At 69.5% G+C, this 111,754-nt stretch carries 115 protein-coding genes, 2 tRNA genes and 2 pseudogenes (2 of these 119 only partly in view); 59 read left to right on the top strand and 60 right to left on the bottom strand.

The genetic code is table 11. The features are described from left to right. Positions 1-797: the 5' portion of a hypothetical protein gene (locus ABD256_RS16545; RefSeq protein ID WP_344418708.1), read on the bottom strand. 706 nt of this gene lie to the left of the window's left edge; the window shows 797 of its 1,503 coding nt (coding positions 1-797); it begins with the start codon at positions 795-797; its stop codon lies beyond the left edge, outside the window. Next, positions 779-1,318 carry a hypothetical protein gene (locus tag ABD256_RS16550; RefSeq protein ID WP_344418711.1) on the bottom strand — a complete coding sequence of 180 codons (540 nt, stop codon included), beginning with the start codon at positions 1,316-1,318 and terminating at the stop codon, positions 779-781. Before ABD256_RS16550 ends, ABD256_RS16545 begins: the two co-directional genes overlap by 19 nt. Before the next feature lie 392 nt (positions 1,319-1,710). Here ABD256_RS16550 and ABD256_RS16555 point away from each other — a divergent pair, with 392 nt between their 5' ends. After that, positions 1,711-2,223, top strand: a complete 513-nt coding sequence (locus ABD256_RS16555) for a mycothiol transferase (RefSeq protein WP_344418714.1) — start codon at positions 1,711-1,713, stop codon at positions 2,221-2,223. Between the two features lie 442 nt (positions 2,224-2,665). Here the strand turns inward: ABD256_RS16555 and ABD256_RS16560 are convergent, their stop codons facing one another. The 6 genes from ABD256_RS16560 to ABD256_RS16585 all read right to left on the bottom strand — a co-directional run bounded on the left by ABD256_RS16560 (position 2,666) and on the right by ABD256_RS16585 (position 9,762). Beyond that, positions 2,666-4,846 carry a bifunctional lysylphosphatidylglycerol flippase/synthetase MprF gene (locus ABD256_RS16560; RefSeq protein WP_344418717.1) on the bottom strand — a complete coding sequence of 727 codons (2,181 nt, stop codon included), beginning with the start codon at positions 4,844-4,846 and terminating at the stop codon, positions 2,666-2,668. Positions 4,847-4,988: 142 nt separating this feature from the next. Then, entirely contained in the window at positions 4,989-6,074 is a 1,086-nt protein-coding gene (locus tag ABD256_RS16565) for a glycoside hydrolase family 172 protein (protein WP_344418720.1), read from the bottom strand. A gap of 12 nt (positions 6,075-6,086) precedes the next feature. Next, positions 6,087-6,905 carry a carbohydrate ABC transporter permease gene (locus ABD256_RS16570; RefSeq protein WP_344418723.1) on the bottom strand — a complete coding sequence of 273 codons (819 nt, stop codon included), beginning with the start codon at positions 6,903-6,905 and terminating at the stop codon, positions 6,087-6,089. Further along, on the bottom strand, positions 6,895-7,812 hold the full coding sequence (locus tag ABD256_RS16575; protein ID WP_344418726.1) for a carbohydrate ABC transporter permease: 918 nt from the start codon (positions 7,810-7,812) through the stop codon (positions 6,895-6,897). Before ABD256_RS16575 ends, ABD256_RS16570 begins: the two co-directional genes overlap by 11 nt. Positions 7,813-7,819: 7 nt before the next feature. Next, a complete protein-coding gene (locus ABD256_RS16580; RefSeq protein ID WP_344418729.1) occupies positions 7,820-9,154 on the bottom strand; it encodes an ABC transporter substrate-binding protein in 1,335 nt (444 codons plus the stop codon). Positions 9,155-9,573: 419 nt separating this feature from the next. Beyond that, positions 9,574-9,762 (bottom strand): helix-hairpin-helix domain-containing protein, encoded by a 189-nt coding sequence (locus ABD256_RS16585; protein WP_344418732.1) that lies wholly within the window; start codon positions 9,760-9,762, stop codon positions 9,574-9,576. Between the two features lie 132 nt (positions 9,763-9,894). Here ABD256_RS16585 and ABD256_RS16590 point away from each other — a divergent pair, with 132 nt between their 5' ends. Then, complete coding sequence (locus tag ABD256_RS16590; RefSeq protein ID WP_425546461.1) at positions 9,895-10,737, top strand: serine hydrolase; 843 nt, start codon at positions 9,895-9,897, stop codon at positions 10,735-10,737. A 9-nt stretch (positions 10,738-10,746) separates the two neighbouring features. Here the strand turns inward: ABD256_RS16590 and ABD256_RS16595 are convergent, their stop codons facing one another. Continuing rightward, positions 10,747-11,505: a class II aldolase/adducin family protein gene (locus ABD256_RS16595; RefSeq protein WP_344418735.1), complete on the bottom strand. Its 759-nt coding sequence runs from the start codon at positions 11,503-11,505 to the stop codon at positions 10,747-10,749. A gap of 160 nt (positions 11,506-11,665) precedes the next feature. Between ABD256_RS16595 and ABD256_RS16600 the strand changes: the two genes are divergently transcribed. Together ABD256_RS16600 and ABD256_RS16605 are read left to right on the top strand one after the other, a co-directional pair. Beyond that, a complete protein-coding gene (locus ABD256_RS16600) occupies positions 11,666-13,111 on the top strand; it encodes an FGGY-family carbohydrate kinase (RefSeq protein ID WP_344418738.1) in 1,446 nt (481 codons plus the stop codon). A gap of 92 nt (positions 13,112-13,203) precedes the next feature. Beyond that, the gene (locus ABD256_RS16605) at positions 13,204-15,420 is read left to right on the top strand and encodes a serine/threonine-protein kinase (protein ID WP_344418741.1); all 2,217 of its coding nucleotides are present in this window, start codon (positions 13,204-13,206) and stop codon (positions 15,418-15,420) included. Here the strand turns inward: ABD256_RS16605 and ABD256_RS16610 are convergent. The 3 genes from ABD256_RS16610 to ABD256_RS16620 form a co-directional block, all read right to left on the bottom strand. After that, on the bottom strand, positions 15,404-15,928 hold the full coding sequence (locus tag ABD256_RS16610; RefSeq protein ID WP_344418744.1) for a hypothetical protein: 525 nt from the start codon (positions 15,926-15,928) through the stop codon (positions 15,404-15,406). The two genes, ABD256_RS16605 and ABD256_RS16610, sit on opposite strands and share 17 nt — an antisense overlap. After that, entirely contained in the window at positions 15,874-16,197 is a 324-nt protein-coding gene (locus ABD256_RS16615) for a hypothetical protein (protein ID WP_344418747.1), read from the bottom strand. The genes ABD256_RS16610 and ABD256_RS16615 overlap by 55 nt, the downstream gene beginning before the upstream one ends. A 78-nt stretch (positions 16,198-16,275) precedes the next feature. Beyond that, entirely contained in the window at positions 16,276-16,506 is a 231-nt protein-coding gene (locus tag ABD256_RS16620; protein WP_344418750.1) for a hypothetical protein, read from the bottom strand. Between the two features lie 283 nt (positions 16,507-16,789). Here ABD256_RS16620 and ABD256_RS16625 point away from each other — a divergent pair, with 283 nt between their 5' ends. The 5 genes from ABD256_RS16625 (at position 16,790) to ABD256_RS16645 (ending at position 20,674) form a co-directional block, all read left to right on the top strand. Then, entirely contained in the window at positions 16,790-17,677 is an 888-nt protein-coding gene (locus ABD256_RS16625) for a helix-turn-helix domain-containing protein (RefSeq protein ID WP_344418753.1), read from the top strand. A 16-nt stretch (positions 17,678-17,693) separates the two neighbouring features. Continuing rightward, on the top strand, positions 17,694-17,891 hold the full coding sequence (locus ABD256_RS16630) for a DUF397 domain-containing protein (RefSeq protein WP_344418756.1): 198 nt from the start codon (positions 17,694-17,696) through the stop codon (positions 17,889-17,891). A gap of 407 nt (positions 17,892-18,298) precedes the next feature. Continuing rightward, positions 18,299-18,514 (top strand): hypothetical protein, encoded by a 216-nt coding sequence (locus ABD256_RS16635; RefSeq protein ID WP_344418759.1) that lies wholly within the window; start codon positions 18,299-18,301, stop codon positions 18,512-18,514. 1 nt (position 18,515) lies between these two features. Next, positions 18,516-19,463 carry an ATP-grasp ribosomal peptide maturase gene (gene tgmB / locus ABD256_RS16640; RefSeq protein WP_344418762.1) on the top strand — a complete coding sequence of 316 codons (948 nt, stop codon included), beginning with the start codon at positions 18,516-18,518 and terminating at the stop codon, positions 19,461-19,463. Continuing rightward, entirely contained in the window at positions 19,460-20,674 is a 1,215-nt protein-coding gene (locus tag ABD256_RS16645) for a methyltransferase domain-containing protein (protein ID WP_344418765.1), read from the top strand. The genes tgmB and ABD256_RS16645 overlap by 4 nt, the downstream gene beginning before the upstream one ends. A 43-nt stretch (positions 20,675-20,717) precedes the next feature. On the opposite strand, the gene ABD256_RS16650 is transcribed toward ABD256_RS16645, so the two are convergent. The 9 genes from ABD256_RS16650 to ABD256_RS16690 are packed head-to-tail and all read right to left on the bottom strand — an operon-like array spanning position 20,718 to position 31,045. Next, positions 20,718-21,230, bottom strand: coding sequence for a GNAT family N-acetyltransferase (locus ABD256_RS16650; RefSeq protein WP_344418768.1), 513 nt, complete (start codon positions 21,228-21,230; stop codon positions 20,718-20,720). Positions 21,231-21,254: 24 nt separating this feature from the next. Continuing rightward, positions 21,255-22,112 carry a sugar phosphate isomerase/epimerase family protein gene (locus tag ABD256_RS16655; protein ID WP_344418770.1) on the bottom strand — a complete coding sequence of 286 codons (858 nt, stop codon included), beginning with the start codon at positions 22,110-22,112 and terminating at the stop codon, positions 21,255-21,257. A gap of 9 nt (positions 22,113-22,121) precedes the next feature. After that, positions 22,122-24,158 carry a bifunctional rhamnulose-1-phosphate aldolase/short-chain dehydrogenase gene (rhaD, locus tag ABD256_RS16660; RefSeq protein WP_344418773.1) on the bottom strand — a complete coding sequence of 679 codons (2,037 nt, stop codon included), beginning with the start codon at positions 24,156-24,158 and terminating at the stop codon, positions 22,122-22,124. After that, positions 24,155-25,219 (bottom strand): ABC transporter permease, encoded by a 1,065-nt coding sequence (locus tag ABD256_RS16665; RefSeq protein WP_344418775.1) that lies wholly within the window; start codon positions 25,217-25,219, stop codon positions 24,155-24,157. Before ABD256_RS16665 ends, rhaD begins: the two co-directional genes overlap by 4 nt. Next, positions 25,216-26,214, bottom strand: coding sequence for an ABC transporter permease (locus tag ABD256_RS16670; RefSeq protein ID WP_344418777.1), 999 nt, complete (start codon positions 26,212-26,214; stop codon positions 25,216-25,218). The genes ABD256_RS16665 and ABD256_RS16670 overlap by 4 nt, the downstream gene beginning before the upstream one ends. Beyond that, on the bottom strand, positions 26,211-27,707 hold the full coding sequence (locus ABD256_RS16675) for a sugar ABC transporter ATP-binding protein (RefSeq protein ID WP_344418780.1): 1,497 nt from the start codon (positions 27,705-27,707) through the stop codon (positions 26,211-26,213). The genes ABD256_RS16670 and ABD256_RS16675 overlap by 4 nt, the downstream gene beginning before the upstream one ends. Position 27,708: 1 nt before the next feature. Continuing rightward, positions 27,709-28,734, bottom strand: a complete 1,026-nt coding sequence (locus tag ABD256_RS16680; RefSeq protein ID WP_344418784.1) for an autoinducer 2 ABC transporter substrate-binding protein — start codon at positions 28,732-28,734, stop codon at positions 27,709-27,711. Positions 28,735-28,769: 35 nt separating this feature from the next. Next, positions 28,770-30,251 carry a rhamnulokinase gene (locus ABD256_RS16685; RefSeq protein WP_344418787.1) on the bottom strand — a complete coding sequence of 494 codons (1,482 nt, stop codon included), beginning with the start codon at positions 30,249-30,251 and terminating at the stop codon, positions 28,770-28,772. Further along, positions 30,248-31,045 carry a DeoR/GlpR family DNA-binding transcription regulator gene (locus ABD256_RS16690; protein WP_344418790.1) on the bottom strand — a complete coding sequence of 266 codons (798 nt, stop codon included), beginning with the start codon at positions 31,043-31,045 and terminating at the stop codon, positions 30,248-30,250. The genes ABD256_RS16685 and ABD256_RS16690 overlap by 4 nt, the downstream gene beginning before the upstream one ends. 233 nt (positions 31,046-31,278) lie before the next feature. On the opposite strand from ABD256_RS16690, the gene ABD256_RS16695 reads away from it, so the two are divergent. The 3 genes from ABD256_RS16695 (at position 31,279) to ABD256_RS16705 (ending at position 33,942) form a co-directional block, all read left to right on the top strand. After that, positions 31,279-31,812, top strand: coding sequence for a MarR family winged helix-turn-helix transcriptional regulator (locus tag ABD256_RS16695; RefSeq protein ID WP_344418792.1), 534 nt, complete (start codon positions 31,279-31,281; stop codon positions 31,810-31,812). Continuing rightward, entirely contained in the window at positions 31,812-32,633 is an 822-nt protein-coding gene (locus ABD256_RS16700) for an EamA family transporter (protein WP_344418794.1), read from the top strand. Before ABD256_RS16695 ends, ABD256_RS16700 begins: the two co-directional genes overlap by 1 nt. Before the next feature lie 292 nt (positions 32,634-32,925). Continuing rightward, positions 32,926-33,942: a S1 family peptidase gene (locus ABD256_RS16705; RefSeq protein WP_344418796.1), complete on the top strand. Its 1,017-nt coding sequence runs from the start codon at positions 32,926-32,928 to the stop codon at positions 33,940-33,942. A gap of 68 nt (positions 33,943-34,010) precedes the next feature. On the opposite strand, the gene ABD256_RS16710 is transcribed toward ABD256_RS16705, so the two are convergent. The 3 genes from ABD256_RS16710 to ABD256_RS16720 form a co-directional block, all read right to left on the bottom strand. After that, positions 34,011-34,388 carry an STAS domain-containing protein gene (locus ABD256_RS16710; RefSeq protein WP_344418798.1) on the bottom strand — a complete coding sequence of 126 codons (378 nt, stop codon included), beginning with the start codon at positions 34,386-34,388 and terminating at the stop codon, positions 34,011-34,013. 94 nt (positions 34,389-34,482) lie between these two features. Beyond that, entirely contained in the window at positions 34,483-35,292 is an 810-nt protein-coding gene (locus ABD256_RS16715; RefSeq protein ID WP_344419211.1) for a pentapeptide repeat-containing protein, read from the bottom strand. Between the two features lies 1 nt (position 35,293). Beyond that, on the bottom strand, positions 35,294-36,505 hold the full coding sequence (locus tag ABD256_RS16720; protein ID WP_344419213.1) for a glycosyltransferase 87 family protein: 1,212 nt from the start codon (positions 36,503-36,505) through the stop codon (positions 35,294-35,296). A 148-nt stretch (positions 36,506-36,653) separates the two neighbouring features. Between ABD256_RS16720 and ABD256_RS16725 the strand changes: the two genes are divergently transcribed. From ABD256_RS16725 to ABD256_RS16740, 4 genes are all read left to right on the top strand, one after another. Beyond that, positions 36,654-37,679 carry a hypothetical protein gene (locus tag ABD256_RS16725; RefSeq protein ID WP_344418800.1) on the top strand — a complete coding sequence of 342 codons (1,026 nt, stop codon included), beginning with the start codon at positions 36,654-36,656 and terminating at the stop codon, positions 37,677-37,679. Between the two features lie 115 nt (positions 37,680-37,794). After that, positions 37,795-37,998, top strand: coding sequence for a hypothetical protein (locus tag ABD256_RS16730; RefSeq protein WP_344418803.1), 204 nt, complete (start codon positions 37,795-37,797; stop codon positions 37,996-37,998). Positions 37,999-38,014: 16 nt separating this feature from the next. After that, a complete protein-coding gene (locus ABD256_RS16735) occupies positions 38,015-38,755 on the top strand; it encodes a VOC family protein (RefSeq protein ID WP_344418806.1) in 741 nt (246 codons plus the stop codon). Between the two features lie 60 nt (positions 38,756-38,815). After that, the gene (locus tag ABD256_RS16740) at positions 38,816-39,262 is read left to right on the top strand and encodes a hypothetical protein (RefSeq protein ID WP_344418808.1); all 447 of its coding nucleotides are present in this window, start codon (positions 38,816-38,818) and stop codon (positions 39,260-39,262) included. Here ABD256_RS16740 and ABD256_RS16745 read toward each other — a convergent pair. Continuing rightward, positions 39,259-39,747: a DUF1453 domain-containing protein gene (locus ABD256_RS16745; protein ID WP_344418812.1), complete on the bottom strand. Its 489-nt coding sequence runs from the start codon at positions 39,745-39,747 to the stop codon at positions 39,259-39,261. The two genes, ABD256_RS16740 and ABD256_RS16745, sit on opposite strands and share 4 nt — an antisense overlap. Positions 39,748-39,826: 79 nt before the next feature. Between ABD256_RS16745 and ABD256_RS16750 the strand changes: the two genes are divergently transcribed. Continuing rightward, the gene (locus ABD256_RS16750) at positions 39,827-40,414 is read left to right on the top strand and encodes a TetR/AcrR family transcriptional regulator (RefSeq protein ID WP_344418815.1); all 588 of its coding nucleotides are present in this window, start codon (positions 39,827-39,829) and stop codon (positions 40,412-40,414) included. Here ABD256_RS16750 and ABD256_RS16755 read toward each other — a convergent pair whose 3' ends face one another. Beyond that, positions 40,415-40,591 carry a hypothetical protein gene (locus ABD256_RS16755; RefSeq protein ID WP_344418818.1) on the bottom strand — a complete coding sequence of 59 codons (177 nt, stop codon included), beginning with the start codon at positions 40,589-40,591 and terminating at the stop codon, positions 40,415-40,417. 375 nt (positions 40,592-40,966) lie between these two features. On the opposite strand from ABD256_RS16755, the gene ABD256_RS16760 reads away from it, so the two are divergent. The 3 genes from ABD256_RS16760 to ABD256_RS16770 all read left to right on the top strand — a co-directional run bounded on the left by ABD256_RS16760 (position 40,967) and on the right by ABD256_RS16770 (position 43,996). Continuing rightward, positions 40,967-42,559, top strand: coding sequence for a coagulation factor 5/8 type domain-containing protein (locus ABD256_RS16760; RefSeq protein ID WP_344419215.1), 1,593 nt, complete (start codon positions 40,967-40,969; stop codon positions 42,557-42,559). Between the two features lie 184 nt (positions 42,560-42,743). Continuing rightward, positions 42,744-43,199, top strand: coding sequence for a hypothetical protein (locus tag ABD256_RS16765; RefSeq protein WP_344418821.1), 456 nt, complete (start codon positions 42,744-42,746; stop codon positions 43,197-43,199). 146 nt (positions 43,200-43,345) lie between these two features. Then, entirely contained in the window at positions 43,346-43,996 is a 651-nt protein-coding gene (locus tag ABD256_RS16770) for an O-methyltransferase (protein ID WP_344418824.1), read from the top strand. A 53-nt stretch (positions 43,997-44,049) separates the two neighbouring features. Here ABD256_RS16770 and ABD256_RS16775 read toward each other — a convergent pair whose 3' ends face one another. Genes ABD256_RS16775 through ABD256_RS16785 form a run of 3 tightly spaced genes read right to left on the bottom strand, consistent with a single transcriptional unit; the run spans position 44,050 to position 47,821 of the window. Next, positions 44,050-44,487 (bottom strand): VOC family protein, encoded by a 438-nt coding sequence (locus ABD256_RS16775; protein ID WP_344418827.1) that lies wholly within the window; start codon positions 44,485-44,487, stop codon positions 44,050-44,052. A gap of 44 nt (positions 44,488-44,531) precedes the next feature. Beyond that, a complete protein-coding gene (locus ABD256_RS16780; protein WP_344418829.1) occupies positions 44,532-45,728 on the bottom strand; it encodes a class I SAM-dependent RNA methyltransferase in 1,197 nt (398 codons plus the stop codon). Then, positions 45,725-47,821 (bottom strand): APC family permease, encoded by a 2,097-nt coding sequence (locus ABD256_RS16785; protein WP_344418831.1) that lies wholly within the window; start codon positions 47,819-47,821, stop codon positions 45,725-45,727. Before ABD256_RS16785 ends, ABD256_RS16780 begins: the two co-directional genes overlap by 4 nt. 117 nt (positions 47,822-47,938) lie before the next feature. On the opposite strand from ABD256_RS16785, the gene ABD256_RS16790 reads away from it, so the two are divergent. Then, a complete protein-coding gene (locus ABD256_RS16790; RefSeq protein ID WP_344418834.1) occupies positions 47,939-48,604 on the top strand; it encodes a potassium channel family protein in 666 nt (221 codons plus the stop codon). After that, positions 48,604-49,260, top strand: a complete 657-nt coding sequence (locus tag ABD256_RS16795) for a potassium channel family protein (protein WP_344418837.1) — start codon at positions 48,604-48,606, stop codon at positions 49,258-49,260. Before ABD256_RS16790 ends, ABD256_RS16795 begins: the two co-directional genes overlap by 1 nt. A 522-nt stretch (positions 49,261-49,782) precedes the next feature. Here the strand turns inward: ABD256_RS16795 and ABD256_RS16800 are convergent. Both ABD256_RS16800 and ABD256_RS16805 read right to left on the bottom strand, forming a co-directional pair. Continuing rightward, positions 49,783-50,520, bottom strand: a complete 738-nt coding sequence (locus ABD256_RS16800; RefSeq protein WP_425546465.1) for a DUF3159 domain-containing protein — start codon at positions 50,518-50,520, stop codon at positions 49,783-49,785. 46 nt (positions 50,521-50,566) lie between these two features. Further along, positions 50,567-50,944, bottom strand: coding sequence for an OB-fold nucleic acid binding domain-containing protein (locus ABD256_RS16805; protein WP_215543077.1), 378 nt, complete (start codon positions 50,942-50,944; stop codon positions 50,567-50,569). A gap of 104 nt (positions 50,945-51,048) precedes the next feature. Here ABD256_RS16805 and ABD256_RS16810 point away from each other — a divergent pair, with 104 nt between their 5' ends. Then, positions 51,049-51,759 carry an alpha/beta hydrolase gene (locus ABD256_RS16810; protein ID WP_344418850.1) on the top strand — a complete coding sequence of 237 codons (711 nt, stop codon included), beginning with the start codon at positions 51,049-51,051 and terminating at the stop codon, positions 51,757-51,759. A gap of 119 nt (positions 51,760-51,878) precedes the next feature. Here the strand turns inward: ABD256_RS16810 and ABD256_RS16815 are convergent, their stop codons facing one another. Further along, positions 51,879-52,550, bottom strand: a complete 672-nt coding sequence (locus ABD256_RS16815) for a DUF3710 domain-containing protein (RefSeq protein ID WP_344418852.1) — start codon at positions 52,548-52,550, stop codon at positions 51,879-51,881. Further along, entirely contained in the window at positions 52,550-53,047 is a 498-nt protein-coding gene (gene dut / locus ABD256_RS16820) for a dUTP diphosphatase (RefSeq protein WP_344418855.1), read from the bottom strand. Before dut ends, ABD256_RS16815 begins: the two co-directional genes overlap by 1 nt. Before the next feature lie 24 nt (positions 53,048-53,071). On the opposite strand from dut, the gene ABD256_RS16825 reads away from it, so the two are divergent. Next, entirely contained in the window at positions 53,072-53,608 is a 537-nt protein-coding gene (locus ABD256_RS16825; protein ID WP_344418858.1) for a DUF3093 domain-containing protein, read from the top strand. A gap of 110 nt (positions 53,609-53,718) precedes the next feature. Here the strand turns inward: ABD256_RS16825 and ABD256_RS16830 are convergent, their stop codons facing one another. Next, positions 53,719-54,027, bottom strand: coding sequence for a DUF4193 domain-containing protein (locus tag ABD256_RS16830; protein WP_005164528.1), 309 nt, complete (start codon positions 54,025-54,027; stop codon positions 53,719-53,721). A gap of 418 nt (positions 54,028-54,445) precedes the next feature. On the opposite strand from ABD256_RS16830, the gene cei reads away from it, so the two are divergent. Next, positions 54,446-55,126, top strand: coding sequence for an envelope integrity protein Cei (gene cei, locus ABD256_RS16835; RefSeq protein ID WP_344418889.1), 681 nt, complete (start codon positions 54,446-54,448; stop codon positions 55,124-55,126). Between the two features lie 476 nt (positions 55,127-55,602). Here the strand turns inward: cei and ABD256_RS16840 are convergent, their stop codons facing one another. Then, positions 55,603-56,448, bottom strand: a complete 846-nt coding sequence (locus ABD256_RS16840) for an inositol monophosphatase family protein (RefSeq protein ID WP_344418892.1) — start codon at positions 56,446-56,448, stop codon at positions 55,603-55,605. A gap of 143 nt (positions 56,449-56,591) precedes the next feature. Between ABD256_RS16840 and ppgK the strand changes: the two genes are divergently transcribed. The 3 genes from ppgK (at position 56,592) to ABD256_RS16855 (ending at position 60,567) form a co-directional block, all read left to right on the top strand. Next, a complete protein-coding gene (ppgK, locus tag ABD256_RS16845; RefSeq protein ID WP_344418895.1) occupies positions 56,592-57,353 on the top strand; it encodes a polyphosphate--glucose phosphotransferase in 762 nt (253 codons plus the stop codon). A gap of 209 nt (positions 57,354-57,562) precedes the next feature. Continuing rightward, positions 57,563-58,951 carry an RNA polymerase sigma factor gene (locus ABD256_RS16850; RefSeq protein WP_344418898.1) on the top strand — a complete coding sequence of 463 codons (1,389 nt, stop codon included), beginning with the start codon at positions 57,563-57,565 and terminating at the stop codon, positions 58,949-58,951. Between the two features lie 236 nt (positions 58,952-59,187). Next, on the top strand, positions 59,188-60,567 hold the full coding sequence (locus tag ABD256_RS16855; RefSeq protein WP_344418901.1) for an RNA polymerase sigma factor: 1,380 nt from the start codon (positions 59,188-59,190) through the stop codon (positions 60,565-60,567). 69 nt (positions 60,568-60,636) lie between these two features. Here the strand turns inward: ABD256_RS16855 and ABD256_RS16860 are convergent, their stop codons facing one another. Both ABD256_RS16860 and ABD256_RS16865 read right to left on the bottom strand, forming a co-directional pair. Beyond that, a complete protein-coding gene (locus ABD256_RS16860; RefSeq protein ID WP_344418904.1) occupies positions 60,637-60,843 on the bottom strand; it encodes a hypothetical protein in 207 nt (68 codons plus the stop codon). After that, entirely contained in the window at positions 60,840-61,448 is a 609-nt protein-coding gene (locus tag ABD256_RS16865) for a hypothetical protein (protein ID WP_344418907.1), read from the bottom strand. Before ABD256_RS16865 ends, ABD256_RS16860 begins: the two co-directional genes overlap by 4 nt. 205 nt (positions 61,449-61,653) lie before the next feature. On the opposite strand from ABD256_RS16865, the gene ABD256_RS16870 reads away from it, so the two are divergent. From ABD256_RS16870 to ABD256_RS16880, 3 genes are read left to right on the top strand one after another with little or no spacing between them, the layout of a single operon-like run. Further along, positions 61,654-62,799: a sensor histidine kinase gene (locus ABD256_RS16870; RefSeq protein WP_344418910.1), complete on the top strand. Its 1,146-nt coding sequence runs from the start codon at positions 61,654-61,656 to the stop codon at positions 62,797-62,799. Beyond that, entirely contained in the window at positions 62,796-63,485 is a 690-nt protein-coding gene (locus ABD256_RS16875; protein ID WP_344418913.1) for a response regulator, read from the top strand. Before ABD256_RS16870 ends, ABD256_RS16875 begins: the two co-directional genes overlap by 4 nt. A gap of 48 nt (positions 63,486-63,533) precedes the next feature. Beyond that, complete coding sequence (locus ABD256_RS16880; RefSeq protein WP_344418916.1) at positions 63,534-65,012, top strand: APC family permease; 1,479 nt, start codon at positions 63,534-63,536, stop codon at positions 65,010-65,012. On the opposite strand, the gene ABD256_RS16885 is transcribed toward ABD256_RS16880, so the two are convergent. Beyond that, positions 64,975-65,517 (bottom strand): DUF6885 family protein, encoded by a 543-nt coding sequence (locus tag ABD256_RS16885; protein ID WP_344418919.1) that lies wholly within the window; start codon positions 65,515-65,517, stop codon positions 64,975-64,977. The two genes, ABD256_RS16880 and ABD256_RS16885, sit on opposite strands and share 38 nt — an antisense overlap. 461 nt (positions 65,518-65,978) lie before the next feature. On the opposite strand from ABD256_RS16885, the gene ABD256_RS16890 reads away from it, so the two are divergent. Continuing rightward, positions 65,979-66,161: a DUF7455 domain-containing protein gene (locus ABD256_RS16890; RefSeq protein ID WP_254125204.1), complete on the top strand. Its 183-nt coding sequence runs from the start codon at positions 65,979-65,981 to the stop codon at positions 66,159-66,161. 77 nt (positions 66,162-66,238) lie between these two features. Here the strand turns inward: ABD256_RS16890 and ABD256_RS16895 are convergent, their stop codons facing one another. From ABD256_RS16895 to ABD256_RS16915, 5 genes are all read right to left on the bottom strand, one after another. Then, entirely contained in the window at positions 66,239-67,420 is a 1,182-nt protein-coding gene (locus ABD256_RS16895) for an ROK family protein (RefSeq protein WP_344418924.1), read from the bottom strand. A gap of 12 nt (positions 67,421-67,432) precedes the next feature. Then, complete coding sequence (locus ABD256_RS16900) at positions 67,433-68,869, bottom strand: sugar ABC transporter permease (RefSeq protein ID WP_344418927.1); 1,437 nt, start codon at positions 68,867-68,869, stop codon at positions 67,433-67,435. 48 nt (positions 68,870-68,917) lie between these two features. Next, complete coding sequence (locus ABD256_RS16905) at positions 68,918-69,691, bottom strand: ATP-binding cassette domain-containing protein (RefSeq protein ID WP_344418930.1); 774 nt, start codon at positions 69,689-69,691, stop codon at positions 68,918-68,920. A 93-nt stretch (positions 69,692-69,784) separates the two neighbouring features. Then, positions 69,785-70,930, bottom strand: coding sequence for a sugar ABC transporter substrate-binding protein (locus tag ABD256_RS16910; RefSeq protein WP_344418933.1), 1,146 nt, complete (start codon positions 70,928-70,930; stop codon positions 69,785-69,787). A 197-nt stretch (positions 70,931-71,127) separates the two neighbouring features. Continuing rightward, positions 71,128-72,882, bottom strand: a complete 1,755-nt coding sequence (locus ABD256_RS16915; RefSeq protein WP_344418936.1) for a DEAD/DEAH box helicase — start codon at positions 72,880-72,882, stop codon at positions 71,128-71,130. A 197-nt stretch (positions 72,883-73,079) separates the two neighbouring features. Here ABD256_RS16915 and ABD256_RS16920 point away from each other — a divergent pair, with 197 nt between their 5' ends. Continuing rightward, positions 73,080-74,240 (top strand): YihY/virulence factor BrkB family protein, encoded by a 1,161-nt coding sequence (locus ABD256_RS16920; RefSeq protein ID WP_344418939.1) that lies wholly within the window; start codon positions 73,080-73,082, stop codon positions 74,238-74,240. Here ABD256_RS16920 and ABD256_RS16925 read toward each other — a convergent pair. Further along, positions 74,184-75,020 carry a hypothetical protein gene (locus ABD256_RS16925; RefSeq protein ID WP_344418941.1) on the bottom strand — a complete coding sequence of 279 codons (837 nt, stop codon included), beginning with the start codon at positions 75,018-75,020 and terminating at the stop codon, positions 74,184-74,186. The two genes, ABD256_RS16920 and ABD256_RS16925, sit on opposite strands and share 57 nt — an antisense overlap. Positions 75,021-75,121: 101 nt before the next feature. Continuing rightward, on the bottom strand, positions 75,122-75,364 hold the full coding sequence (locus ABD256_RS16930; RefSeq protein ID WP_344418944.1) for a DUF3039 domain-containing protein: 243 nt from the start codon (positions 75,362-75,364) through the stop codon (positions 75,122-75,124). A 45-nt stretch (positions 75,365-75,409) separates the two neighbouring features. On the opposite strand from ABD256_RS16930, the gene ABD256_RS16935 reads away from it, so the two are divergent. The 3 genes from ABD256_RS16935 (at position 75,410) to ABD256_RS16945 (ending at position 78,436) form a co-directional block, all read left to right on the top strand. Continuing rightward, positions 75,410-76,309, top strand: a complete 900-nt coding sequence (locus ABD256_RS16935) for a pseudouridine-5'-phosphate glycosidase (protein WP_344418946.1) — start codon at positions 75,410-75,412, stop codon at positions 76,307-76,309. Beyond that, positions 76,306-77,178 carry a carbohydrate kinase family protein gene (locus tag ABD256_RS16940; RefSeq protein ID WP_344418949.1) on the top strand — a complete coding sequence of 291 codons (873 nt, stop codon included), beginning with the start codon at positions 76,306-76,308 and terminating at the stop codon, positions 77,176-77,178. The genes ABD256_RS16935 and ABD256_RS16940 overlap by 4 nt, the downstream gene beginning before the upstream one ends. A 76-nt stretch (positions 77,179-77,254) precedes the next feature. Then, on the top strand, positions 77,255-78,436 hold the full coding sequence (locus tag ABD256_RS16945) for an alpha/beta hydrolase family protein (protein WP_344418951.1): 1,182 nt from the start codon (positions 77,255-77,257) through the stop codon (positions 78,434-78,436). 341 nt (positions 78,437-78,777) lie between these two features. On the opposite strand, the gene ABD256_RS44405 is transcribed toward ABD256_RS16945, so the two are convergent. Next, the gene (locus ABD256_RS44405) at positions 78,778-78,978 is read right to left on the bottom strand and encodes an SDR family oxidoreductase (protein ID WP_425546462.1); all 201 of its coding nucleotides are present in this window, start codon (positions 78,976-78,978) and stop codon (positions 78,778-78,780) included. Positions 78,979-78,980: 2 nt separating this feature from the next. Further along, positions 78,981-80,144, bottom strand: coding sequence for an FAD-dependent oxidoreductase (locus ABD256_RS16950; RefSeq protein ID WP_344418954.1), 1,164 nt, complete (start codon positions 80,142-80,144; stop codon positions 78,981-78,983). 226 nt (positions 80,145-80,370) lie between these two features. Between ABD256_RS16950 and ABD256_RS16955 the strand changes: the two genes are divergently transcribed. The 12 genes and pseudogenes from ABD256_RS16955 (at position 80,371) to ABD256_RS17010 (ending at position 88,626) form a co-directional block, all read left to right on the top strand. After that, positions 80,371-81,081 carry a PP2C family protein-serine/threonine phosphatase gene (locus tag ABD256_RS16955; protein ID WP_344418957.1) on the top strand — a complete coding sequence of 237 codons (711 nt, stop codon included), beginning with the start codon at positions 80,371-80,373 and terminating at the stop codon, positions 81,079-81,081. A gap of 111 nt (positions 81,082-81,192) precedes the next feature. Continuing rightward, entirely contained in the window at positions 81,193-81,606 is a 414-nt protein-coding gene (locus tag ABD256_RS16960; RefSeq protein ID WP_344418960.1) for a hypothetical protein, read from the top strand. Positions 81,607-81,828: 222 nt separating this feature from the next. Next, a complete protein-coding gene (locus ABD256_RS16965) occupies positions 81,829-82,623 on the top strand; it encodes an SDR family oxidoreductase (protein ID WP_344418963.1) in 795 nt (264 codons plus the stop codon). A 107-nt stretch (positions 82,624-82,730) separates the two neighbouring features. Beyond that, a complete protein-coding gene (locus tag ABD256_RS16970; protein ID WP_344418966.1) occupies positions 82,731-83,369 on the top strand; it encodes a class I SAM-dependent methyltransferase in 639 nt (212 codons plus the stop codon). A gap of 140 nt (positions 83,370-83,509) precedes the next feature. Next, entirely contained in the window at positions 83,510-83,776 is a 267-nt protein-coding gene (locus ABD256_RS16975) for a PLD nuclease N-terminal domain-containing protein (protein WP_344418969.1), read from the top strand. Between the two features lie 61 nt (positions 83,777-83,837). Further along, a pseudogene (locus tag ABD256_RS16980) lies at positions 83,838-84,020 on the top strand (helix-turn-helix domain-containing protein); the annotation flags it as partial. A gap of 167 nt (positions 84,021-84,187) precedes the next feature. Further along, positions 84,188-84,367 (top strand): hypothetical protein, encoded by a 180-nt coding sequence (locus ABD256_RS16985; RefSeq protein WP_344419232.1) that lies wholly within the window; start codon positions 84,188-84,190, stop codon positions 84,365-84,367. 206 nt (positions 84,368-84,573) lie between these two features. Next, positions 84,574-85,827 carry an HNH endonuclease signature motif containing protein gene (locus ABD256_RS16990; protein ID WP_344418972.1) on the top strand — a complete coding sequence of 418 codons (1,254 nt, stop codon included), beginning with the start codon at positions 84,574-84,576 and terminating at the stop codon, positions 85,825-85,827. A 312-nt stretch (positions 85,828-86,139) separates the two neighbouring features. Continuing rightward, positions 86,140-86,368: pseudogene (locus tag ABD256_RS16995) on the top strand (IS701 family transposase); the annotation flags it as partial. A gap of 153 nt (positions 86,369-86,521) precedes the next feature. Continuing rightward, complete coding sequence (locus ABD256_RS17000; RefSeq protein WP_344418975.1) at positions 86,522-87,031, top strand: FAD-dependent monooxygenase; 510 nt, start codon at positions 86,522-86,524, stop codon at positions 87,029-87,031. Then, on the top strand, positions 87,028-88,026 hold the full coding sequence (locus ABD256_RS17005) for an NAD(P)/FAD-dependent oxidoreductase (protein WP_344418978.1): 999 nt from the start codon (positions 87,028-87,030) through the stop codon (positions 88,024-88,026). The genes ABD256_RS17000 and ABD256_RS17005 overlap by 4 nt, the downstream gene beginning before the upstream one ends. A gap of 42 nt (positions 88,027-88,068) precedes the next feature. Then, a complete protein-coding gene (locus tag ABD256_RS17010) occupies positions 88,069-88,626 on the top strand; it encodes a hypothetical protein (protein WP_344418980.1) in 558 nt (185 codons plus the stop codon). On the opposite strand, the gene ABD256_RS17015 is transcribed toward ABD256_RS17010, so the two are convergent. Then, positions 88,623-89,132, bottom strand: a complete 510-nt coding sequence (locus ABD256_RS17015) for a hypothetical protein (RefSeq protein WP_344418982.1) — start codon at positions 89,130-89,132, stop codon at positions 88,623-88,625. The genes ABD256_RS17010 and ABD256_RS17015 overlap by 4 nt on opposite strands. Further along, on the bottom strand, positions 89,114-89,269 hold the full coding sequence (locus ABD256_RS17020) for an HC3 family zinc finger protein (RefSeq protein ID WP_344419219.1): 156 nt from the start codon (positions 89,267-89,269) through the stop codon (positions 89,114-89,116). Before ABD256_RS17020 ends, ABD256_RS17015 begins: the two co-directional genes overlap by 19 nt. A 141-nt stretch (positions 89,270-89,410) precedes the next feature. On the opposite strand from ABD256_RS17020, the gene ABD256_RS17025 reads away from it, so the two are divergent. Both ABD256_RS17025 and ABD256_RS17030 read left to right on the top strand, forming a co-directional pair. Then, a complete protein-coding gene (locus ABD256_RS17025; protein WP_344418985.1) occupies positions 89,411-90,244 on the top strand; it encodes a helix-turn-helix domain-containing protein in 834 nt (277 codons plus the stop codon). Between the two features lie 11 nt (positions 90,245-90,255). Next, complete coding sequence (locus ABD256_RS17030; protein WP_344419222.1) at positions 90,256-90,363, top strand: DUF397 domain-containing protein; 108 nt, start codon at positions 90,256-90,258, stop codon at positions 90,361-90,363. A 1-nt stretch (position 90,364) separates the two neighbouring features. On the opposite strand, the gene ABD256_RS17035 is transcribed toward ABD256_RS17030, so the two are convergent. Further along, a complete protein-coding gene (locus ABD256_RS17035; protein WP_344418988.1) occupies positions 90,365-92,713 on the bottom strand; it encodes a GH92 family glycosyl hydrolase in 2,349 nt (782 codons plus the stop codon). Between the two features lie 158 nt (positions 92,714-92,871). On the opposite strand from ABD256_RS17035, the gene ABD256_RS17040 reads away from it, so the two are divergent. Then, complete coding sequence (locus ABD256_RS17040) at positions 92,872-93,417, top strand: hypothetical protein (protein WP_344418991.1); 546 nt, start codon at positions 92,872-92,874, stop codon at positions 93,415-93,417. Positions 93,418-93,468: 51 nt separating this feature from the next. Here ABD256_RS17040 and ABD256_RS17045 read toward each other — a convergent pair whose 3' ends face one another. Both ABD256_RS17045 and ABD256_RS17050 read right to left on the bottom strand, forming a co-directional pair. Beyond that, a complete protein-coding gene (locus tag ABD256_RS17045) occupies positions 93,469-94,227 on the bottom strand; it encodes an isocitrate lyase/PEP mutase family protein (RefSeq protein WP_344418994.1) in 759 nt (252 codons plus the stop codon). Then, positions 94,224-94,643 (bottom strand): MarR family winged helix-turn-helix transcriptional regulator, encoded by a 420-nt coding sequence (locus ABD256_RS17050; RefSeq protein WP_344418997.1) that lies wholly within the window; start codon positions 94,641-94,643, stop codon positions 94,224-94,226. Before ABD256_RS17050 ends, ABD256_RS17045 begins: the two co-directional genes overlap by 4 nt. A gap of 80 nt (positions 94,644-94,723) precedes the next feature. On the opposite strand from ABD256_RS17050, the gene ABD256_RS17055 reads away from it, so the two are divergent. The 6 genes from ABD256_RS17055 to ABD256_RS17080 all read left to right on the top strand — a co-directional run bounded on the left by ABD256_RS17055 (position 94,724) and on the right by ABD256_RS17080 (position 102,451). Continuing rightward, on the top strand, positions 94,724-95,581 hold the full coding sequence (locus ABD256_RS17055; protein WP_344419000.1) for an MBL fold metallo-hydrolase: 858 nt from the start codon (positions 94,724-94,726) through the stop codon (positions 95,579-95,581). A 56-nt stretch (positions 95,582-95,637) separates the two neighbouring features. After that, a complete protein-coding gene (locus ABD256_RS17060; protein WP_344419003.1) occupies positions 95,638-96,291 on the top strand; it encodes a TetR/AcrR family transcriptional regulator in 654 nt (217 codons plus the stop codon). A 759-nt stretch (positions 96,292-97,050) separates the two neighbouring features. Further along, positions 97,051-100,284 carry a S8 family serine peptidase gene (locus tag ABD256_RS17065; protein WP_344419006.1) on the top strand — a complete coding sequence of 1,078 codons (3,234 nt, stop codon included), beginning with the start codon at positions 97,051-97,053 and terminating at the stop codon, positions 100,282-100,284. Between the two features lie 138 nt (positions 100,285-100,422). Further along, positions 100,423-100,959 carry a hypothetical protein gene (locus tag ABD256_RS17070; RefSeq protein WP_344419009.1) on the top strand — a complete coding sequence of 179 codons (537 nt, stop codon included), beginning with the start codon at positions 100,423-100,425 and terminating at the stop codon, positions 100,957-100,959. Beyond that, the gene (locus ABD256_RS17075; RefSeq protein WP_344419012.1) at positions 100,875-101,816 is read left to right on the top strand and encodes a hypothetical protein; all 942 of its coding nucleotides are present in this window, start codon (positions 100,875-100,877) and stop codon (positions 101,814-101,816) included. The genes ABD256_RS17070 and ABD256_RS17075 overlap by 85 nt, the downstream gene beginning before the upstream one ends. 14 nt (positions 101,817-101,830) lie before the next feature. After that, a complete protein-coding gene (locus ABD256_RS17080; RefSeq protein ID WP_344419015.1) occupies positions 101,831-102,451 on the top strand; it encodes a hypothetical protein in 621 nt (206 codons plus the stop codon). A gap of 2 nt (positions 102,452-102,453) precedes the next feature. On the opposite strand, the gene ABD256_RS17085 is transcribed toward ABD256_RS17080, so the two are convergent. Then, a complete protein-coding gene (locus ABD256_RS17085; protein WP_344419018.1) occupies positions 102,454-105,288 on the bottom strand; it encodes an ATP-binding protein in 2,835 nt (944 codons plus the stop codon). A 285-nt stretch (positions 105,289-105,573) separates the two neighbouring features. Here ABD256_RS17085 and ABD256_RS17090 point away from each other — a divergent pair, with 285 nt between their 5' ends. Next, a complete protein-coding gene (locus ABD256_RS17090; protein ID WP_344419021.1) occupies positions 105,574-106,173 on the top strand; it encodes a snapalysin family zinc-dependent metalloprotease in 600 nt (199 codons plus the stop codon). 61 nt (positions 106,174-106,234) lie between these two features. Here the strand turns inward: ABD256_RS17090 and ABD256_RS17095 are convergent, their stop codons facing one another. Then, positions 106,235-107,872 carry an ABC-F family ATP-binding cassette domain-containing protein gene (locus ABD256_RS17095; protein ID WP_344419024.1) on the bottom strand — a complete coding sequence of 546 codons (1,638 nt, stop codon included), beginning with the start codon at positions 107,870-107,872 and terminating at the stop codon, positions 106,235-106,237. A 74-nt stretch (positions 107,873-107,946) separates the two neighbouring features. Beyond that, a tRNA-Gly gene (locus ABD256_RS17100) sits at positions 107,947-108,017 on the bottom strand. A gap of 75 nt (positions 108,018-108,092) precedes the next feature. Here ABD256_RS17100 and ABD256_RS17105 point away from each other — a divergent pair. After that, a tRNA-Pro gene (locus tag ABD256_RS17105) sits at positions 108,093-108,169 on the top strand. An 89-nt stretch (positions 108,170-108,258) separates the two neighbouring features. On the opposite strand, the gene ABD256_RS17110 is transcribed toward ABD256_RS17105, so the two are convergent. The 5 genes from ABD256_RS17110 to ABD256_RS17130 form a co-directional block, all read right to left on the bottom strand. After that, positions 108,259-108,825 carry a dihydrofolate reductase family protein gene (locus tag ABD256_RS17110; protein ID WP_344419027.1) on the bottom strand — a complete coding sequence of 189 codons (567 nt, stop codon included), beginning with the start codon at positions 108,823-108,825 and terminating at the stop codon, positions 108,259-108,261. A gap of 114 nt (positions 108,826-108,939) precedes the next feature. Then, positions 108,940-110,484: an EAL domain-containing protein gene (locus tag ABD256_RS17115; protein ID WP_344419030.1), complete on the bottom strand. Its 1,545-nt coding sequence runs from the start codon at positions 110,482-110,484 to the stop codon at positions 108,940-108,942. Further along, positions 110,481-111,020, bottom strand: coding sequence for an RNA polymerase sigma factor (locus tag ABD256_RS17120; RefSeq protein ID WP_344419033.1), 540 nt, complete (start codon positions 111,018-111,020; stop codon positions 110,481-110,483). Before ABD256_RS17120 ends, ABD256_RS17115 begins: the two co-directional genes overlap by 4 nt. Then, on the bottom strand, positions 111,017-111,247 hold the full coding sequence (locus ABD256_RS17125; RefSeq protein WP_344419036.1) for a hypothetical protein: 231 nt from the start codon (positions 111,245-111,247) through the stop codon (positions 111,017-111,019). The genes ABD256_RS17120 and ABD256_RS17125 overlap by 4 nt, the downstream gene beginning before the upstream one ends. Positions 111,248-111,438: 191 nt before the next feature. Further along, a protein-coding gene (locus ABD256_RS17130; RefSeq protein ID WP_344419039.1) for a class I SAM-dependent methyltransferase crosses the window boundary here: on the bottom strand, positions 111,439-111,754 show its final stretch. Its footprint extends 491 nt past the window's final position; only the last 316 of its 807 coding nucleotides appear in the window; its start codon lies beyond the right edge, outside the window; it ends in the stop codon at positions 111,439-111,441.

Raw genomic sequence — 111,754 nt, forward strand, 5'->3', positions numbered from 1 at the left:
TGGGACACGAAACCGCCGTCGCCGCGCTGACGTGCCCGCAGGTAGGCGGCCCCCTTCGCCAGTGCGGCCCGGTCGCCGCCGGTTTCCGCGAGCGCCCACATCGCCATCGCGGTGTAGTCGGCGCTCTCCTGGGGGTCGACGGCGGCGCAGGTGGAAGCGGGGTGCTGGTAGTCAGCGGGCCGGAACCCGCCGTCGGGGCACTGCTGGCGGACCAGGTACCCGAGCGCGGCGCGCTGATCGGCGCGCCGGTCGTGCTCGTGGATCGCGAGCAGCGCCAGCGACTGGTCGAACACGTTGGACGCGTCGGCCTCCGGGTCGTAGGGCTTCCCCGCGGTCAACCGGCGGTAGCGCCCGGTGGCGGGGTCGAAGGTCTCGGCGAGCTGCGCGACGAGGTCGACCGGTTTCTTGGCGGCGTCGACGCCCCATTGCTTCGGATCCACGCCCGCGCGCCCGGCCACCATGAGGTACTTGGCGATGATCCCGGCGTTTCGCACGGTCGCGCTGTAGTAGCTCCCGCGCAGCCGCTCGACGCTCGCGTCGAACTCGGCGCCGGTGCGACCGGCGTCGTGCAGCCCGATCAGCGCGTCCGCGGTGAGCCCGCCGTCGACGTTCTTCGGCGAGGCCGGGGCGGGAAAGCCGTGCCCGTTGCGGGCGAGCTCGCGTTCCAGGAAGCTCGCCGAAACCGCGGCCTGCGCGGGCACCGCGGGTTTCGCGACGACGGGTGCCGTCGCGAAACCCATGGCGAGCAAGCATCCACAAAGGACACCCGCGAAGCGGTTCAGCTGCCGGTGTTCCATGCGGGATCCTTGGCTTGCGCCAGCGTGAGGCTCATCTGGTTGGGGTCGGACGCGGTACCGGCGCCGAAGGAAAACCCGAGCACGACACCGGAAGCGGGCTGGTAGGTGTCGACGCCTTCCTCCGCGTACCCCCAGTTCGCGTTGGCGTTGTCGGGAACCCAGAACGCCCAGTACCCGGCGTTGGGCCGGAACCCGGTGCACGGGTCGTTCGCGGTGGTCGGGAGCGACTGGATCCGGCACAGGTAGTCGTACGGGCCGCTCTGCCCCTCACCGGTGCCGTGTTCGGGGGCGAGGCCGACATCGGTGAGCGCGGCGAACGCGGTGGCCGGCGCGCCGGTGTCGCAGCGGCGGACGACCTGCCCGCCGGGGAACTTGGTGAGATCGGCGACCACGGTGACACCGGTGGTGCCGGTGCAGGGGCCGTCGGTCCAGGCCAGCGCCGGTCTGGCGGTGGCGGTGGCGGTTCCGATCGCGAGGAGCGAAACCAGGATGGACAGCAAGGCGAGCGCGCGCCGAGTCATGTCGTTGCCTTTCGCGGACTGCGTTTCGCAGCCCGCGCCGCCCGCGAACGGGCCCGGGCCCGTACTGCGAAGCGCGACAGTGGTTGCGGGCCGAACCCCGGGCAGGCACTCCGGCTCGCGGCGACCACGTCGTGGTGCCGCATACGGTTGCGCGTCAGCGCCGGCTTCGCACCGGCTTTCCCCACCCAGAGTTCGTGAGGCCGCCGTGAAGCGGCCGCCGGAAACCGTAACCCACATCAGTGAAGTAAGGGAAGCGATCGTGGACACACCGGGGCACACTCACCGGAATGCCGGAGCGCGCTCCAGGCCGACGGCGCGGTTTGCCCCGGAACGCGGGCGGGAAACCGGGCACAATCGGAGCGAACGACCCCCGGAGAGAAACAGGACTTCCCGTGACGACCACCGCCGAGCTGCTGACCGACGCCTTCGACCGGATCCGCCAGATCGTCCACCAGAGCGTCCGCTCGCTGACCGCGAAGGATCTCGCCGCGCGCCTGGACGACGAGGCCAACTCCATCGCGTGGCTCGTCTGGCACCTGACCCGCGTCCAGGACGACCACATCGCCGGGGTCGCCGGGCTCGACCAGGTGTGGACGGCGGACGGCTGGGCCGACCGGTTCGCGCTGCCCTTCCCCTCGGCGGAAATCGGGTACGGCCAAAGCAGCGACGAGGTCGCCGCCGTGCGGCCGGACTCCCCCGACCTCCTCGTCGGCTACCACGACGCGGTGCACGAGCAGACCGTCGGCTACCTGCGCGGGCTCACCGACAAGGACCTGGACACCATCGTCGACGAGGCGTGGGATCCGCCGGTCACGCTCGCGGTCCGGCTCGTCAGCGTCGTCTCCGACGACCTTCAGCACGCTGGCCAAGCCGCCTTCATTCGAGGCGTGCTAGAACGCCGCTGAGTCTGGTCCCTGAAGGCGCCCTTGAGGGAATCCGATGCCCCGAAGGCGCCCTTCAGGGCGTGCGCTGGGACCTCACAGCCCGCGCCTCTTCCTCGTCCCCGCGCCGATGCTCCCAAAAGAGCCTTCAAGAGCGCGAAACATCACGAACGTGGCCTTCGCGGGCCCGGCCGCATGCCCCGAAGGGGCCCTTGAGGGAATCTGACGCCCCAAAAGGCACCCTCAAGACATCACCGCCACCAACGCCCGCGCCACGAGGGCCGAGAACGCGGCGTCAGATTCCCCGAAGGCGCCCTTCAGGGACCAAGCCCCGGCGGCTCCGCCACCCGTCGCACCGGAATCGACGCGACGCATCATCGCTGTGACCGAATGGGGCTCCAACGCCACGTTCCCGGCCCTCGCGGACATGCGGCGGATGCTGTTCATGCCCCGCCCCCGCGAGAACTCAGCGCTTGGCGGTTCGGGCGAGTTTGGCCAGCTGCCAGAGACCGGTGTTGGGGAGGTAGGCCTGGCCCAGCGCGATGCCGATGCGGGGCAGGTCGGCTTCGTCGCGGAAGGCGAGGTACATCGGCTCGCAGCGGGGCTTGAACTTCGCCTTGAACGCGTGCAGCGAACGGAAACCGTAGTAGGGCTCCATCATCGAGCCGAGCGAGTCGAGCACCCGCTCCGCCGCGTTGGCGGGGCCGTCGTCCGCGCTGCGGGCCAGCGGCGCGCCGGACAGCGAGACGAAGGTGGCGCCGGACTCCTTGAACGCGAGGCACGACGACGCGATCAGGAACTCCATCACCGGGCGGAACCCGCCGGTGCGCCTGCGCATCATGTCGAGCGTCCAGCCGCCGACCACGCCCGCCTCGGAATCGCTCGGCCGGTGCACCGGCATCCACGACGTCACGCCGTGCACGGTGCCGCTGGTGTCGATCGCGAGCCCGACCTTGGTGCGCGGGTCCATCGCCTCGTCGACGCCGCCGAGCGTGAAGCCCATCTCCGGCATGCCCTTGTCGCTGATCCACTCCTCGGAAATGGCGCGGACCTGGGAGATCACCGCACGCGGTTGTTCGGCGAGGGTCACCAGGCGGAACTCGATGCCTTCCTTGGCCGCCTTGTTCAACGCCGACCGCACGTCCTGCCACGCCTTGCCGCGGAACTGGAGGGTTTCCAGGTCGATCAGCGTGTCCTCGGCGACCTGGACCTGCTGCCAGCCGAGTTCCTTCGTCGTGGCCAGCACGTCGGCGGTCGCGGAGAACACGCAGGGCACCAGCCCCGCCTGGTCGCAGTGGTCGACGAACTCGGTGACGGTCCGGCCGCTGCCGCCATCGGGGGCGATCGGGTCGCCCAGCGCCACGGCGACCCTGGCGTGGCGGCGGTAGGCGAGGTACGAGTCGCCGTCGGCGGAGACGAAGTACGAGTTCTCCGGCCAGGTGCTCATCCACGACACCGAGCCGCCGCCGTGGCGGGCCAGCAGTTTCCGCGCCGTCGTCGAGTCGTCCGCCTCGTGCTTCCACGCCTGGCGCAGGGTCCGCCGCGACGGGACGCGGAACGCGCCGCGCGCCACGATGAGCAGCATCAGCTCGGCTGTCCACAGGAGATTGTCCACAAAGAACAGGGAAAGTCCGCCACTTTCGTACCCGCCACTGAACAGGTCGATCAGCGACAGCAGCCCGGCGAGCAGCACGCCCTGCGCGGTGACGAACGCGGTCAGGCCGATCGAGCACCACCACGCCAGCTTGCTGCCGCGGCGAAGCCCGTTCAGCATCGGGATCACGACGGCGCAGAGCACGGTCAGCTCGAGACCGGACAGCGACACCGCGGTCGACGACCCGAACGGCCCTTCCGCGGGCACCAGCCACATCACGATCTCGGCGACCGTCAGCAGGAACAGCCCGACGCCCGCGAACAGCCGCCACTCCCGCATGCTCGGCCTGCCCATCCGCTGCGCGCGGTGCCTGCCGACCAGCTTCGGCCCGAGCGGCAACGCGATGACCACCGCGAAGAAGTGCACGAGATCCGCGAACGAGCCCACGTAGATGACCGCGACGGAGACGTAGGTGACCAGGCCCGCGCGGATCCGCAGCCGCCACGGCGACCGGATCGCGGCGGCCGCGATCGCGAGCATCGCCAGCGCCCCGCCGGAGTAGCCGACGTCCATCAGCGTGCCTGCCCGTTCGGCCCAGTCCCAGCCGGAATCGCGCACCAGCGCGAGGAATCCGACAGCCGCGAGCACGCTCACGATCTGCGTCGCGACCGAGAGCACGATCGTGCGGCGGGTGCCGAGCCGCCATTCGGCGAACCCGACGAACAACGCGAAGCTACCGACCATCGGCAGATAGAACAGCGGGACGACGGCGAAGAACGGCCCCACCAGCAGCGTCCACCAGTGCCCCGCCTCCGTCGACGGCAGGCCGTAGGCGACGTAGGGGAACATCGCGCTGTCTTCGACCGCACTCCACAACGTGCCGCTCGCGACGGACAGCACGAGCATCACGGCCACCACGATCGTGGTGAACGGCAGCCTGCGGCGCAGCAGCGTCGCGGTACGGCGAATCGCACCCGGTGCGCGGTACTCCACCTGCCGCTCGGCCCTCGGCGGCTTGGCGAGCACCGGCGGTGTCGTCGTGATGGTCGTCATACCGCTCAAGGTAAAGGGTCGGCACCGCATGCCGACATGGGGTGAACCCCACTTCCGGGTGGGTGTTTTCTCTACCATCCGGTGGCGTACCGGGCACTGGTCACCCGCGGTATCACCACCCTACCGGCCGGTTCGCCCGCCGTCACGGGAAGCGCGGTACCCGATCCGCCACCGGTGGCAGGCCGAACGGGCGGTGCGGCAGGCTCTGGTACCAGTACGCCACCGAGGACAGGTCGTCGCGGCGCTTGTTCGCATGGCCGTGCTCGATCGTCACGCGCACGGATTCGTGGAAGACCACCGGATCTTCGATGTGGAAGCGGTACAGCGAGACCTGCCCGCTCCAGTTGGGGCCGCCGGGCAGCGTGATGCCGTGGTAGGGCGCGTGGTACTCCTGATCGGGGCACCACGCGGTGTTGAAGTAGTCCTCGGTGCCGGTGCCGTGCAGGCGCGGCGGGAAGGGCTCGCCGTCGATGAAGATCATGTCGTCGCCCTCGCCGTACCAGTTCCACTGGCCGGTGTGCCGCAGGTTCTGCACGTTGAGCACGCAGCCGACGTAGTGCCCGTGGCCTTCGGCGTCGAGGATGACGTAGTTGCCGTCGCCGTCGAGGTTCGTACCCTCCAGCAGGTACTCCTGGTTGGTCTGGCCCTCGTCGCTGATGCCGTCGGCGGGGTTTTCCCGGCGCCACTGCGCGTGGAAGTACCCGAGGCCGGGTTCCGCGCTCCCGTAGGTCTCGTAGTCGATGTAGTAGTAGAAGTAGACCGGTTCCGTGCTCAGCTCGCTGAGCAGTTCCACCTTGGCGCGCCCGGCGTAGGGCATCGCGAACCAGCAGTTGAACCCCTTGCCGTCCTGCGGGCTCATCTGCAGCGGCGCCGACACGAAGTTCGCGGTGCGGCCGAATCCGATGCCGAAGAAGTCGCCGAGCGGCACCAGCACGCTCGGCGCCTCCTGGTCGTCCCAGGTGATCTTCAGCACCAGCCTGCGCAGGTAGTCGTTGTCCGCGAGGTTCGGCCCCTTGCCGTCCGGCAGCGCCACCGTGCACCAGATGTGCGTGATCGCGCCGGGGCCGGTGAGATCGGCCAGCACCGCTGTCTCGCCCGGCCCGACGGTGAGTCGATCGTCGTTGCCACCGCTGCGATCCCAGCTCGACTCGCGGCCGCGGCGCGAGTAGCGCAGTCGGGGCAGGTCGCGGAGGCTGCTGCCGAAGGTCCCGTAGCCTCGATCGTCCACTATGTACTCCCGTTACTTCAGTCCGGTCGTCTTCAGCGAGTCGATGAGCCGCCGCTGCCCGATCAGGAACACCACCACGGTCGGGATCGCCGCCAGCACCGCACCCGCCAGCACGTACTGGTACTGCGACGCGTACTGGCCCTGCAGCCCGGAAACGCCGACCTGCACCACGCGCAGGCTCTCGTCCTGCGTCACCGCCAGTGGCCACAGGAAGGAGTTCCAGTTGGCCAGGAAGAACAGCACCGCGAGCGAGGCCAGCATCGGACGGCTCAGCGGCAGGATGATGCGCCAGTAGATGCCGAAGTACCCGCAGCCGTCCAGCCGCGCCGCCTCCTCCAGTTCGCGCGGCACGCTCAGGTAGAACTGGCGCAGCAGGAAGATCCCGAACGCGTTGAAGATCCCCGGCACGATCAGCCCGGCGTAGCTGTCGACGAGCCCGAGCAGGCGCACCACCAGGAACAGCGGCACCAGGATCACCGGCAGCGAGATGAGCAGCGTGCCGACCACCATCGCGAACGCGAACCCCCGGCCGCGGAAACGCAGTCGTGCCAACGCGTACGCCGCCATCGAGTGCAGGAACAGCGCGATCACGGTCACCGTGATCGCGACGAACGCGCTGTTCGCCATGTACCGCGCGAACGGGATCTGGGTCAGCACGTACCCGAGGTTGCCGAGGGTGAACTTCGTCGGCAGCTCCGAGGACAGCACGTCGCCGCCCGGCCGGAACGCGCTCAGCAGGAGCCAGAGCAACGGCAGCACGGTCAGGAACGCGATCAGGTAGGCGAAAACCGCCCTCGGCCCGACGCGCCCGCGCGGGGTCTCAGTCCTCATCGAACCGCCCTCCCCTGGTGAGCGCGAACAGGACGCCGGTGATCACGATCAGCGCGGCGACCACGATCGCGCAGATCGCCGCCGCGTACCCGAACCGGCCGAACTGGAACGCCTGCTGGTAGGCGTAGAACACGACGGTCGAGGTCGCGTTCGCCGGCCCGCCCTTGGTGGTCACGAACACCAGGTCGAAGGCCTGCAGCCCGGTGACCGCGTTGACCGTCGAGGTCACCAGCACGAAGAAGCTGGTCGGGCGGATCGCGGGCCAGGTGACGTGCCGGAACTTGCGCCACGCGCCGGCGCCGTCGACGGTCGCCGCGTCGTAGAGCTCGCGCGGCACGTCCTGCAACCCGGCGAGGAAGATCAGCATCTGGTACCCGGCCAGGAACCACACGCTGATCAGCACGAGCGTGACGAGCGCCAGTGCCGGATCGCCGAGCCACGAAACGTCACCGAGCCCGAGCGGGCCGAGGATCCTGCTGACGATGCCGGTCTTGTCGGTCAGCAGGAACTGCCACAGCAGGCCGATCACCACGAGGCTGATCACGTTGGGCAGGAACAGCGCCGCCCGCACCGCGCCGATCCCGGGGAAGTGGTCCCGCACCAGCAGCGCGAGCCCGAGGCTGACCAGGAAGGCGACCGGCACGAACAGCACGGTGTAGAGCGCGGTGACGCCGAAGCTCTTCCACAGCACGGAATCGCCTGCCATCAACCGGAAGTTCTGCAGCCCGGCGAACTTGATGTTGCCGAAACCGTCCACATCGAACAGTCCGACGGCGAGCGCGAGCAGCGCGGGCACCACCACGAACAGGACGAGCCCGATCCCGTCCGGGGCGAGGAACCCCCACGCCGCCCTGCCCTCCCCTCGGGAGCGCGCGCGGGTCTTCGGTCGTCGCAGGACTTCCGTCATGGCACCCTCACTGGATCGCCGCCCCCTGGTACCGGGACAGGAAGGTGTTGATCTGGTCGGACGCGGCCGCGGTCACCTCGGCCGGGTTCGCGCCGTCGAGCTGGCACGACTGGAGCGCGTCGGAAACCGCGCGGTACAGCTCCGGCGGGTACCGCGGTTCCGGGGTGCCGGTCGGCGCGATCACGTCGACGAAGGTGCGCATCGGGCCGCTGGCGAACGCCCCGTGCGCCGCCGCGGCGTCCCGGACCGAGGCGCGGGCGGGCAGGTTCGTCTTGGCGACGGTGTTCCATTGACGGCACCGCTCGACGCCCGCGTCGTCGAGGGAGCCGAGCGCCCACGCCACGAACTCCGCCGCGGCCTGCGGGTTGCGGCCCTTCGCGTTGGCCACCATGGCCCAGCCGCCGAGCGCGGTCACGGGCTTGCCGCCCGGCGGCACGGGCAGCGGCGCCACCCCGTACCGGAAGTCCGGCTGCTGCTGGGCGATCTCCGACACCGCCCAGATACCGATCTGCTGCATCGCGGTGTAGCCCTGCGCCAGGTTCGAGATCGAGTCGTTCGCGCCCTTCCCGCGCACCCGTCGCGGTGCGACCCCGGCGTTCACCGCGTCCTGCCACAGCTTCATCGCCGCCCGGGGCGCCGCCGCGTCGAGCGCACTCGACCGCTGGTCCGCGGACAGGACCGAGCCACCGCCCATCCACAGGAACGGGTACCAGGTGAAGTTCTGGTAATAGCTGGGCGAGGTCTCCAGCAGGAGCCCGAACTGGTCCGGGGTGGTGAGCTTGCGCGCGACGTCGAGCAACTGGTCCCAGGTCTTCGGCACCTCCGCTTCGGACAGCCTGGCTCGCTCGAACGCCTGCTCCGAATAGAGCAGCGCGAGCGGCTCGATCTCCATCGGCAGCCCGTAAACGCGGTTCTCGACCGTGCGCGTGCCGAGTACGCCGGGCAGGAAGTCCGCGCGGGCCTTTTCGCTCAGGTGCGGCGTGATGTCGACGAGAGCGCCGCCGTTGTAGTAGCGGAGGAAGTCGCCGGGGCTGATCAGGAACACGTCCGGCCCGGCACCCGCGCTGAACGCGGTCTGCAGCGTGGGACCCGTCTGGTACTCCTGCGGCGGGATGTACCGCAGCCGGACCTTGACCTGGTGGCTCGCGTTCCAGTCGTCGGCGAGCTTGACGAACCAGTCGGCCTGCGACTTCGGTGTCCCGTTCGGACCGTAGAAGTTCCAGAACGTGATCTCGCCGGGATCCCTGCCCGGCGCGCATCCCGCCAGTGCCGAGGTGGCCAGCGCACCGGCACCGGCGGCGCGGAGCACCTCGCGCCGCGACCACGGTCGTGCCCCGGACATGATCACCCACTTCCCAGCAACGCCGCCGCTGAGTAATCGATTTCCGGACGCTATTAGGTGAGTTCGGGTGCCGTCAACCCTCCCCCGAGCCCGCGACCCGGTCCGTCGCCGCGAGCCGTGATGCCCCGAAGGTGACGTTCAGGGACCTGAGCGCCCCGAAGATCACTTTCGGGGCATCAGCCACCATGGCCACCCGCCCGCGAGAGTGCGAAAAGTGGCGCTCAGCGCCCCGAATGCCGCTTTCGGAGCGCGGCGGCCCGCGCTCGCACACGCCATCACGGTGCCCCTCGGGGCAGCCAAATCCCCGAGGGGCACCTTCGGTGCGTGCGCCGAGTACGAGCAGGCCGACGACCGCGGTCCACCGCGCGATGAACGCGGAGATCGTCCCGGCGACCGGGTTCACCACCGCCGATATCCGGTCATGGCGAAGCGAACCCTTGCCCGCGTTCGGCGAGCGCTTCGCGCAGTATCCGCAGTGCTTTCGGCCCCATTCCGTGCAGCTTCGCCAGCTCGGACTCGGTCACCGCGGTGAGCTGCTCGAGGCTGGTGTACCCGGCGTTGACCAGTGCGGCTTCGGCCGGTCGGCTCGTCTTCGGGAAATCGGTCATGTCCCCCTCCACATCTCCAGTGCGCAGAGCATCGCACGGCACACCGACAGTAACGGCGCACCGAGCGGGGAATCTTGCACCGCAACGAATTCCGGCTCCCCGGGGCGGCCCCGATGGGCTAGGTTTGCCTCCGTGAAGCCCTCGATCTGGCGCGTGCTCGCCGCCACCGCCACCGCGGTCGTCCTCGCGATCGCGACCTCCTCGACCAGCATCGGCATCGCCGACTGGCGCGAGGCCTCGCGGCAGCCGTCGTTCGACAAGGAGCTGCGGAAGCGGATCGCGGCGACGAAGGCGTACGTGGCAGGCAGGCCGGGGGTGGCCGGGATCGTGCTGCGTGACCGCCAGACCGGCGCCGTGTGGCGCAGCCCGGACGCGGGCACGCTCATCTGGGCCTGCTCCACGCCGAAGCTGGCGATGGTGGTGGACCTGCTGCTGCGCAACGACAGCGGCGCCGTGCGGCTGACCCCGGACGACCGCGCGCTCATGCACAGGATGCTGAACTCCAGCGACGACGACGCGGCGCACACCCTGTGGAACCGGTACGGCGGCGAGGACTTCGCGAAGCGGTTCCCCTCCTACGGCATGACCGACATGCGCTTCACCGATCAGCACCCGCACCACTGGGGCTGGATCCTCACCACCGCCAACGACCTCGACCGGCTCGTCAACTACGTGCTGAAGATGCCGCCGCGGCACCGCGACTACCTCGTGCACGAGATGCAGCACGTGGACCCGAACCAGCAGTGGGGCGTGTGGGGCGCGGGGCCCGCCGCCGCCCCCGGCAACAAGAACGGGTGGTCCGACGACAACGACGACGGCTCGTGGATCACCAACAGCGTCGGCTTCACCGGGCCCGGCCAGCGGTACACCCTCGCCATCATGGACAACACCAAGGTGATCCAGCAGGGCTTCGAGACCGGCAAGGAGACCACCACCGGGATCGGCCGCACGCTGTTCGACGGCTACTTCCGCTGAAACCTGGCGTCACCGCTGCCGCGCGAGCACGCTGCGCCGGTGGTGCTCGTCCTCGCGGCCCTCGATCCGGTCGGCCTGCTCGCCGGTGAGGTAGGCGGGCTGCCCGACGGACAGCGCGGCGGTCAGGATCCTGGCCACCTTGACCGTCATCTCGACGGTCTGGCGGACGTCGGTCGCGGTCTCGCCGAGCGCGAGGATCCCGTGGTTGCGCAGGTACAGGATCTTCGGCGGCGCGCCGTGCCGCGCGAAGTGCCCGGCCAGCGCCGCCTTGACGGTGCGTGCGAGTTCTAGGCCCGGCCCGGCGTAGGGCACCATCAGCGGGTGCCTGCCGAGCACCACCACCTGGTCGGGGAACAGGTGCCCGGCGACGAGCGCGTCGGCGCGATCGCTGCACAGCAACCCGTTCACCGCGGTCGGGTGCGCGTGCGCGACGAACTTCGCGCCCGTCTCCCGCACCGCGAGCGCGTGCAGGATCACTTCGATCGACGGCCGCCGGTCGCCGGAGATCCGGCAGTCGGCGAAATGCGCGGCCAGTTCCTCGTCGCCCACCTCCGAACGGTCCAAAATGGACAGTACCCGGCCGGGATCGACCTCGACGAAGTGCTCGCGCTCCACCTTGCCGAGCCCGGCACCGCTGGCCTTCACCGCCAGCCTGCCCGGCGCGAGCGACACCGACGTGTTGCCTTCGCCGAGGATGGCGAGATCGCGTTCGGGGGCGCCGAGCCACTGAGACAGCTCGACCAGTTCGTCGATCGGATCGTTGGCCATACCGAGAACTTAACAAGCCGCTGTTATCGGGACAACGCAGCGAAAGCCGCCGGGAACGGTAGCGCTGCCGGCAACTTTCACAGCAACCGGAGCTAGAACATAACATCGAAATGTGTTAAGTTCACATTGTTCATGTGACACCAGGATCTCCGGAGGGGCCATGGAGCCGATCGCGATCGGTCTCGACTTCGCGACCAGCGCGGTCCGCGCGCGCTGCGTGACGGCCACGGGCGAAACGCTCGCGACGGCGTCGGTGCCACTGCCCGCCCCGGAGCACCCGGAACCCGGCCACCGCGAACAGGACGCGGCCGCGTGGTGGCCGTCGGCCTGCCGCGCGCTCGGCACCGCACTCGGCGAACTGCCCGCGGGCACCCCGGTCGCCGGGCTCGCGATCACGGCCACCAGCGGCACCGTCGTCGCCGTCGATCGCGCGGGAACACCCGTCGGTCCCGCGCTGATGTACGACGACCGCAGGCAGACCGCCGCCGCTCGTGACGGCTGGGCCGCCGACGAAGCGCGGTGGCGCGCGCTCGGCGTGCAGCCCTCGGTGCTGAGCACGGTCGGGCGCCTGTCCTGGCTCACCGGTCACCACCCCGGCGCGGTCAGGTTCTGCCACACCGCGGACCTGATCGGCTGGTACCTGTGCGGCGAACCGGTCGCCGCGGACTGGAGCCACACGCTCAAGGCGGGATACGACACGCTCCGGGGCGAATGGGCCGAGGCGACCCTGGCGGCCGCCGGCGTCCCGCTGGCCCTGCTGCCCGAGGTGCGGGCGCCGACGACCGCGGTCGGCACGGTCTCGGCGAAGGCCGCCGCCGAAACCGGGCTACCCGCGGGAACGCCGGTACTGCTCGGGATGAGCGACGGCTGCACAGCCCAGCTCGCCACCGGTGCCGCGGCGCCGGGGCAGTTCGTGTCGGTGCTCGGCACGACACTGGTCGTCAAGGGGGTCAGCGAGCGGCTGCTGCCGGATCCGACCGGGGCGGTGTACAGCCACCGGCACCCCGACGGCCAGTGGCTGCCCGGCGGCGCGAGCAACACCGGCGGCGAAGCGCTGGCGGCCGTCCCGCACGACCGGCTGGCCGGGCTGGACAGTGCCGCCGCGGCGCACGGTCCCGCCACCGTCGTGAGCTATCCCTTGCGCCGCAACGGAGAACGGTTCCCGTTCGTGGCACCGCGGGCCGAAGGCTTCACGCTCGGCGAACCACGCGACGAGGTCGACTCGCACCGCGCCGCGCTCGAAGGCGTCGCCTTCTGCGAACGGCTCGCACTGGACCACCTTCGCGGGCTCGGCCTCGACGTGGCCGCGCCGCTGCTCACCGCGGGCGGCGGGAACCGCAGCGAGGTCTGGCTGCGGATCAGGGCGGACGTGCTCGGCATGCCGCTCCGGGTCGCGGGCGACGCGGACAGCTCGTTCGGCGCCGCGCTGCTGGCCGCCTCCGGCACCCTGCACACCGGGCTTGCCGAGGCGACCGGCGCGATGGTGCGGCCGGGTCACGTCATCGAACCGTCCGGCACCCGGCTGGAAGACTCCTACCAGCGGTTCCGCGCCGAACTGGCGCGACGGGGCTGGCTCGGCCAACCGGATGGAGCACGAATGTCCTGAACCGGTTGCGACGGTCTCCTCCGGCGGCTATAACTTCCTCACCTCGCCGATGTGACGGCTCACCCTGATCTGTCACACCCACAGTCGGCGCCGTGACCGGAGGACCCGTGCAGAACTGGGCCGTACCAGGATTCACCGAGATCGAACCGCTGGGTGAAGGCGGGTTCGGCCGGGTCGTGCTGGCGAAGCACACCGAATCCGGCACCCCCGTCGCGATCAAGTACCTGTTCGCCCGGTACCTCACCGACGAAGGGCAGCTCGCGCGGTTCCGCCAGGAGGCGTGGATGCTGCGCCGCGTCACGAGCCCGCACGTGGTCAAGCTGTACGAGTTCGTCGAGACCCCGCACGGCGCGGCGATCGTGATGGAAGCCGTGTCCGGCGTCTCGCTGCGGTCCATCATGACCGTCGAAGGCGCGATGTCCCCGGAGGCGGCCCTCACCGTCCTCAAGGGATCGTTGCTCGGCCTGGCCGCCGCGCACGCCGCGGGCACCGTGCACCGCGACTACAAGCCGGACAACGTGCTGGTCGGCCCGGACCGGCAGAGCAAGCTCGTCGACTTCGGGCTCGCGGTGCTCGCGGGCGCGGCCGACGCCCCGATCGGGTCGCCCGCCTACATGGCGCCCGAGCAGTGGGCCGGCCACGCCGCCACCCCCGCGACCGACGTGTACGCGGCGACGTGCGTGTTCTTCCAGTGCGTCACCGGGAACCGGCCGTTCCGGGCCCAGGACACCGCGACGCTGCGGACCATGCACACCTCGGCCGCGGCCCCGGTCGACGAAGCACCGGAGCCCGTTCGCGTGCTGCTCGCCCGCGGCATGGCGAAGCAGGCGGGCGACCGCCCCGACAGCGCGGCCGCGTTCGTGGCCGAACTCGAAGCCGTCGCCGTCGAAGCGTACGGCGAAGACTGGGAAGACCGCGGCTGGCGGCGGCTCGCGCAACGCGCCGCCGCGCTGGTCGCGCTCTCCCCGCTCGCGGTGCTCGGTGCCGCGACCGCCTTGGCTCCCGGCGCGCTGGTCGCGAGCGGCGCGGCCGGTGGCGGAATCGTCGGAGCGAGCGGTGGAATCGTCGGGGCGGGCACGGGCGGCACCGGTGCGGTCGGCGCGACGCTCGGCGGCGGGAAGCTGATCGCCGGGGTCATCGCGTCGGTGCTCGCGGTCGCCGCGGCGGTGGTCACGATCGTCGTGCTGACCGGCCCCGACGAACCCGCGCCACCGCCGGTCGCCGCGTCCACGACCGCGGCTGCCGCGTTGAACGTGGCGCTGCAGACCAGAGCGGAACGGTTCTCCGGCCCCGATTTCGACATCAGCATGCAATACGCGTACGTCACCGGGGCCGCGAACCCGGACGTCGGGAAGAAGCTCAACGCGGCGCTGATGAAGCCGATCGACGACCGGGTGAAGCAGGTTCGCGGCGGACTGGCTCCGGTGGACCGGAAGGAGTCGGACGGCGACATCCCGCACGCGCTGGGCAAGGCCGACATCCTCATGAAGGGCCCGAAGGTCATCTCCGTGCGGTACGACTTCTCGATGGACTCCGACGTGCTCGGGCACGCGAGCTGGACCACCAGCGCGACGTCCACAGTGGACGCCGAAACGGGTGAGGTCGTCACCCCGGAGCAGGTGTTCGGCCCCGATCTCACCGCGGTCACCGAACGCCTCCGCGCACACGCCCCGGACGGGTTCTGCGGCGGTGACCACGCCGAGCTCGACGCCACGGTGCTGGGCAAGGATGCGCTGACCGGGCACTCCGGCCTGCCCTCGTCCTCCATCGCCTACGGCCCCGACGGCGTCGAGTTCTTCCTCGACCTGTTCCAGCTCGGCTACACCGGCGCGTGCGGCACCAAGAAGATCACCGTGCCCTACGGCGAACTCAGCACGCTGATTTCCCCTGCCTTCAAGGCGAAACTCGGGCCCGCCGCGTCGGCCCCCGCACCGTCCGCGCCCTCGCCGAGTTCGTCCGGCGTCTCGCACGACGCCAAGGGCGCCGCCGCCGTACTCGTGAACTACTACAGGGCACTGGGCGCGAAGGACCTCACCGCGCTCTGCCGGATCAGCGCGCCCGCCTGGTCGAACCAGGGCGGGGCGAGCAAGTGCAGGCAGAACTTCTCGCTCCTGCTCGGCGCGCTGTCCCCCGCCGATCTCGCCGCGTGCAAGAAGGTCACCGTGGACGCCGGGCAGATCGTCGAAGCAGGCAGGGACAAGGTCTCCGTACCGGCTTCCGCCATCCGGGGCGCACCCACGATGACCACCATCGGCGATACCGTCTCCCTGCAATGGCACGGCGACACCTGGCTCATCCACAAGGATTAGCGATGCGCGTGCCACAGTCACCGAACAGGACGCATTCCACCACCTCCACCGGATCCATCTCCTCGGCCTTCTTCGCCAGCTTGCCGAGGATTCGCATACTCGGCGCACGACCAGGTTCCGAGGCAGATCGGAACCGAATCGCGGCATGGTCCGAGCATCCACCCAGCACGCCGCAGGTGGTGATCACCGCGTGTAGCCGGTGACGCTTGAGCACCCATCGGCAATCCAACGTGCTGAGCGAAAGCTCGCTGAGTGTGAACTCCTTGAGCCGGTCGCGCGCGCCTTGGAAACTCGGCGGAAATTCGAAAAACAAGTCGTTGTCGTAATCCGATCCGATGAGTTCCCAGCCGCAGAAATCCATGAAGATCATCATGGGATCGGTCCATTCGCCGAGCGGCTGCGTCGCCACGGCCAAGTTGAACATCCTCAGCGAAACATCGGTGCCCGTCGCGCTCACGGCACCCGCCGAGCGCGTTTCCAGTGGCGGCGGTGGCTTGTCGCGCGGCATTGTTCGAGCTTCCCGAGGCGAACAGCCAACTCCGCGACACCGAGGCAGCGCCGGGACGACCGGGCGACGAGCCGCGCGCAAGCCGCGCACGGCGCGCCGACCTCGTCGACCGCCGCGGACATCACGACGATGTGCCCGCACAACGCGACCGGCGGCCGCCCGGCCTGCCTCGCGGCATGGAACTCCTCATCACGAACCTCGTGTCGTCGTCCGTCGTTCGCGGAGGTGTAGGACGCCGTCCACAAACGGCCATCAGATTTTTCGGGCATGCGAAACCTCGCTGTAGGTGGCGGCAGTGGGGTCTGAAGGAGTGGTGAGCGAACGAGAGAAGCCACACCGGCGTCCGGTCAGGTGGTCGGCGGCGACGAGGGTCGCATCGCCGCGATCCCCCGCCGCGCGATCACAGGCCGACGTTTACCGCGGGTGATGGCCGCGGCGTGTTCGATCAACGCCTCGCCCGCCGACTTCGCCTGATCCGGCGAGTACCGGGCCGACTCGCCGGGAGGCGTCACGAGCACCACCGCGCCCTCGGCGTCCCGGTAAATCAAAGTCGCGCGCCGCTGCCCTGCGGCGCTCAAGCACAAGATCGCAGTGGTGTGCTCTGGACTCTCACGGGACCTCGCCTCTGCCATGGAAACCTCCCCTGTCCTGCGAATTCAGCTACTCGGCCGTGAGCCGTGCCGTCTTGGCCGACCGTGCTTCGGCCTCCAGTACGCTGAGCCGTTCGTTCGAGGTATAGTGCTAGGAAATATTTCGCGACAGCAAGACTGAGAATGTCATCGGCGAGGTATTCACTCGGACGGCTGAGAGAGGGCCGCGCCGCGACTTGTCGTGGCCGGTCCAGGCCGTCGGTCACGCTGTGTGGAGGTCACGAAAGTGGAGCTTGACAAGCCGGACGCGCTCAACGTTCGCCAGCGGCGAGTGGCGCGGACCTTGCGCGCCTGGCTCGACCGCGCCGAACCGAAGACCAGCCAGGTGGCGCTGGCCAAGGACCTCGGGTGGTCACCGGCCAAGCTCAACAAGTTCCTGACCGCGAGGGTGCCCACCCCGTTCGCGGAGATCATCGCGATCGCCACGGTGTTGCACGTCGGCGACGCCGAACGCGATCGCGTGGCCTCGATGGCGCGAGCGGGAATGGAACGCGACGCTTGGTGGCGTTCGTACTCGGACGCGCTCAGTGGCGATTTCGCCGACTTCATCCAGACCGAAGCCGAGGCAACCTCCATTTGGAACGTGGAAATGATTCTCGTGCCCGGTCTGGTGCAGACCGCGGCGTACTCGGCTGCGTTGGTGAGGTCGTGGCTGCCCGAGCCAGACGAGGCGCTCATCGAAGAGCGCAGCAGGCTACGACAGCAGCGTCAGTCCCGGCTTACCAACAGGGAGAACCCTCTGAAGCTGCACGCTGTGGTACACGAGGCCGCACTCGAACAGGAGATCGGCGGCCCGGATACCATGCGGCAACAGCTCGACCACCTCTTGACCGTGGCCGAACTCCCCACGGTGACCCTTCAACTGATCCCGAAGGCGACCGGGGCGTACCCCGGATTCGGCATCTCGTACGTCGTCATCAACTTCGATCACGCCGAAGCGGGCGCGGTTTACCTGGAGAGCCTCAACTCAGGCCTCTACATCGAGGAATCTGCCGAGGTCCAGGCATATACCCTGAACTTTGAGCGCGTGCTGACGCACGCGTTGCCCGCGAAGGCGACCGTCGAGCGGATCCGGCGGATTCGCGACGGCCGGACGTGACGACAAGGAGCACCCGATGTCCACCCCTGGCCCCGCCAGCCGAGCCTGGCGAAAGAGTTCCTACAGCAACGGCGCGCAGAATTGTGTGGAGGCCGCCGACCTCCTCACCGGCATGGCCGTCCGAGACTCGAAACAACGCGACACCGGTCCCGAACTGACCTTCACCCGAGCCGGATGGAACACCTTCCTGAACCACATCGAGCCCGGGCGGTAGCCCCACACCGAACACGACCAGCGGCGGCTCCGGCGCGATGATGAGGCATCGCACCGGAGCCGTTTCGCTGCGTTCGCCGAGCCCGCGAACCGACCGCGAACCGACCGCGAACGCAGCCCTGCCCGTACCCAAGATCGCCTGACAAGACCATCGTCGCCAACAGGAAACCCCGACGCATCCGCCATGCGAGCGACACTTCGCCCAAAATCTCACTACGTGTGCAGGATTTCGCCGCCACGCGATAGCAGCGTGTCAGCGTCCGATTCGGGGTACCGTTTTCCACGAATGCCGGGCAATCGAATGACCTGCGCGCGTCAACGTGGCCCGATCGGTTACTGAGGTTCCCTGATCGGCGACGATCCCAGTACTTTCGGATTGGACATCCGCGAAACGAGGGAGGGGAAGCGATGAGAGTGAACGCAGAGATTCCCGTCGGCGACGTCGTGGCGATGCAGGAGGGGCCGAGGCCATTCGGGCTGCGGTTCGCGGTGAGCCCGACAGTCCCGGTCGACAAACACGAGAAGACCTACTACACGGTCACCGTAAAGGAAGCGACCCAGATCAGCCGGGACGGGAAGACCGACACCATCCAGGACGACGTACAGCGGGAAAGGGAAGACTGACGTGACAGTTCTGGTCCTCACCGCACCCGACGATGACACCGCTACGCGAGTCTGCCAGGCACTCGATGACCGCGGCTGTGCTCATGCGCGGATGGACCTTGGCGACTTTCCGAAGACGTTGTCGTGCACCGCGACCGGCCCTGACTGGACCGGCTGGCTGTCGGACGGGCACCGCGAACTGAGGCTTTCCGAGATCAGGTCCGTCTACTACCGGCGTCCCAGCGGCTTCCGGTTCCCTGCCCACCTACCGGCGCAGGAGCGGCGGTTCGCTGCCGCGGAAGCTCGTCAGGGGCTGGGTGGGTTGCTGTTCTGCCTACGGGTTCCGTTCGTCAACCATCCGTCCAGAATCGCGGACGCGGAGCTGAAACCCGCCCAGTTGCAAGCCGCCGCGGACGTCGGGTTCCGCGTTCCCCGCACCCTGATCACCAATGACGCTGAGGAGGCCCGCGCCTTCGCTCATGAGACCGACGGCCGAATCCTCTACAAGCCGCTCACTGCCGCGTTTCTCCGCACCGACGAGGTCAAGTTGGTCTACGCCACGCTGGTTCGCGCTGATGACCTCGACGATGACGCGATCGCGCTCAGCCCGTGCCAATTCCAGGCGTTCGTCCCCAAGCGCCACGATGTCCGGCTGACCGCGGTGGGCCGCGAGTGCTTCGCCACCATCATCCACGCCGGTTCGGAAGAGTCCTACTGGGACTGGAGAGCCGACTATCCCTCACTGCGTTACGAACCGGTTGCACCCCCTGACGCCGTCGCGGCCTCCGTCACGGCTTATCTCCACCGGTTCGGCCTGGTATTCGGGTGCTTCGACTTCACCGTCGACACCGCCGGCGACTGGTGGTTCCTCGAATGCGGAGCCAATGCCCAATGGGGCTGGATCGAGTACGAGACCGGCCTGCCCATCGCCGAGGCCATCGCCCGCCAGCTCACCGGAGGCACCACATGACCATCCTCGGCTGGGAGCCCCGACTCACCACCCTCGTCACCGCGCTGACCGGGGAAGGCCACCTGCGCAGCAAGGAATGGATCGACGCGTTCGCCGCGACACCCCGGCACCTGTTCACCCCCGACGTGTTCGTCACCTCCGCGAACGGTTACCGACGGCTGTCCGGTGACGATCCCGCCGACCGCGACGAATGGCTGTCACTGGTCTACTCCGACGAATCCCTGGTCACGCAAGATAAACCCCATGCCGCGGGTCACATCCTGCCCACCGGCGAACCGCTCCGGGTGCCGACCAGTTCCTCCACGATGCCCAGCCTCATGGCCCGCATGCTCGAAGCCCTCGACGTCCGTGACGGCATGAAAATCCTCGAAATCGGAACGGGGACCGGCTACAACGCCGCCCTGCTCTCCCACCGGGTCGGCGATCGCAACGTCATATCCGCCGACATCGACCCCGCACTCGTTCACCACGCCACCAAACGCCTCACCGACCTGGGCTACACCCCCACACTGATCATCGGAGACGGCGCCGCGGGCGCACCGGAGCACGGCCCCTACGACAGGATCATCACCACCGCGGCCATACCCGAGGTCCCGTCCGCCTGGATCCAGCAACTCAAACCCGGCGGGAAGATCCTCGGCAACCTGCGCGGCGACCTCGCCGGGGGCACCCTCTGCCTGCTCACCCACGACAACGACGGTGAGGTCATCGGCCCCATCCTGCCGATCGGCGGCCACTTCATGTGGCTACGCCCTGATCCCGCCGACCCGCACCACCCCCACGAGCACACTCCCACCCAGCGGCGCTGGCCGTCCAGCCGCACCACGACCCCACTGTCCCCCGCAGACCTCCCCGTCGACGACGAGGCTTTCCGGTTCCTGCTCCAGCTTCAGCTCCACGGAGCACAATCCCTGTACCGGGGACGGGCCTTCGACCCGAGCACGCGGCGTGAACGCGATGCTGTCATCGCCACCGCCCACGACGGCTCGCGTGCCGAAGCATTCACCGAGCCCGAGCCTGAGGGCGCGTACCAGATCGTCCAGTCCGGGCCACGGCGGATCTTCGACACCATCGAAATCACCCGCCACTTGTTCAACGACCTCGGACGGCCCGGCCCCGACAAATTCGGTGTCGTCGCCAACGACAGCACCCAATTCGTGTGGTTCGCCAACGACGACGGCTGGTATCGCTGGCCCCTGCCGCTCATCTGAGGCCCCAGGCGTCGCCTTCGGGGCATGGGGCGCGAAGGCGAACTCAGATTCCGAACGGGGCCGCGTAGTGCACGAGTCCACCGGGGACGGGGTGGCCGTCGAGGCTGAGCGCCATCAGTGCGTCATCCGGTACCTCGACGGACAGCCTGATCCCGAAGCCCGACGCGCGGGTGAACCCGAACCTCGGGTAGTACGACGGGTGCCCGAGCACCACGACGAAGTGCTCGCCGTGGTCACCGGCCGCCGACAGGGCGGCGCGGATGGCCGCCGAACCCGCACCGGTTCGCTGGTGTGCGGGGGACACCGAGCACGGCCCCAGGCACAGCGCCGGGATGTCGTCGAGGTGGCACCGGGTCAGCAGCGCGTGCCCGGTGACCGTGCCGTCCGGGGTCGTCGCGACGACGGACAGGCCGTCGATCCACGAAGGGTCGGCGCGCAGGGCGTCGAGCAGGTCGGCTTCTTGGGCGGTTTCGAACGCGGCGAGCGTGATCTCCCGGACCGCGGGGATGTCCGCGCTCGTTTCGGCGCGCGTACTCCAGGTGGTAGGCGTGGGCATGACCGAATGGTCACACGACATCGCTCAGCGCGCCGCCGAATAACGCTTTCGCAGGAACTCGCGTGCCCCGACCGCGAGGTCCATGCCGTCCGCCCACAGGTTGCGCCAGATGGCCAGCGAGGACGACAGCGTGGGGTGCACGACCTCCGAGGAGAAGGATTCGAAGGTCACGGTGCCGTCGTAGCCCACCTCGTCGAGCGCGGAGAAGAACTCGTCCCACGGCACGGAACCGGTGCCGAGCTGCCCGCGGTGCGACTCCCCCACGTGCACGTAGCCGAGCTTGCCCGCCGCCGAGGCCGCCAGCACGGCGTCGCGGAAGGACCGTTCCTCGATGTTCATGTGGTAGGTGTCGAGGTGGGCGACCACATTGGACCGTCCGACCTCGTCGATGAACTCCAGGGTCTGCGCGGTCGTGTTGAGCACGTTCGTCTCGTAGCGGTTGCAGAATTCGAGGCCGAGCGTGATCCCGTAGGACGCGGCGCGATCGGCAAGCAGCGCGATGCTTTCCACCGAGTTCGCCCTGCCCCTCGGCGTCACGGGCGCGGTGTAGCGGCCGAGCTTGCCGAAGAGGACGCCACCGAGGTAGCTGCCGCCGAGGTCGCGAACGAGGTCCACAGCGGACTCCAGGCGCCGTCGTCCTGCCTCCACAATGGACGTGTCCTCGCTCGACACGTCGGTCTCGTCGTCGAGCCCGAGGCTCGCGCTGACGGACAGGCCGTGCTCGGAGAGCAGCCGCGCGGTCATCGGCGCGTCGAACAGCGAGGGGTCGATCGCGGCGATCTCGATGAGGTCGTAGCCCGCCTCCGCCGACGAGCGGATCGCCCGGCGCGCCTCGTGCTCGCTCCAGCCGCCCGCCCACACCAGCGCGTGGATGCCGATCATGGTTCCTCCCTAACGCAGGAAAGCTTGTGGGACTCCGGAATCGACGGGGATGATCAGGCCGGTGGTGATGGGCAGCGAGCCGTTCGTCAACGTCAGCACCGCCGAGGCGACGTGCCAGGGCAGCACCTCGACCTTCAGCACGGTCCGCTGCGCGTAGAACTTGCCGAGGTCCTTCTCGTCGACGCCGTAGGTCGCCGCGCGCGAGGCGCCCCAGCCACCGGCGAAGATCCCCGATCCGCGGACCACGCCGTCCGGGTTCACGCCGTTGACGCGGACGCCGATCTCGCCGAGTTCGGCGGCCAGCAGCCGGACCATGTGCGCCTGCGCCGCTTTCGCCGAGGAGTAGGCGAGATTGGCGGGCCCCGCGAACACGGCGTTCTTGGAGCAGATGTTGACGATGTCGCCGCCGAGGCGCTGGGCCCGCAGCACCCGCTCCGCCGCGTGCGCGACCAGGAACGACCCGCGCACCATGATCCCGTACTGCAGGTCCCAGTCCTCGACGGAGGTGTCGGCCAGCTTGCCCGCGCGGGTGATGCCCGCGTTGTTGACCACGATGTCCACGCCACCGAAGGCCAGTACCGCCGCGTCGATCCCGGCGGTCACGGCGTCCACATCGGTCACGTCCATGGCGACGCCGACGGCCGCGTCCGGCCCGCCGAGATCGGCGGCCACGGTGTCGCATGTGGACTGGTCGAGATCGGCGACGACGACGTTCGCGCCGTGCTCGGACAGCAGCTTCGCGGTGGCCAGCCCGATACCGGAGGCCCCACCGGTCACGACGGCGACCTTGCCCGCGAGCGCCTTCGGTGCCGGGCGGAGCTTCAGCTTCTTCTCTTCGAGCTGCCAGTACTCGACGGCGAACTTGTCCGCTTCGGTCACCGGCCGATAAGTCGACACACCTTCGGCGCCCCGCATCACGTTGATCGCGTTGACGTAGAACTCGCCCGCGACGCGCGCGGTCTGCTTGTCGGCGCCGAACGAGAACATGCCGACACCGGGCACCAGCACGATCGCCGGGTCGGCACCGCGCATCGCCGGCGAGCCGGCCGTGGCGTGACGGTGGTAGTAGGCGCTGTACTCGTCCCGGTAGGACGCGTGCAGTTCGGCGAGCCTGGCCACGACCGTCTCAAGTGGAGCATCCGGTGCGGTGTCGAGCAGCAGCGGGCGGACCTTGGTGCGCAGGAAGTGATCGGGGCAGGAGGTGCCCAGCGCGACGAGCGGTTCGAGCTTCTCCCGTGCCAGGAAGTCGAGCACGACCTCGCTGTCGGTGAAGTGCCCGACCTGGCGCCGGTCCACCGAGGCGATCGCGCGCAGGTGACCGAACAACTCCGCCGCGCGGGCACGGCGGTCCACGGTGTCCAACGTGGACCTGACCACCGGCCCGAACGGCTCGGCCACCGAAGTGCGCGCGAGGTACTCCGCGGCTTCGCGGATGATCGTCAGCGACCGCAGTTCCACTTCGTCGCTGGTGGCGCCCCAGGTGGTGAGCCCGTGCCCGCCGAGGACCGCCCCGATGACCCCCGGCCTCGCGGACAGTTCGGCCATCGACCTGCCCAGCTCCCATCCCGGCCGCTGCCACGGCACCCAGGCCACCGAGCCGCCCCAGATCTCGCGCACCAGCCGTTCGCCATCGGCGGCGCAGGCGAGCGCGATCACCGAATCCGGGTGCAGGTGGTCCACGTGCGGGGAGTCGACGAGCCCGTGCATCGGGGTGTCGATCGACGGCGTGGCACCGCCGGTGCCGTGCGAGCAGTACGAGAACAGCGGCACCATCTCGTCCTCGTGGGACACTCCTTTGTAGACGGAGTCGAGCGCGACGAGCCGCTCGCGCTCCAGTACCGCAAGCCCCTTCGCCCGCAGCGTCCCGAGATCGCCGCCGGATCCCTTGACGTAGAGCAGTTCCACCGGCTCACCGGTCGCCGGGCTGGTCACCGAAACCTTGACCGAGGTGTTGCCGCCGCCGTAGTTGGTCACCGCGGGATCGGCGCCGAGCCGGTTCGAGCGCGCGAGCAGCTCGCCGACCGCGTCCGGGACGTTCTCACTCATCGGGTCCCCCCGTACTTTCTCGTGGTGTACGCGTTGAGCAGTGCGCAGAAGACGAGTACCGCGCCGAGCGCGAGAAGCTGGAACTGGGTGCCCTCGTTGCCTTCGAACAGCAGCAGGATCCCGGCGTTGAGCCAGGTGACGAGGATCGCCGCGAGCAACACGCCGGAGACCCTGCCGATCCCGCCGGTGATCGCGACGCCGCCGAGCACGGCGATGGTGATCGCGGGCAGCGCGAGCCCGTTGCCCGCGGTGCCCGCGTCCGGCCGCGCCGACGCGAACTGCCCGGTGGTGTAGACCGCGACGAACCCGGCGATCACCCCGGCCAGCACGTAGGCGCGCATCCTGGTCCCCGCGACGGGCACCCCGGACCAGGTCGCCGCGACGTCGTTGGTGCCGATCGCGAACAGCCGCCGCCCGAACGTGGTGCGCTGCAGCAGAAGCCACACGAGCACCATCGCCGGGAGCAGGAAGGTGAACACGCCGAGCGGCACGTTCGGGATGTCGTGCCCGATCACCGGGATCTCGACCGAGGCGGTGAGTGAGTACAGCGACTGGATGCTCGGCGTGCTGATCGGCTGCTGGGCGTTGATCACCACGGCGAGCGACTTGAACGCGTAGTACGTGGCCAGCGTGGTGATCAGCGCGGGAAAACCGAGGCGGGCGACCAGGAACCCGTTCACCGCGCCGAGCGCGCCGCCGACCGCCACCGCGAGCAGGATCGCCGGGAGCAGCGGCCAGCCCCACTGTCCACTCGCGAATCCGAACACCATGCCGGTCAGCGACACGATCGCGCCGATCGACAGGTCGATCCCGCCGCGGCCGGACACGATCACCAGCAGCTCCGCGAGCGCGAGCATCGCCAGCGGCACCGCGTCGACGAGCGAGGCGGCGAGGTAGTCCGGGTTGTACGGACCGGTCAGGTACCCGCCGTAGCCCAGCAGCGTCATCCAGACCACCACGACGACGATCAGGATCACCAGCAGTATCTCGCGGCGGGTCAGCACCGCGCGCAGCATGCGCGAGCCGAGGCCGGGCTCGGCCTTCACGTCGATCTCGGTCATCGCTTCGCCCTCCTCGCTCGCTCCCGCAGCAGGTCGGCGCCCACCGCGATGATCACGAACACGCCGACGAACAGGTCCGACAGATCGCTCGGCCAGCCGAGCTGGGTCACGCCGGAGGTGACGGTCTGCACCAGCAGCGCGCCGAGGATGGTGCCGAGCACCGAACCGCGACCGCCCATGATGGACGTCCCGCCGATCACCACGGCGGCGATCACCGCGAGCTCCTTGCCGGAGCCGATGCTCTGGTCGAGCGTCGCGGTGCCCTTGGCGATGGTGAACACGGCGGCCAGCCCGACCAGCGCGCCGGTGACCACGTAGGCGAGCAGCACCCGGCGCCGCACCCGCACCCCGGCGAGTTCGGCGGCGACCGGGTCGCCGCCGATCGCGTAGAAGTGCCTGCCGCCCGGTGTCTGGCGCAGGTACCACCACACCGCGGCCGCGATGACCGCCATCAGCAGGAAGCTGTGCGGCAGCCCGAACGTCCTGCCCGCGTCGCCGCGGCCGAAGATGTCCAACGTGGACGGAATGCCGTTGACCGTCTGCGAGCCGAAGAGCTGCCTGCCGACGAACTGGAACAGGTTGAGCGTGCCGAAGGTGATGATGATCGCGTGCACCCTGCCCCACGCGATCAGCACGCCGTTGACCGCGCCGAGCAGCGCGCCGACCGCGATCGCGACGAGCAGCGCCACCACCAGCGAGACCTGCGCCTCGACGAGCAGGCGCGCGGTGATCACGCCGCACACCATCATGGCACTGCCGACCGACACGTCGATCCCGGCGGACACGATGACCAGCGTCATGCCGACGCCGATGAGCGCGACCGGCGCGACCTCGATCAGCAGTGGCCGGAGCGAATCCGCGGACAGGAACGCCGGGGTGGCCCACCACAGCACGAACCAGAGCGCGGCGACCACGACGAGGAGCACGATCTCCTGCCCGGTCACGAGTGGCGCGATGACGCGTTCGCGCTTGCCCCGCACGGCGACGGCCGTCATGTGCGCACCTCCCCCGCTGCTACCGCGAGAACGTCCACTTGGGACGCTTCACGACCGAACTCGGCGACGGTCGTGCCGCCGCGCACCACCAGCAGCCGGTCGGCGATCCGCAGCGCCTCCGGGAGATCGGAGGTGACCACCAGCACCGCCGTGCCCTCGTCGGCGAGCGCGGTGACGATCCGGTGGATCTCCTCCTTCGCGCCGACGTCGACGCCCTGGGTCGGCTCGGCGAGCATGAGCACGTCGGGGCGCCGCACGAGCTGGCGGGCCAGCACGACCTTCTGCGCGTTCCCGCCGGACATCGCGCCGATCGGCTGGCGCTCGCTCGGCGTCTTCACGGCGAGCCGGTCGATCAGGTCCTTCGCGACCGTCCTTTCGCGACCCCGGTCCATCCACAACCGGAACTTCGACAGCAGCGGAAGGTGCCCGACCGAGATGTTGAACGCGATGGACTGGAACGAGAACATGCCCTGTGCCTTGCGGTCGGCGGGCAGCAGCGCGATGCCGAGCTTCTGCGCGTGCCGTGGCGAGATCGGGCGGACGGGTTCGCCGCCGAGCCGGATTTCCCCCGTCGTCGCCGGGTCGATCCCGTAGACCGTGTTCGCGATCTCCGAGACGCCGGAGCCGACGAGCCCGTACAGCGCGACGATCTCACCCGCCTTGACCGTCACGTCGACGTCGTGGAACTCGCCTTCCAAGCCGAGTGAGGAAAGTTCGAGCTTCGGCGGTCCATCCGGGACAGTCCTGGTGGGACGTTCGTCGTCGAGCACATCGCCGACCATCAGCTCCGCGATCTCCCGCACGGTGAGCTCGGCGATCGGGTAGGTGCCGAGCGTCGCGCCGTCGCGCATCACGGTCACCTCGTCCGCGATCCGGAACAGCTCGTCGAGCCGGTGCGAGATGTAGATGACCGCGACGCCGGATTCCTTCAGCCGCCGCACCACGCCGAAGAGCACCTCGATCTCGGCGTCGGTGAGGATGGCCGACGGCTCATCGAGGATGAGCAGTTTCGCGTCCCCGGCGAGTGCCTTCGCGATCGACACCTGCTGCTGCTCGGCGATCGACAGGTCACCGACCTGGGAGGTGGCCTCCTTCGACGGCAACCCGAGCAGGTCGAGCAGTTCCACCACGCGTGCGTGCTGCGCCGCCCAGTCGATCCTCGGTCCCGAACGCAGCTCGCGGCCGAGGAAGATGTTCTCCGACACGGTGAGCTCGCGGAAGAGCTGCGGTTCCTGGTAGACGGTCGCGATCCCGAGCGCCATCGCGTCCGCGGTGGCGCCGATGCGCGCGGGCGCGCCGTCGAACTCGATCGACCCGGTGTCCGGGGTGACCGCGCCGGCCAGGATCTTGATCAGGGTCGACTTGCCCGCCCCGTTCTCCCCGACCAGCGCGTGCACCGTGCCCGGCTCGACGACGAGATCCGCGTGCCCGATCGCGCGCACCGCGCCGTACCGCTTCGAAATGTCCTTCACGGACAGTCGAGGCGCGCTCATCTCAGTAGCTGAACCGGTCGGCGTTGTCCTTGGTGATCACGAGCGGGTCGCCGAGGAGCAGTGTCTTGGTGGCCGCGTCCCATTTCACCGCGGGCAGCTTGTCGCTCACCTTGTTCACCGGCTGGAACTGCTTGCCGGAGGCGAGCTGGTCACCGGCCCACGCGGTGAGGTAGCCGAGCTGTTCGACGTCCCACAGGATCGAACTGGACGACGAACGGTCCGCGAGGTACGGCTTCATCGACTTCGGCGTGCCGAGGCCGACGGTGAACACCTTGCCGATCCGGTTCGAGTCCTTCACGGCCTGCGCGACACCGGGCGCGGACGAGGTGCACTCCCCGATCAGGCCGGTGAGGTCGGGGTGCGCGTTCATCAGATCCGCCGCCATCTGGGTCGCCTTGGCCTGGTCCTCGCCCGCGTACACGGTGTCGACGATCTGGGCTTCCGGGTACTTCTCGGCGGTGTACTGCTTCTGCACCTTGATCCACGAGTTCAGGTTCTCGGCCGTCTCTCCACAGGAGACGATCGCGTACTTCCCCTTGCCACCCATGGCCTTCAGCATCGCGTCGGTGAGCGCCTTGCCGATCTGCTCGGTGGAAGCCTGGTTCACGAACGCGTCGCGGACCGAGTTGGGTGCGTCGGTGTCCGAGGTCATCACCTTGATGCCCTTGTCCTGCGCCTCCTTCAGCACCGGCGCCATCGAGTTCGGGTCGTTCGGCGCGACCACGATGACCTGCACCCCGCGCTGGATGAACGAGCGCACGATCTGCGTCTGCGCGGCCGCGTCGGCCTGCGTCGGGCCCTGGTAGAGCCAGGTCGCGTCGCCGAGCGCCTGCTCCGCGCCCTTGCCGCCGGTGTTCATCGCCTCGAAGTACGGGATGCCCTGCAGCTTCGGCACGAACGCGATCTGGTGCTTCCCGCCCGCGTTGGTCCCGGCACCCTGGCCGGTGTTCTTCTGGGTGCAGCCTGCCGCGGCCAAGGTGGCGACGAGGCCGACGGCAACCGCGGTGGTCCGGATCGCTGTCCTCATGCGGGTCATCCCTCTCTTCGGCGGATTCTCGTAAGTCAGGGACCATCGGCACTGGTCAGGCTCTCCAGCAGGACGGCAGCCGCGGCCCAGTCGTGCCGGGCGTGCGGCTCGTACTCGGTCAGGTCGGCGGAGTTCTCGACGGCGGCCCGGATTTCGGTGACACCGCTGAATTCCCCGAGCGCGGCGAGCTGGACCGCCGCGTTGCCCATGGCGGTGGCCTCCACCGGTCCACATCGGACCGGCAGGCCGGTGGCGTCCGAAGTGAGCTGCGACAACAGGGCGTGCCGCGCGCCGCCGCCGACGATGTTGACCGCGACGGGCCTGGTCCCGGTGACCGCGGTGATCGCGTCGAGCACCCGCCGGTAGCCGAGCGCCAGCGAGTCGATCGCGCAGCGGGCGATCGCGCCGACCGTCGAGGGCACCGGCTGCCCGGTCCGCGCGCAGTACTCCTGGATGCGGCGCGGCAGGTCGCCCGGCATCAGGAACTCGGTCGAATCCGGGTTCACCACGCTGACCAGGCCGGGTTCGGCGCGCGCGAGTTCGGCGATCTCCGCGTACCCGAGATCGGCGCCATCGCGGCGCCACTGCTTGCGGCACTCCTGCAGCAGCCACAGCCCCATCACGTTGCGCAGCAAGCGGATCGTGCCGCCGTAGCCGCCTTCGTTGGTGAGGTTGACCGCCTTCGCCGAGGCGTCGACGCGGGCGCTCGCCGTCTCCACGCCGACGAGCGACCAGGTCCCGGACGAGATGAACAGCGCACCGGGTTCGGTGAACGGAATCGCGACGACCGCGCTCGCGGTGTCGTGTGCGGGCGGCACGATCACCCTGGCCGCCGACAGCGCACCGGTGAACCCGCCACGGAGCTCCCCGACGTCGGTGCCGGGCTGGACCACCTCCGGCATCAACCGGTCCGGGATCCCCAGCGCGGTGAGCAATCCCGTGGCCCAGCGGCCGGTGCGCATGTCGAGCGCGCCGGTGGTGGACGCGGCGGTGTACTCGGTGCTGGTGCTGCCGGAAAGCAGGCGGTGGAAGACGTCCGGCATCATCAGCAGCTTCTCCGCCGCCGCGACCCGGCCGGGGTGGTCGTGCAGATCGGAGGTGAGCCCGAAGATCGTGTTGATGGGCATCAGCTGGACACCGGTCGCGTCGTAGATCGCGTCCGCTCCGACCGCGTCGACAGCGCGCTTCATCGCGTCGAGCTGGCGCGGATCCCGGTAGCAGGTGGGCGAGTCGACCAGTCGTCCGTCCACACGGAACAGTCCATAGTCGACACCCCAGGCGTCGACGCCGACCGAGTCGACCACTCCGCCGCCCGCGTCGAGCCTGGCGAGCCCCGCGGTGACCTCGCCGGACAGGGTGTCCATGTCCCAGCGCAGGATCCCGTTCTCGGTCCGGGGGCTGTGCGTGAACCGGTGCGCGATGTCCACTTCGAACCGGGTCCCGTCGAACCCCGCGCGCACCACCCGGCCGCTTTCGGCACCGAGGTCGACGGCGGCCACCGTCCGCGCCACCGTCATGCCGTGCCACCGAGCGTGCGCTCGATCTCGGCGACCCGCACCGGAACCCCGATCGCCGCCCAGTCCGTGACCACCTTCGGCGGGATCCCGTCGTCGGTGATGAGCGCGTCCACGCGATCCGGCTTCACGAACGGGTGAATGGCGAAACGGCCCGCCTTCGAGGAGTCGAACACGCCGTAGACGCGGTCGCACACGCCCGCGATGAACGCCTTGGTCTGTGCCTCGTCCGGGCTGACGTCCATCAGCCCGTTCTCCGGCGAGAGGCCGACGAGCCCGAAGAAGCCCTTGTCGATCCGGCCGCGCCCGGTCAGCAGGTCGCCGATCGGGCCGACCATGGATTCCGCGGAACGGCGCAGCACACCACCGGGCATCAGCACCATGGAGTTCGTCTGCTCCATGAACAGGGTCGCCACCCGGAGCCCGTTGGTGATCACCACCAGGTTCCTGCGGTCGACCAGTTCGGTGGCGACGTGGTAGGCGGTGGTCGAGGAGTCCATCGCGATCACGTCACCGTGCTGGACCAGTTCGGCCGCGCGGCGCGCGATCGCCCGCTTCGCCGCGTGCGAGTGCCGGACGCGCATGGCCCACGCGCCCTCGTCGGTGGTCCCGACCCCGACCGCGCCGCCGCGAACCCGGCGCAACAGGTTCCGCCGCTCCAGCGCGTCGAGATCCTTGCGCACCGTAACCGCCGACACGCCGAAACGGTCGCTCAGCTCGTTGACCGAAACCCGGCCCGAAGCTTCGAGGTCGAGCAAGATGCCCTGCTCACGCTCGAATTCGTCGAGTGATCGCACAGCGCAACCCTCCCGAACTCCGCCGGTCGCCGTTGATCCAGGTGAGCAGGGAATCTGCCACCGGCGAAATTGGGAGTCAACACCGCGAAAGGAAATGAAACCCGTCTGGTTTCGAAAGGGTGCGATCAAGGCTTCGCGCTACTCCGTTCGGCCGTCGCCAACCACAGTGGCGCGGGCGAGGAGCCATCGCCAGCGAGGTTGCCCGTCTGCCCACGAGTTGATATGCATGAGTCATGCATGACAGGACGGCGAACCTGCTCGGTGCCACCGCGCTGGCGGTGGCCGACCTGACCCTCGGCGAGGCCACCAAAGCGACCGGGCTGAGCGCGAGCGGCGCATCGGCGCTGGTGGTGCTGGCAGGCTCGCCCGAGGTCAGCGTCACCGAACTCGGCAAACGCGTCGGCCTCACCCAGTCCGCCGCGGCGCGGATGGTCGACTCGCTGGAGTCGGCCGGTCTCGCCAAGCGGCACGCCGGGCGGGGACGCGCCGTCGCCGTGCGGCTCACCGCTGGGGGACGCGAGGCCGCGCGCTCGGCGCTCACCGCGCGCGGGACGCCGCTCGCCGGACTGCTCGACGGCCTGGACGCCGAGCAGCGCGACACCCTCGCCGGACTGCTCGAAATCCTGCTCTCCGGTGCCTACGACCGCGTCCGCGACGCCGAACTGCTGTGCCGCCTGTGCGACCGGGCGAGCTGCACCGCCGACGCGGTCTGCCCGGTGGGACAGGCCGAACGCGACGCCGCGCGGTGTCCACAAGGGACGCCGTGATGGGTTCCTTGCTGGCACTGGCATCCGCACTCTGCTACGGCGTCGCGGACTACGCCGGAGGGCTGCTTTCCCGCCGTGCCAACCCGGCGGCGATCGCGCTCACCGGGCAGGTGAGCGGGCTGGTGCTCGCCGTGCTCGTCGCGCCGTTCGTGCCGAGCCCCGGTGTCGCGCTCGCCGACCTCGGCTGGGGAGCGCTGTCCGGGGTCGGCACCGGGCTCGGCATGGCGTTCCTCTACAAAGGACTGAGCAGGGGCGCGATGAGCGTGGTCGTGCCGGTGAGCGCGGTGGGCGGGGTCGCGCTGCCGGTGCTCGCCGGCGTGGCGCTGCTCGGCGACCGGCCGACGCCGCTCGCGTGGACCGGGATCGCGGTGGCACTGCCCGCGCTGTGGCTGGTGTCCCGCAAGCGCGGCGAGGGCACCGACCCCGCCGCCGTGCCCGACGCGCTGATCGCCAGCGTGGGAATCGCGCTGCAGTACCTCGCGCTCGCGCAGGCGGCACCTTCTTCGGGGATCTGGCCGATCGTCGCCGGACGGCTCGCGGCGTCGCTCACGGTCCTGCCGATGGCACGGTCGGCGGAACGCCCTTCGCCGCGGCTCGGCGCCGCCGCCGCGCTCACCGGCGGGATCGCCGCACTCGCGCTCGTCTGCTACCTGCTCTCGGCGCGCTACCAGATCGTGAGCATCGCCGTGGTGCTGTCGTCGCTGTACCCGGCCGTCCCGGTGCTGCTCGGCGTCACCGCACTTCGTGAACGGCTCACCTGGCCGCAGGCGGCGGGGCTGCTCGGCGCCGGTGCGGCGATCGGGCTCCTGACCCTAGGCTGATCGGCGCCGATTCCCTTGAATTGCGCCCCGCAATTCAAGAATTTCCCCATTTATGGTAAAGCTTTGGCAAAGTGTTGCCGGATTCCGTCCGTACCAGTGGTTCTGCCGTTCGGCCCAGTGTCATAAGTGCAGCTAGATCACAAGGGTGGAATTGCCCGGAGCTTTGGTTAATAACCAACCTTGGTCGGTAGCGGCCGGTATGACACGCGCTCCATGATTCCACGTGCTCCGGTTCCACTGCGCGTCCCCTTCGCGCACGTTCTCCACCCTGCTCTGATCCAGGAGGATGTTGATGGCTCCCAAGAAGTCCCTCGCCGGTTTCGCCGTGTTCGCGGGCACCGCGCTCGCGTTCAGCATGTCCCTTCCCTCGGCCAGCGCGGCCCCGAGCGTCTCGCTCGCACAGGCACAGCAGTTCGCGATCAGCCAGGCGGACCAGGTCGCCGACGCGCTCGGCTCGGCTTCCGGCGGTTACTACCTCGACCACGGCAAGGCCGTCGTGAACGTGCTGGACGGCGCGGCCGCTCAGCAGGTCGAAGCGGCGGGACTGACCGCCAAGCAGGTCAAGCACAGCTTCGCCGCGCTGACCGCCACGAAGAACGCGCTCGACGCGGTCAAGGGCGTGCCGCAGACCGCGTGGGGCATCGACACCAGCACCAACCAGGTCGTCGTGAAGATCTACGACGCGGCCAGCCCCGCCACCGCGGCCAAGGTCACCTCGGCCGCGCAGCAGCAGGGCGACAAGGTCCGCGTCGAGCACCGGACCGGCAAGCTCGAACTGCACATCGCCGACGGCGACGCGATCCAGAACAACCAGGGCCGCTGCTCGCTCGGCTTCAACGTGACCAGGGGCGGCTCGCCGTTCCTGCTCACCGCCGGGCACTGCACCAACCTCGGCGGCACCTGGTCCGGCGGCGACGTGAGCGGTGCGGAGGTCGTCGAAAGCGACTGCCCCGACGCCGACTCCGGCCTGCTGACCCGCCCGAACGGCACCGGCCCCGGCGAGATCAACACCGGCCAGCAGATCGACAAGGCGGGCGAGCCGACCGTCGGCGAGCAGATGCAGAAGCAGGGCTCGACCACCGGCGGTGGCGGCGGCCAGATCACCTCGGTCGACGAGTCGGTGAACTTCGACGTGGGCGTGCTCAACCACGAGTTCGGCACCACGGCCCACACCGACCACGGTGACTCCGGCGGCCCGGCCTACGACGGCTCGACCGGTCTCGGCACCCTGTCCGGTGGCGACACCCAGACCAGCTACTTCTACCCGCTGACGCTCGAACTGCAGGCGTACGGCCTTTCCCTCGCCTGAGCCCTTGCCCGTTGAGGCCCGCTCGCCATCGGCGGGCGGGCCTCAACCGCGTTTCGCGCGCGGAAGTACTACACCCGCACCGCGAACAGTGCTTCCTCCAGGGATTCGTAGACGCTGAGCACGTCGGCCACCCCGGCCATCCGCACCGCGCGGAGCGGATCTCGCCCCAGCCCGCAAACGCACAGTTCGGCGTCGACGTCATCGGCCATCCGGTCGCCTTCGATCAGCGCGCGCAGACCGGCGCAGGAAAGGAAGCCGACCTCGCCGCAGTCGAGGAGGACGAACCTCGGCACGGGCGGGCACAACGCCGAGGACAGCCGCGCGCCGACTTGGTCCACAGTGGACAAATCGACGTCGCCTGCCAGCTCCACCAGCACCGTCTCGTCCCCGAGGCGGGTGGTCGTGACCGACAGCCCGCCTGGCGTGGTTTCCGTCCCGAGACGCATGGCTCGCCCTTCCGCTGGTCTTCCGACCGTAAGCGCGCCGCGATGGCGGCACAACCCTCAGCGGTGCCGATTAACCATACGAGCGAAAATCCCGTCAAGAATTGACTGCACGCGACCAGTGGCCCGGACGTTCGAGCGAGGCGGGGATCTTGGTCGCCGAATCGCCCTTCGCCGCGTTGAGCTGGGCCTGGGTGACGAAGAAGCTGCCCGTCAGATCCGCGGCGCGGAGATCGGTGCCACGGAGGTCGGCGCCGATGAGATCGGCCAGCCGCAGGTCGGCACCGCGCAGGTCCGCCCCGATGAGGTACGCCCCGCGCAGGTTCGCGCCGCGCAGATCGGCCTTCCGCAGCTTCGCGCCGATGAGGTCCGCGCCACGGCGCTCCTTCTTCTTGGTCCGGAACTCCGCGCGGACCGCTTCGCTCGTCCGCAGGAGCAGGACGTTGACCTCCTCCCGGTGCGCGGCGATGTCCAGCGCCAGCAACACTTCCGGGCTCTCCCGCGCGAACGCTTCGGTCTTCGCCAGCACCGCGCGAAGGTCTTCGGCCGGGCGGAGCACGATCGCTTCGGCGAGGTACCACTCGAGTTCGTGTAGCTGCCGCATCACCCCGAACACGGCGTACATCTCGTTCGCCGTCCCCGGTTCCGCGCGCCAGCTCGTGCCGCCGTAGGTCACCTGCGAAACCCGTTGCCCCGCACCGAAGCACTCGAACACGGTGCAGCCAGCGAACCCCTTTTCCCGGAGATCGCGGTGGATCCCGCAGCGGAAGTCCGCCGCCAGGTTCCGGCATGGTTCGCCGATTTCCTTGTCCACCGCGAAATCCGCGGACCTGGTGAAGGCGAGCGCGACGCAGCACAGGCCGAAGCAGTTGGCACAGTCGGACTTCAGGTCCCCGACGAGCGGCAGCTCACGCAAGGCCGGCACCTCCTTCACGGCAGGCGGCAGCCTCCGGCGCCACGGGAATCCGGTCGCGCGCCGGACGCAGCGCCAGCACGGCGAGCGCGCCGAGCCCCACCAGCACGTAAGACGAGCCGAGGAGGTGCTGCCACCACGCCCAGTTCAGCTCGGCGCCGCCGTCGGGCAGGTACGCGTGCGCACCGACCGCGTACACCAGCAGCACCGCGGCGGTGAGCGCGCGGCCACGCCACGTCGAGCCGAAGCGGTGGGCCATCGCGATACCGGCGGGCACCACCCACACCCAGTGGTGCGACCAGCTCACCGGCGACGCGAGCAGTCCCCCGACCGCGATCGCGAGCAAGGCCGTCACGTCGTCGCCGGCGGCACGCGCCCGCGCGGCCGCCGTCACCGCGAGGCCGATCGTGAGCACGACCAACGCGAACCAGAGCGCGCTCAGCACCGTCCCGTCGGGCAGGAGCCGGTGCAGGATCGCCTGGTAGCACTGGTTGAACGGGTACGTGACACCGCCGATGCGCTCCGGGTGCAGCAGCACGCCGAACCAGTAGTCCGCGGTGTCGGACGGCGCGAGCGCGTACCCGGCCAGCCCGAACCCCGCGAACGACGCGACCGACACGGCCGCCGCCCGGTACTGCCGCCGCACCAGGAAGAACAGCACGAACACCGCGGGCGTCAGCTTGATCGCGGCGGCGAGACCGACCAGCAGCCCGCGTGGCCACCGGGTGCGCGGCAGCAGGCAGTCGAGCGCGACCAGGCCCATCAGCAGCAGGTTGACCTGTCCGAACTCGACGGTCTTGCGAACGGGCTCGAACAGCAGCGACACGGCCGCGGCACCGGAGCCGGCGATCGTGGCCGCCCTGCCCGTCCCGAGCAGCCGCCGGGCGACCAGCGCGGTCGTCGCCACCAGCGCGGCGACGCTGACCAGCGTGATCGTGAACTTCGCCACCTGCCACGGCAGCGCCGACACGGGCGCGAACAGGATCGCGGCCAGCGGCGGGTAGGTGAACGGCAGCGGCAGCACCGGGACCAGCCGCGGGAAGCCGTCGGAGTAGAGGCCGATGCCGTGCAGCCACGCGTACCCGCCGGCGCGGTAGACGTGCAGGTCGAGGAAACCGCCGCCGATGATCGCGAACACCACGAAGGAGACGGCCGTCACCGCGATTCCCGCCAGTGCGATCCGCCGCTGCCGCGCCTTCGCTTTCACCTCGGACAAGCGGGCTCCCCAGCAACGGACGGCGGATCACCCCAGTCTAACCGGGCCGTTTCCGCACCTGATCCACGGGGAACGGCGTAACGGCAGGTCTCCTGCGGCGATGAGGTGGTGTCGAGTCGCTCTGGAGGGGTCGTCCACGATGGATGAACGGGAGATCGAAACACACCCGGAACTGATGGACCCGGATTGGCAGAGGTACGCCGAACGCGAAGCGTGGACCGAGGTGCGGAAGTCGCGGCGCCGCCGGACCCTGCGGCGGATGCGGCCCCGCAAGCCGGGGAAGCCGGTGCTGCGCGCGCGGAGCTGGATCGTCGGCGGTCTCGTCGCCGTGGTGCTCATCGGTATCGCCGTAGTCCTCGTGCAGCGATCCGCGAACCCGGACGCGTCCGCGTCGCGGAACACGTTGCCCGACCGCGCGAAGGTCGATTTGAAGGCACCCTTCGCGAACACCCCCGCCGACGCGTGGCGGGACGGCGCCGCCGGGTTCACCGCGCCCGCTCCCGTCGCGATCGGAGGGTTCAGCGCGAAGGAGGTCGGCGACGCCTACGAGCGCGTCAAGCAGGTGATCACCGCGTCCGATCTCGACCGCAAGATGCTCGAAGGTCACGACACCAGCGCCTATCTCGCACTGCTCGCACCGAACGAAGCCAAGCGGGTCAAGGAGATCCTGGACGGCACCGACGGCGGGAAGACCTCCACCTTCGTGGTCAGGGTGGCCGACGGCTTCCACCTGCTGCCCACCGGCCCGCGCCTGAACGGGAAGCTCAGCGCTCGTCACGGCGACGATCCGGGTGAGCTGGTCGTGCACACCGCCTACGTCATCGCCTACGCCTTCGACGCACCTGACCCGGATTCGCTCACCGGGCCAGGTGACCACGTCGTGTTCCACAAGGTCGAGGGCGATTTCGTGCTCCGGAAGGGTGCGCGCTACGAGGCCGCCGACCAGGGCCTGTCGTCAGGAGATTCGCAAGGCGGCGAGACCTATTCGATGGCCTGCGACGCGAACGCCAGGGGTTTCCTCGCACCGGCGTACAGCGAAAAACGCGACACCGACGCGTTGCCCGGCCCGAAGGAGACCAACATCTTCGATCCCGACAAGCCGGTCGACGCCGTCGACACCTGCGGGCCTCCGCCGAGCGCGACGACACCCGCGCCGAGCCGCTAGGTGCCGAACACGTGCACCCCGAGCAGCTTCCGGTCCGATGTGGACACCACCGGAACGTCATCCCGGTCAACCTTTCGGGGCCGGCGCCCGTAGGAACGGACATGGAACGGTCCGCATGACCACGGTGGAGCACCTGCGATCCGCCCTGCGCGCGGTGCGTCCACCGGACGGTTTCCGCCCGGTCGACCTCGGGCGGATCGTGGCGGCGGGCGGCCGGATCCGGGTGCGCCGCAGGATCGTGGCAGGCGCGGTCGTGCTGGCCGTCACGGCCACTGGCATCTTCTCGCGGAAGCGACGGGATAAGCTGAGCCTTACCTAAACTGGGAGGCGCAGACATGTCCGAGTCACCGAAGTTCGACCATCTCCTGCACTGCGTGCCCGACGTGCACCGCGCGGTCGCCGACTACACCTCGGCCGGGCTCCCCGCACACGTGAACCCGCCGCATCTCGGGATGCGCAACGGCGCGTGGCGGCTCGACACCCGGTACATCGAGATCCTGACCGTCGAAGACCGCGCCGAGTTCTCCGCATCCCCGTTCGGCATCGCGATCGCCGACTGGATGCCCGCGATCGACTCGCTGATCGGCAACGGCGGCGGCGCGCTCAACTTCGCGATCCACGTGACCGACGCGGCCGAGACCGCGGACCGGCTGCGCGAGGAAGGGCACCGCCCGGAACTGACCACCTTCACGCTCGAAGGCTCGCCGGTGTCGTTCCACGAGGTCGTCCTGAAGGGCGCGCCGGACTGGGCGCCGTTCTTCATCACCTACTCCCCCGCGCCGGAGGTGCTCATGCGCCAGGCACCCGACGGGCGCGTCAACCGCGGCGAGCACGATCTGGCCGGGTTCGTCGTGGAGACCCCCGATCCGGAGGCGTCCGCGGCCTGGTTGAGCCGCGTCGCGCGGGTGCCGCTCGACCCGACGGGCCGGATCGCCGAACTCCCCGGCGGCCACGTGCACTTCGCCCCCGGCAGCGCCGACCGGATCACCGCGCTCCTGCTCACCGGCGGCCGCCCGCCCGCCACCACGCTCCACGGGCTCACCGTTTCAAATGTGACATCGAAAGTAGATGCGTAACAGGGCGATCTGTGGTCTGATATGCCCCGACTCGCCGGATTGAGCCAAAAGGGGCAACGGATGAAGAGCGTGGTCTGGTGGTCCATCGGGCTGCTGTTCGGACTGGCGTTGATGGCGCTCGGCGCTTTCGGGACCGGCGACAGCGGCGGCGTGCTGTGCGGCAGCGAGGCCATGCGGCCCGGCACGTACTGCGAGACGACCTCGTACGGCACGAAGTCCCGCAAGAGCTACGAAGAAAAGCGGCAGGAAGCGATCGACGCCGCGAACACCTTCAAGTCCGGTGGCCGGTGGGTCACGCTCGGGATCGGCGCGGTGGTCGCGGCCGGGTGCGGATGGCGGCTGGCCGTCGCGATCCGGCGCAGGCGCGACCGCGGCTCCGACACGGTCACCCAGCAGATCCTGCCGGGATTCGCCCAGCCGCAAGGATTCCCGCCCGCGCAGGGATTTCAGCAGTACCCGCAAGCACCGCACCCGCAGGCCGGGTACCGCCCGCCGCGGCAGTACTAGACCCACCGCCGCCTGGCGGGTTCCGGGGCGAAGCGCACCCCCAATGCCTTCGCCCTGAACCCGACCACGGCGGCCTCCCCGATGAGGCTGATCCCGACCGACAGCACGATGGGGCGCGCTTCCTCGTGCGCGCCGAGCGCGACCCCGAGCACGCCGAGCCCGAAGCTCGAAGCCGACGCGATCAGCCAGACCGCCACCGTCCACTTCGTATACCGCTGCCACAGCCCACCGTCGCGTTCGGACAGCAACGTGGTGGTGCCGCGCAGCCCGCCGAAGACGAGCCCGACAACGGTGCCCAGTACGAGCCAGCCGATGTCGAGCCCGCTGAACTCGGGCACCTTCGTCAGCTCGTAGGCCCCGATCCCCAGCAGCACGACCGGGGACACGAAGGCGTCCCGCGCGGTCAGCGGGCCACCGCGGAACCGTTTGACGACGAGCACCACGACCAGCACGCCCACCACGACAAGCCAGAAGACGCTCGGCACAGGCGTTCCCTTCCCCGCAATCATTATTTATCCCAGTTGAGATAAATCGAAGATATCACAAGTGGGATATCATGGGTCGATGCCCAAGGTCGTCGATCCCGAACTCCGCCGCACCGACATCGCCGAGGCCGTGTTCCGCCTCGTCGCCCGCGAAGGCGTGCAAGCCGCGTCGCTGCGCAGGGTGGCGGCCGAGGCCGAGCTCAACGTCGGCTCGGTCCGCCACTACTTCGCGAGCCACGAGGACCTGCTGATCTTCGCCGCCGAAACGATGTACGCGCGGGTCACCGAGCGCGTCGGCGAGCACGTCGCCGCCCTGGACGCCGGTGCCGACAAGCGCGCTTCGGTGATGAAAATGCTTTCCGAGTTCCTGCCGCTCGACGAGCGGCGGCGGGACGAGACGACGATCAGCTTCGCGTTCCTCGCGGAGTCGCGGCTGAACCCCACGCTCCGCGCGCTCGCCGAAAAGATGCACCGGGGACCCCGCACCCTGGTCAGGCACATCCTGCGCGCCGCGCGCGTGCAGGACGTCGAGACGAACACGGAACTCGTCTGCGCGGTGCTCGACGGCCTGGCCTTCAACGCCGTGCACGTCGAGGGCGCACCGGAGGGCGAGCGGTCCACCGAGGTGGTCGGCAAGCTGCTCGACCACCTGGTGGCCGACCGCTGATCAGGAGTTCACGGCGGCCGGGCCGAGCAGTTCGAGCGTGCTGTCGAGCCGCGATCCCGCGCTCTTGAACAGCAGGATGGCCACGGGCCCCGGCCGGTAGGCGACCCGGCCAGCTCCGCGCGCAGGTTCGCGACGATCACCGTGGCGTGCCGCGGCCATCGCGGTCGCGGCCCTCACCGATCGCGGTCATAACCGGGCGACGAAAGTCGTCACCCGGACGGCGCAGCCCTCGAACGGATCATTGTCATGAGCGATCAAGGTCCGCGATACTTTGTTGCCAGTACCAACAAAATAGTCCGGCTGCTACCGGGTTACAGTGCTGGTGCCAGCCAGCAGGTCGTCGAGGAAGCGGGAGGCTCGCGCCATTTCGTCCACCGAGCGAGCGGAACGTGCCACTTCCCTCAAACGTCCACTGCGGACAGTACGCCGCTCCGGCAGCGGACGGGCACCGGCGGACCGGCCCAGTCAGCCGCGGTGAACTCCGCCGCCGACCCCGGCAGCGCACCGGGCACTCCCGACTTCGGGCCGAACGTGATCGTGTTCGACCCATCGATGCCCGCTTCGCGGATCCAGGACGAACTGGACTCCGTCTTCGCGTGCCAGGAGAGCAACCAGTTCGGCGGTGAGCGATTCGCGCTGCTGTTCAAGCCCGGCGCCTACGACGCGGACGCCAACGTCGGGTTCTACACCCAGGTCGCCGGGCTGGGCCTGAGCCCGGACGACGTCACCATCAACGGCGCGGTGCACGCCGAGGCCGGCTGGTTCGACGGCAACGCGACCCAGAACTTCTGGCGCTCGGCGGAGAACCTGTCGGTGAACCCGGTCGGCGGCACCGACCGGTGGGCGGTGTCGCAGGCCGCGCCGTACCGCCGCATGCACCTGCGGGGCTCGCTGCAGCTCGACGACGGCGGCTGGTCGAGCGGCGGCTACCTCGCCGACTCCGTTGTGGACGGACAGATCCGCTCGGGCTCGCAGCAGCAGTGGATCTCGCGCAACGCGCGCTGGGGAAGCTGGCAGGGGTCCAACTGGAACATGGTGTTCGTCGGCGCCGAGAACGCGCCGGCCACCAGCTTCCCGAACCCGCCGTTCACCACAGTGGACAAAGCGCCCGTGGTGCGGGAAAAGCCGTTCCTCCACGTCGATGACACGGGCGCCTACCAGGTGTTCGTCCCCGCCCTTCGCCACGACGCGCGCGGCACGACGTGGTCGGGCGGCACGCAGCCGGGGTCTTCGCTGCCGATCGGCGAGTTCTTCATCGCGAAGCCGGGCGACTCCGCGTCGACGATCAACGCCGCGCTCGCCACCGGCAAGCACCTGCTGTTCACCCCCGGGGTCTACCACCTCGGCCAGGCGCTCGAGGTGGACCGGCCGGACACCGTGGTGCTCGGGCTCGGGCTCGCCACGCTGGTGCCCGGCAACGGCGTCGCCGCGATGCGGGTCGCCGACGTCGACGGGGTGAAGGTGGCCGGGCTGCTGTTCGACGCCGGGCCGGTGAACTCCCCTGTCCTGCTGGAGGTCGGCCCGGCGGGCTCGGCCGGGTCGCACGCGGCGAACCCGGTGTCGCTGCACGACGTGTTCTTCCGGGTCGGCGGCGCCGGCGTCGGCAGGGCCACCACGAGCCTGGTGATCAACAGCTCGGATGTGCTCGGCGACCACCTGTGGATCTGGCGTGCCGACCACGGTGACGGCGTCGGCTGGGACATCAACACCGCGGACACCGGGCTCGTGGTGAACGGGGACGACGTGACCGCGTACGGCCTGTTCGTCGAGCACTACCAGAAGTACCAGACGATCTGGAACGGCAACGGCGGGCGGACGTACTTCTACCAGAACGAACTCCCCTACGACCCGCCGGACCAGGCCGCCTGGATGAACGGCGGGACGAAGGGGTACGCGGCCTACAAGGTCGGCGACGGCGTGACGAGCCACGAGGCGTGGGGACTCGGCAGCTACTGCTTCTTCAACGTCGACCCCGCCGTCGTCGCGGAACGGTCCTTCGAAGCGCCGGAGACCGCCGGTGTCCGGTTCCACAGCGTGGTGACGGTTTCGCTCGGCGGGACCGGCACGATCAACCACGTCGTCAACGACCGCGGCGGACCGTCCGATCCGGCCACCAACGTCGCCAACCTGAGCGGTTTCCCATGAGCACCCCGGCAGGCCCGCCGGGGTCGCGGACGGGCCGGTGAGACTGCGCCGACACGCTGGCTGATGACGTCAACGGATAACCTCCTGGCTTGCCGGGCATTCCTGCAGCAAACTGGTGACAACCCCGTGCTCGCGCTGGTCGCGCACGCCGGGGCGTTCGGCGTCGGAGGGGATGGGGCTCGGGGTGAGCGGAAACGCGGTCGGTCGTCGCGCGGCGGCCGTCGTGGTACTCGTCGGGGTGGCCGTGGGCGGCTTGGCGTTCCTGTGGCCGCTGTCGGTCTGGACGCATTCGGCGCTCATCGACGGCGCGGCGCGGGTGGACGAGCGGTTCATGCGCGTGGACGAGGCGGCCTGGTTCGTGGTCGGTCTCGCCGCCGCGGCGGGGCCCGCACTGCTCGCGCTGATGATCGGGCGCTGGCGGCTCACGCTGATCGCCGCGGTGCCCGGCGCGATCATCACGAGCTGGCTCGGGTGGTACCTCGTCTCCGGCCTCGGCGGCGCGGACACCCTGTTCCCGCAGGGGACCGTCGAACCGGGCCTGTGCGCCTGGGGCCTGCTGGCGGCCGGCGTGCTGATCCTGGCCGGGGCGGCGGTCGAGTACGTCTCCCGGCGCCGGGAGCACCCGCCCGCGGGAAGCTGAATTTGTCACGGGCATGAGCCGTCCAAGACCGTGAATCAGTAATCGGCTCATACATAAATTGACGCACTGGAGTTGCCGGGCGCTTTGTAGTACTTCTTGACTTCCCGAACAGCGCCGATCTTGACGAAGAAGATGATGGAGACGTCATGGAAACCGACTCCACCCAGGACACGAGCACGATCGAAAAGCTCATGTGGGAAATTTACGAGTACGTCAAACAACGGCATGCTCCGGTCTACGAAGGCGGCGCGACCGCGGCCGAAGCGGTTTACCTGCAAGAGCTTGCCCGCAGGACGAAGGCCGGCGTGGTCGCCGAGATCGGGTTCAACGTCGGATTCTCCGCGATGGCCTTCCTCGAAGGTCTTCCCGAGGTCAAGGTGGTCTCATTCGAGATCGACAGGCGAATTTCGGTCGATCTCGCCAAGGAATTCATCGACGCGCGTTATCCGGACCGGCACGAACTGGTGCTGGGAAACTCGCTGGACACCCTCCCGCGTTATGCCGAGGACAAGCGGGAGCAGCCCGATCTCGTATTCGTCGACGGTGGTCACGACTACGACGTCGCCTACGCCGACATCCAGAACAGCAGGAAGATCGCGAAACCGGGGGCGATCGTGGTGGTCGACGACATGGTGCCGTGGCGCCCGTGGGGCGTCGGCCCGCACGAAGCCTGGTACGAGGCGGTCAAACGGGGGCTGGTCGAGCCGATCGAGTACGTCTCGGACGGGGTGGTCGTCGACGAGATCGCCGAGCCCGCCGACCGGGCGTGGGCCACGGGACGGTTCACCGCGCTCTGAACCGACGGCGCCGGTCGAACGCCCCGCGTCTTGAGCGGGGCGTTCGCGCTCGTTCATCCCACGCAGAACTCGTTGTCCTCGGGGTCCTGCAGCACGACCGCGTAGTAGTCCATCTCGGGCCGGTCCAGCACCTGCAGCACGGTGGCACCGGCCGCGACGAGCCGCTCCACCTTGACGGTCACGCGCCGGGTGCGCTCCGGGAGCGGGACCTCGCGCCCGCCACCGACCTCGAGGTCGAGGTGCACCCTGTTCTTCACCGTCTTGGGCTCCGGCACCTGCTGAAACCAGATCCGCGGCCCGCGCCCCTCCGGATCCACAATGGACTCCGGCGTGTCACCGGCACCCTCCGGCAACTCCTCCGGCGGCACACCCATCTCCTGCCAATAGCCACGCCAGGTCGCGTGCCCACCCGGCGGCGGCTGCGGCACGTAATCCAACGCCTCCACCCAGAACGACACCAGCCGCACCGGATCCGCACAATCGATCGTCACATTCGGCACCATCACCAGAGCATCGCAGCAGGCACCGACGAAAATCACTGCAGCAGCGCCACGCACTCCACGTGGTGGGTCATCGGGAACGCGTCGAACGCGCGCAGATCGGAGAGCCCGTACCCGTGCCCGGCGAAGATCGCGAGATCGCGCGCGAGTGCGGCCGGGTCGCAGGCCACGTACACGATCCGATCCGGCTCGCCCGCCGCGATCGCGTCCACGACGGCACGGCCCGCACCCTTGCGCGGCGGGTCGAGCACCACCACGTCGACCGGTTTCTCGGCCTGGGCCACCACGTCCTCGACGAGCCCGCTCGACCACTTGACCTGCGGGAGATCCGCGAGGTTCGCCTCGCCGTCGGCCACCGCGCGCCTGCCGGACTCGACGGCCCGCACCCGCCCCGCCGGGCCGACCTGCTCCGCCAGCACCGAGGCGAACAGCCCGACGCCCGCGTACAGGTCCCACGCCACCCCGCCGCGCGGTGCCTCCGCCCACTCCCCGACGACAGCGGCCAAGGTCTCGGCGGCCGCGGGGTGCACCTGCCAGAAGCCGTGCGCGTCGAGCCGCCAGTCCCGCCCCGCGGCGCGCTGGACGGCCTCTCCTCCGCTGATCCGGTGCGACCGGACCCGGCCGCGCCAGGTGTTCTGCTCGCGCACGTGGACTTCACCGCCGGCGTCGCGGGTGACCTCGATCTCGCTGCCGGGACGCCAGGTTTCGGCCAGCACGCCGCCGAGCGCGCCCGGCACGGTGATCGGGCAGTCGTCGAGCGGGATCACCCGGTGGCTGCGGTGCTCGCGCAGACCCGCGCGCCCGTCGCGGCCGGCGACCAGCCGGACCCGCGTGCGCCAGCCGAGCGGTCCGCCTGGCAGCTCCTCCACCAGCACCTCGCGCTCGATCCCGGCGAGCCGGTGCAACTGCTCTTCGACCACGGCGGCCTTGAGTTCCCGCTGCAACGCGGCGTCCGCGTGCTGCCAGTCGCAGCCGCCGCAGCCGCCGGGCACCGCGACCGGGCACGGCGGCTCGACCCTGCCCGCCGACGCCTCGTGCACGGCCACCGCGTCCGCGCGGCAGAACGAGCCGCCCTTGTCCTCGGTGACGGTCGCGGTCACCCGCTCACCGGGCAGCGCGTGCCGGACGAACACCACCCGTCCGTCCACTCTGGACACGCAGTGCCCGCCGTGCGCGACGGCGCCGACCTCCAGCTCCAGCTTCCTGCCGAGCCAGCTGGCCACCTCGGTCATCCAGTTTTCTCCTTGTCCGGCTTGGGCGGCTCCGGAGGCTTCGGAGGCTCTGTCGCCTTCGGAGGCTCTGTCGCCTTCGGTTTCGCAGCAGTGGCGGCGCGCCCGGCGACGTAGAGGCCACGGCGCACGTCACCGGCAGCGGGCCGGACACGGCGGTTGCGCTCCTTCGCCTTCTCCGACGAGGCGAGCTGCCACGGCACGCTCGTCACCATGACGCCCGGCTGGAACAGCAGCCTTCCCTTGAGCCGCAACGCACTCTGGTTGTGCAGGATCTGCTCCCACCACCGGCCGACCACGTACTCCGGGATGAACACGGTGACCACGTCGCGCGGGTTCGCGCCGCGCTTGCGCTTCACGTATTCCAGTACCGGCCTGGTGATTTCCCGGTAGGGCGACTCGATCACCTTGAGCGGCACGGAAAACTTGTGCCGATCCCAGTCCGCGACCAGCGCACGGGTGTCGGCGTCGTCGACGTTGACGGTGACCGCCTCCAGCACGTCGGGACGGACGGCCTTGGCGTAGGCGAGCGCGCGCAGCGTCGGCCGGTGCAGTTTGGACACCAGCACGATCGCGTGGTTGCGCGAGGGCAGCACGGCCGGCGCCTGGTCGGCCTCGGCGAGCTCGTCGGCGACGCGGTCGTAGTGCCTTCGGATCGCGGTCATCAGCAGGAAGATCGCCACCATGGCCGCGATCGCGATCCACGCGCCGAGCAGGAACTTCGTGATGAGCACGATCACCAGCACGGTCGAGGTGAGGGTCAGCCCGACCGCGTTGACGGCCTGCGAGCGCCGCATCCGCCGCCGGACACCGCCATCGGTTTCCTTGGCCAGCAAGCGGTTCCAGTGCCGGATCATGCCCGCCTGGCTCACCGTGAACGACACGAACACGCCGACGATGTAGAGCTGGATCAGCTTGGTGACCTCAGCGTCGAAGGCGAAGATCAGCACCAGCGCGAACGCGGCGAGAAAGAGGATGCCGTTGGAGAAGGCGAGCCGGTCGCCCCTGGTGTGCAGCTGGCGCGGGAGGTAGCGGTCCTGCGCGAGGATCGAGCCGAGCACCGGGAACCCGTTGAACGCGGTGTTCGCGGCGAGCAGCAGGATGATCCCGGTGCTGAACGAGATGTAGTAGAAGGCGGGCGGGAAGTCGGCGAACACCGCGTGCGCGATCTGCGCGACGATCGTCTTCTGCTCGTAGCCGGCGGGAGTGCCGGTGAGCTGGCGCGCCGGGTCCTCGGCGTACTTGACGTCGGTGACGATGGCCAGCGTGATGATGCCGATCAGCATCGTCACCGCGAGCACGCCCATCATCAGCAGCGTGGTGGCGGCGTTCTTCGACTTCGGCTTCTGGAACGCGGGCACGCCGTTGCTGATCGCCTCGACCCCGGTCAGCGCGGCGGCGCCGGAGGAGAACGAGCGCAGGATGAGGAAGACGAACGCGAACCCGGTGAGCGACTGCTCCGCGTGCAGCTCGAAGCCCGCGCTCTCGGCCTTCATCTCGGTGCCGCTGAACACCTCGAACAGGCCCCACACCACCATGCCGAAGATGCCGATGATGAACCCGTAGGTCGGGATCGCGAACGCCTTGCCCGATTCCCGGACGCCACGCAGGTTCAGCGCCGCCAGCAGCGCCACGATGGCCACCGCGAACAGGACCTTGTGATCGGCGACGAACGGGATCGCCGAGCCGATGTTGGCCACACCGGACGAAGTGGACACCGCGACGGTCAGCACGTAGTCCACCAGCAGCGCGCTCGCCACCGTCAACCCGAACTTGCCGCCGAGGTTGGTGCCCGCGACCTCGTAGTCGCCGCCACCGCTGGGGTAGGCGTGCACGTTCTGCCGGTAGGAGGCGACCACCACCAGCATGACCAGCGCGACGGCCACCCCGATCCACGGCGCGTAGGCGTAGGCGGACAGGCCCGCCACGCTCAGCGTCAGGAAGATCTCCTCTGGCGCGTAGGCGACGCTGGACAACGCGTCCGAGGCGAAGATGGGCAGCGCGATGCGCTTGGGGAGGAGGGTGTGCGCCAGCCGGTCACTGCGGAACGGGCGGCCGAGGACGAGCCTCTTCAGCGCGGTCGGGAACTTCGACACCGCCGAAGCGTAACGGCACACTCGACACGGTAGGTTCTCCGCTGGCGTGTCGCCGTCGGAGAAGGCTCACCGGAGGACATCTGCCCACCGGAGGAACTGACCAGAGGAGGCTCACCCGTGCACGTGGTGATCATGGGCTGCGGCCGGGTCGGCTCGTCGCTGGCCGCGGCGCTGGAGCGGCTCGGCCACGATGTCGCCGTCATCGACAAGAGCCAGCAGTCCTTCCGCAGACTCGGCAGCGACTTCCACGGCCAGCAGATCGTCGGCGTCGGGTTCGACCGCCGGGTGCTGATCGAGGCCGGGATCGAGCACGCGGGCGCGTTCGCCGCGGTGTCCAGCGGCGACAACTCGAACATCATCTCGGCGAGGGTGGCGCGGGAGAACTTCGGCGTCGAGCACGTCGTCGCGAGGATCTACGACCACAAGCGCGCCGCGGTCTACGAGCGGCTCGGCATCCCGACCGTGGCGACCGTGCCGTGGACGACCGACCGCTTCCTGCGCACCCTGCTCCCCGACGGCCAGGCCGCCGCGTGGCGCGACCCCTCCGGCACGGTCGCGGTGCTGCCGCTGTCGCTGCACGAGGAGTGGCTCGGCCGCAGCGTCAGCGAGCTGCAGGACGCCACCGGGGCGCGGGTCGCGTTCATCATGCGCTTCGGCACCGGGGTGCTGCCGGACCGGAAGACCGTCCTGCAGGCCGACGACACCGTCTACGTCGCCGCGCACTCGGGCACGGTCACCGAGGTCACGAGCGTCGCCCGCCACGCCCCCGAGGAGGAGAACTGATGCGGGTAGCGATAGCGGGCGCCGGCGCGGTCGGCCGGTCGATCGCGGCGGAGCTCATCGACGGCGGCCACCAGGTGATGCTGATCGAGCGCGAGCAGCACCAGTTCGAACCGGAGACGGTCGAGCAGGCGGACTGGGTACTCGGCGACGCCTGCGAGGTGTCGACGCTGGAGGAGTCCGGCATCCAGCTGTGCGAGGTCGTGATCGCGGCGACCGGGGACGACAAGGTCAACCTCGTGGTGTCGCTGCTGGCGAAGACCGAGTTCGCGGTGCGCCGCGTGGTCGCGCGGGTGAACAACCCCGCCAACGAATGGCTGTTCACCGACGCGTGGGGCGTGGACGTCGCCGTGTCGACGCCGCGCATGCTGGCCGCGATGGTCGAGGAGGCGGTCAGCGTCGGCGACCTGGTGCGCCTGATGACCTTCCGGCAGGGCCAGGCGAACCTGGTGGAGCTGACGCTGCCGCAGGAGACCCCGCTGGAGGGCAAGGCGGTCAGCGAGATCGACCTGCCCCGCGACGCCGCGCTGGTCACCATCCTGCGCGGTGACCGGGTGATCGTGCCGCAGCCGGACGACCCGCTGGAGCCTGGCGACGAGCTGCTGTTCGTGGCGTCGGCCGATATCGAACCCGACATCAAGTCCGCACTGGGCTACTGACCCCGCCTCCCCCGCCAAGGGGATTTCCCACGGGGAATTCCCCGAAGGCTCCCTTCAGGGCAACGCGACAGAAGCACCGAGCCGGAGCGGATCGGAGCGCGGCGATCGGAGCGCGGCGGGCGACCGGCCCCCGAGGCGGGCGATCGGGCGGAGCAGCGCGACCCCGCCGATTCTCTGCGGGGCACCTTCGAGGAATCTAACGCCGCGAACTCTCCCCTCGCAGCCAGGCCCATCGCCAAGCACATGCCCTGAAGGCGTCCCTCACGGCATCTAACGCCGCAAAGGGCACCCTCAGGGCATGAACAGCCCTGGCTCCACGCGTGCGAGGGCGGGAAAAGTGGCGTCAGAGTCCCCGGAGGTCACCGTGATGATGCGCGCGCGTCGATTCCGATGCGATGAGCGGAGCCGCCCGGGCTTGGTCCCCGAAGGCGCTACGAAATCCCGGCGCAAGCCCTCAAGGACGCCTTCACGGCATCACATGCCCCGAAGGGCCCCTCCGGGGCATGACGGATCGTCCGCGGGTCAGGCTTCGGTGGCGGGGGTCTGGCTGTACTTCGCGCGCAGGCGTTCTTCGACCTCGGCGTCGGTCTCTTCGTGCGGCGCCGCCTCGCGGAGCGCTTTGAGGCGCTTGTCGGAACGCCGCACGGCCCACACGACGACCAGCAGCGCCAGTGCGTACAGCGGATAGCCCATCGCGATCTTCGCGAACGCCAGCCAGCCCGTGTAGTCCTCGTTGTACAGCCAGCGCTGGACCACGAACCGCGCCGCGAACACCGCGGCCAGCGCCAGTGTCGCGATGTCGTAGCCGAAGCGGGACGGCTTGTCCTTGCGCCAGTCGGTGCCGGTGCGGTTGAGGAGGTTCCAGACCACCCCCGCCAGCGGCCAGCGGGCGAGCACGGACACCACCATCACCGCGCAGTAGGCGAGGCTCGTCCAGATGCCGAACAGGAAGAACCCCTTCGCCGACCCGGTGCGGTAGGCGATGAACGCGGCGATCGCGACCCCGAAGAAGCCGGAGATGGCGGGCTGCAGCGGCTCCTTGCGGACCACGCGCAGCACGGTGATCGCCACCGCGCTGCCGACCGCGGCCCAGATGCCGACCGTCAGCCCGAAGAACGCGTTCGCCAGCACGAACACGATGACCGGCAACGACGAGTAGAACAGGCCGGACACGCCGCCCATCTGCTCGAGCAGGGTCGGTTCCGGCTTCTCCTCGGTCTCGTCCCGCTCTGCCTGCTCGTCCTTGGCTGGTTCAGTCACGTGGTTCATGCCCTCGACGGTCGGGTGAGTGCCGCCGTCGCGGCACTCAGGATGTGGTCTGCAGCTCGTAGTACGGGTTGTACAGCACCTTCTGGCCGTCGCGCTCCGCCATCCGGCCCCGCACCTTGATGGTACGGCCGGGTTCGATACCGGGGATCCGGCGCCGCCCGAGCCACACCAGTGTCACGCCCTCGGTGCCGTCGAACAACTCCGCCTGCAGCGTGGCGGCTTCGTTGGTCGGGCACAGCTCCACGCTGCGGAGTCTGCCCAGCACGGTGACTTCCTGGCCGGACCTGCAGTCGCAGGCGCGCTGCGCCCCGCCCGCTTCGGATTCCTTGGAGAGGTCGTCGGCGTCGAGCTGCTCGACGTCCGTGGTCAGTTTTCGAACCAACCGGCTGAAGTAGCCGCCGTCTTTGGCGGGCATATGCGGTGCTCCTGTGCTCCGGGGCCCCCGACTGAAACGGCCCGTGCGTGATTAAGCGTAACCCTTCGACGGCAAGGGAAACCGACTTGGACGAAGATCGCAACGTGACCTTTGCTATCCCAGCCGGCACCGCTGTCGTGCTCCCGGGCACCGGCTCGGACGAACTGTTCGCCGGAGCCGTTTTCGCAGGTCCGCTGGCCGCGTTCGGCGTCAACGCGCAGTTGCCGCCACCTCCGGCAGGCGACCGGCTCGTCCCCGGCTACCTCGCCGCGCTGGACGCGGCCGCGGCAGCCGGGCCAATCCTCGTCGGCGGTATCTCGTTCGGGGCCCATCTCGCCGCGGAATGGGCGGTGGCGAACCAGGACCGCTGTGCAGGGGTGCTGGCCGCGCTGCCCGCCTGGCACGGCGCGCCGGGCGAGGCGCCCGCTTCGCTGGCCGCGCGCGCCTCGGCCGATCTGGTCCGCAGAACGGGCCTGGAAGCGACGCTGACGGCTTCGACGGCTGGCGTGCCGCGCTGGCTCGCCGACGAGCTCACCCGGGCGTGGCGGCGGCACGGGGACGGCCTGGCGGACAGCCTGCTCGCCGCGGCGGGCCACCCGGCCCCGGCGCTGACCGCGCTGGCCGCGCTTGACGTGCCCGTCGGCATCGCGGCCTGCGTCGACGACCCCGTGCACCCCGCCGCGGTCGCGCACGAGTGGGCGGCGGCGCTGCCCCGCGCGGCCGTCGTGGAAAGCACGCTGGCCGCACTCGGCGAGGACCGCGAGTCACTCGGCAGGGCCGCGGTACTGGCCCTGCTCACCGCCTTGCGGGATTAGTCCGCGACCTTCGCCGTGGCGAGCAGTGCGGACAGCCCCGGCGGCACCGCGAACAGCGTCGCGGTGCCGAGGAACACGAGCCATTCGGCGGAGGTCGGCGCGGTGTTCCTACGGTCTGGTCACTGCTGCGCCTGCTGGGCGGCGATGTGCTCGGCGACGGCGTCCGGCAACGTGATCGTCAGCGGGGTCCGCACCGGCATCGGCGAGTCGCCCCGGTCGACGACGGTGTGCCGCACGATCTCGCGCAGCACGCCGGGCGCGGCGGCCGACTGCGACTGCGGGCCCGCGATGACCCCGCGCAGCATCCAGCGCGGGCCGTCCACCCCGACGAACCGCAGCGCGACCTCGCCGACGATCGCGGACAGCTCGGTGCCCCATTCGCCGCGGCCGCTGGTGACCTTGGCGCCGTCCGACTTCAGCTGCTCGGCCAGCTCGTTCGCGACCTCGTTCCACAGCCCGCCCGACTTCGGCGCGGCGTAGGCGCTGACCGTGACCTGGCCCTGCTCGGTGACGACGTGCACCGCGCGCACGCCCCCGCTCGACGGGTCCATCTCGACCTGCACCTGCGAGCCGTCGGGAACCGGCACCCGCACCGAGCCGAGGTCGATCCGGGGGATTTCGTCCTCGGGCGCGTATTCGAGGTCGTACGGGCCCTCGGCGCCGTCGGGCAGATCCTCCAGCGCGTGGTCGGAATCGTCGTAGTCGTCCTCGACCCCGTCAGGCTCGGGCGCGGCGTGCCTGCCCCGGCGCTGCTCCGGCGCGGCGCTCTTCTTGCGTCCGAAAATCCCCACTAGCTCTCCGTTCCTTCCCCATGCCCGACCGCAGTGCTCAGCCTCGCGTGTCCCCCGGTGGACCCGTAGCCGCCGTCGCCGCGCTCCGAAGACCCTAGAGCCTCCAGCGTGCCGACCTCGACGAACCGGGCCTGCTCGACGCGCTGGACGACCAGCTGCGCGATCCGGTCGCCCCGCGAGAGCACGAGCGGCTCGTGCGGGTCGTGGTTGATCAAACAGACTTTGATCTCGCCGCGGTAGCCCGCGTCGATCGTCCCCGGCGTGTTCACCACCGACAGGCCCGCCCTCGCGGCGAGACCGGACCTGGGGTGCACGAATCCGGCATACCCGTGCGGGAGCGCGATCGCCACTCCCGTGCCGACCACCACCCGTTCGCCCGGCTCGAGCACGACATCGGCGGTGGTGACGAGATCGGCACCGGCGTCGCCGTCGCGAGCGTACGCCGGGAGCGGCACGCCGGGATCTGTTCGGGTGAGAGGGACCTGCACGATGGACACGGGCGGCGAGACTACCCTTCCCCTGTGGGTACCAGTGCAAGCAAGGCCGGTGAGGCTCAACCGCGCGAAGCGAACGGCGAACCGCGCTACCGGGAGCGGCTGTACGTCTCCTGGTGGGGCTGGCCGCTGCCGCTGCTCGGCTCGGTGCTGCTGGCGGCGGAGATCCCGATGGGCTTCCGCGCCGTCCCGGAGTGGCTGCCGTTCGCGGTACTGCCGGTGCTGGCGGTCCTGCTGATGCTTTCGCTCGGCCGCGTGAAGGTGACCGTGACCGGCGGCGACGGTCCCGAGCTGCGGGTCGGCGACGCGCACATCCCGCTCGCGTTCGTCGGCGACGTCGAGGTGATCGGCAAAGACGACAAGCGCAAGGCGCTCGGCCCCGAGTCGGACCCGGCCGCCTTCGTGGTGCACCGCGGCTGGATCGGGCCGCTCCTGCGGCTGCGGCTCACCGACCCGGCCGATCCCACGCCGTACTGGCTGATCAGCACGCGCAAGCCGGAGCGGCTCGCCGAATTGGTCCGCGGCGGTACCGCTCGCGAGGACTCCGGGTACGACGAAGGGTGACCAGGCGCGGCGCCTGGTCACCCTCGCTGTCTTGCTCTTGTTCTGCCCGCCGGGCGTGACCACACCGCCACGCCCGCGACGAAGACCCCCGATCTGACGCACCCGCTCCCTCAGGCGCAGTCGCGGCAGATCAGCCGTCCCCCGCTCTCCTCGGCCAGCCGGCTCCGGTGGTGCACCAGGAAACACACCGAGCAGGTGAACTCGTCAGCCTGCTTGGGCACCACCTTGACCGTCAGGTCCTCACCGGAGAGCCCGGAGAGGTCGGCACCGGGGAGCTCGAAGTTCTCCGCGGTCGCGTCCTCGTCGACGTCCACGACGCCGGACTGGTTCTCGTTGCGCCTCGCCTTCAGCTCTTCCAACGAGTCTTCGGCCAGCTCGTCGGCTTCGCTGCGGCGCGGAGCGTCGTAGTCGGTCGCCATTGTCCCTCACCCCTGCGATCAGCTTGATGTCAAAACTGCTCCGGACACACCTGCGCGAGTCCGTCGCGTGCGCTAGTAAACGATCCAGCGCCCCTGTTTGTGCCCGGCGTGGCAGTGAGCCAGATCTCTCTTGTGCATCGTGGTCTGTCGACTGCTCCAGCCGCCGGAGCCCGCAGAGGGTAGCTCACCGGATACCCAGCTCGGCAACGTGTCAGTCCTGCCGCTCTGCACGTCACCCATCAGGGGTAACGTACCCTCCGTGACGGGTTAGACCGATCGGGTTGCCGACCCGGAGTCGCAGGCAACCTGGACGCGACTGTCGGCGTCTTAGAGCGGTGTAACGCCTAAGCTGATCAGAGACGACGAAGCCGGTAACGGCTCGTTTCGGGGGCTGTCGATCGGGGAAGGGACATCGCAGGTGGCGTCGGGGAAGGGTTTCGGGGACCGCACGGCACGGCCGTACCGCAGACGACGCCCGCTTCCGGCGCTCATCGTGATCGCGGTGCTGTGCCTCGGCGCACTCGTCGTGTGGGTCAACGCGATCACGGGCAAGGGTGACATCGATTCCGCGATCCGCTGCGATCCCCCCGCGCAGGCACCGCCCGGCGCGGCGTACACCCCGCTGAGCCACGACGCGCTCGACAGCACCGCCCCGATCCCGCAGACCAAGGTCGCCGTCCGGGTGCTCAACGCGAGCAGCACGCGCGGCGCGGCCGCGCTCACCACGGAGAACATCGCCGCGCTCGGGTTCGAGCAGGCGGCCCCGCCGGACAACGACCCCGCCTACCCGCCGCACCACGAAGCGAAGTGCCGCGGCCAGATCCGCTTCGGCGAGAACGGCGCCCCCGCCGCCCGCACGCTCAGCCTCGTCGCGCCGTGCGTCGAACTGGTGCGGGACAACCGGAAGGACGCGTCGGTCGACCTGTCCGTCGGCAGCGCGTTCGGCCAGCTCCAGCCGAAGGCCGAGGCGAAGCAGGTGCTCGACCAGCTCAAGGCCTTCAGCGCGCAGCAACCGACCGGCGGCGCCGAGCAGTCCGCCGGGCAGACCCCGAAGATCGACCAGACCCTGCTCGCCGCCGCGCGCGACGTCACCTGCTGACACTCCCCCGCCAGAGGTAACCCGCCCAGCGGGGCGGGCTGCTATGCCCCGAAGGTGATCTCGCCCTCGCGGCGCGCGGCATGATGACGGTGATGCCCCGAAGGACGCCTTCGCGGCATCAGATTCCCTCAAGGGCGCCTTCAGGGCACGTGGCCTGGGCCGGGCAAGCCCGTGCAGGCCGCATCCATGGCGTTACCGGCCTGAATGGCGTTACCGGCCTGAATGCTTCGGGCACGAGCGCGGGAACGAGAAAGAGGCGCGAGCGGCGAAACCCAGGCCCGCAAGGCTCCCTCCACGGCCCCTGACGCCGCGTTCCCGGCCGGCACAGCACGGTTCAGGACAGCGCATGGCCCACCGATGCCCCGAAGGACGCCTTCGCGGCATCAGATTCCCCGAAGGACGCCTTCAGGGCGGGAGACCTCGCCTTGACCTCCGGAGAAGCATCCATCGGAGCGGTGACGGGGCCGGAAGCTGGCTCAGACGGTGGCGGCGCCGCAGTCCAGCAGGGCCCTGCGGAGCGGGGTCGCGATGCCGGGGGCGGCGGCGAAGGTCGCGTCGGCGCCCAGTTCGGTGTCCTCGCCCGGTATCCGCACGAGCGCACCCGCCTCGGACGCCACGAGCGCGCCTGCCGCCCAGTCCCAGGTGTTGAGACCGTGCTCGAAGTACGCGTCGGTCCAGCCCGCCGCGACGGCGCACAGGTCGAGTGAGGCCGCGCCGGAGCGCCGGATGTCGCGGACCCGGCCGAGCAGGTCGGCGGCGAACGCCGCCTGCCGGGTTCGCCGGTCCTGCCGGTAGGCGAACCCGGTCGCGACCAGCGTGAGGTCGAGGCGGTCCGGTCCCGCGCCGATCCGCAGCGGCTCGCCGTCGAGGAAGGCGCCGTGCCCGCGCGCCGCCGTCCAGCGGCGCCCGCTGGCCGGTTCCACCACGGCGCCCGCCACCGACACGCCGTCGACCTGCGCGCCGATCGACACCGCGAACCACGGGAAGCCGTAGAGGAAGTTCACCGTGCCGTCGATCGGATCGACCACCCAGGTGACCTCGCCCGGCTCGGCAGCCGTGCCGCCGCCCTCCTCGCCGATGATCCGTTCGCCCGGGCGCCTCGCCGCGAGCAGTTCGCGGACGAGCCGTTCGGAGGCGTGGTCGGTCTCGGTCACCACGTCGGTGTCGGTGGACTTCGTGCCGACTTCCACCGCCCTGCCGCGCAGCATGCCCCGCCACACTTCGCCGACCAGTGCGGCCGCCTCGACGGCGATCGACTCGGCTGTCTCCGACAACGTTTTCGGCTCTGTCTCGTCAACTCCCACGACGACATGGGACCACATCCCGCTACAGTCTCGGGGACGCACTTCTGAATCGTGGGAGTTACGACTCCCCCGCGAACTCCGTCCGGGGCGAGCCGCGGACGGGATGATTTAGCCGTGCCCGCACGGCACGGCAGGACAGCTTGAGGGAAGGGACGGCGCCAATGACGGCGAGCCGAGGTTTCGGAATCGACATCGGCGGCAGCGGGATCAAGGGCGCTCTGGTGGACCTGGAGCAGGGCCGGTTGATCGGCGAGCGGCTGAGGATCGACACGCCAAAGCCCGCCACGCCCGAGGCCGTTGCCGAGGTCGTCGCCGAAGTGGTCGGCGGCTTCGACTGGGACGGCCCGGTCGGCGTCACGCTCCCCGCGGTGGTGAAGAAGGGCGTCGCGCACACCGCCGCCAACATCGACCCGAGCTGGATCGGCACGGACGCGGACGCGCTGTTCGCCAAGCAGCTCGGCCGGGACGTCGAGAACGTCGCCATGCTGAACGACGCGGACGCCGCGGGCATGGCGGAGGTCCGCTTCGGCGATCCCGCCGCGCGCAAGGGCGTCGTCGCGCTGCTGACCTTCGGCACCGGGATCGGCAGCGCGGTGTTCCACGACGGCAAGCTCGTGCCGAACACCGAACTCGGGCACATCGAGGTCGACGGGCACGACGCGGAAAAGAAGGCCGCGGCGTCGGTCAAGGACCTCGAAGGCCTGTCGTACCCGGAGTGGTCGAAGCGGGTGCACCGGTACCTCACGGCGCTGGAAAACCTGATCTGGCCCGATCTGTTCATCGTCGGCGGCGGGGTCAGCAAGAAGTCGGAGAAGTGGGTGCCGCTGCTCGACATCCGCACCAGGGTCGTGGTCGCCTCGCTGCAGAACAACGCGGGCATCGTGGGCGCCGCGGCGGCCGCCGCCGAGGGCATCGAGCACTGATCGAGACCCCGGCCGATCACCGATCGGGAACATCCGGCGCGCCCGGAGGGGCGATCGCTTCGCAACTCCCCGGCGTGCCGTCGTTACAATGGAACACGGCCCTTGGCTGCGGGGACGAAAACCGCAGGCCGGGGGCGTCCCCCGAACCTTGGCAGCCGGGAGGTCCCCTCCCTCCGGCTCGCCTGATTGACCGCTGCGAAAGGGCGTACGTGGCAGCCGCAAAAACCGCTACCCGAAGCGGCACGAAGACAACCAGCGCCGACGAGGGCGCGGAGTCCAGCATCGAGGCGGCCGGCCAGAACGGCACCGCGAAGAAGGCTGCTCCCCGTAAGCCCGCCGCGCGCAAGACCGCGGCGAAGAAGGCCCCCACCAAGGCCAAGGGCGAGGACACCGCCGGCGAGGCCGACGGTCCGGAGGACCTCGACGAGGCCGACCTGGAGACCCCGGACCTGTCCGATCTCGAAGAGGTCGAGGTCGACGTAGTCGACGCCACCGTCACCACGGACGAGGACACCGCCGAGGACGCCGAAGAGGACGAGGCGCCCGCCGCCACGCCCCGTGGCCAGCGCACGTCCAGCGCGAAGGGCGGCAAGTCCGCCGAGGGCGGATCCGACTTCGTGTGGGACGAGGAGGAGTCCGAGGCGCTGCGGCAGGCCCGCAAGGACGCCGAGCTCACCGCCTCCGCGGACTCCGTGCGCGCCTACCTCAAGCAGATCGGCAAGGTCGCACTCCTCAACGCCGAAGAAGAAGTCGAACTCGCCAAACGCATCGAAGCAGGCCTCTACGCCGCCGAACGCGTCCGCGGCTCCGAAGAAGAAGGCGAAAAACTCGCCACCCAGATGCGCCGCGACCTCAAATGGATCGTCCGCGACGGCGAACGGGCCAAGTTCCACCTGCTGGAGGCGAACCTCCGGCTCGTGGTCTCGCTCGCCAAGCGCTACACGGGACGGGGCATGGCGTTCCTCGATCTGATCCAGGAGGGGAACCTGGGGCTGATCCGCGCGGTCGAGAAGTTCGACTACACCAAGGGATTCAAGTTTTCGACCTACGCCACGTGGTGGATCCGCCAGGCCATCACCCGCGCCATGGCCGACCAGGCCCGCACCATCCGCATCCCCGTGCACATGGTCGAAGTCATCAACAAACTCGGCCGCATACAACGCGAACTCCTCCAGGACCTCGGCCGCGAACCGACCCCAGAAGAACTCGCCAAAGAAATGGACATCTCCCCGGAGAAAGTCCTCGAAATCCAGCAATACGCCCGCGAACCCATCAGCCTCGACCAAACCATCGGCGACGAAGGCGACTCCCAACTCGGCGACTTCATCGAAGACTCCGAAGCCGTCGTCGCCGTCGACGCCGTCTCCTTCACCCTCCTGCAGGACCAACTCCAATCCGTCCTGCAAACCCTCTCCGAACGCGAAGCAGGCGTCGTCCGCCTCCGCTTCGGACTCACCGACGGCCAACCCCGCACCCTCGACGAAATCGGCCAAGTCTACGGTGTCACCCGCGAACGCATCCGCCAGATCGAATCCAAAACCATGTCCAAACTCCGCCACCCCTCCCGATCCCAAGTCCTCCGCGACTACCTCGACTAGGGCTGACATCCGGCGAAGGGGCCGTCGACCTGCGGGTCGGCGGCCCCTTCGCCGTCACATCCGGTCACAGAAGCCGATCAACTGGCGGCGAAGGCGGCGGGTCGTCGTTACAATGGAACGCGGCCCGGACCTGCGGACGGCAAGCCGGCAGGCCGAGGGACGAGTCCGAATCCGAGGCAGCCGAGGCCAGCTCCCTGCCCCGGTTCGTCGTGATCGACCACTGCGAAAGGGTGTCTGTGGCAGCCCCGAGGACCGCCAGCCGAAGCGGCAAGAAGACAGCGACCAGCGCCGATACCGACATCGAGGCCGACGGTCAGAACGGTGCGGCGCCGAAGGCTGCTCCCCGTAAGCCTGCCGCGCGCAAGACCGCGGCGAAGAAGACCCCCACCAAGGCCAAGGGCGAGGACACCGCCGGCGAGGCCGACGGTCCGGAGGACCTCGACGAGGCCGACCTGGAGACCCCGGACCTGTCCGATCTCGAAGAGGTCGAGGTCGACGTAGTCGACGCCACCGTCACCACCGGCGAAGACGTCGCGGAGGACGCCGAAGAGGACGAGGCGCCCGCCGCCACGCCCCGTGGCCAGCGCACGTCCAGCGCGAAGGGCGGCAAGTCCGCCGAGGGCGGATCCGACTTCGTGTGGGACGAGGAGGAGTCCGAGGCGCTGCGGCAGGCCCGCAAGGACGCCGAGCTCACCGCCTCCGCGGACTCCGTGCGCGCCTACCTCAAGCAGATCGGCAAGGTCGCACTCCTCAACGCCGAAGAAGAAGTCGAACTCGCCAAACGCATCGAAGCAGGCCTCTACGCCGCCGAACGCGTCCGCGGCTCCGAAGAAGAAGGCGAAAAACTCGCCACCCAGATGCGCCGCGACCTCAAATGGATCGTCCGCGACGGCGAACGGGCCAAGTTCCACCTGCTGGAGGCGAACCTCCGGCTCGTGGTCTCGCTCGCCAAGCGCTACACGGGACGGGGCATGGCGTTCCTCGATCTGATCCAGGAGGGGAACCTGGGGCTGATCCGCGCGGTCGAGAAGTTCGACTACACCAAGGGATTCAAGTTTTCGACCTACGCCACGTGGTGGATCCGCCAGGCCATCACCCGCGCCATGGCCGACCAGGCCCGCACCATCCGCATCCCCGTGCACATGGTCGAAGTCATCAACAAACTCGGCCGCATACAACGCGAACTCCTCCAGGACCTCGGCCGCGAACCGACCCCAGAAGAACTCGCCAAAGAAATGGACATCTCCCCGGAGAAAGTCCTCGAAATCCAGCAATACGCCCGCGAACCCATCAGCCTCGACCAAACCATCGGCGACGAAGGCGACTCCCAACTCGGCGACTTCATCGAAGACTCCGAAGCCGTCGTCGCCGTCGACGCCGTCTCCTTCACCCTCCTGCAGGACCAACTCCAATCCGTCCTGCAAACCCTCTCCGAACGCGAAGCAGGCGTCGTCCGCCTCCGCTTCGGACTCACCGACGGCCAACCCCGCACCCTCGACGAAATCGGCCAAGTCTACGGCGTCACCCGCGAACGCATCCGCCAGATCGAATCCAAAACCATGTCCAAACTCCGCCACCCCTCCCGATCCCAAGTCCTCCGCGACTACCTCGACTGAGACGGGAAAAGAAAAACGCGGGTGCGTCCACTGTGGACGCACCCGCGTTTTTCTTTCCCCGCACCGGTTTCAGTTGCCGGACCGGCTCTTGCGCTTACCGGAGGCGGCCAGCACCAGCAGGCCGCCGAGCACCGCCATCACCACGCTCGCCGCGATGTGCAGCGACTCCGGCAGCACGTACAACTGGACGAACCAGCTCCTCGACCCGTCGCCGAGCCGGTTGATGAAGCCGCCGACGCCCTGCACGAGCAAGAGGATCCCGAATGCCTCGATCATGATGAAACCCGTTCCGTGTCGGCGGCCCTGCTGGAAGACCGCGGAGTCAACGTCTGCCAGAGCGGTCCGGTGACGAACCAGATGACCGTGATCAAGCCGAGCCGGGGCAGCCAGCCGGTGGCCTCCCACAGCGGCTTCGTCTGCTCCGGGGTGCCGACAACGAAGATCAGCACCAGCAGGACCGCGGCCGCGATCCCGCAGCCGAGCACGCAGCGGCCCCATTCCCGCCACTCGTGGCGCACCCGTTCCGGACCGTGCTTCGGCGGTTTGACCGGTGGCGGCCCGCCCGCGAAGCGGTGCGCGAACCGCACGTCGGCCCACCGCACCAGGCGCGGCCCGAACGCGACGGAGAAGCCGAGGTACACGCCCGCGATCCCGTGCACCGCACTGGCCTTGCCGCCGCCGGCGAGGTCGATCATCGTCGCGACGAGCACCCCGAGGTCGACCACCGCGGTCGAGGCGAGCAGCACGGCTCCGGTCCGGCGCCAGCGCAGCAGGTACCTGGCGACGAGGCCGCCGAGGATGAAGACCCAGAACCCGATCTCGCCCGCCGCGATGACCATGGCCATCGGATTGGCGGCGAGGAACTCCCATGCTTTGTCCACGCCGGTAACGATCGCGCGCCGGAGTGCGCGGCGCGTCCGCGATCCGCAGGACCCGCCGGTCATCAGTTGGGATGAGGTCATCAGTTCGGATGACGTCGCCCGCCGCGCGCTGTGCTGTGATGGGCAGGTGTCCTGCCGCGCCTCCCCCCTGCCTTCACCGCGGTTGCCGAAGCGGTTCCGGGGCCTGAGCGAGACGTGGCAAGACGTGCTCATCAGCGTGACGTCCTTCGTGGTGGGCGCGCTGCTCTACCAGTTCGGCCTGTTCGCGATGTTCGGCTCCCGGACGACCGAGGTGGGCCCGTGGCACTGGGTCACGCTGGCGCTGATCTGCGCGCTCGGCCTGCTGCGCAGGCGCAGCTCCGGTATCGGCCTCGCACTCGCGACCGCGGTGGTGTGCTGGGACGCGGTGCTCGGCCTGACCGCGCCGACCCTGGCCGCCTTCTTCGACCACGTCTACGCGGCGACGATGTACGGCTCGCGCAGGCTCAGCAAGGCGATGGTCCCGCTGGCCGCGTTGAGCACCGTGGGCACCACGGCCATCGCGCTCGTGCACACCGGCGACTGGAAGCTCGCCGTGCTGGCCGCGCTGGCCACCAACTTCCCGTTCGTGATCACGCCGGTGTGGTGGGCGACCGGGATGCGCCAGTTCCGGGACCTCGCCGAGCAGGAGCGGGAGAACGCCGCGCAGCTTGCCAGGATCAGCGAGCTGGACCGCGACGCGGCGGTGGTCGCCGAGCGGTCGCGGATGGCGCGCGATCTGCACGACGTGATCGCGGGGCACCTGTCGGCGATCGCGATCCAGTCCGAGGCCGCGCTCTCGCTCAACGAAGCCGACCCGGCGACCTCGCGCAAGGTGCTCGAAGCGGTGCGGGAGAACAGCGTGCACGCGCTCGAAGAGATGCGGGCGATGATCGGGCTGCTGCGGTCGGCGCAGTCGGATGCCGACGAGAAGACCGCGCCGGCCAGGCTGGCGGACCTTTCCGTGCTCGTCGACTCCGCGCGGGCGACCGGGATGCGCGTCGACGTGCGCACCGAGCTGGACGAGGACGACCCGCTGCCCGCGGCGGTCGACCTGACCGCGTACCGGATCGCGCAGGAGGCACTGACGAACGCGGTCAAGCACGCGCCGAACACCGACGCGGTCGTCACCGTCCGCCGGGTGAGCGGGACACTGCACGTCGAGGTGACCAACGAACTGCCGCCGGACGCGGGTGATCCGGCGGGCACCGGGAGGGGACTGTTGAACATGCGGGAACGGGCGGCCGCGGTGGGCGGCTCGCTTTCGGCAGGCCCGGCTGGCTCGTCGTGGTCGGTGCGGGCGCGGCTACCGATCGGCGGCGGCGAAGCGTGAGCGACGAAGTGCGGGTGCTGGTCGCCGACGACCACGGCGCGATCAGGGCGGGGCTGGTGCTCATCCTGGACAACGCGCCGGGTGTCGCGGTGGTCGGGGAAGCCGCCGATGGCGCGGCCGCGATCCAGCAGGCGCGGGCGCTGCGGCCGGACGTGGTGCTGATGGACGTGCGCATGCCCGGTGTCGACGGGATCGCCGCGACGAAGCAGATCGTGGCGGACGAGCTGGCGCAGGTGCTGGTGCTGACCACGTTCGACGTCGACGAGTACGTGTACGCGGCGCTGCGGGCCGGCGCGGGAGGGTTCCTGCTCAAGTCGGTCGAAGCGCCGAGGCTGGTGGAGGCGGTGCGCCTGGTGGCGGCGGGCGAGGGCGTGCTGGCGCCGCAGGTGACCAGGAAGCTGATCACCGCGTTCGCCTCCGGTGCCGCCGAGCCGGTGCGGCCGGCCGCGGAGCTGGCGGCGCTCACCGAGCGGGAGCGGGAAGTCCTGCAGTGCCTCGGCGACGGACTGTCCAATGCGGAAATCGGGCACCGGCTCTTCATCGGCGAGACCACCGTCAAGACCCACGTGTCCAGGGTGCTGATGAAACTCGGGCTCCGGTCACGGGTGCAGGCCGCGATCCTCGCCCAGGAACAGGGGCTCGCCGGGCAGAGCGGCGCCGGTACCGGGGAAAACCCGGAAACTTAGGGGTCGGGTCAGCCTGCGCCGGGGGCGGTGACCTTCTACTGTTTCCGGATGGGCGTGACGCGGACACTCAATGTCGACGACGTTCTCAAACGGCAGACCTCCGGCGAGCTGAAACGGCGGCTGCGCGGCCGCGATCTGATCGGCTTCGGGGTCGGGATCATCATCGGCACCGGCATCTTCACCCTCGCCGGCGTGGAGGCGAAGAGCCACGCCGGGCCCGCGGTGACGCTGTCCTTCGTGATCGGCGCGGTGGTCGCCGGGCTCGCCGCGCTCTGCTACGCGGAACTGGCGTCGAGCGTGCCGACCGCGGGCAGCGCCTACACCTACGCGTTCGCCACGCTCGGCGAGATCTTCGCCTGGATCATCGGCTGGGACCTGCTGCTCGAGTTCGCGCTCGGCGCCGCCGTCGTTTCGCGCGGCTGGTCGGGGTACCTGGCGAACCTGCTCGGACTGCCGCAGAGCCTGTTCGGCGAGGACGCCACGGTCAACATCGGGGCGGTGCTGATCATCGCGCTGCTGACCGCGGTCGCCGTCGCCGGGATCAAGCAGTCCGCCCTGTTCACCAACGCGCTGGTGCTGGTGAAGGTCGCGGTGTGCGTGCTGATCCTGGTGGTCGGCGTGTTCTTCATCAAGGGCGCGAACCTGACCCCGTTCCTCCCGGACGCCCAGCCGCCGGCCTCCGGCGCCGGCACGCTGCACCAGCCCGTCGTGCAGGCGGCGCTGGGGCTGCAGCAGTCGGTGTTCGGGATCGCGGGCATGGTCACCGCGGCGGCGATCGTGTTCTTCGCCTACACCGGTTTCGAAGCGCTGGCGAACCTCGGCGAGGAGACCCGCAACCCGAGCAAGGACCTGCGCGTCGGCATCCTCGGCGCACTGGGCATCTGCGCGATCCTCTACATCGGGGTGTCGCTGGTGCTGACCGGCATGGTGCACTACACCGACATCGACGAGGGCGCGCCGCTCGCGGACGCGTTCAACCAGGTAGGCCAGCGCTGGGTCGGCGCGCTCATCTCGGTCGGCGCGGTCACCGGGCTGACCTCGGTGATGATGGTCGAGCTGGTGACGATCGGGCGGATCGGGTTCGCGATGGGCCGCGACGGCCTGCTGCCGAAGAAGATCGGCGAGGCGCACCCGAAGTGGGGCACCCCGCACCGGATGACGATCGGCGGCGCGGTGCTGATCGCACTGCTGGCCGCGTTCATCCCGATCAGCGAGCTGTCGGACATGGTGAGCATCGGCGCGCTGTCGGCGATGATCATCGTCGCGCTCGCGGTCCCGGTGCTGCGCCGCAAACGCCCCGATCTCAAGCGCCCCTTCAGGGTGCCGCTCTCCCCCGCCCTGCCGATCGTCGCCGCGCTCGCCTGCCTGTACCTGATGCTGAACCTGGACGTGCTCACCTGGATCCGGTTCGCCGTCTGGCTCCTGCTCGGCCTCGCGATCTACTTCTGCTACGGCCGCAAGCACTCCAGGCTCGCCACGGAGGAGAAGGTCACGCCCAAGGCGACGGGAGAAGCCCCGCCGACCTGACGAGCGCGGCCACGTCGTCGGCGATCGGCGTGACGAGCAGGATCCCGTTGTCCCGCAAGGAATGCGCCAGCATCTCCGCTGGCTGCAGGTGCGCGCCTTCGTCCACTACGGACACCAGGGTCCGGTCGCCGACGGTGAGCGTGCCGTCCAGCGCGGCGTACCGGCTGCCCCGGCGCCGCGACGTCCACAGTGGAGGGATGCCGCCGTCGAGCCAGTCCCGCAGCGCGCGGTCGGGGGTGTCGTCGGCGACCAGGTCCTCGGCGGACAGGCAGGCGAGCACGCCCACCGCGTCCAGGCCGTGCAACGACGCGAGCAGCGCGCGAAGCCGCGCGGCGGTCCAGTCCCCGGAGACCGGGGTCACCAGGAACTCGGGCCGGGAGAGTGCGTCGGCGAGCCCGGCAGCGGGCAGCCCGCGCGTTGCCGCGAGGGCCATCTCGTCCCGGGCCAGCGCGCCGGGGAACCGCTGGATCTCGTCGAGCAGCGCCATCACGGTGCAGTCTCTCACGGTGGTTCGGCGACTACGTCGAGTCGTTCCGGCACGCGGGAAGTAGCGGACCGTGACGACACGCCCGGCTGTCGCGACACGCCGTAGAGCTCGCATTGTGACCATCACACGCAGCACTCGCGAATTCCGCTGAGAACGAACAAGATCGGTGCGAGCCGGGCCTTGATGCTCCGGACGGACGCCATGTTACCCGCCTGCGCAGGCACTTTCACCAGCGAAAACGGCAAAGTCCGCTACTCCGCGTTCCGGCCGCGGGGAATGATCTACGACATCCGGGGTAATTCGGCGTGACACACCTCCCACAGGCGCGGGAACACTTGCGGCCCGCCGAACGTCTGCAAGAGTGGAAGCAACGAACACCGCGGAGCCGGTGGCGACCCCGCCCCCGGAGTCAGTGCCGAAGTGGTCGTAGCTGGATCGATGGCATCGGGTAACCGGTGCCGGGACGGAGGGAGACTCCCATGACATCACCCACGCTCACCCGCCCCGAACTGACCGCTGCCGACCGTTGCGACCGGTGCGGTGCCGCAGCACAGGTTCGCGCCGTACTCAGCACTGGCGGCGAGTTGCTTTTCTGTGGACACCACGCTCGGGAGCACGAGAACAAGCTCAAGGAGATGGCAGCCGATATTCAGCGGGGCTGAAAAGAGTCTTTCTCTGCAGATGGCGAGTGCTCACCGAGCACTCGCCATCTTCATTTTCCGGGGAGGACGAGCCGAGGTCAGACGGTGTCGAGCACCTGCTCGAAGGCGACTTCGGCGGCACCGAGCAGCTTCACGTCGGCACCGAGGCTCGAGGGGACGATCTCCGTGCCGCCGACGGCCCTGCTGACCAGGCTCCGGCGCCGCACCGCCGCCGTCACGGTGTCGAGCACCGAGGGCGGCAGCATGGTGAACAGGTCGCCGAGCACGACGAGCTGCGGGCCGAGCAGGTTGACGACGTTGACGAGTCCCAGGGTGAGCCACTCGGAGAACTCCGCGAGGCGCCGTGCGGCCGCCTCAGGGTCCGGTGCGAGCTCCTTCAGCTCGACGAGGATCGCTCCCCTCGGCGTGTCCTCCGGCAGGCCGAGCGCGCGGCACAGCGCCGCTTCGCCCACCTCGGTCTCCCAGCACCCGCTGCTGCCGCAGTAGCAGCCGCGGCCACCGGGCCGGATCACCATGTGGCCGAACTCGCCAACGTACCCGGCCGCCCCGCGCAGGGACGAGCCCTCGGCGATCACGCCACCGCCCACGCCGACGTCGGCCGAGACGTACACGGCGTCCGACGAGCCGCGCGCGGAACCGCGGAGGTGCTCGGCGACGGCGCCCAGCTCGGCATCGTTGCCGACCAGCACCGGGACCCGCAGCACGCTGGTCAGCCGCTCCCCGAGCGCGATGTCGGTCCAGCGCAGGTTCGGCGCCTCGTGCACGTGCCCGTCCGCGCGCCGGACCACGCCGGGCACCGAAACCCCGGCGCCCGACGGGATGCAGCCGAGATCGCCGGCCAGCACGGTCGCCGATTCGACGATGTGCGTGATGACCTCGCCCGGCTCGCGGTTGCGCCCGTGCAGGTTCCAGCTGTTGCGGCCGAGGATCTGCCCGCCGAGCCCGACGAACGCGATCGCGACGTGCTCGACCTGGATGTCGACCGCGAGCACCACGGCGGCCTGCGGCTGGGGCAGCACCAGTAGCGAGGGGCGGCCTGCCCCTCGCCCTGGACGAGGTACCCGTTCCTCCACCACACCGGCCTCGGCGAGGCCGTCGACCAGCGTCTTGATGGTGCTGCGGTTCAACCCGAGCTCGTTCGCCAGCGTCGCCCTCGTGACCGGCCCCCCGATGTGCAGGAGCCGCAGCAAGGTCGTGCGGTTGTGCCGGCGCACCTCGTCCGGTCGTGCAACAGGCGTGCTGGTCACGGGTCTTATCATTCCACGGGAGGTTCAGCGCGGCGCCGCCGCCGCGCGGCGGCGGGACAGCGCGTCGACCGTGGCCGCCAGCATGAGCACCAGCCCGGTGATCACGTTGACCACCGCGGGCGGCTGCCCGAGCAGGCCGAGCGCGTTGGTCACGACGGCGAGCACGGCACCGCCGATCACCGCGTCGACGATCCGGCCGCGGCCGCCGAACAGGGAGGTCCCGCCGATCACCGCGGCGCCGACGGCGAACAGCAGCGTGTTGAGCCCACCGGCCTGCGGGTCGACCGAGCCGACCTTCGACGAGTAGACGATCGCGCCGATCGCGGCGACGGTCGAGCAGATCACGAACACGCTGGCCCTGATCTTGTCGACGTTGATCCCGGCCCGCCTCGCCGCCTCGCGGTTGCCGCCGACGGCGTAGATGTGCCTGCCGTACTTGGTGCGGTTGAGCACGTAGGTGCCCGCGACGAGCAGCACCAGCACGATCGGCACCACGTACGGCACGCCCGAGATCACGATGTTCGGGTTCGGCGCCCGGTTGATCGTCATCAGGTAGGTGGCGACGGCGGCGAGCACCGCGACCGAGCCGACCTTGAACAGCACGAGCGGCGTCGGCTGGGTGACGAGCCCGCGCTTGAGCCGGGAGAAGTGCTGGCCGAGCGAGACCGCGGCGAAACCGCCCGCGCCGAGGACGAACAGGAGCCAGCTCCCGAGCGCGGACAGGTTGCCGTTCGCGACCTTGAACAGCACCTCGGAGGTGCTGATGCCGAGCGTGCCGCCCTGGCCGATGAACTGCAGGATCACGCCCTGCCACACGATGAACAGCGCGAGGGTGACCACGAACGACGGCATGCCGATCTTGGACACCAGGAACCCGGTGATGCAGCCGATCGCGGCGCCGACGCAGATGGCGAGCAGCATCTCGACCCACGGGTTGGCCGCGGCACCGGACAGCGCGAGCACGATCGCGACGAGCGCGAACGCGGCACCGGCCCAGATCCGCAGGAACACCCCGAGCAGCACGGCGACCGCGAGCACGGCGAGGAAGGCGTAGAACACGCCGCTGTGCATCCCGCCGAGCAGGTTCCCGTTGCGCACGTAGTGCAGCGCCATCACCGCGCCGGCGACACCGGACGCGGTGCCTGCCGACAGGTCGATTTCGCCGAGCAGCAGCACGAACACGATGCCCATCGCGATGATCGTCTGCCCGGCGCCCTGCGCGAGGAGGTTCGCGATGTTGTTGAGGGAGAAGAACTTGTCCGAAAGCGCCGAGAACAGGACGACGAGCACGAGCAGGCCGAGCACGGCAGGCAGCGCGCCGAGCTGGCCCGCCTTCAGCCGCGACCCGTAGTCGCGAACGGCCTCTCCGGTGGACATCGACGTGGTGTCGATGCCGAAGTCGGTGATCACGCCCGCGGGCTCTCCGGTCTGGCGTTCCGGTTTGGCCGAGGTTTCAGTCATTGCGGGTTCTTTCTCTTCTCACAGCTCGAATGTCACTGCTCTTGGCTGTCACAGCGCGACGGCTTCGGGACGGGCGAGGCCGAGGTCGCCCGACCGGCCCGCGGTGATGAGTTCGACGACCTGACCGTGGGTCACGTCCTTCGTGGCGACATCGGCGACGAGCCTGCCGAGGTAGAGCACCGCGATCCGGTCGGCGACCTCGAAGACGTCGGCCATGTTGTGGCTGATCAGCACGACGCCGAGGCCCTGCTCGGCGAGGCGGCGCACGAGGTCGAGCACCTGGCGGGTCTGCGCGACGCCGAGCGCGGCGGTCGGCTCGTCGAGCAGCACCACCTTGCTCTCCCACAGCACGGACTTCGCGATCGCCACGGTCTGGCGCTGGCCGCCGGAGAGCGCGGAAACGGGCGTGCGAACGGATTTCACGGTGCGCACGGACAGCGACGCGAGCGTCTCGCGCGCGGCCTTCTCCATGCTGGCTTCGTCGAGCAGCCAGGAGTTCCCGCGCTCGCGGCCGAGGAACATGTTCTGCACGATGTCGAGGTTGTCGGCGAGCGCGAGATCCTGGTAGACGACCTCGATGCCGAGTTCGGCGGCGTCCTTGGGGCCGCGGATGTGCACCTGGTCGCCCGCGAAGCTCACCGTGCCGGAGTCCGACGGGTGGATGCCCGCGATGCACTTGACCAAAGTGGACTTCCCGGCGCCGTTGTCGCCGACGAGCGCGGTGACCTGGCCCGGCCGCACGGAGAAGTCCACGTCGTGCAGGACGTGGACGGGGCCGAAGCTCTTGTTCAGGTGTTTCAGGTCGAGAATCGGTTCACTCACTGCTTGTCCTTCTGCTGCGCGCAAAGAGAGCCGGACACCGGGGCGGGAGGCGACGTCGGGGGTATCGCCACCCGCCCCGGCTGCTTTCGGGTGCTACTTGATGCCGAGCTGCGCGCAGGCCGCGGCGAGGTCGCCACCGCAGATTTCCGACGCCTTGACGTAGCCCTCGTCGACGACCTTCTTGACGGTGTCCTTGACGGTCAGCTGCGGCTGCAGGAGCACGGACTTGACGTCGCGGTTGCCCTTAGGGTCCTTCGAGACCGCGGTGGCGATCGCGTTGGCGCCGTCCTTGTCGTTCTTGGCGAGCGCGGCGGCGAGGTTCGCGGCGTTCTCCGCCTCTTCCTTGATCGGCTTGAACACGCTCATGTACTGGTCGCCGCGCAGGATCGCCATCAGGCCGTCCGCGGTGGCGTCCTGGCCGGTGACCGGGACCTTGCCGTTGAGGCCGTTCTTCTTCAGCACGGTGATCACCGCGCCGGCGAGCCCGTCGTTGGCGGCCACGACACCGTCGACCTTGCCGCCGTTGCCGGTGAGGATGTTCTCGAAGGTGCTGCCGCCCTTCTGGTTGTCCCAGTCGTCGATGGGCTGGCTGCGCACGAGCTTGAGGTCGTTGGCGGCGTACTTCGCCTTCAGGACGCTCTGCTGCCCGTTGTAGAAGAGGGTGGCGTTGTTGTCCGTCGGCGCGCCCTCGATCTCGATGACCTGTGCGCCCTTCTTGTCCTTCAGCGCGTCGGCGAGGCCCTGGCCCTGCAGCGCGCCGACCTTCTCGTTGTCGAAGGAGACGTAGTAGTCGGAGCCGCCGCCGAGGTTGAGCCGGTCGTAGTCGATGGTCGGGATGCCCGCCGTCTTGGCCTTCGCCGCGACCGCGCTGCCGACCTCGCTGTTGATCGAGGCGATGACGAGCACCTTCACGCCCTGGGCGATCATGCCGTCGGCCAGTGTCGTGAACTTCTGGACGTCGCCCTGCGCGTTCTGCACGTCGGCGTCGAAGCCCTTCGCCTTGAGCGCCTGCTCGAGGTACGGCTTGTCGAACGCCTCCCACCTGGCGGAGGTGGCCGTTTCGGGGAGGATCACGCCGACCTTGCCGTTGGCACCGCCGCCGCTGCCGCTGCTGCTGTTCGACGAGCTGCTGCCGCCGCTGCTCCCGGAGTCGCTGTTGGCGCCGCACGCGGTGAGAGTGAGCGTGACACCGACCGCCGCTGCGATGAGAACAGTGCCCTTCCGGGTTCTCTTGCGCATCCGCTGTCCTTCCAGGTCCTGCCGACGGGCCTGGGATCCGGGCGGGCCCGGCGCACCGTCGCGCATATGTTGTGGGCGACAACATATGTTGCGGAGCGGCGGTGGGGAAGATTACTTAATCGATCCAGAACGCGACGTGCGGACACGGTTTGGCAACGACAGCAGATGACCGTATCCGCAGGTTGACGGGGTGGGATTCACCAAGAGCGGAGCGTGACGATGCGCTCCTCGAGCTGCTCCATGGTGGCCATCGCGGTCGGCGGCCCGCCGCACACCTTGCGCAGCTCGTTGTGGATCGCGCCGTGCGGCTTCCTGGTCCGGTGGTGGTACATGCCGACGAGCGCGTTCAGCTCCTTGCGCAGGCCCGCGATCCGCTCGCTGACCGGCTGCGGCTTCGGCTGGGCCTGCTCCGCCTGCTCCTCCGGCTTGCGCCGCTTGCCGTCCGCGAGCTGCTCCTCCTGGCGCTTGCGCAGCAGCGCGCGCACCTGGTCCGGTTCGAGCAGGCCGGGCAGGCCGAGGTACTCCTGCTCCTCGTCGGAACCGGAGAACACCGCGGTGCCGAACGAGTTGCCGTCGTAGATCACCTGGTCCAGCTCGGCGGACGCGCCGAGCGAGGTGAACGCCTTTTCTTCCTCGCCGGGCTCGTCCTCGGTGCGGTTCGCCGCGGCGAGCAGCTCGTCGTCCCAGCCGTCCTTCTCCCGGTGCGGCTTGCCGAGCACGTGGTCGCGCTGGGCTTCCAGCTCGCTCGCCAGCTCCAGCAGCACCGGCACGCTCGGCACGAAGACGCTCGCGGTCTCCCCCGGCTTGCGCGCACGCACGAACCGGCCGATGGCCTGCGCGAAGAACAGCGGCGTCGAGGCACTCGTCGCGTACACGCCGACAGCGAGCCTCGGCACGTCGACGCCTTCGGAAACCATGCGGACCGCGATGAGCCAGCGATCGTCCGACGAGGAGAACTCGCCGATCCGCTTGGACGCCTTCGGGTCGTCGGACAGCACTACCACCGGCTCCTCGCCGGAGATCCGCTGCAGGATCTTCGCGTAGGCGCGCGCCGAGTCCTGGTCGGTGGCGATCACCAGGCCGCCCGCGTCCGGGATGCCGCCGGCCCGGAGCTGGTTCAGCCGCGTGTCGGCCGCCTGGAGCACGGACGGGATCCACTCGCCCGCGGGGTCGAGCGCGGTGCGCCAGGCGCGCGCGTTCTGCTCCGCGGTGAGCGGTTCGCCGAGGCGCGCGGTGAACTCGTCACCCGCGCTCGTCCGCCACGAAGCCTCGCCCGAGTAGGCGAGGAAGACCACGGGACGGACCACGCCGTCGGCAAGCGCGTCGGAGTAGCCGTAGGAATGATCGGACCTGCTCCGCATCATCCCTTCACCGTCGGGCTCGTAGGTGACGAACGGGATCGGCGAATCGTCGCTGCGGAACGGGGTTCCGGTGAGCGCGAGCCTGCGCACGGCCGGGTGGAACGCCTCGCGGATCGCGTCACCCCACGACTTCGCGTCGCCGCCGTGGTGGATCTCGTCGAGGATGACCAGCGTCTTGCGGTTCTCCGTGCGCACCCTGTGCAGCGTCGGATGCGCGGCGACCTGCGCGTAGGTCAGCGCGACGCCCTGGAAGTCCGACGAGGTGACACCGGTGGTGTTGCGGAAGTTCGAGTCGATCGCGATCCCGGCGCCCGCCGCCGACACCGCCCACTGGTGCTTGAGGTGCTCGGTCGGGGTGACGATCGTGATCGACTCGATCGTCCGGTCCGAGAGCAGTTCGGCCGCGATGCGCAGGCCGAACACGGTCTTGCCCGCACCGGGCGTCGCCACCGCGAGGAAGTCCTGCGGCTTGCTGGTGAGGTACTTGGTCAGCGCGCGGCGCTGCCACGCGCGCAGCGGCCGCGCCGTCGAGTCCTGCTCCGCCGGCGGCGCGCCGAGTTCCGTCCGATTGCGTTGGGCCGTTTCCGACACGGGATACGTCCAACTCCTCTCGCGGCCTGCGACAACATGCGAATGCCCTCACGGAAAGTGAAGTGAGGGCGCTCCGAAGAGCCTACCCCGGACTCGGCCGCGGCGCGGGCAGCGGCACGGGTGATGTCCGCCAACTCACCGCGTTCAGGCGGGGCGACGAGCCAAAAGAACCGAAATGCACCATGCTGGACACTGCGATGGACGGAGCAGAAGAGGCTGAGGCGGGCGGGCGCGTACCGGGCCCCGCCGCGGTGAAGACGGCCCGCAAGGGCCCCCTGCGCTTGATCCAGCGCACCTTCAGCAAGGCGTGGGACGGCAACATCTTCTCCGAGGCCGCGGAGGCGGCGTTCTGGCAGACGCTGTCGCTCCCGCCGCTGCTGCTCGGGCTGCTCGGCAGCGTCGGCTACCTGTCCGACTGGTTCGGCCCGACACTGGTCACCTCGGTGCACGACCAGATCATCCGGTTCTGCCACCAGGTGTTCAGCCCGAACGCCGTGCAGGAGATCATCGAGCCGACCGTCAACAGCATCCTGAGCGTCGGCAAGGGCGAGATCGTCTCGGTCGGTTTCGTCATCTCGCTGTGGGCGGGTTCGTCCGCGATGTCGTCGTTCGTCGACGCGATCACCGTCGCCCACGACCAGTACGGCGTGCGCAACGAGGTGTGGCAACGGATCTTCGCGCTGCTGCTGTACGTGTGCGCGCTGGTGGCGCTGGTGATCGGGCTGCCGCTGCTGGCGATCGGCCCCGACCTGCTGCCGAAGTTCTTCCCCGCCGACTGGCGGCCGACCGTGTCGGACTGGGTGGGCACGCTCTACTACCCGATCCTTGGCGTGCTGATCGTGATCGCGCTCGCCACCCTCTACAAGCTCGCGCTGCCGAGGAAGCTGCCGTGGCACCGCGGCCTTCCCGGCGCGGTGCTGGCCATGGTGGTGTTCCTGCTCTCCAGCATCGGCCTGCGGATCTACCTGACCTGGATCACCAAGACCGGCTACACCTACGGCGCGCTGGCGGCGCCGATCGCGTTCCTGCTGCTGACCTTCTTCATCGGGCTCGCCGTGGTCGGCGGGGCCTACTTCAACAGCGCGATCCAGGAGCTGTGGCCGGCGAAGGCGACCAGGCGGCAGCGCCGGAAGTGGCGCCGCCTCGAACTGGAACGCGCCAACGAGCGGATGAAGTCCGAGGAGGGCAAGCGGCTCTGGGACCGGGCGACGCTGCCGCTGCGCCGCCCGGCGAAGCCGGAGGACGCCGAGTCGAACGGATCGGCGTCCGAGGACTCCGGGCAGGAGACGCCGCCGGAACCGTCAGGCGGCGCGGAACCGCCAGGTCTTGCTGTCGAACGCCGCGCAGATACTCGGTGACACCACGACGACGCGCAGCGTGCCGTCCCGCTCGTCGTAATCGATCCCCTCGGCCTCGAACTCGCCGCCGCAGCCGCTCTCCAGCGGGAGCTGACCGAGCGAGCGGACCTTCCCGGTGACGTCCGAGCCGTTCACCGGCGCGGAAAGATCCACCTGCAGCAACGGCTTGGTGACGCCGAACAGCTCGCCAGCGGGGTCGTCGGACGAGCAGAGCAGACGCGTCGCCGTGATGAAGTCACAGCCCTGGATGTCGCGCACCGGGTGATCGAGCCGGACCGCCGAGGCATAGGGCAGGTTCGCCTTCGGGTCGGTGAACGCGACACCGGGCATCGGGTGCACGAGCAGGCGGTCCATGGTGCCCCACTCGCCCGCGACGAGCCATCGGCCGTCCGGCGAGACCGCGGCGAACGAGTTGTTGTTCGCCTCCCACGATTCGAGGGCGTGCTGGTAGTCGGTGGTCTTCCCGTCGGGCGCCTGCACGCGGAAGAGCTTGGCGCCGCGATCGTCGCGCTGGTACGGCTCGACGTAGTAGCCGAGCGCCGAACCGGGGTCGCCGACGTGGTTCCAGCCCTGGGTGCGCAGGTCGAGCGGGACAGTGCCGATACCGGTGTAGCGGATCGTGGTGCCGCCCGGCCGGACGACGGTGGCGAGGCCCTGGCTCTCGTCCAGCGGGCGGGCGTGGTCGGAGCCGACGGTCACCCAGCCTTCGGCGGCCGACGCGGCCGGCGCGCCCATGACGAGCAGGGCCGCCACCGCGACCAGAGTTCCGAACCTGCGCATGAGGTCTCCGTCCCGTGCGTTCGCTTGGTGGGTTCTTACCTACCAGCGGCGCGCGGGACGGGGTAGCCGCCAAGTGAATACTTTTCACCTTGGCGGCGGGATCACTCGCCCGGCTTCAGCCCGTCGTAGATCTTCTTGCAGTCGGGGCACACCGGCGATCCCGGCTTGGCCGACTTCGTCACCGGGAAGACCTCACCGCACAGCGCCACCACGTGCGTGCCCATGACCGCGCTCTCCGCGATCTTGTTCTTGCGCACGTAGTGGAACATCTTCGGCGCGTCGTCATCGGAGGTGTCGGTGCCCTCGGGGCGCGTGTCGACCTCGGGCAAAGTCTGTGTACTCACCCCTCCATGATGCCTCAGATCCTTCCTCGGCGAGGATGTCCCCTCGTGACCAGTTCAATCACCGTCGCCGAGGAAGTCTCCGACGCGCTGACCAGCGGGCGCGCGGTCGTCGCGCTGGAAAGCACGCTGCTCTCGCACGGCCTGCCGCCGGGCCGGAACCTCACGGTGGCGCGGCGCCTCGAACAGGCCGTCCGCGACGCGGGCGCGGTGCCCGCGACCATCGCCGTCCTCGACGGACGGCCGCTCGCGGGACTGGCGAACGAGCAGCTCGAACGGGTGTGCGCCGAGGATCTGGCGAAGCTGTCGCTGCGCGACCTCGGGCCCGCGGCCGGGCTCGGGCTCTCCGGTGCGACGACGGTGGCGAGCACGAGCGCGCTCGCGCACGCGGCCGGAATCGGGGTGTTCGGCACCGGCGGGCTCGGCGGCGTGCACCTCGGCGCGGCGCAGACCTGGGACGTGTCCGCCGATCTCGGCGCGCTCGGCGCGCTGCCGACCGTGGTCGTGTGCTCCGGGGTGAAGTCGGTGCTCGACATCGCCGCGACGCTGGAGGTGCTGGAGACCAACTCGTTGCCGGTGCTCGGGTACCGCACGGACGACTTCCCCGCGTTCTACCTGCGCTCCTCCGGATATCCCGCGCCGTGGCGGGTGGACGATCCCGCCACCGCCGCGAAGGTGATCAGCGCGCACCGCGCGTACTCGGATTCGGGGGTGCTGGTGACGAACCCGGTTCCCGAAGAGTCCGAAATGGACAAGGACCTGCACGACCGGCTGCTCCGCGGCGGGCTCGACCTGCTCGCCGAGCGCGGGGTGCAGGGCTCCGAGGTGACCCCGGTGCTGCTGGAGCACTTCCACGAGGCGAGCGGCGGCGTGAGCCTCGACGCGAACGAGGCGCTCGTCCTGTCGAACGTGACGCTGGCCGCCGAAATCGCGGTGGCCCTCGCATGAGCGGGGTGATCGTGGTCGGGGACGCGGGCCTCGACGTGGTGGCCAGGCTCGACGGGCCGGTGGTGCACGGCGGTGACGTGCGGGCCGGGATCCGGTTCACCGGCGGCGGCTCCGGCGCGAACACCGCGCTGTGGCTGCGCGCGTGCGGGGTCGAGCCGACGCTGGTGGCCCGCATCGGCGACGACGCGGGCGGGCGGCTGATCCGGTCCGAGCTGGAGGCCGCCGGGGTGCGCTGCGCGTTCACCGTCGACCCGGACGCGGCGACGTGCTGCGTGGTGGTGCTGGTCGACCGCGCCGACGGCCAGCGCAGCATGCTCGCCGACCGCGGCGCGAACGCCCGCTTCTCCCCCGCCGACGTCGATGCCTCGGTCCTCGCGGGCGCCCGTCACCTGCACCTTTCCGGTTACGTGCTGCTCGACCCGTCGTCGCGGCCCGCCGGCATCGCCTCGCTCGCGGCGGCCAAGGAAGCGGGCCTCACAACGTCCGTCGATCCGCAGGCGGCCGCGCACATCAAGGACCCCGCCGCGTTCCTCGACGACGTGCGCGGCGTGGACCTGCTGATGCCGAACTCCGAGGAGCTGGAAGCGCTCACCGGCTCGCGGGACGTGTCGGCGGCGAAGTCGCTGCTGGAAGCGGCGGGCTCGGTCGTGCTGACGGCGGGGATGAACGGCGCGTCCTGGATCGACGGCGACGGAGTCACGAGCGTGCCGGCGGAACCGGCCGACTGCGTCGACTCCACGGGTGCCGGTGACGCGTTCGACGCGGGCGTGCTGTCGTCGTGGCTCGCCGGTGAGTCCACTGTGGACGTTCTGCGGCGCGGCGTGTCGTACGGGGCGCGCGCGGTGCGCAAGCTCGGCCCGCAGCCGTGAGGTAGGGCCGGCCCCACGCCGCCTCCGGTGGTCCGCCCCCGTGTCCTCGCGCGGCGGCGATCGTAGTTTCGGTGCGGTGAAGCCAACCAAGCGAAGAATCTTCTGCGCGGTCCTGGTCAGCGCGGCCGTGGCGACGTCGGGGGTCGCCACGGCAGCACCGGCCAGGACGGGCTGCCGTGGCGCACTGCTCTCGTCCACCGTCGTCGACCGGATCCCCGCGGACAAGGTCGGCGAGTACCTGCGCAAGGCCGATCTCGACCCGTCGCGGGCGAGGTTCGGGGTGATCGCCGAGCGGATCGAGTACCGCACGGTCGGCGTGGACGGCCGCCCGACCGTCGCGAGCGGCCTGGTCGCACGGCCGGACGGGAACCCCGTGGCGGCCGATCTGGTGTCCTGGGCGCACGGCACGATGATCTACCGGGGTTACGCCCCCTCGGTCAGCTCGACCGACAGCACCCGCTCGTACGCCGCGTTGTTCGCCTCCGCGGGCTACGTCACCTCCGCACCGGACTACCTCGGGCTGGGCACCGGTCCCGGCGCCCACCCGTACCTGGACGTCAACTCGGAAACCACGGCCTCGATCGACGCGCTGCGGGCGACGAAGCAGCTCGCCGCCCGCGAACGCGTGCGGACCACCGACCGGGTGCTGGCCACCGGTTTCTCCCAGGGCGGCCCGGCGGCGATGGCACTCGGGCGAGCCCTTTCGCGTGGCGCCGACCCGCACCTGAAGCTCGCCGCGCTGGCCCCGATCAGCGGGCCGTACGCCCTGAGCGACGTCGTCGCGAAGGCGCTGTCCGACGAAATCTCGGACGCCACCGCCTACACGTCGTACTTCACGGTGGCGTGGAACCGGTTGCACCACCTGTACGACTCGCCCGCGGAGGCGTTCCGCGACCCGGCGATCGTGGCGCTCTTCGACGGGAACCACCCCGATCACGAGGTGTTCCCCAAGCTGCCCACCACCGTCGGCGAACTGCTGACGCCGCAGTTCATCGAAAAACTGAAGCACCCGACGGGCGAGCTGCGGCGCGCGCTGCGGGTGGCCGACGCGACATGCGACTGGCGGCCGGGCGTCCCGGTGCGCCTCTTCGCCGCGAGCGGGGACCACACGGTACCGATCTCGAACTCGCGCACCTGCGCCGAGCGGCTGCGGGAAAACCACGGCACGGCGGAGGTCGTCGACGTCGGCGCGGTCGACCACCTCCCGTCGGCGAAGCGGGCCAGCTCGCAGATATTGGCTCTGTTCCAAGCCGCGTGACCTCCACGCACTGGTACTTCGCCCCGGCGGATGCTGCCCGTCGTGGCAGCATCCGCCGGGCCCCGAAGGTGGCCCTGAGGGAATCTGACGCCGCGATCTCGCCCCTCACGGCGCGCGGCGGGGTGCTGCTGATGCCCTGAAGGTGCCCTTCACAGCATCACATTCCCCCAAGGGCCCCTTCACGGCATGCGGCCCCAGACCTCACCTTCACCCCTACCGGAGAATCCTTCGGGGACATAGCCCAGCTTGTGCCGTCCGCCGAATGCGCGGCGCGGGCGCCGATGATTCATCGATCGCCGCCGTCAGCGCCGGGATTCGCATCGCCTCGCCGGTCAGGCCGGTCAGGATCTTCGCGAACCGGGAACGGGCCAGCCGTTTCTACCCGCACCGCCGTCCACCAGGTAGTCGTGCCCGGTCATGCTGGCCGCCAACGGGGACGCCAGGTAGGCCACCAGTGACGCGACCTGCTCGGGCGTGGAGCGCGGGTTGGGCGGGACACACCGGCCGCAGCATCGGGACCGAGGCGGCCCGCCTCTGACCAATGTCAGCTTTCCGGTAACGGGTCCTGGCCGAGGTAGTGCTGCCCGTTGTGGGCGCCCTCGCGCACCTTCGCGAAGCCGTACTCGATCATCTCCGACTCGTACTTCCGCAGTGCCACCAGCGGATCGCCACCGCCGGAAAGCAACGACGCCAGCAGATCCGCGTCCCACAGCGCCGCGCACGCTCCCGAGCCCGCCGCCGGGCTCATCGCGTGGATGGCATCACCGAGCAGCGTCACGTTCGTGGTGGGCCACGGGTCGATGGGCACGCTGCAGCGCAGGGACAGCACGAACACCGATTCCGGGTCGCACTGCGCCACGATCTCGCGCACGCGCGGGTGCCAGTCGCGGACCCCGCGCGTGATCAGCGCGTGGAGATCCGGGCCCGGCAGCGTGCGCAGATCGGCGAAATCGCGCTCGAACCAGTCGTGTCGCGCGCTGAAGGAGCACGTCATGTAGTTCGACACGGGACGCACTTCGACGCCGGCCCGCGCCGCTGCCCGGTGAGGTGACTCGGGGAACTCCACGGGAGCGACCCCCGCGCGAGTGCGGTCCGGCCCGGCGATGGCGGTGAAGATCCCGAACATCCGGTCGTCGAACAGCCCCCGCGTCCGATCGTCGAGCGGGATGCGGCCGTAGAGCTGGTACACGCCGGTGTCGAAGATCCGCGCGTGCGGCAGGTACTGGCGGCGCACCGCGGAGTTGATGCCGTCCGCCGCGACCAGTACGTCGGCCGTGCTCTCGGTGCCGTCCGCGAACCGCGCCGTGACGGAGCCGGGTTCGCTCCGGTACCCGGTCAGCTCCTTGCCGAACTCGACCGAGTCCGCCAGCCCGGCGAACAGGATCTGGCGCAGCACGAGCCGGTCGACGGAGACGTCTCCCGGCCCCTCGATCTCCCCGGTCACCAGGGGCTCGAGCTGATCGTCCAGCATCATGAACCGCGGCGGCACCGGCGAGTACGCGGTGGCGTCGAACAGCTCCATCAGCTTCGGCGGCAGCATTCTGCGCAACCCTTGCACGGCCCGGCCGTCGAGGTGCAGCCGGTAGCCCTGCTGACGCGACGCCAACGCGGCGTCCCGCTCATGAACGGTCACGTCGATCCCCGCGGCCTTGAGCCCCTGAGCGAGCGCCAGCCCGCCGAGCCCCGCACCGATGACAGCAACGCGCATCACGACCACTTCCCCTTCACACACGACGGTTCGAAGGGACGCACAGGTCACTTCCCCGCGGGGAGGTGGTGCTGCACGAGGCGCTTTCCGGACTAACCCATACCGGACCATGGTCTTCGCGCGTCCGCCCGGCCAGCGTAGCGAAAACAAAGAAATCCTTCACACTCGTCACAGGCTGGCCACAGGAAGCGCGGTGATCCTGGAGGCATCCACCAAGGAGGTCGCGATGCCAGCCGAACGCTCCTTCCCCGCCCGTACCGCGAGCCTGCGCGGGCCCCGCGCGGTCAACGCCGACGCGGTCGGCGCCTTCACCGATCCATTGACCGGTTCCACCGTGGTCGCGCTCGCCGACGGTGTCGGCGACGACGCGGCGGCCTCCCGCGCGGCACGGCTCGCCGCCTCCGCCGCGGCCCGCACGCCCGCCCAGCTCGGCCCGGTCGTGGCGATCAAGGCCGCGCAGGCCGCCGTCACCGCCGATCCGACCGCGGGCGACTGCGTGCTCGTCGTCGCGATGCCGACGCCGGACGGCGGCTTCCGGATCGGTTGGGTCGGCGACGCGCGCGCCCACGCCTGGGACGGGCAGCGCCTGCACCCGCTGACCGTCGACCACACGCTGGCCCAGTTCTTCCGCACCCGCGACCAGCCCACGACACCGCAGATGGAGCACATCGTCACCACCAGCGTCCGCACCGCGGCGCCGAAGCGGTTCGGGCTGACGCACGTCGCGGGCCCGGCCGGCATCCTGCTCACCAGCGACGGTGTGCACAAGCGCCTCACCGCCGAAACCATGGCCGAGGTGCTGACGGGCGGATCGATTTCCGCGCTCGTCGAAACCGCCATCACGGTCGGCGGCTCGGACAACGCCACCGCCATCGTCGTCGACCCGCCGCCGAACGCCGAAGGACCGACCGTCGCCTTCCACCTCGCGGCCGCTTGACCCTTTTGGCTGGTCACCAAGGCTGTATCGACCCCGCCTCTTCCCGACGGGCGAGTCACGGTTCATACTCGACCGGGTACTTACCGTGGCATCGACGGCGGGGAGCACGGGATGAAGAAGGTCTTGGCGACGCTCGCCGCCACCTGCCTCGGGGTGGCCGCGTGCTCCGCTCCTCCGGCGCCCGCACCGCCCGCCGCGCCTCCTGCTCCGCCCCCGGTTTCACACCCGCAAGCCGCGCCTCCCGTCCACCATCAGGTGACGGTGAAGGTGCGCGGGCCGGTCGGTTCGGTGTTCAGGGTGTCCGGCGCGGTGTTCGGGAACACCGGCCTCGTCGACATGCCAGGAAACGGCGAGGACTCGGCGTCCTTCGCGACCGAGGACACCGGCAACCTCGGCCTGAGCGTGAGCGTGATGGCAGGCCCGGACCCGCGCGGCTGCATCATCGAAATCGACGGAGCGGCGGTCGTCACGCAGACCGCGCAGCCGGAGTACCCGGTCACCTGCACGACCGATCGCGCGGCCTGAGGGTTCTCGTCGACCCTGTTCTCGGCACCCGCAATTCCTGAACCAATTTCGCCTCGCGTCCGCAAACAACTGTTTTTCCTAGCAGCGCAACGGTTTCACCCCCTGATCCGAAGTGGACATGGGGGCTCTGGCAGTACCCGTATCACAAGGGTCTCCCTGCCGCAGGCGAGCCCGCCTAACTTGGTGTGACAGGTTCTCAGTCATACAGAGGAGAAGCGGCAAGTGGTAGACAACCAATTCACAACGCAGGCAGAACTCTTCGATCTGCGTGGAAAGCGCGCGCTCGTCACCGGTGGCACCAGGGGCATCGGGATGATGATCGCGCGTGGCCTTCTCCAGGCGGGCGCCCGCCTGGTCATCAGCTCACGCAACGCGGAAGCGTGCGCTCAGGCGCAGGAACAGCTGTCCGAATTCGGTGAGGTGCGGGCCATTCCGGCCGATCTGTCCCGCCACGACGAGTGCCGGCGACTGTCCGACCTCGTCACCGCCGGCTCGGAGCGTCTCGACGTCCTCGTCAACAACGCGGGCGCCATCTGGGACGAGCCGCTGGCGACCTTCCCGGACGCGGCCTGGGACACGGTCGTCGATCTCAACCTGAAGTCGCCGTTCTGGCTGGTCCAGGCGCTGCTACCGGCACTTCGCAGTGCGGGCACCGCCGACGATCCCGCGCGGATCATCAACATCGGCAGCATCGCCGCCATCCACATCCCCCAGCGGCCCAACTACTCGTACTCCAGCAGCAAGGCCGCACTGCATCAACTCACCAGAGTGCTCGCCAGGGAACTGGGACCGCAGCACGTCACCGTGAACGCCGTGGCGCCGGGACCGTTCCCGTCGACGATGATGGCGGCAACCCTCGACGAGTTCGGCGAGGCGATCGCGGCATCGGCCCCACTGCGCCGGATCGGCCGCGACGACGACATGGCGGGGGTCGCCGTGTTCCTCGCCAGCCGGGCAGGCGCATACCTGACGGGCGCCGTGATCCCCGTCGACGGCGGCATCGCCACAACCGCGTAGGCCGGGCGAGAACATCATCGAACCGGCACCAGGCACGGTGATCAGCCTTTCGATATGGCTGGTCCGATCCCGCTCGACCAGAAGGCATGGGGTCTACCGTGGTTCCGGTGAGCAGTTTCGAGTGGAGCCACAACGACTTCTACCATCGCCTGCTGCTGGGGCACCTGCCGCGCGGGTGTGCGCGGGTGCTCGATGTCGGGTGCGGGGCCGGGAAGTTCGCGGCGGCGTTGGCCGGCCGGGTCGGGCGGGTCGATGCGATCGACCGCTCGGCGGTGATGATCGAGGCCGCGGAGGCAGCGACCCCGGACAACGTCACCTGCGTTCTCGGCGACTTCCTGCAGCACGAGTTCCCCGAGCGCAGCTACGACGCGATCTTCTCCGTGACCGCGATCCACCACATGCCGCTCGAAGACGTGTTGTCGCGCATGGCCGCGCTGCTGCGGCCGGGCGGGGTGCTCGCCGCGATCGCGCTGCCGAAATCCGATCTGCCGCGCGAGCTTCCGGTCGAACTGGTCGCGGCGGCGGGGCAGCGGGTGTTCGGGCTCGGCTTCGCGGCGGCGCGCGCACTGGGTCGCGGCGGCTGGTACGTGCGCGATCCCGAACACGAGACGATGCCCGTGGTCCTCGACCCGCCGCTGACCACCCGCGCGGTGAAAACGACGGCGGCCGGGGTCCTGCCCGGGGTGCGAGTGCGGCGGCTCGTCTTCTGGCGGTACCTGCTCACCTGGCGGAAGCCCGAGGTGTAAAGAGCCATCGTTCGATGGCTGAAAGGGCAGTGTTCGCCTGAACGGATCGCCCACGATGCGACCAAGACGTCCTCAAGGTATCACCTACCTACTGCGCCCCAGCAGAATCGGCCGCCGACCAAAAAGGACTACCACTCCCCATGACGGAACACTTCGTGAACGCGCTCAACACGAACCTGGCTTCGAACTGGGCGGGGCCGGGAATCTTCAGCATCCTCTTGATCGCCGTCGCCGCCTATTTCATCTTCTTCCTGACCGCGTTGGTCGACATGCTGGGCGCGAGGATCGGCTGCGGCGCGAAGATCCTGTGGTTCCTGGTGATTTTCGCGATGCCGTTCCTGGGCAGTCTGCTGTGGTACGTCGTGGGTCGTAAGACCATCGACCCGCCGCGAGGCGAACGTTCCTGACGCGGCGACAGCCCTTGTTGATACGAAGCTGACCGGCGCGGCCGATCGTGCTCCGCATCCGGTGCCATTTCGCGAAATACGGCACGCCGTCACCAGGGCAGGACGCGGCGTCCTGGAGGGCGCGTTCGCGGCGCTGGAGGAACTCGCACGACTCGGAGAGGCGGGCCCGGCCCGGCTGGCGGCCAGTACCGGGCTGCCGGAAGCCACCACGTACCGGCTTCTCGACCAGCACGTCGTGTTTGGGGCGGTACAACGCCGGGCAGGCCGTCACCGAGTCGGATCGCAGATGTTCCGCCTCGGACAGGCTCGGCAACCCGCCGCCGTCCCGCGCCCGGCCGCCCAGCGTCCACTGCGAGAATTTGCCTACGCCACCCGAGTGGCGCCGGATGCACCGGCCAGCGTGCTGCTCGGATGCGACTCGGAGTTGACACGGCTGGCGACCGGCAGATCGTCGCCGCACTGGGCGCCTTGGTGCTCAACGGCACGCGGCCGGGCTCGATGAAGGCGAACGTGCGCCGTGCCGCTGGCATGGGCATCGCGAACCTCGACCCGGGCACCGGTTTCTCTGTCGTGGTTGGTTCGCCGTGTTGAGCTGCGGCTTACAGATGGCTTTGGACGGGAAGGAGGTGTGGGCTCTTGGTGTCCGGGTGGCGGTTTGGCTGTGGTCCGGTTCGATTGCGGGGTGCTGATTTCGTTGGTGTAGCGCCGTTTTTTTGATTGTCCATTGTGGACTCGATAATCCTGGTTCACTCGATCGTGTGTTCGATTCCGGGGTGTGGTCGCGGTAGAATGGTGGGGTGTCGGAGACTTCTTCCCTTGTGTCGCAGCGGGAGCTGTGGCAGTGCAGCGCGCGTGAGGCCGCTGCGCTGTTGCAGGAGAAGTTCGTGGCCTTGTGGCGGTTGGAGTCGCAGCTCTGCCGCATCATCGCGCACCTGGACAACGGTGGCGCCCGCGAACTCGGGTACACGGGTGTGACCGGGCTGGTGGCCGATATCGCGCGCAGTTCCGGTCCTGGAGTGACGAAGCTGGTCACGCGAGCCCTGGTCACCAACCCCAGTCATAGCGTCGGCGGTGTGGAGATTCCGGCCGCGGCGCCGGTGGCGGGGGAGGCGGTGCGGGAGGGGGAGATCTCGCCGGAGCATGTGGACGGGATCGTGCGGGTGCTGGAGAAGATCCCGGCCACGGTCTCGGTGGAGGATCGGGAGTTCGCTGAGCGGTCCCTGGTGGAGTTGGCGCGTCATGCGGGTATCGGGGAGATCGGCACACTGGGCAAGGAAATCCTCGGCCGCCTCGACCCCGACGGCACCGAACCCCGCGACACCCCCGAACCGAAACGTGCCCTGAATATTCATCAGCGCAAAGACGGTTCGGCGAAGTTCGACGGCTACCTCGACCCGATCTCCGCCGCCAAAACCCTCGCCCTGCTCGACCCACTTGCCCAGACCCAGCCGGATGACCCTTCCGACAATCCGCTGCTGCGGGGGCGGGCGGAGCGGTACGGGGACGCGTTCATGGAGATGGTCAATCTCGCCGCGAGTCACCCGGAGTCTCCGAACCGCAGTGGTGGTCGAGCGGATCTGATCGTGACGATCCCCTTGGCTGACTTGAAGAGGGAGCTGGGCGCGGCGTGTCTGGACATGGTCACCGACATCACCGCCAGCGAGGCCCGCATCCTGGCGTGTGACTGCAAGGTCATTCCCGCCATCCTTGATGGTGCGGGGCAGCCGTTGGAGATGGGGCGGGCCAGGCGCCTGGTGACCGAGGCGATGCGGCTCATGCTTGCCATCCGTGATCGCGGGTGCTGCTTTCCCGGGTGCTCGCGCAGGCCGCGTCATTGCGAGGCGCATCACGTGCTGCCCTGGTACGCCGGAGGCGCCACTGACCTGGGCAATCTCACGCTGCTGTGTTCCCGGCATCATCGCCTGCTGCACACCAGCGACTGGACACTCCGCATGGTCAACGGTCAACCCGAGTTCACCCCACCGGCGTTCGTCGACCCGTGGCGAAGACCCCGGACGAACCGCCCCACCGCCCAACCCCGCGCCGCCTGAGGGCCGAGGCCGCCACCGGCGGCCACTACGTCCACCGCGGACCGAGCGACCAAACCCCGGTCCTTCAGCCACCCCCGGCGAAGGACAACACAAACACGCCCACCAACTGAACCGCAGGCGCCGAACTATCCTGCGCCACCACCACCAACCGCGAACCATCACATGACCGGCCGGTCGCGCGCGAACCGCAGGACTAGCCGGGTGCGGCAGCGAGGATGACTTACCTTGATCCCTGGCGGAGCCCCAGAATCAACCGCCCCACCACTTAATATTGCAACGGCACTTGTGTGGTGAGTGGTGGATCATGGGGTTGTGGTAGTTGATCTGGTGGCCGCTGAGTTGGATCGGTTACATGAACGGATCGCGGATCGGTTCACCCGCGCCGAGCCTCGGGTTCGGGTCCGGGAGTATGTATCGGGCCTGGTCGCGGGGTTTGGAACGCAAGAACGGTTGGACTCTGGCCGAGCGTGCGGGCGAGGTGTCCCCGGACGGGATGCAGCGCCTGTTGCGGCGAGTGGACTGGGATGGTGACGGGGTCCGCAGCCCGACGTTACGACCTGGTCGTCGCATTCGACGGCGTGCGTTCTCCGGTAGGTCGTCGTTTTCTCGGCAGCGCCCTCACGTCCAGCTACTCGGGGAGTGTGGTGTGGCGCAAGATGCTGGCCCGGCCGGATACCGTCACTAACGCCGCGTTGTGGCATGGCGACAGGTCAAGGGCGGTGTCATCCCGCTTTCGGAAGCGCTGATGTCCATGTTGGTCGTCACCCCCGAACGCGGTGTCAGCAGACCCTCCGGAGAAACGCTGGCCGATCACCTTCAGGGTTTCGAAGGCCCGCTGGCGCAGATCAGGGAACGACTCGTCGACGACCCGGCCGGGATCGTGTACAGCCCGCCGGTCGAGATGAACTTGCCGCTGCCCTGGCATCGAGGCCGGGTCATGGTGCTGGGTGACGTCGCGCACACGGCGGTTCCGCATCTGACCCAGGGGGCCGCGATGGCGATCGAGGACGCCGTGGTGCTCGCCGATGAGGTCACTCGTGATCGCCACGTCGTGGAATCGCTGCGGGCGGTGGAACAACTGCGTCACCCGCCAGCGGTCACGGCCGGGTTTGTCGCGAATACCATCGCGTCGGCACTGTTCGATTTGCTGAACCGGCAACATGGCTTGCCATCTAGTGGGGCCTGTCGCAGAGTTGCGGCATGAGCATGTATGACGTAGTCATCATCGGTGGTGGGCCCGCCGGTCTCGGTGCGGCCGTGGCCTTGAGCCGCGCCCGGCGCGAAGTCCTGGTGGTCGATGCGGGCGAGCCGCGTAACAAGCGCGCGTCGCGAGCGAACAGTTACCTGGGGCGGGAAGGCATCGCGCCGAGGGAGCTGTTGGCCATCGGGCGTGCCGAAGTCGACCAGTACGGCGGTGAAATCCGCGACGGCAACGTGGTGTCCGTAGAGCGTGCGGGCTCCAGCACCCTGCGCGTGGGACTCGCCGATGGATCCACAGTGGACGGAAGGCGGGTGCTCCTCGCGACCGGGGTCGTCGATGAGCTGCCCGATATCCCCGGTGTCCAGGAGCGGTGGGGCAGGGACGTCTTGCACTGCGCGTACTGCCACGCCTGGGAGGTGCGCGACAAGGTGATCGGAGTGATCGCCAGTGGAGCGGCTTCGCTGCACCAGGCACAGTTGTGGCGGCAGTGGACCGACCGCGTCGTCTTCTTTGTGAACGACTCCCTCGAGTTGAAGGTGAGCGATCGAGCGGAACTGGCGGCGCGCGGTATCGCCGTAGTCGAAGGCCAGGTCTCCGAGATCGAGGTCACGGACGACGCGTTGAGTGGAATCCGTGTCGGAGACGACACGATCGCTGTACAGGTCGCCTTGGTGTTCCCGGTGTCCACCGCCAGAACCGAGCTGCTCGGCCAACTCGGCCTGCTTCCCGAGGAGAAGCACATGGATGATCAGGTCATCGGCACCACGTTGACCGATGTGGACGTGTTCGGCGCGACCGGCGTGCCGGGGGTGTGGGCGGCTGGCAACGTGCGCGGTCATCGGGCGCAGATCATCGACGCGGCGGCGCAAGGTGTGCAGACCGGGGCGATGATCAACATCGATCTGGTCCACGAGGAGGTCGCCGCCGCGGTTGTTGCGCTCCCGTTCAGCTCCGAACGGGAGCGAGAGGTGGCAGAACGCGTGGTCGTCAAGCGCTGAAAGGATTCCTGCCTCGGTGACTTTCTCAGTGGAGATGACGAGATGGCGACAAAGACACTTGTCCGCGGCGTACGCGTCTTCGACGGCCGCCGACTTTCCGAACCATCGACCGTGGTGATCGACGGTGCTGTGTTCGGTACCGATGGGACCGGCGCGCACGTCGTCGTCGACGCCGACGGTGGCACCGCGCTGCCCGGCCTGATCGACGCCCACCTGCCTGGAGGACCGTACGACGATCGCACAGCTCACTCGCTGGGGCGTGACCACCTGTCGCCGGTGACCAGCGACGCGACCGGCACCGAGGAGCGGCGGACACGATCGCGCCCATCGGATGGTCGGCCGCGGGAACAGGGTCAGCTCGTCGGCGCGCAGCAGTGCCAGGTCGGCCGGATGTCCGCGGTGAGCATGGGCCGCACAACAGTGACTGGAAACTCCACATGGTCAACGGCCGAGCGGAGTTCACCCCACCAGCATTCGGCGGCCCCTGGCGAAGACCCCGAACGGCTATCGCGGACTGGCGAACACGGCCATCATCCGAACCGCGGGGGGCACCGCTTTGCAAAGGGGCGCCGCTTCCCAGGGTTGAGAGACACGCCCTAGGTCGACCAGTAGAGACACTGACCGCAGCGGGTGTGGCGGTCGATGCGGCGGGCAGGATCCTTGCCGTACAAGGGAAAGCACGCGGCGCCGCACAGCGCGAGGTAGACGAGACCGCAGCGCAGCGGGCGTTCGCCGACGCAGTGGGCGAGGCCGGGTTCGCGCGGGGCGGTGTCCGCGGCCGGGATCCATCGGTCGGGCGGGAGTTTCGCGAGCGCGGCCGCGTCCAGTTCGTCGGCGCGCGCGAGCAGGACGGTACTCAGGTCGGCGAGGCGCTCGCCGAGGTCGCGGAGGCCGTCCGCGCGGGGCGCACCGTCGCACTGGGACTCGACGAGCCAGCCGACGTCCTGGATGAGCGAGGACTGGAGGTCGCGGAGGCCGTCCGCGCGGGGCGCACCGTCGCACTGGGACTCGACGAGCCAGCCGACGTCCTGGATGAGCGAGGACTGGAGGTCGCGAAGCCGGTCCAGTAGCCGGAGATCTCGTTCGATCACGTGCGCGCCAGCCACACTTTCTCGCAGGGAAGGCAAGTCGCGTCGAACCACCGGCCGCCGAGCTGGGGCACGTCCACGCGAACCACCGTCACGTCCAGACCGCACAAAGTCCGGAAGGTCTCGTCTGGACGCGGCGCGAAGGGCCCCTCCATCGCATGCCGCTTTCCCTCTGCCTGTTGCCATCTCAGCACGATCTGCTCCCGAAGACGTTCCCAGGGACGATTTAATCTGGTGCGATTTTGCACCGAAAGTACCGTGTTCAGAGTGTCGGTGTCCCTTTGTACGATGCGGTCATGAAAACACCCATCGCATCACCCCGAGCAAGAACTCTCGCGGCGGCTCTGCGCGAAGCGCGCGAGAGCCGTGGCGTCGGCTTACGCGAGCTCTCGCGGCTTCTCGCGGTCCCTCACCCGCTGCTGTCCTATTGGGAGAAGGGCACCCGACTACCCACAACGGAGGACGTGGCCCACCTCTTGGGCTGTCTTCAGGTCACCGGCGAGCGGAAGGACCGCATCATCGACCTCGCCCGAGACACCCGAGACACCAATTGGCTGGCACCGAGCCTCCCACATTTACCGCATTCGATCACCGGAATGGTGGCCTGCGAACAGACTGCCATTCGCATTACAATGTGGACCGGAACTCTTATCCCAGGGCTGCTTCAAACCGCGGACTACATACGCGCGATCCTGAGTTCCGGCGATCTCCCCATAGCGGAGGGAGACCACCGACTTGCCGGGAGGATCCAGCGACAAGAAGTTCTGCGGAAGTTCGATCGGCCTGATCTCGTGGCGGTCATGGCCGAGTCGGCTCTGAAGCAAAAAGTAGGTGACCCGGCGATCATGTCGGATCAGGTGGACCACCTTCTGGAGGAGACGAAGCGGTCCAATGTCTCGCTTCGGCTGGTACCTGCGGGAGAGGAGTGGTATCCCGCGCTGATCAGCGCCTTCGTGGTGTACGAGTTCCGAGGTCAACCACCGATTGTATTCCTGGAGCACTACCGCAGCGGAGCATTCCTCTACGAAAACGCCGATGTGCAAAGTTACCAGCGCGCAGCGAAAACCATCCTGAGCCGCGCGCTCAGCGAGGAGGACTCACGGCAATTGATCGCAAGGGAGAGCACCTGATCGGAACAATCATCGATCGCCGCGTCCGGGTCCGCGACACGAAGGACCGTGACGGCGGGCAGCTCGCGCTTTCGCGTCGTGCCTGGTCCGCCGCCGTCACGGCCCTCGTCGTGCGCTGATCTACCTGGCGTCCAGCAGCTTCGGCGGGGCCGCGTTCACGCCCCACGTGCTCGGCTGATCAGTCAACTCGAACTTGATCTTGTGCGCGTTCAACAGCTCGTCGTGCGTGAGCCAGCTCCGGTCCAGGCCCCGATGGCCGACCTTCGCACCGGCCACGTACTGCAGCTTCGCCGCGTCCGCGCCGCGCGCTTCGATCGTCAGCTTCCGGCCGTGTTCCGGCCGCAATTCCACCTTCTCGAACATCGGCGCGCTGAGCGAGTACACGCCCGAGCCGGGCGTCGCTTCGAACACGCCGATCATCGAGAACACCAGCCACGACGAGATGGTGCCCAGGTCGTCGTTCCCCGGCATGCCGTACGGGGTGTCGGTGAACAGGGTCTTCGCCGCGCGCATCACCGCCGAGGTCTTCCACGGCGCGCCCGTCCACGAGTACATCCACGGGGCGTGCAGGTCCGGCTCGTTGTTGGGGTTGAAAGCGAAGTTGTTGTGGTAGTCGTAGGCGCCGATCACCCACGACTCCTTCGCCGCCTTCGCCGGATCCTTCAGCAGCAACGGCATGTCGAAGAAGGTGTCGAGCCGCTGCTCCGCCTTCTCCGCGCCGCCCATCAGGCCGAACAGCGCCTTCGGGTCCTGCTGCGCGAGCCACTGGTACTGCCACGGCGTGCCCTCGTGAAAACCGGTCGACTTCGCCGGGTCCGGGTCGCCGACCCACGAACCGTCCTCGGCCCGCGAACGCGGGAAGCCCGTGAAGCCCTTCGACTGCACGCTCTTGTCCCAGAGCTTCGTGAAGTTCTCACAGCGCGACGCCAGCACCTTCGCCTTGTCACGCTCGCCGAGGCCCTGCGCCATCAGCGAGAGCGAACAGTCCGCCAGCCCGTATTCGAGACTCGCCGAACCGGCCTGCCTGGTGTCACCGAACTGATAACCGGGGACATCCCGGTATCCGATCCAGCCGTTCTTCACGTAGCTCGGGTTGCCGTCGCGGCCGCGGAACTTCGACTGGTCCGCCGGTACCTCGTTCGCGTTGCGCCACAGCGCGTCGAACAGGGCGCGCGCGGTCCGGTCGTCGAGCAGGCCGCGGCGGTAGTTGTCGACGACCCACGGGGTCACCGGGTCACCGCTCATCACGTTCGTCTCGCCGCCCGCGAGCGCCCAGCGCGGTAACCAGCCGCCGTCCTGGTAGATCTTCAGCACCGACTTCGTCATGTCCGCCGCGCGCTCCGGGTGCAGCAACGCGACGAGCTGGTTCTGCGACCGGTACGTGTCCCACAGCGAGAACATCTGGTAGTACGGCGAATCCGAGCGGTGCACCTTGTCGTCATGGCCGCGGTACCGGCCGTCCACATCGGACCCGATCGACGGGTGCAGCAGCGAGCGGTACAGCGCGCTGTAGAACGTGCGCTGGTCCGCCGTGCTACCGCCCGCCACGCGCAGGCGGTTCAGCTCATCACGCCAGGCGCGGTTCGCCTTGTCCTTGGTCCGGTCGAAGTTCCGCTCGGTCTCGGCTCCACGATTCAGGCGTGCACCGTCGACGCCGGTGTAGGAGACTCCCACGCTGGCGCCGACCTGTTTGCCCGCCCTCGGGTCGAAGCTCAGCCACGCCCCCGCGCGCTTGCTCCCCAGCGCCGCGTCGCGCGTGCCTGGCGTGAGCTTGTCGTCGGTCCAGGTGCCGAACGAGGCGAACGGGCGGTCGAACTTCGCACTGAAGAAGACCTTGTAGCGCTCCTTCTCGGTCTCCCAGCAGAAGTTGCCGCCCTGCAGCCATCCTTCGACCGTGTCGTTCCCGACGACGTGGACGTCGCCGGCGTAGGTGTAGCCGTTGCTCTCACCCGCTTCGATCAGCACGTTCTGCGAGTTCGCGCCCGCGGGGTAGGTGTAGCGGTGCCGCCCGGTGCGTTCGGTCGCGCTCAGCTCGGCCTGCACGTCGTACTTGTCGAGTCGCACCGAGTAGGAGCCAGGCGACGCTTTTTCGGTGGCGTGGCTGAACTTCGAGCCGTACTGGGCGGGATCCGACGAGGTGACCGCGCCGGTGGTGGGCATGAACCGGAAGTTGCCCATCGTCTGGCAGCCGACGCCCGAGAGGTGCGTGTGGCTGAAGCCGAGGATGCTGTCCTGGGCGTAGTCGTAGGAGGCGTACTTCTTGAGCTGGGTGTCCGGGCTGAGCTGCACCATCCCGAACGGCGCCGCCGCGCCGGGGAACGTGGTGCCGTCGCCGTTGTTGCCGATCGAGGTGTTCACCAGCGTCGTCGGATCGGCGGACCGGGCCGCTTCGGCGGCGGGCGCGGCGACCAGACCGGCACCGACGGTCACGGTCGCCAACGCGGCGAACACGCGGCTGCGCGTTCTCATAGGCGGAATCCCTTCCTGACAACGTTGTCAACGATTTCACCCACGATCCTCGCCGAGCGGACATCCGGGCGTCAATCCGACGGAGGTCCCGGTACCGACTTGTCCGGTACCGGACAACCGGGTGGTGCGGCAGACCGGGCTCCCGCACAGTCGTCCGGGTGATCCCGCTGGAGGTGCCCGTGCCGGAGCAAACCGATCCCGCCGCGCTCGGTGCGGTGCTGAGCCGCTACCACGTATCCCACAAGCGCCTGCTGGCGATCGGAGCCGGTGCGCTGGCGGCCGCCGCGATCCTGTGCGTGCTGACGATCCCGATGACGCGGTCCGGCTACTCCTACCGGTACAGCACCGCGATCAGCATCGGCATCTGCGGGATCAGCTTCACCACGGCCATCGCGGTGATCATGATCGTGTTCCTCGTGCTGCGCGGCCTCTCCGAAACGTTCGACGTGCGCACCGGGGGCCTGGCGCACAAGGCGAAGGGGCGGATCCGGGCATGGCCGTGGCAGGCGGTCGCCAGCCTGAAGCCCGTGCACACGCCGCGCAGCACCTGGCTGACGCGCATGCTCATCCGGGACTACACCTGCGCGGTCCAGTTCGCCGACGGCGCGAAGATCCGCTTCACCGGCGCGTTGGACGGGTACGAGGATCTCGAACAGGCCATCCGCGCCAACTGTCCGCAGTGCACGGTCGAGCAGGGCGGATAGCGGCCAGGCAAGGGCCGAGCGCGTCCTCGAACTCGTCGTCGACGGGCTTCGTCAGCGGCCGGAGTAGCGGACCAGGCGGGCTTGCAAGTCCGAATAGGACGCCGCGGCCGGAATGGCCCCGCCGTCGCGAACCGCTGTCGCGGCTTCGGTTGCCGCGTGCACGGCGGCCCGGTACGGCAGGGACCCCGTGCTCACCCGGCGGACCCCCAGCTCGGCCAGTTCGACCAGGGAAAGCGCGGGGTTCGCCAGCACGTTGACCGGGACGGGGATCGCGGAAGCCAGTTCCCGCAGCACTCCGGGATCGGTGGCGCCGGGCACGAAAACGCCGTCGGCGCCCGCTTCCACATAGGACAGTGCGCGGTCGAGCGTGGTTTCGCGGTGCTGACCGAGCCAGAAGGTGTCCACGCGGGCGTTGACGAACAAGGCGGGACAACGGTCCTTGATCGCCGCCACCTTGGCCGCGTGCCGCGCCGGGGAGATCAGCGCTTCTCCTGTGCTGTCCTCGATGTTGATGCCCGCGACGCCGAGATTGGCGACATAGGCGGCGACTTCGGCCGGGTCGTCGGCGTAACCGTCTTCGATGTCCACGCTCACATAGGCTTCGAGCGTGGAGAGCGCGCGGGCCAGCGCCAGGTTTGCATCCTTTGTGGACCGTCCGCCGTCCGGCCTGCCGATGCTCGATGCGACGCCGAAGCTCGTCGTGCCGATCGCGGGGAACCCGGCCTCGGCGAACGCCAGCGCGGAGGGGACGTCCCACGCGTTCGGCAGCACCAACGGTGTCGCGGCGTGGTGCAGATCGCGGAAGGTCATCGCACCGCCCTGTCCAGCAGCGCGTGCAGCACGCCCTGCTCGGTTTCGCTCAGCCCGGCGAGTGGCGATTCCTGCACGAGCAGCGCGATCAGCTTGTCGCGCAACGCTTCGCCGTCCCCGGTCAGCACGAGCTGCTTGGCGCGGCGGTCGGTGGGGTGCGGACGCCGTTCGATGAGGCCCCGCGCTTCCAGCTTGTCGACGATGAAGGTCGCGTTCGACGGTTCGCAGCTCATCCGCCCGGCCAGCTCGCGCATGGTCATCGGGCCGGTCAGCTCGCGCAGCGCCGTGCCCTGTGGCGCGGTGAGGCCGATCCTGGCCGAGCGATCGCGCACGTGCTCCGCGATCTGCCTGGCGAGCCCGTTCACGAGGCCGCACAGCTCGCGTTCGGCGGCGGTCTCGGCTTCACGGGAAGGCATGGCATCAGCTTAGCAAAGGTGAATCAAGTCAGAATAATTCAAGCTTGCATCTTTCAAGTTAGAAGCTTATGGTCGAAGACATGACCACCGACCGGCTCCGCCGCCCCGCGATCCTCCGTTCCCTCCAACTCGGCGACACCAAGCTGACCTACGTGCCCGACGGCGCTGTGCAGCTCACACCGCGCGGCTGGCTGCCCGACACCACCGACGAGGTGTGGGCGGCGCACCCCGAGTACCTCGACGAAACCGGCAACCTGGTGGGCAGTATCGGCGGCCTCCTGGTCGAGAGCGGAGAGCGCGCGCTCCTGATCGACGCCGGGGTCGGGCCGTTCTCGGTACCTGCCGTGCCGGGGCAACCGAACGGCGCGATCGAAGGTGGCGCGCTGCTCGACAACCTCCCACGCCGCCCCGAAACGATCGAGGCGGTCGCGTTCACGCACCTGCACCTGGACCATCTCGGCTGGGCGTGGCATCCGGCACCCGGCAGCGATCGACCCGCGTTCACCGCGGCCGAGTACCTGATCGCCGAACCCGAGTGGGCACACCGCGAACTCGTCGAAGCGCACGGCACGAGCCAGGAGACGCTGGCCCTGCTGGAACCTCGCGTGCGCACCATCGCCGACGGCGAGGAGATCTTCCCCGGGGTGCGCATGATCCTCACACCGGGCCACACCTTCGGCCACGCGTCGTACGTCATCACCGGCGGCGACCAGCGACTGATCGTCCTCGGCGACGCACTGCACTCGCCGATCCAAACCGACCATCCCGAGTGGACCGCGGCCTCCGACCACGACCGCGAGCAGGCCACCCGATACCGCCACGAACTCCTGAAGGATCTGGCCCAGCCGGGCACAATCGGCTTCGGCGGGCACTTCGCGGACGTGGTCTTCGGCCGGTTCGTCCCGAGCGCCACTCCCTCATGGCAACCGCTGCCCTGACCCGCGTCAACCGAACGAATGACTCAGTTCGGCGCACGGATGGCATAATGCCGGTCATGAGCACGGAGGACGGGACCGCCAAACCACGCCGGGCACGGCGGTCACCGGCCCCGCACGAGCGGCAGCGCGATCCCGAGCGCACCAAGGCGCGCATCCTCGAAGCCGCGGCAGACGAGTTCTCCGCCAAGGGGTTCGCCGGCGCCAGGGTCTCCGAGATCGCTTCGCGCGCCGGGGTGAACCAGCAGCTCATCTCCTACTACTTCGACGGCAAAGAGGGCCTGTACCGGGAGATGGGCCGCAAGTGGCTCGAGTACGAGACGCAGGCGTTCCCCGAGGACATGGGCTTCGCCGAGATGCTCAAGCACTACGTCGAGGTGAGCGTGGCCAACAACCGCGGCGGGCGGCACCTGGCGTGGGAAGGCCTTTCCGACACCGGGGAGTCCGGGCCGGAGGCCGACGAGCGCAACGCCCGGCTCCGGCACGAGGTCGAAATGATCCGCGAGCGCCAGCAGAACGGCGAGATCGACGACCGGCTCGACCCCGCCGCGCTGCTGCTCATCACGATGAGCGCGGCCAACGCGCTCGCGGTGTACCCGCAACTCGCCCGCGGCATCTTCGACGGCGACTCGGGCTCCCCCGAGCTGGCCGAGCACTACGCCGACCAGCTCGCCAAGATGATCACCCTGCTCGGCCACCACAACTCGCCCTAGCGAGGGATCGTGGCGTCAGATTTCCCGAAGGTGACCTTCAGGACGTAGACGTCTCAAATGTTCCCCTCGCGTAGCGGTGTGGCCGCCGATGCGTGCCCCGAAGGTGACCTTCGGGGTCCCAGAAGCCCCAGATTGCCCCCTGGCAAGCGAGGCTCCCGGTGACCCCGAAGGGCGGCAGTGGTGACAAACTCCGGGTGCCGTCATGGTGTCCATCAGGGACATCCCCGCGTGTGCAGCCTGCCGCGCGAGGCGAGCGATCCGCCGTGCGCGGTCCCCTTCGCGGCGTCAGATTCCCTCAAGGTGCCTTTCAGGGCATGCGCGCCCCGGAGCCGGGCGGGCCCGCGGAGGGCCACCTCCTCGGCATGCACGTCCCTGGAAGCCCGCAGGGTACGGGCGCGAGAACGATGCGCGAGCTGCGAAATCCCAGCACATGCCCCGAAGGTGCCCTTCACGGCAGCACATTCCCCGAAGGGCACCTTCAGTACATCCAACACCGCATTCCCGGCCCTCACAGCACAGCGCATGGCGCCACTTTCCAGGGCGCCTTCAGGGCATGCGGAAAGCGCCGCGCGCAAGATCGAAAGCTGGTAATCAACGAACAGACAATTGCGGCGGTCAATATCCCACATTCAGCGGATAACACTGCGCTGAATGGCTCACAACCAACTGCGATAAATAGGCCAAGCGTGTGATTGCAGTGAGGCCCCGCGCACGATGAGCTTTCACTCCATCCTTACCTTTTCGAGAGGCCGATGTGTGATGGAGCAAGCCCCACGAACACGGTGGAGACGCGGAGCGACCGCGGCGCTGGCCGCGGTACTCGCCGCGGCCACCGTCGGTGTCGCCGCGCCGACCGCCTTCGCCCAGCCCACGCCTGCGCCGGGCCCCGGCGCAGGCGGATCCCCCGGCAAGGAACTCGACGAGCACGACCGCAAGCTCGTCGCCGAGGCAGAACAGGCGGGCAAGCCCGATGTCACGCTGCTCGTCGCGGCCGAACGGGGGAAGACCGACGCCGCGGCGAACGAACTGCGCTCGCTCGGCGGCGTCGTCCAGTCCGCCGACGCGAAGCTGGACTACCTCAAGGTGACCGTGCCCGTCGGTGCCGCGGACAAGGCGTCGAAACTGGGTTCGATCAACGCCGTCGACGTCGACGGCATCATCAAGATCGACGATCCGACGCCGGAGGGCTCCGCCGATCCGAGCCCGCAGCCCGCGCCGGGCAAGAACACCCCGCGCGTGAACCCGTACCTGCCGACCGGCGACACCTTCGCCGCGCAGTTCGGGCAGGTGTTCCCCGCCTGGGACGGCAAGGACACCACCGTCGCCGTGCTCGACTCCGGCGTCGATCTCGACAACCCCGCGCTCACCACCACCAGCCACGGCGAGCGCAAGATCACCGACTGGTACACCGCGAACTCCCCCACCTCCGGTGACGGCACGTGGGTGCAGCAGTCCACGCAGACCTACACCGGAACGTTCACCGCGAGCGGCCGGGCCTGGACAGCGCCCGCCACCGGTGGCCCGTACACCTTCGGCACGTTCTCCGAAACCGCGGGCGATCTCGGCGCCGAGGACAGCGAGACCGGCGGTGACGTCAACCGCGACGGCGACCGCAAGGACTCGTGGGGTGTGCTGCTCGACACCGCGACCAAGCAGGTGCGGGTCGATCTCGACGGTGACGGGGACTTCACCGGCGAAAAGCCGATGACCGACTACAAGGACCACCAGGACGTCGGGTTCTTCGGTACCGACAACCCGGCGACCGATATCGCCGAACGCATGGCCTTCGTGGTCCAGACCGACAAGGCCGGGTTCGTCAACATCGGCATCGCGGGCGCCGAGCACGGCTCGCACGTCGCCGGGATCGCCGCGGGCAACGACCTGTTCGGTGGCCGGATGGACGGCGCCGCGCCCGGTGCGAAGGTGCTGTCCGTCAAGGTGTGCCTCACCAGCAGCGGGTGCACGTCGAGCGGACTGATCGACGGCGTCGTCTACGCCGCCAGCCACGGTGCCGACGTCGTGAACATCTCCATCGGCGGGCTCCCCGCGCTCAACGACGGCAACAACGCGCGCGCCGAGCTCTACAACCGCACGATCGCCGAGTACAACGTGCAGCTGTTCATCTCGGCAGGCAACAGCGGCGCCGGTGCCAACTCGGTCGGCGACCCGTCGGTCGCGACGGACGCGATGAGCGTCGGCTCCTACATCACCGACGACACCTGGCTGTCGAACTACGGGTCGAAAACCCAAGCGCCGGAAGGACTTCACCCGTTCTCGTCGCGCGGTCCGCGCGAGGACGGCGGGTTCAAGCCGGACATCGTCGCGCCGGGTGCCGCGATCTCGACGGTGCCGAGGTGGTTGCAGCCGAGCCCGATTCCGGGCACCTACCCGCTCCCGGCGGGTTACGCGATGCTGCAGGGCACGTCGATGGCGTCCCCGCAGGCGACCGGTGCCGCCGCGTTGCTCGTCAGCGCGTACAAGGCGACGCACGGCGGCCAGCGCCCGCCCGTGGCGCAGCTCCGTTCGGCGATCAAGTCGACCGCGCGGTTCGTCAACGGCGTTCCCGCCAACGCGCAGGGTGCCGGGCTGTTCAACGTGGCTGCCGCATTCGTCGCGCTGCAAGTGAATCCGCGGCCCGACACGGTCACCACCTCGGTCGAGGTGCACACCGTCCAAACCGGACTGCTGGCCACCCCGGACGTCGGCGTCGGCATCCACGACCGCGAAGGCGTCACCGCGGGCAAGGCCTACACCCGCACCTACACGGTGACCAGGACGACCGGATCGTCGCGACCGGTGCCGTACTTCGCGAACTGGGTCGGCAACGACGGCACGTTCTCCTCCGGCAACTTCCTTTCGCTGCCGCTCAACAAACCCGTGCGGTTCGCCGTGCAGGTGAAACCCGGCCCCGGTGCGCATTCCGCGCTGCTGCGGCTGGACAACCCGCTCACCGTCGGCATCGACGTGCAGACCATGAACACGGTCTTCGCGCCGACCGAGTTCGCCGCCGACAAGGGGTACCGCGTCGAGAAGAGCGGCACCATCGGCCGCAACCAGGCCACCAGCGTGTTCGTGCGCGTGCCGCAGGGCGCGAGCGCGCTGAAGATCGACCTCGACGCGGGCGGTCCGCCGGGGAAGGGCCAGGTCCGGTTCCTGCGCTACGACCCGACGGGGGTCCCGATCGACATCACGTCGACGACCAACTGCTACAACCCCGACGGCGGCGCCGGATGTGCCGGCGGCACACCGACCAGCCGCACGGTGACGAACCCGCTGCCGGGCGTCTGGGAACTGGTCGTCGAAGCGCGCCGGACCTCGGACGTGCCGGTGGCGCCGTGGAAACTCGCCGCCACCGTGCTGGGCACCACCGTCACCCCGAACCCGGACGACATCGCTTCGGCGAAGCTCGGGACACCGGTGAACCGGAGCTACGCGGTGGCCAACGCGCTCGGCGCGTTCACCGGGAAGCTCACCGGCGGCACGCTGGGCAGCGCGAAGATCGCGCGGCCCACCATCGCCACCGGCGCGCAGCAGCAGTACCCGGTGACGGTCGCACCCGGCTCGACATCGTTCACCGCGAAGATCGGCAAACCCGCCGACACCGCGGCCGACCTCGATCTCGGCGTCTACAACTGCACGAGCGGGACCTGCGTGCTCGCCGGGCAGAGCGCCGACGGCGACGCGGAGGAATCGGTGACGATCGCCAACCCGGCGGCGGGGCAGTGGGTCGTCGTGGTCGACGGGTTCGCGATCCCGTCGGGCAGCACCGCGTACGACTACCTCGACGTGTTCACCGCGCCGTCGTTCGGCTCGGTCGCGGTGACCGACACCGACGCGCCGCACGCGGCGGGTACGTCGTGGACGGTGCCGGGCACGGTGACGGCGGCGAGCGCTCCCGGCGCCGGCCGGGTGCTGCGCGGTGACCTGACCGTGCGGACCGCGGAGGGCACCGCGGTCGGCGGTGGCACCGTTCTGGTTCGATCCGTTTCCTGACGGTCAGTGACCCTGGGGGTCAGGCCCCGCACCGGCTTTCCGGTGCGGGGCCTGCCCTTTGGGGCGGTTCACCGGGCAAGCGGTACCTGAGCGCGGGCGGCGCGCCTAGAGTTCTCGTGGTCCTTTATGGAGGCCGCCATGTCCTCTCACCGCTGTTTCGCCACCGTCCTGATCGCCGCCGGAGCCGTCGTCGCGGCCTGTTCCGACAGCAGCCCGCCCCCGTCGTCGACTTCGTCCAGTGACGCAACCGAATACGGTTCCGCGCCAGGTCAACCCCCGCCGGTCGGGGAGGAAAGCGCACCAGGCGCACCGCCGCAGCACGGTTCGCGAGAGGCTGCCGGAACACCCGGCCGGATCCCGCACTTCGAATTCGACGGCCAGCCCTTCTACGAAGTCAAGGGTGCCATCGATCGGGTGATCGCGGAAAGGGGCTGTGCCGATCACAAGGTCTGCCTCAAGGCGATACCGCGGGCCGATCCGAAGCACCGCCGCGCCGGGGCGGAGGGGAACTGCCTGATCGTGGAGTTTCCGCCGGAGGGCAAGCAAGTCCCGTACGGGTCGCAGATCGTGTTCCTGGTCAACCGGTTGCCGTGCACCAAGGCGAAACCGCCGACCGAGGAGAGCACACCCACCACCACTTCGAAGAGGGGCACGACCTCTTCGCCCGCACCGTGACCGAACCGCAGGGCCTCAGCCAGGTGCTGAAGATCGCGGGCACGGTGGTCGCGCCGACCACCGTGCTCACCGCGCTGCTGTTCTACTTCGGACGGTTCCACGCGTACTGGTTCTTCCACTACTTCGGGGTCAACTCGACCGTGCTCGGACTGTCCACACAGGACTACCTCGTGCGCAGCGCGGACGGGTTGTTCGTCCCGCTCGCGGTGCTGGCCGCGATCGGCCTCGCGGTGCTGTGGCTGCACCGGCTCGTCCGGCGGCCTTCACTCGGCGATGCGCACCCACTGCTCGTGAGGATCGTGAAAACCGGCGCGCTCGTGCTCGGGCTCTTCCTCACCTGCGTCGGCCTGCTGAACATGCTGCGCGTGCCGTTCCTCGACTTCGCGATCGCGGTACCGCCGTTCAGCTTCGCGTTCGGCGTGCTGCTGCTGATGTACCTCTCGCGGAAGCGGGCCACGGGCAGCGCACGGACCGCGCTCGCCGAATGGGCCGCGGTCTTCGTGCTGGTCAGCTTGAGCCTGTTCTGGTTCGCCACCGACTACTCGGCCGCCGTCGGCACCGGGCAGGCACGCGCGCTCGAAGCCGACCTCGCTTCCGAGCCCGGCGCGGTGCTCTACAGCGAGCGCAGCCTCGGCCTGCGGGTTCGCGGCGTCACCGAAACGCCGTGCCGCGCGGCCGAAAGCGCCTACAAGTTCCGTTATGACGGGCTCAGGCTCGTGCTGCAGTCCGGTGACCAGTACCTGTTCCTCCCCGCCGGATGGCACCGGGCAGGCGGGTCGGCGATCCTGATCCCGCGCGCCGCGGCCGTCCGGCTCGAATTCACCACGGCGGCCCAGCGTGGCGCGCCCGTGTGCTGAGTACCATCCGCGGCATGAGAAGGGTCGCCGTCGCCATCGGAGTTCTGCTCACCCTCACCGCGTGCTCGTCGGCGCCCGTCCCGCCGCCTGCCGCGCCACCGCAGGCCAGGATGGGTGCGTGGTCACCGGCACAGCTCAACCTGGTCGCCGCCACCGGCGATCCCGCGATCATGCCGAGCACACCGGGACTGAGCCCCGGCGTGATCTACGTGAACCGGGTCTACGTCGACCAGGCCGTGCCGACGCGGATCGCGATGACCGCGGTGATCACCGGCGGCGCCGGGATCACCAACTCCTACCTCGGGCTTTACGACCCCGCCGACGGCAAGCTGCTCGCGACCACCGCGGACATCTCGGCGCAGCTCCAGGCGGGCGGCATCATCAAGGCGCCGCTGACCACGGAGGTCCCGCCGCAGCCGATGAACAAGGAGCTGTGGATCGCCCTCGTGATGGGCGGGGCCGGCAAGAGCCCCGCCTTCGTCGGCGGCCGCGAATACGGCACGAACTTCGGCCAGACCGGCGACTTCCGGCTCTGGGTCACCGCCGACAACCACTTCACCTCGCTGCCGACGGCCATTCCGCAGCTCCGCGCGCCCGCGCACGGTTCGATCCCGTTCGTCGCGGTCGGTCCCTGAGGTCACCGTCCGACGAGCGCGGATTCACGCACGGCGCCGCGGGAGTCGACGTCCAGCTTCCGCAACACCCTGGCGACGTGCTGTTCCACCGTCCGCACCGAGATCAGGAGCACCTCCGAGATCTCCCGGTTGGTGTGCCCCTTCGCCAGCAGCTCCGCCACGTGGGCTTCGCGCGGGGACAGCGATCGGCCGTAGCCGTTGCGGCCCCGCCTCGACGGCGTGAACCCGCCTGCCGCCCGCAGCCGGTGGCGGCAGCGCGCGGCGTCGCGGGTCGCACCGAGCGCCTCGAACCGGGCGGCGACCTCGGACAAGCGCGCCGTGGCTTCTTCGTCACCGGCGCAGATCCCCGCCGCGGCGGCCTGCTCGGCGCACTGCGCCGCGAAGTAGGGCGCGGGAAAGCCGTCGTAGTCCCGGCTCGCGGCGTCGAACTCCTCGCGTGCCCGCGTGTGCTCCCCGTCGGCTTCATGCACCACCGCGCGGCAGACCCGGAGCGCGGTGGCCGCGGCCGGGGCGTCGATCCCCGGCAGTGACGCGGCCAGCTCGCCGGCGAGCACGCGGGCGTCGTCGGCACGGCCCGCCCGGCAGTACGCCTCCGCGGCGCCTGCCGCGACCTCCCCCGCCCACGCCCAGATTCCCTTGTGCCGCAAGAACTCCACCGCGCGATCGGCGTGCGCGGCCGCTTCGGCGAACTGCTCGCGCGCCAGGCTCAACCGCACCAGCCCGCCGTACCCGGCCAGCACGATCGGCGCCGACAGGTTCTCCGGGCGGTCCAGGCGCAGTTCGCCGAACAAAGCCGACGCCTCCGTCCAATCGCCCTTCGCGGCGGCGAGGAACCCGAGCACCATTGAGGCCTCGCTGCTGATGCCGTGGATCTCGGGATGCCCCGCGCGCAGTTTCCCGGCACGCGCGGCCAGCCCGTCCCACGCGCCGATGAGCCAGTCGAGATGCAGCTTCGTCGACCGGCTCGCGACCCGTTGCTTCTGACCGCCCGCCGTCGAACAGCCGAACGCCATGCCGATCAGGCGGAGCCCGTCGCGGTACCGGCCGGTCCACGCACAGGCGTCGGCCGCGTTGTTGTAGGCGCGCTCGACGTCGCGCTGTTCTTCGTCCGTGCGCGGCGCTTCGGGCAGGCGGGCCAGCAACGACCAGCCGTGCGGATCGCCGATGTCGAGCCACGACCCGACGTTGTTCGCCAGCAGGAAGGTCGTGCCGGGGGTGTCGTCCGCGCGCCGGATGGCGGCGTCGACCTTGCGCATCCACGGCAGGTGCGCGGCGAGCGGGGTGGCGCCGTACAACGGTTTCGCCAGGTAGGAACCCGTCCTCGCGGCCAGCTCGGGGAAGTCGGCCAGCTCGGCGGCCGCCCTGATCAGCGCGAGCCGCCCCGCCTCGACCCCGCCGACCTGGCGCAGGAGCAGTTGCCCGAGGCTGGTCCGCACCAGGCCGCGGCAGCGGTCGGCCAAGCCGGGCAACGCCAAGGTCCGTTCGAGCACCCGGATCGCTTCGACGCGATCGTCGCAGTAGGGCGCGACCTCGCCGATCTTGCCCGCGATGCGGTCGAGATCGGCGGGGCCGGTACCCGGCCGGACCGCGAGGCGCAGCAGCGCCCGCACCGCCACGATCCCGTCCCCCTGCGCGATCGCCTCGTCCGCGGCCAATTCGGCGTACCGGCCGTACTCGCGGGCGAGGCCGCCGTGCCGGGCGTGCTCGGCGAGTTCGGCTGCCGTCCCCTCGATCGCGTCGAAGGCGCGCCGGTGCAGGGTTTCCCGGCGCGGTCCGGGAATCGCCTCGTAGACCGCGCGCCGCGCCACCGCGTGCCGGAACCCGTAGCCGCCCTCGGCCGTGCCCGTCAGCACGTTCGCTTCGACGGCGGCGACGAGGCCCGCTCGCACCGCGTCCGGTGGGAGGCCGGTGACCGCCGTCAGCACCTCGGTCGTGATCGAGCCCGGCCCGGTCTTCGAGTCGAGCACGGCGGTGCAGTCGACCACCAGTTTCGCGTCCGACCGCAATGCCGCCGTGCGCGCGCGCATCGTGTCGGCCACCGTCTGCGGGACGTCGAACAGCTCGGAGGAATCCCACCCCGTGACGGGATGCCGCTTGGCGCGGAGCAGTTCCTTGACCACGAGCGGGTTCCCGCCGCTGAGCCGGAACAACTCGCGCGCCAGCTCACCGGAGACGCGGTGCGTGCCCGCGATCGCCGACGCGAGTTCGTGCACCTGCCCCGGTGTCAACGGCCCCAGCCGGACGTGCGCCACGGCGGGGCCGGGATTTCCCGGCCTGGCGAGCGGGTGCTCGCCGTCCACCTCCTCCGGCCGGTAGGTGACCACGGCGCTCACCTGTCCGGTCACGTCCCCGGACAGGTACCTCAGCAGCCGCCGCGTCTGCTCGTCCGCCCACTGCGCGTCTTCGATGATCAGCAGCACCGGTCCGACGCAGCGGAGCAGCTCGGCGAACGCGCGGAACACGGTGTGCCGATCCGACGGCGCGTCGCCGATCTCGCGTGGTTCCGGCGGCAGCCAATCCGCGATCTCGGGCAGATATCGGCGCAGCGCCCCGGTTATCGGGCGGTGCGCGGCCCGTTCGACGACCGGCCTTTCGTTTTCCAGATTACGCACCGCATCGACAATGGGACCGAACGGAACCGGTTCGTCGAATCTCGCGCACCGGCCGGCCAGGACGGTGCGCTCCGCGGAAACGACCAGTTCTTCGACCAGCCTGGTCTTCCCGATACCCGCTTCACCGCCGAGCAGCACGATCCCGGCGCCACCGGCGAGAATCCCGGTCACCTCGGCGAGTTCGTCCGCTCTTCCCACCAGCGCGGGCCATCCGGTCCGCCTCACCGGGCCACCCGCCTTTCCCCGCACCCGCACGGCCGGCTCCGCGACCGGGCGGCAGTAGGCGATCATGCTAGGTCGGCGCAGGTGGAGCCGGAAGCCCGTAAAGCGGAAACAGTACTTTCGTCGGTAACCCACGCCTCTCGCGCACACCACGACCACTATCGAAATACGTATTGTGCGCGCTCATCGCGCCGTTGATCGTGGTCCGGGTCACCACTCGAAAACGGGCCGTCCCGGCCCGCCCACTTGTTCCACATTGGACAGTGGCTCGTGGAAGGAACCGAAGAATTGACCAGTCTGCGTTATCTCGGGGCGGCCGGCGTGTTCGCCGCCGTCACCGCGACCGGTGTCGTCGTGGCACCGTCGGCGTCGGCGGCCGTGGAGTGGGACGGCTGCGGGGTGACCCCGAGCCATTCGAACGGCACCAACGTGGTCACCTACCGCGACGACACCGGTGACGGCTCGATGGCGGACGCCATCCGTTCCGCGGTGTCGAACTGGAACTCGTCCGGCGCGGAGGTCCAGGTGAAGGCGACCTCCGGGACCCCGAACGTCACCTTCGTGTCCCGCGACCTCGGCGACGCCTACGGGTCCACCAAGTGCGCGTCGAACGGGCGCACCACCATCTCGCTGGATCCCACGCTCTGGGACAACGACCTGAACAAGCAGCACCCGGAGCACCACGTCCACACCGCGGCGCACGAATTCGGGCACGCGCTCGGCCTCGGCCACGACGGCGGCTGCGACGCGCTGATGCAGACCGGCGGCGCGAAGTGCGACCCGTGGACCACCGGCCCGAACTCCGAAGAGGAGTCGCTGGTTTCGAAGATCCTTTCCGGCACCAACAACAGCGCGGGCCGCAACCTCGAAATCGCGCTGTCCGAGTAGGACGCCACACGCCGCGGCCACCATCCCCGGTCGCGGCGGCGGGCACGGGAAGGCCGCCGCGCTACAGCTCGGCGACCTTCCCGTGCCCGACGACGAGCCGTCGCGTGGTCTCCACCGCGTCGATCATGCGGCGGTCGTGCGTGACCAGCAGGAGCGTGCCGGGATAGGTCGCCAGCGCGGATTCGAGCTGTTCGATCGCGGGCAGGTCGAGGTGGTTCGTCGGCTCGTCCAGCACGAGCAGGTTCACGCCGCGCGCCTGCAGCAACGCGAGCGCCGCCCGCGTCCGCTCCCCCGGCGACAGCGTCGCGGCCGGGCGGATGACGTGCGGCGCCTTCAGCCCGAACTTCGCCAGCAGCGTCCTGACGTCGGCAGGCGCCATCTCCGGCACCTCGGCCGCGAACGCGTCCACGAGCTGCTCGTCACCGAGGAACCGGTTCCTGGCCTGGTCGACCTCGCCGACCACGACGCCGGAGCCCAGCGCGCCGTGCCCGTCGGCCAGCTCCACCCTGCCCAGCAGCGCCGCCAGCAGCGTGGACTTCCCCGCCCCGTTAGGGCCCGTGATGGCGACCCGATCCGCCCAGTCGATCTGGACGTGCACCGGGCCGAGCGTGAACGAGCCCCGGCGGACCACCGCGCCGGTGAGCGAGGCGACGACCGCGCCGGAGCGCGGTGCCGCCGCGATCTCCATCCGCAGCTCCCACTCCTTGCGCGGTTCCTCCACCACGTCGAGCCGCTCGATCAGGCGTTCCGTCTGCCGTGCCTTCGCGGCCTGCTTTTCCGTTGCCTCGCTGCGGAACTTGCGGCCGAGCTTGTCGTTGTCGCCCGCCTTGCGGCGCGCGTTCTTGACGCCCTTTTCCATCCACGCGCGCTGCGCACGCGCGCGAGCGGTCAAGGAGGACACCGTGTTCGCGTACTCGTCGTAGTCCGCGCGCGCGTGCCGTCGGGCCACCTCGCGCTCTTCGAGGTAGGACTCGTAACCGCCGCCGTACGCGCGAACCTGCTGCTGCGCGAGATCCAGCTCGACGACGCTGGTGACCGTGCGGGTGAGGAACTCGCGGTCGTGGCTGACGATCACGGTGCCCGCCCGCAGCCCCGACACGAACCGTTCGAGGCGGTCGAGGCCGTCCAGGTCGAGATCGTTCGTCGGCTCGTCGAGCAGGAAGATGTCGTACCGGCTCAGCAGCAGCGAGGCCAGGCCCGCCCGTGCGGCCTGCCCGCCGGAAAGCCCGTTCATCGGCTGGTCGAGCGACACGTCGAGGCCGAGGTCGGCAGCCACCTCGCCGGCGCGTTCGTCCAGGTCCGCGCCGCCGAGTTCGAGCCAGCGTTCGAGAAACGCGGGGTAGTCCTCTTCGGCACCGCTTTCGCCGTCGGTCAGCGCTTGCGTCACCTGGTCGAGCGCGCGCTGCGCCTCGGTCACGCCGGTGCGGCGGGCGAGGAAGCCGCGGAGCGTTTCGCCGTCCAGCCGCTCCGGCTCCTGCGCGAGGTAGCCGATGGACGCGGCGACCGGGCTCGTGCTCACCTTGCCGCCTTCGGCCGGGATGAGCCCGGCGAGGGTGCGCAACAAGGTCGACTTGCCCGCGCCGTTGGCGCCGACCAGCCCGATGACGTCACCGGGCGCGATGACGAGGTTCAACCCGGAAAAGAGGACGCGATCCCCGTGGCCCGCGGCGAGGTCCTTCGCGACAAGATTGGCGCTCATAACGAGCCGGAGTCTACGTCCCGCAGCGCCACCGCCGTCATGGGTGTGCCCGGCGCCTGCCAACACCCCAAGCGAGCGGGTGACGGGAATCGAACCCGCGTAGCCAGTTTGGAAGACTGGGGCTCTACCATTGAGCTACACCCGCGCCGCGCGGATCAGTACCGCGCAGAGCTAGCTTAGCGGTAGCCGCTAAGCTGGGTGCACACGCCCCACGGGGCGACGGGATGTGGCGCAGCTTGGTAGCGCATTCGCTTTGGGAGCGAAGGGTCGCAGGTTCAAATCCTGTCATCCCGACCAGCACGAACGGCCGGACCAGCAGAAGCGGCGGGGTAGCCCCCCAGGAGCAACCCCGCCGTCTCAGTATAGGCCGTTATACACGGTGCTGCCTATTTCTTGATCTCGTGGCGCAGGAGCGTCACGTCGTTGTCGAACAGGGTGGCCTCGACCGGCTTCAGGTCTTGCCGGTCCTCGAAGAGGTGCCTTCCCTTACCGCGCGACACCGGGCAGACCAGCATCCGGACTTCGTCGACGAGGCTGGCGTCCAATAGCGAGCGCATGAGGCTCAGGCTCCCCCACAGCCAGATGTCCTTACCGTCCTGCTCCTTGAGCTCGCGAATGGTCGCGGCCGGGTCGCGCGTCACGGTCGCGGCGGGGAAGTCGCCCCAGGGGGCGTCGTCCAGCTTCGACGAGGCGATGAACTTGGTGAGGTTGTTGAGCTTCTCGCCGTACTCGCCCTGGTCTTCGGCGTACGGCCAGTAGTCCTTGGACTGGGTGTAGGTGTTCGCGCCGAGGATCATCGTGTCGACCGAGTCGATGAACCCCATCAGGTTCGTCTTGAACTCGAGGTTGCTCTTCTCGGAAAACGGCTCCCCGGACACGAAGCTGAGCCCGCCGTCCTCCTCCGCGGCGATGTTGTCGACGGTGACCCACTGCTGGACTACGAGCTTGCGCATGGTGGTGGCCCTTCTTCGTCGTGCGGCCCGTGCTGGCCGCTGTGCCCCGGGGACGGAGCCGGTGATCCCTCCTCGACATCCGGAAGCGTGCCGAACGAAAAAACCTTCGCCCCCTCACGGCGGCGAGCCCGGCCCGCCGCGTTGTGCGGGCAATCCGAGCGCCGATTCCGGCTCGGCGGGGGAAGCCCGCCAGGATTGGGCGGCGGTGATCCCGGCCGCGGTGACGGGCGTGCGGTTCGGGGTGGTGTGCAGGTCGCTGCCCCGGCCGAGGCCGTGGCGCGCGGCACCGATGGTGGTGTTCTCGGCGAGCAGGGGGATGCCGAGGGTGTGTGCCGTGCGGATCAGGGCGGCGGGGATGACGGTGTTGCGGGAGTCTTCGCGGTCGGCGCGCTGCTTTTCGTCGGTGCAGTTGGCCGGTGGCGGCAGGTCCTTGGTGCTGTACTTGGCGAGGATGTTGATGATCTCGGCGCGGATGACCAGGAACTGCCACGGATGGCGGGTGAGGACCGACAGCGGGGTGCCGGGATGGCCGTAACCGGTCAGGGCGAGGCCGACGCCCAAGCCGTGCAGTTCGGCGAGGTGCGCGTCGATTCCGGGGACGTCGGTCAGCGCGGTGTGCGGAATGCCGAGCACGAACAGTTCCGCCGGTGCCGCGCTCCGGTCGAGGGCGGCGGGCAACTGGTCGCTCAGGTAGCGGTCCCGCAGGATCTGCTCGGAGACATCGAGCAGGCAGAACAGATCCGGTTCGCCGGGGCCGCGCTGATCGGTGTGCCAGAGCGCGAGGTCGTGGCCGAGCGCGGGCAGGGTGTGGTCGAGCACGTGGTGGGACAGGCGGGTGGCGTCGGCGAGCTCGCCGAGCTCGGTGAACGCGCGGGCGCTGCCGGTTTCGTCGGTCCAGGACGGAATCGCGCGCGTTCCGGCCACGGTGAACCCGTCGACGCGGCGAATGTGCTGGTGCAGCAACGTGAACCGGCCCGCCGCCAACGCCGCGCGAGCCGCGGGCAGGTCCGAGAGCAGGCTGGCCATCCTCCTGCTGCCAGGGGTGGCTTCCGGCGTCCAGCGCAGCACGCTGGTCTCGGGCAGTCCGATGCGCGCCACCGCCACCGCGTCCTCCCTGGTGGTCCTGACCGGGGCCAGCCCGAACTGCGGCTGGACGATCGCGTGCTTCCCGCCAAGCGGGAACGGCACCGACAAGCTGACCGCCAGCGTCCGCAGTGCCGAGGGCAGGTCATCGAGGCGCGACGGCCACAGCACCGCGACCAGGTCGTCGCCGTCACCGCTGAGCTGGATGGGGAACAACGGGCCCAGTGCCGCGGTCACGCGGTCGGCGAGCACCGGGCGGATCACCGCGGACAGCACGGGAGCGGGCACCTTCGCCTGCCAGCGCGACAGCGCCGGGATGCGGATCACCAGTACCACCCCGGCCTCCGGCGCCGGCTCGGCCGACGCGACGGCACGGGAGAACCCGGCCTCGGTGGCATCCGGCCCGCCCGCCGCATCGACAACGGGGACGGGTGCGGTGAGATCCCGCTCGACGGCGGCGATCAGCGCGCGTTCGGCCGCCGTTGGCGGTGCGGTGATCGCGCGCACCAGCAGGCCGAAGCCGGGGTCGCGGTCGGTGCGACGGAGGCGGCGGTACAGGCGATGGAACAGCGTCATCGGTTCCCACCTCCGGAGAGCGGGCGGCGGCGCATCGCCGCGAGCTTCCTGCGCGCGGTGGCCCGGTAGCGGCGAACGGTGGAGGGGCGCACACCGAGTTCCTCGGCGACCTCGCCGGGGCTGCAGCCGAACCAGGGCAGCAGCAACGCGAGAAACTGCTCGCGGGACAGCTCGTTCGCGTGCTGCAACGTCATCCGCATCTCGTAGTGGTCCTCCGCGGTCACCACCGCACCCCACAGCGGCTGGTCGCGTTCGCGCGGCTGGATCGGCAGCTCGTAGGTGCGGCGCAACGCGCTGCACGCCAGGTTGTGCGCCACTTTCCTGGTCCACGCCAACCGGTTCCCCTCGATCGCGGTCCAGTTCCGCCAGAGCGCGACCAGGGCGTCGTCGGCGATCGCCGCGTAGTCGTGGTGCGGCGCGATTTCCTCCGCGTAACGGACGAGCCGCGCGCGATGATCGCGATAAAAAGTCCGGAACGCCGCCAGGTCCCGTGCGGTCCTGGCGCAATTCGGAGACGGGTTGGCGCCGTCACTCACGCCCCCGAATCCCCACGGCCGCGCACCAGCAAGTCGACCCCCGCGGTCTTCAACCGCAGTTCGACCTGGCCGCCGGCGGCCAGCACCCGCATCGCCAGCACCACGGCACGCCGCTGCCGCGCCAGCCAGATCGCGGAACACACCATCGCGGTGAACATCCTCCACAGTCGCCGACCGGCCAGCGCCATGACAACGGTCGCGATGGCGGTCACCAGGCACATAGCCACGCGATATCCTCTCGAACTCGGAAAAAGGGGGACCAGGGCGCCGGATTTCGCCGCCACCCCTTTCACGCTCCCCGCGGTACGAACGTGCACCGAGTTCACTCGAACGTGGAAACCGCGACCCCTTCTCGGATACGACAGGACGCCGGCGCCGCTCCTGGCCGCGCCGGTGTTCGATCGCTGCGCCGGTGTCGCTAAGGACGGCGGGCGCGGTGCAGGGTGGCGGCGAAGTCGAGGGTGATGCCGCCGTCGTCGTGCATGGTCTGCGCGCCCTGGAGGAACCGGGTGCGGAACTCGGCGCGGCGGTCCGCGGGCAGCGTCTCCTGGATCTCGGCGAGGCCGCGGGGCATCAGCCAGTCCCAGAGCGCGGGCGGATCGGCGATCGGGACGGGCATCTCGACCGGGGCGCGTTCGATATCGAGGAAACCGGTCTCCGCCAGCAGCGCGTCGAGACGGTCGTGGGTCATCGGACCGGGCGACGCCTCGGTGTCGGCTGGAGGCGGAGAAACC

Origin of the sequence: Amycolatopsis minnesotensis (genome assembly GCF_039529815.1) — a bacterium.
Taxonomy (GTDB): Bacteria; Actinomycetota; Actinomycetes; order Mycobacteriales; family Pseudonocardiaceae; genus Amycolatopsis; species Amycolatopsis minnesotensis.

What these genes read in the sequence shown, in the direction of transcription:
- ABD256_RS16665 (WP_344418775.1), bottom strand. Translation starts at nt 25,219, where the DNA reads ATGACCGAGATCGACGTGAAGGCCGAGCCCGGCCTCGGCTCGCGCATG.
- ABD256_RS16645 (WP_344418765.1), top strand. Translation starts at nt 19,460, where the DNA reads ATGACCATCCTCGGCTGGGAGCCCCGACTCACCACCCTCGTCACCGCG.
- ABD256_RS16860 (WP_344418904.1), bottom strand. Translation starts at nt 60,843, where the DNA reads ATGATCGAGGCATTCGGGATCCTCTTGCTCGTGCAGGGCGTCGGCGGC.
- ABD256_RS16710 (WP_344418798.1), bottom strand. Translation starts at nt 34,388, where the DNA reads ATGCGTCTCGGGACGGAAACCACGCCAGGCGGGCTGTCGGTCACGACC.
- ABD256_RS16740 (WP_344418808.1), top strand. Translation starts at nt 38,816, where the DNA reads ATGAAGAGCGTGGTCTGGTGGTCCATCGGGCTGCTGTTCGGACTGGCG.
- ABD256_RS17055 (WP_344419000.1), top strand. Translation starts at nt 94,724, where the DNA reads ATGACCACCGACCGGCTCCGCCGCCCCGCGATCCTCCGTTCCCTCCAA.
- ABD256_RS16585 (WP_344418732.1), bottom strand. Translation starts at nt 9,762, where the DNA reads ATGACCGATTTCCCGAAGACGAGCCGACCGGCCGAAGCCGCACTGGTC.
- ABD256_RS16780 (WP_344418829.1), bottom strand. Translation starts at nt 45,728, where the DNA reads ATGACCGAGGTGGCCAGCTGGCTCGGCAGGAAGCTGGAGCTGGAGGTC.
- ABD256_RS16960 (WP_344418960.1), top strand. Translation starts at nt 81,193, where the DNA reads ATGAAGAAGGTCTTGGCGACGCTCGCCGCCACCTGCCTCGGGGTGGCC.
- ABD256_RS16910 (WP_344418933.1), bottom strand. Translation starts at nt 70,930, where the DNA reads ATGCGCAAGAGAACCCGGAAGGGCACTGTTCTCATCGCAGCGGCGGTC.
- ABD256_RS17020 (WP_344419219.1), bottom strand. Translation starts at nt 89,269, where the DNA reads ATGGAGGGGCCCTTCGCGCCGCGTCCAGACGAGACCTTCCGGACTTTG.
- ABD256_RS16630 (WP_344418756.1), top strand. Translation starts at nt 17,694, where the DNA reads ATGTCCACCCCTGGCCCCGCCAGCCGAGCCTGGCGAAAGAGTTCCTAC.
- ABD256_RS16925 (WP_344418941.1), bottom strand. Translation starts at nt 75,020, where the DNA reads ATGCGCAGGTTCGGAACTCTGGTCGCGGTGGCGGCCCTGCTCGTCATG.
- ABD256_RS16610 (WP_344418744.1), bottom strand. Translation starts at nt 15,928, where the DNA reads ATGCCGCGCGACAAGCCACCGCCGCCACTGGAAACGCGCTCGGCGGGT.
- ABD256_RS16655 (WP_344418770.1), bottom strand. Translation starts at nt 22,112, where the DNA reads ATGATCGGCATCCACGCGCTGGTGTGGGCGGGCGGCTGGAGCGAGCAC.
- ABD256_RS16705 (WP_344418796.1), top strand. Translation starts at nt 32,926, where the DNA reads ATGGCTCCCAAGAAGTCCCTCGCCGGTTTCGCCGTGTTCGCGGGCACC.
- ABD256_RS16975 (WP_344418969.1), top strand. Translation starts at nt 83,510, where the DNA reads ATGACGGAACACTTCGTGAACGCGCTCAACACGAACCTGGCTTCGAAC.
- ABD256_RS17050 (WP_344418997.1), bottom strand. Translation starts at nt 94,643, where the DNA reads ATGCCTTCCCGTGAAGCCGAGACCGCCGCCGAACGCGAGCTGTGCGGC.
- ABD256_RS16735 (WP_344418806.1), top strand. Translation starts at nt 38,015, where the DNA reads ATGTCCGAGTCACCGAAGTTCGACCATCTCCTGCACTGCGTGCCCGAC.
- ABD256_RS16615 (WP_344418747.1), bottom strand. Translation starts at nt 16,197, where the DNA reads ATGCCCGAAAAATCTGATGGCCGTTTGTGGACGGCGTCCTACACCTCC.
- ABD256_RS16895 (WP_344418924.1), bottom strand. Translation starts at nt 67,420, where the DNA reads ATGATAAGACCCGTGACCAGCACGCCTGTTGCACGACCGGACGAGGTG.
- ABD256_RS17045 (WP_344418994.1), bottom strand. Translation starts at nt 94,227, where the DNA reads ATGACCTTCCGCGATCTGCACCACGCCGCGACACCGTTGGTGCTGCCG.
- ABD256_RS16560 (WP_344418717.1), bottom strand. Translation starts at nt 4,846, where the DNA reads ATGACGACCATCACGACGACACCGCCGGTGCTCGCCAAGCCGCCGAGG.
- ABD256_RS16700 (WP_344418794.1), top strand. Translation starts at nt 31,812, where the DNA reads ATGGGTTCCTTGCTGGCACTGGCATCCGCACTCTGCTACGGCGTCGCG.
- ABD256_RS16595 (WP_344418735.1), bottom strand. Translation starts at nt 11,505, where the DNA reads ATGGCCAACGATCCGATCGACGAACTGGTCGAGCTGTCTCAGTGGCTC.
- ABD256_RS16840 (WP_344418892.1), bottom strand. Translation starts at nt 56,448, where the DNA reads ATGTGGTCCCATGTCGTCGTGGGAGTTGACGAGACAGAGCCGAAAACG.
- ABD256_RS16940 (WP_344418949.1), top strand. Translation starts at nt 76,306, where the DNA reads ATGAGCGGGGTGATCGTGGTCGGGGACGCGGGCCTCGACGTGGTGGCC.
- ABD256_RS16580 (WP_344418729.1), bottom strand. Translation starts at nt 9,154, where the DNA reads ATGTCCGGGGCACGACCGTGGTCGCGGCGCGAGGTGCTCCGCGCCGCC.
- ABD256_RS16680 (WP_344418784.1), bottom strand. Translation starts at nt 28,734, where the DNA reads ATGAGGACAGCGATCCGGACCACCGCGGTTGCCGTCGGCCTCGTCGCC.
- ABD256_RS17070 (WP_344419009.1), top strand. Translation starts at nt 100,423, where the DNA reads ATGTCCTCTCACCGCTGTTTCGCCACCGTCCTGATCGCCGCCGGAGCC.
- ABD256_RS16650 (WP_344418768.1), bottom strand. Translation starts at nt 21,230, where the DNA reads ATGCCCACGCCTACCACCTGGAGTACGCGCGCCGAAACGAGCGCGGAC.
- ABD256_RS16730 (WP_344418803.1), top strand. Translation starts at nt 37,795, where the DNA reads ATGACCACGGTGGAGCACCTGCGATCCGCCCTGCGCGCGGTGCGTCCA.
- ABD256_RS16685 (WP_344418787.1), bottom strand. Translation starts at nt 30,251, where the DNA reads ATGACGGTGGCGCGGACGGTGGCCGCCGTCGACCTCGGTGCCGAAAGC.
- ABD256_RS16880 (WP_344418916.1), top strand. Translation starts at nt 63,534, where the DNA reads ATGGGCGTGACGCGGACACTCAATGTCGACGACGTTCTCAAACGGCAG.
- ABD256_RS16675 (WP_344418780.1), bottom strand. Translation starts at nt 27,707, where the DNA reads ATGAGCGCGCCTCGACTGTCCGTGAAGGACATTTCGAAGCGGTACGGC.
- ABD256_RS17060 (WP_344419003.1), top strand. Translation starts at nt 95,638, where the DNA reads ATGAGCACGGAGGACGGGACCGCCAAACCACGCCGGGCACGGCGGTCA.
- ABD256_RS17010 (WP_344418980.1), top strand. Translation starts at nt 88,069, where the DNA reads ATGGCGACAAAGACACTTGTCCGCGGCGTACGCGTCTTCGACGGCCGC.
- ABD256_RS16550 (WP_344418711.1), bottom strand. Translation starts at nt 1,318, where the DNA reads ATGACTCGGCGCGCGCTCGCCTTGCTGTCCATCCTGGTTTCGCTCCTC.
- ABD256_RS16600 (WP_344418738.1), top strand. Translation starts at nt 11,666, where the DNA reads ATGGAGCCGATCGCGATCGGTCTCGACTTCGCGACCAGCGCGGTCCGC.
- ABD256_RS16920 (WP_344418939.1), top strand. Translation starts at nt 73,080, where the DNA reads ATGGACGGAGCAGAAGAGGCTGAGGCGGGCGGGCGCGTACCGGGCCCC.
- ABD256_RS17080 (WP_344419015.1), top strand. Translation starts at nt 101,831, where the DNA reads ATGAGAAGGGTCGCCGTCGCCATCGGAGTTCTGCTCACCCTCACCGCG.
- ABD256_RS17065 (WP_344419006.1), top strand. Translation starts at nt 97,051, where the DNA reads ATGGAGCAAGCCCCACGAACACGGTGGAGACGCGGAGCGACCGCGGCG.
- ABD256_RS16725 (WP_344418800.1), top strand. Translation starts at nt 36,654, where the DNA reads ATGGATGAACGGGAGATCGAAACACACCCGGAACTGATGGACCCGGAT.
- ABD256_RS16670 (WP_344418777.1), bottom strand. Translation starts at nt 26,214, where the DNA reads ATGACGGCCGTCGCCGTGCGGGGCAAGCGCGAACGCGTCATCGCGCCA.
- ABD256_RS16985 (WP_344419232.1), top strand. Translation starts at nt 84,188, where the DNA reads ATGCGACTCGGAGTTGACACGGCTGGCGACCGGCAGATCGTCGCCGCA.
- ABD256_RS17115 (WP_344419030.1), bottom strand. Translation starts at nt 110,484, where the DNA reads ATGACGCTGTTCCATCGCCTGTACCGCCGCCTCCGTCGCACCGACCGC.
- rhaD (WP_344418773.1), bottom strand. Translation starts at nt 24,158, where the DNA reads ATGAGTGAGAACGTCCCGGACGCGGTCGGCGAGCTGCTCGCGCGCTCG.
- ABD256_RS16830 (WP_005164528.1), bottom strand. Translation starts at nt 54,027, where the DNA reads ATGGCGACCGACTACGACGCTCCGCGCCGCAGCGAAGCCGACGAGCTG.
- ABD256_RS16900 (WP_344418927.1), bottom strand. Translation starts at nt 68,869, where the DNA reads ATGACTGAAACCTCGGCCAAACCGGAACGCCAGACCGGAGAGCCCGCG.
- ABD256_RS16805 (WP_215543077.1), bottom strand. Translation starts at nt 50,944, where the DNA reads ATGCCCGCCAAAGACGGCGGCTACTTCAGCCGGTTGGTTCGAAAACTG.
- ABD256_RS16795 (WP_344418837.1), top strand. Translation starts at nt 48,604, where the DNA reads ATGCGGGTAGCGATAGCGGGCGCCGGCGCGGTCGGCCGGTCGATCGCG.
- ABD256_RS17025 (WP_344418985.1), top strand. Translation starts at nt 89,411, where the DNA reads ATGAAAACACCCATCGCATCACCCCGAGCAAGAACTCTCGCGGCGGCT.
- ABD256_RS16890 (WP_254125204.1), top strand. Translation starts at nt 65,979, where the DNA reads ATGACATCACCCACGCTCACCCGCCCCGAACTGACCGCTGCCGACCGT.
- ABD256_RS16570 (WP_344418723.1), bottom strand. Translation starts at nt 6,905, where the DNA reads ATGAGGACTGAGACCCCGCGCGGGCGCGTCGGGCCGAGGGCGGTTTTC.
- ABD256_RS17035 (WP_344418988.1), bottom strand. Translation starts at nt 92,713, where the DNA reads ATGAGAACGCGCAGCCGCGTGTTCGCCGCGTTGGCGACCGTGACCGTC.
- ABD256_RS16760 (WP_344419215.1), top strand. Translation starts at nt 40,967, where the DNA reads ATGCCCGCTTCGCGGATCCAGGACGAACTGGACTCCGTCTTCGCGTGC.
- ABD256_RS17110 (WP_344419027.1), bottom strand. Translation starts at nt 108,825, where the DNA reads ATGCGCAAGCTCGTAGTCCAGCAGTGGGTCACCGTCGACAACATCGCC.
- ABD256_RS16695 (WP_344418792.1), top strand. Translation starts at nt 31,279, where the DNA reads ATGCATGACAGGACGGCGAACCTGCTCGGTGCCACCGCGCTGGCGGTG.
- ABD256_RS16955 (WP_344418957.1), top strand. Translation starts at nt 80,371, where the DNA reads ATGCCAGCCGAACGCTCCTTCCCCGCCCGTACCGCGAGCCTGCGCGGG.
- ABD256_RS16770 (WP_344418824.1), top strand. Translation starts at nt 43,346, where the DNA reads ATGGAAACCGACTCCACCCAGGACACGAGCACGATCGAAAAGCTCATG.
- ABD256_RS16750 (WP_344418815.1), top strand. Translation starts at nt 39,827, where the DNA reads ATGCCCAAGGTCGTCGATCCCGAACTCCGCCGCACCGACATCGCCGAG.
- ABD256_RS16575 (WP_344418726.1), bottom strand. Translation starts at nt 7,812, where the DNA reads ATGACGGAAGTCCTGCGACGACCGAAGACCCGCGCGCGCTCCCGAGGG.
- ABD256_RS16950 (WP_344418954.1), bottom strand. Translation starts at nt 80,144, where the DNA reads ATGCGCGTTGCTGTCATCGGTGCGGGGCTCGGCGGGCTGGCGCTCGCT.
- ppgK (WP_344418895.1), top strand. Translation starts at nt 56,592, where the DNA reads ATGACGGCGAGCCGAGGTTTCGGAATCGACATCGGCGGCAGCGGGATC.
- ABD256_RS16635 (WP_344418759.1), top strand. Translation starts at nt 18,299, where the DNA reads ATGAGAGTGAACGCAGAGATTCCCGTCGGCGACGTCGTGGCGATGCAG.
- ABD256_RS17005 (WP_344418978.1), top strand. Translation starts at nt 87,028, where the DNA reads ATGAGCATGTATGACGTAGTCATCATCGGTGGTGGGCCCGCCGGTCTC.
- ABD256_RS17095 (WP_344419024.1), bottom strand. Translation starts at nt 107,872, where the DNA reads ATGAGCGCCAATCTTGTCGCGAAGGACCTCGCCGCGGGCCACGGGGAT.